We start from the raw sequence: 115,343 nt of genomic DNA on the forward strand, positions 1-115,343 counted from the left end.
CGCATCTTGCTTTCTCAGATTACCTCCTTGAAACACAATACCTATCTGGTCGGACAAAGGGAGACCTCTGTGGGTCACATCGCTTCCTTTCCCCCTAGCCCAGCCCTCTTAACATTTCGAGCTACGTCAGTTATTGGGACTTCCTGTTTTCTTGCACAGTCACCCTACTCTCATGCCAACATGGGATACTGGCTCTGGTCAGGGGTTTGCCTTCAGACCCTCCGCACGGCTCCTCACGGTCTCCGCACTGTCTGTTAGCTAATACTTACCGACTGAACGGCGGTCGTATTCGGGACTTTCACCCTATAGTGAAGCGTGCTGCCACACGCACAAAAACTCCCCTTTGATATTCAAAGGGGAGTGAAGTAATTTATCTTCACTTACTGTGCTCTTCGTTTTCTCTGCATGAATAAACCTGTGGCACCGAGTACGAACAATCCGAAGCCTAGTAGTAACCAATTATACATATTGGTTGCGGTATCAGGTAATTCCTTTCCTTCCGATTGATTATTCTCATTACCTTTTCCATCATTCACATTGTTTCCATTGTCTTTATCTTGATCTTTACCAATTCCAGGATTATTGGATTCATCTTTACCTGGTTGTTTTTCTTCATCCGTACCTTCATCTTTGCCCTGATCTTTATCAGGTACTTCCTCACCAGGCTTGTCTCCATCACCAGGTGTATCTCCTCCATCTTCACCTGGGTCTTCCTCTTCGTTAGCAACTTTAATAACAACGGTTGTTAATCCATCTAAACGAATTTGATTCTCTGTTAGATCAAAGCCACTTTGTTCCGTAACTTCACTTGTACCAGCTTCATCGGCATCAACTATAACTGTACCTTCTGTTAAGTCTAAATCACCTAAAGATAGTACGCGTTCCTGATTATCAGCATTTAGGAATACATAATATTCTTCACTGTTATCAGATGAAACAGCACGATATGCTAATGCTAAATCATTTTCACTTATCTCAGGTATATCTAGCAATGTCACCTGAGAGTCTACTTCATCCTTTGTTCCTAACGTAAATGCATCTGTCGAACGACGAAGTTTAATTAATCCACTAGTATACTCTCTTGTTTTATTATGGATTGGGTAGAGCTCTTCATTTGTTGCCTTTTCCCAGTCAATACGATTAATACTATCCGATGAATCATAGGAGTCATGGATAAAGTACGGATATACAAACGGATTACCCTGCTCATCTGTCATGTAGGTTGATTTATAAGGCGCTTCCACTGTATCGGTTCGAAATTGTTTCGTACGTCCAAATTCCTGCCCTGCATGGATAAATGCTGTACCTTGAGAAGTCAATACCATCGCATTCCCTAATCGAATACGCTTATGAATTTCTTCCTCATGGTATTCAGGGTCTTTCTTAATTGATTGTGCAATGACATCATGCAATGTTAAGTTGTCATGTGCCGCAATATAAGGAACGACATCACCTGGATCATCCGCGACGAAATTATGTGGTTGAGCTTTTATGTTATCAAATATTTGTTGAATATTTCGAGCACCACCAGTTAAGAAACGTGGCTGTCCTTCACTACCAAAACCAGATTTCAACTCATTTCTAAATTCATCTGAGAAGGAAGCAACACTGTCGGTATATTGCATCCAATTTTGGTCAGCGGCCATCACTGGATCACCTTCATCACCAGCGAACGTTACCCAACCTTCCCCAATCATAATGATGTTAGGGTTAAGCTCTTTTGCTTTATCATAAGCTATTTGAATACTTTCCGCGTCATGGTCCCCCATCATATCAAAACGGAAACCATCAATTTTAAATTCTTCTACCCAGTATGTGATAGAATCTACCAAAACTTTCCGTGACATTTCATGTGTTGTTCCAAGACGTCCACCACCAAAGCTTTCTCTCGGTGTGCCATCCGCATCCATGAAATGATAATAATTTGGTACTAAATCTTCAAAAATTCTTACTTGTGCTGTATGGTTATAAACAACATCAAGCACAACACCCATCCCACGGCTATGAATTTCATCAATTAAACGTTTGAACTCTGCAATTCGTAATTCTGGGTCATCTGGATTTTCAGAGTACATGCCAGATAATGAAAAATAACTATGTGGGTCATAACCCCAATTATAATTATTATCTGTTGATGTCCAGTCAAGAATACGCTCATCACTTGCCCATTCATCACCAAAATAATAACTCATAACCGGTAATAATTGAATATGAGTAACGCCTAAATCCTGAATGTAATCTAGCTTTTCAACAAATGCACTAAATGTACCAAACTGTGAATCAAGTTCATCTGCAATATTCGGATCTGATGTAAAGTCGCGTACATGTACTTCATAAATAATCGCATCTTCACGTTTTTCAAATCCATCGATAGTAGCATAAGAAAGCTCTGGACCGATTGTTGATGGATCAACAATCGCAGCTTTACCAATAGAATATTGGCCACCGCTTTCCGGATTTACCCATGCAGCCATTGATTTCGCATAAGGATCTAATGCTAATTTTTCTTCTCCATCATGGGTAATCTTGTAATGATAGTAATAACCTTCTAGACTATTTAATCCGGTGTTGGCATTATCTAATGTAACCTCCCAAACACCACGTTCGCCTAATGTCATCGGAATATTATCCTGAACAACATGAAACTGGTCATCTTTATCATAAAGAACGATGGAGACATTTTCTGCCTTTGGTGACCAAAGCTTTAATGTAGCTCTACCATCAGCATGTAGTTCAGCACCGAGCTCACCATCATAACCATACATTTCATCAATCATTCTCCAACCACTTGAAGCAGCGATTGTTTTATCCCCGTAGGTTATTTGGAACGGTACTTTTTCCAAATCAAACGTTCCGAATAATTCTACCGTTACACCATCGACAATGGTTGTACTATCAACGGTTACCTCATTACCATCTTTATCCGATACGATAATTCCTTCTAAAAGATCGCTTTCTGTTAACCCATCTGTTTTAGTAAAACGCAGTTGGATTTTTTCATCCGATAATACTTCTCCTGATAGAAGCATAATCGGAATGGAACCATAAGGATTTGTATACACTTGGTCATCTCCGTCAGTTACAAAAATTTGATTATGGTCGAGCATATTAAAACTATAATCAACGGTCTGTTCTTCACTTTGTTTATTTACAAAAAGAAATCCGATTTCACTAGCGTCTTCAGCTAGTTTCAGGTCATAATAGGCACCATATTTTCCAACACCACTACTGTCTTCCCCATTTGGCCAGTTTTCAGTTGGTGCTGCTACATCGCCCCATGTCCAAAGTGACCAACCATCATAGTTTTGGTCCTCGCGGTCATAATGAATTCGAATCGTATTGTCTGGTAAATCCACTGGTTCAACTAAGGAAACCTCGTCTGAACCTTGTTCAATCCATACTTCATTCATTTCTGGTGAGAATAACTCGACAAACTTATCGCCACCATCTTTATCACCAGTTGTTGTATTTAACACTAAAAACCCAACCTTCTGTGCATCACCCTTCAACGGGACATCAACATATGCACCATAGGAAGTTTGTTGGCCATCCACAAACGGCGTAGCCCCCGTTGGCCAGTTTTCAGAAGGTGCTTCAACATCTTCCCATAGCCATACGCCTAAACCATTATAATTTGCATCATCACGTTGGTAATGAATACGCAATGTATCTTCTGGAATTTCTGGTACCGTAATTTCTCCGGTTGCATCATTTTCACCCGATACTAAGACAATCGTCCCACCATCATCTCTCGCTGGAAGTGTAACAGAAACACTACGATCCGCACCAACAGCAACCGTTTCCCCATTATATTCATCCGTAGCCACTGTATTTTCTACAAATGGAACCTGGATTGTCGTTTCCACAGCATCATTTGTTGTATTAATCCCAACAATGACAGACTTCCCACCGTAGCTCCGCTTATAAATCATATAGCTAGACTCATTATCGCCAGCCAATAGCTCATAACTACCTTTTGATAGAATGCTTGAATAATCGTCACGAATATTTAGTAGCTTCGAATAATGTTCATGAACATCATTTCCTTCAACCTCGTCCCAAGGAAAGACATAACGGTTATCATATACTGGCCAATTATTTTTTCCTGATAAACCTAGCTCTTCCCCATAATAAATAACAGGTTGCCCTTTAGACATAATTTGTAGTGTAGAAGCAATTTTTAATTTACTCGTATCTTGGTCACCAATATAATGTAAAAATCCATCCTCGTCATGGCTTCCTAAGAACTGTCCCATCACAGCTGTATTATCCATGATTTCGTTTCTTTCATTGATTTTCGAATGGACCGAATTAATATTCCCATTCACTAAATCTTTTGCAATATTTTTAAAATCAAAATCTAGTAACGAATCCATCGTACCAGTATTCAAATAGCGTTCAGCATGATTATTCGTTGCAGTTGCTCCAAATGCTTCACCAATCATTTTGAATTCAGGCATTGCTTTTGTTAATTCATTTTTAAAATGCATTAATGTTGCATCATCTACATGTTTCACCGTATCAACACGGAAGTAATCAATCGTATTTCCCTTTTCCGTTGTTGCTTTTTCTAACCAGTTTACTTGCCAATCTACAAGTTGCTCTCGTACTTCTGGATTTTCTGTTATAAAATCCGGTAGTCCTGAAAGCTCACCAGTAACTTCATTACCAGAATCTCCACCATCTTGGCGAAGCATATCTTGGAATTTTTCACGGTCTTCATTCGTTGGATAACCTTCTGGTGGATTTGCCGCCTTACCATCATCCATTTTCAAGCCATAGCCTGCATGGTTTAACACAACATCAACCATTATCTTAATCCCACGCTCACTTGCTGCATCAATTAATTCATGGAATTCTGCTAATGTTCCAAGATGTGGATTAAGTTTTTCAAAATCCTTCGCCCAATATCCATGATAGCCATAGTAGGCAGCACCATCCGCATTTTGATCATTGTAGGCTACATCATGATAGACATTTTCTACAATTGGCGTAATCCAAATGGTATTAATTCCTAAGTCATCTAAATAATCCAGATTTTCAGTAACACCTTTAAAATCCCCACCTTGGTAAGCACCAGGGCTTGTTGGGTCATAGCCAATATTAGTGTTATTCGCTTCATTTCCATCAGCAAATCGATCGGTTAGCATGAAATAAATCCTTGCCTCATCCCAGTCAAAGTCTTCTTCCCCATTTATAACACGTGGTTCAATCGTGACTTGGGTCTCGGTTTCATGTGTTACACCGTATACATCAACAACCGTTATAGGAAGTACCTTCACGCCAGCAGTTACATCATCACCGACAGCAATGGTCACAGCATTCAGTTCCGGATCAATTGTTGTTTTACTTTTTCCGCCAAGTGCTGTTAAATCAACATACATTTCACGAATTTCTGCTTGATCAACTGCGCCCTCACTATTGGTAACATCAATTGATAGTACTGCATTTTGATTATAATTTATTGTCGTTGGTGCAACTTCCCCTGAAATCGTCATCTCAAGCGTTGAAAGGTTAACAAAAGATTTCCCCTCATCATTCATGTTGTATGGATCAGCAGTCTCCATTGTCTTACCATTCGTAGTTACGAGATACGTATATTCATAGGATCCTTCTGGTAAACTTTGAACAGTCGTAGTATATCGTTCATTATCTTCTTCAAAAATCATATCGTACGTTTTTCCATCTATCTTTACTTGTACCAAATCGATCGTATCCATTGCATCATTACGATATAATTCAGCATCACGATAGAAGAAGGTAACATTCTCTGGCTCGATAACCGGTGCCGAAGCAAATGGTACGGTTCGGTATTCAAATTCTCCTTCTTTAACAAATACTTTTGTTAATTTTTCAGTTGGACTAATTCCAATCGTACGGTCTTCATCAACATCCACTTCATTCCAATCCGTGCCTTTTCTCACTTTAAATCCCATGTTTTTAGTCGCTGGGCCAACCTCAATATTAGCTTTAGCAACTTCCCCTACTTCTGAAAAGTCAATTTGTCCATCACGAGCACCAGTATTCCATGTCCAAATATTCCAGCCCTCGTAATCTTTGTTTACTCGTTCATAAACAAATTGAACTGTCGGTGGAAAATAACCATCCTCAATAGTAGGCTCACTATAATAAACCTCTTCATCCCCTTGGACAATCCATACTTCTACCTTATTTTCCCCTTGAGGCATTTCTATCATTCTCTCAACCTCTTGGGCTTCCCACTCACCTAATCTAGTAATTATTTGAAGTTTATCTTGTGCAAACTTGTATGTTGCTGTTGCATAATCGCCATTTTGTGATTGGAACTCATACCCAGCGCTATGTAACCCATCGCCCCAAATCCACATATCAAAGTCCATCGCCTTACCATCATGGCGATAATAATTAATGGTAAACTCATTCATTGTCATCGAATCAACGATTGAAACTTCTTTTGTTGATATAAAGCCTTCATATGCTGCTTGGATAGTGAGGGTACTACCGGCTGCAGCATCCTCTGCAACGGAAAGTACGTCACCATTTACGGTTACACCTTGAGTTGGTTCTACTAATGACCATGTTGGTGTTGCCTCTGTAATGGTTCCATCTTCCTGTACAAATAATCCAGCCAAAGTTGTTTCTGTTCCTAGCTGTAATGTGCCAGGGATTTGGTTAAGTTGTACACCAGATACATGAACGACGGAATTACCATCGTTTTCTAGTGGATTCAATGGATCCTTGAAATCCCCATCCTCCCATGATGAACCTTTAACAAACTTATACTCATATGTACCGGGTTCTAGCTTCATCGTTTTCGTGAAAACACCATCGATATTCTCCATTTGAATAGCATTTTCAATCTTCCAATTATTGAAGCTGCCTACGACATATAGTGCTTCCCCATCATGCTCAGCATGAAATGATACATTTCCACTATTGTCCACTACCGGACTTTGCATACCGTCATTTGTGGATTCAGCAAACACCGGCTGCACACCTGTGAACAAACTAAAGATCATTAATAACGTTAGAAAAATCGATACTCCTTTACTATGCTTCTTGATTACCATTACATAACTCCTCCCTGTATTTCTTTAAGATAGGCACATGGCAATTTGATGCAAAATTTGCATGCGCAACTTGTGAAAACGTTTGCACACATGTGTAAAAAAAATGAACTAAACAACTGAAAAAATAAGCATAATATCGTGAAAGCGTTTTCCTAATTCTAACATACTACTTTTCTATTAATAATACAAGAAACAATTATGTGGACAAAAAGAGCCGCGGGGACAGGTTCCTTGGCTGGGCCAAAAGTAGCCATGAGTACGAATCCATTCAGTGGGACGTGGAACCGCATCCTCAGCTCCACTAGCTCAATCGCATTTCCACGTTATCAATATTGATTAGATTCTATCTAGCCGTCCATTCAACATCCACGAATGGCCGTAACTCTTATATAGTGAGCAAATTCATTTATTACTTGTAAATTGAGCCACGGTACCTGTCCCCATGGCTGGAAGTGTCCCGCATGGCTTGACGAATGAAAAATGTTAGATTACATTGGTTATAATTGAATATCGAAAAAATAGGTTGATTTGGCTATTTGTAAAGTCAAATCATGAAAAGGGAAGTCCGGTGTGAATCCGGCGCGGTCCCGCCACTGTAAATGGGAGAATTCTATTAATAGTCCACTGTCAAAAGATGGGAAGGAAATAGATTTCAATGATCATGAGCCAGGAGACCTGCCTATTTTTTTCACCATTCAACCTACGCGGATAGGGAGGTGTGTTAGCAGGCTAATGCTTTTAGTTTTTTTCAATTTATATTGCATTGGTATAAACGCACATAACATCTCTCCAAGATAGAGATGTTTTTTTATTGTCCAAATTTTTATAATCAGGAGGAATGAAGATGAAAAAGAGATACAAACTACTAAACTATTTCATTGTAACACTACTGTTTTTTACACCATTTTTCACACTCGGTACTAATGTGGCAGTAGCTAGCAACCAAGCATCTGCTCAACTAAAAGGTGAGCAACAGCATACAGTAGAATATTCTATCGTCATATCGGATGGTGAGGTTCCACTTTCCTCATATGATGTAGAAATCACAGAAGGAGATACAGTTCTAGATGCTTTAGTGAAGGCGACAGAAGGAAAACAAATTGATTTAGCATACAGTGGTCAAGATGATGGCGCATATGTAGAGGGTATTGATGGAGTATTTGAATTTGATAGGGGTCCTGGCAGTGGCTGGATGTATCGAGTAAATGGTATTTTCCCTAACCGAGGTGCAGGTGTTATTAAACTAGTACCTGGAGACCAAGTGGAATGGCTATATACAACAGACCTTGGTCAGGATATAGGTGCAGAATTACAATCATTTCGAGACAACTTAGACCCTACCATTGTTGTCACGGGGATTTCAAATAATGAAACCGTATACAATGAAGAATTGCACTTTCAAATTGAAGCCAGCAGTTATTTTGGTACAACGTTATCACCAATCGTAAAGGTAAATGATGTGGATATTTCTCCTAGTGAAGGAAACAACTTTTCTGTAGATTTACAAGAAGGCGTAAATACGATTCGCGTACAAGCTGGAGACTTAGATGGAAGAAGTGTTTCCCAAACTTATACAATCCAGTATGAAAAAACAGAAGAAAAAACTCCAGTACAACCAACACCAGGAAACGGTGAACTAGAGATCGACCATGGACAAATCACCTCTGCCATTGAAAAAGCAAGTGACTTTATACTTGCCCATGGTGTCAATAGTGAATGGGAAGCAATTGGATTAGCAAGGGCTGGAGTATCTATTCCAAGCTCCTATATAGATGTGTTAAACCAAAATGTGGAAGACCAGATTACCAATGGACTTGAAAATGGTCGTATAAAGATTACAGATATTGAACGCATTGCATTAGCAGCTGTTGCTATCGGATTAGACCCAACGGATATTGGTGGTAAAAATTTAATCGAATTAATTTATAACAGTCCAGAACGTCGTGGCGGTTATGACACCATGACATTCCAAGGAAATAATGGTCCAATTTTTGCTTTAGTTGCATTGGATAGCCAAAAATTCTCTGTTCCTGAAGATGCAAAGTGGACAAGACAAATGCTGATTGACGAATTACTGCGTACACAAAATGCTGATGGCAGCTGGTCTTTAAATGAGATGTTTAATACTCCTAGCGTAGATATAACTGGAATGGCATTAATTGGACTGAGCCCTTATAAGGACCAACCTGCAGTTAAAGAAGCACTAGATCGTGCTGTTGAATGGCTTTCCAGTGTTCAAACCGTAAATGGTGGTTTTGATGGTGGTGATTTTGTTGGGGGGATTACAAGTGAAGCAACTTCACAGGTAATAATCGGCTTAACAGCCTATGGCATAGACCCTACATCGGATAAATTTACTAAAAACGGAAATAACATCATAACCCACTTTTTAGAATTCCAAAACCCAGATGGTGGTTTCAAACATACGATGGATTACGACTATTCAGATGCGATGGGTACAGAACAAGCATTACAAGCACTTGTGGCATACGATTTATTCCTAAATGGTAAAGGAAATCTCTATCACTTTGGACAACTTGATAATGAGGATGACAAGGAAGAGAGTCCTGAAGAGGAAACTCCAGTAGATAATGAGGATGACCAAGGTGAGGACGCAACTTCAGGGAATGAAGAAAACAAAGACGAGGAAGTGACTCCTGGAAATCAAGAAGCTAACCATGACAAAGAAGAAGTCATTCCTGGGAACAAAGAAGATAGCACTAACAATGAAATCACACCTGGCAATATAAAACAGGTAAAAACAGATCCAACAGAAAGCGGTAAAAAGTTACCAGATACTGCATCCAATCTTTATAACTTCCTATTTTTTGGTACTATTTTAATGCTAATTGGAGGAGTATTACTATACCTTCATATTAGAAAACAAACAAAACTAGTTTCATAAAAGGGGTGCTAGAATGACAAATTGGTTCAAGCAGCTTTCACTAATCATTACAATTTTTACTATATTTATCGTTATGGGCTGCAGTCCATCGATTGAGATGCCCTTATCAAAAGAAGAAGCCAGCCAACTAACGAAATTAGATGTGGAAGCTAGTCCGATAGAGAAAGCTAATCAAGATGAAGTTCTTAATAAAAATCCTGAAAAAACAAAAACGGAGTCAACGGAAACCCAAGGAAAAGATTCCAATAGTAATAATAAGGAAAATAGCTCCTCCACTATGGAACAAAGTCCAGCTTCTAATTTTAAGTCAGAAACGAATTCAGAAAACGAAAAAACAAAACCAGAATCCACTTCAAACGAAAACATAACAAAGTCTGAGAATAAGGCAGATACGAATCGTTCGGCTGTAAAGAATGAAAATAACAAACCTAAATCAACTACAGGAAAAGAAAATAGCACACCGTCTGATAAGAATAATAGCGATAAAAAACAGGATAGTACAGAGACTGAACCTACTCCTTCGCCATCCAATACCATTGTTTACTCCATCGTCATTTCGGAGGAAACCGATGAAATTCCACTTTCACCAACCGAGATGGAAATAGAGGAAGGGGATACAGTCTTAGATGCCTTAATTAACATAACGATGGCTAAGAGTATTCAAATGGACTATCGTGGCGGACAAGGTGCTACAGCTTATGTAGAAGGCATTGCTAATGTTTATGAGTTTGACCGTGGCCAAGGTAGCGGATGGATGTATCGGGTTAATGGTATTTTTCCAGACCGTGGAGCCGGTGTTGTTCCACTACTACCAGGTGACCGAGTCGAATGGCTGTATACTACGGATTTAGGTGTGGACTTAGGTGCTAACCTACAACCTTTTCGAAGGTAAGTTCAACACAACAGAATAAATTAAAAAAGGATAAAGTCGCGCGAGCTAAGACGTAACTTGCGCGAAAATCCGTAAAATTCCGAAAGAATTGGAAAGATTCGCGCCACCTTACCGTGGCTTAGTGATGTGGTTCTTGTGTACGTATTCAATAATCTGACGCAAGTTCTCCATCACCTCATGTAGAAAAATGGTGGAGTCACGCGAGTCTTTACTTTTTACGCAACTTAGGCTTCAAAGAAAGATGGTGATCAGTATGGAAAGCGGGTTTCGTAGCTACCATCCATATGTTCAATTTTGCTATTATCTTTTTGCTGGTTTTTTAATCATGTATTTCAACCATCCTATATTTTTAACTAGTGTTTTATTATTATTAATCCTTGTCAACCTATCCCATGATGGTGGAAAAGCATTAAGAAAATGGATTCTTATTCTCGTCATCATGAGTGCCATCATTATCCTCTTGAATCCCTTTTTAGTTTCAAGGGGAACAACTATTTTATTTTATTTTCGCGGGAAGCAAGTGACTCTCGAGGCAGCAATGTATGGCATAACGATGGCATTATTCATTGTTAACATTCTGATTCTATTTATCTCTTTTAATTTAATATTAAATGGCAACCGATTTTTATACATATTTTCAAAGTTTCTCCCTCGTACTGCATTTTTAATTATGATTTCGATTCGATTTGTTCCGTTGTTAAAAAGAAGATTGGATCAAATAAGTGAGGTCCATCTCATTCGCGGCATGAGTATGACTACTGGGAGTCTTAAAAGTAGAATGAAGAATGGAATGTTACGAATGCAGATTTTATTAACATGGTCACTCGAAGAAGCTGTCCAATCCGCAGATTCAATGAAAGCAAGAGGTTATGGCTTAGGAAACAAGACATCCTATATCCCTTATAAAATGAAAAAACGAGATTGGAGTTGGCTTATTACCCTATGTATTCTTTTTTGTCTTTGTATTGCCGGTGGAACGTTAGGTTATGGAAAGTTAATGATATATCCCGAACTTGGTACCTTAGATTTCTTTTTAATAGATTGGGTTTTATTCATTTGTATGATTATGCTAGTTGCATTTCCATTAATGATTGAAGGGAGAGAAAAAATACGGTGGAAATTTTCAAGATAAAGGACTTGTCATTTAAATATCCAGACACAGAGGAGAAGGCACTTAATCATTTATCATTAACTATATATGCCGGAGAATTTGTTGTCATCTGTGGACCGAGTGGTTGTGGAAAATCAACATTACTTCGTTTGATGAAAAAAGACCTCTCCCCGTTTGGTGATACATCGGGTGATATCCTATATGTCGGAAAATCACTAAATGATTGGGATGAAAAAACACTCGTTGAAGATATTGGATTCCTCTTTCAAGACCCGGATAACCAAATCATTATGGAAGATGTATTACAGGAGATTGTTTTCGGACTAGAAAATATAGGTTGTTCTAATGTAGAAATGCGGAAACGAGTTGCCGAGTTGGTTCACACATTTGGTTATGAACAATTATTAGATAAGAAGGTTTCCGAGCTATCTGGTGGACAAAAGCAAATCTTAAATCTTCTATCCATTTTGTTGTTAAAACCAAAGGTCCTTCTTCTTGATGAACCGACATCCCAATTGGATCCAATTGCTGCAAAAGACCTACTTCTTATTCTAGAACGATTGAATACCGAATTAGGTATAACTATTATATTAGTAGAACACAGATTAGAAGAATTATTCGACCTAGCTGACCGCGTCATGATGATGGACAAGGGAGATATTGCTTGCAACGGGACATCTAGGGAAGTTATACATGCCATTCATCAACAACAAGATCAACGATTCCTTTTGTATCTTCCGGCTGTTTCCCTCTTATACTTGGAGAAGTCGTTAGACACGTCAATGGAGGGCATACCATTAAATGTAAAACATTGCAAAGCATGGATGTCATCTGTATCAAGTAAGATTTCCTCCAACGTTATGGTATCAGAACAGAAAGCAATATCTAACGAAAGACCAATCATTGAATTGAAAGATGTCTTCTATCAATTTAACAAGGACTTACCAATGGTACTCCGGGATCTTAATATCCAGGTTAATACGGGAGATTTTCATGCGATTATAGGTGGCAATGGTTCTGGTAAGACAACCTTATTAAAAGTTTGTTTAGGTATACTAAAACCCCAGCGAGGGACAGTACGTATTTTCGGGAAAAAATATAGTAAGAAACTAGGGCTTGAGCTATATAAGAAAATTGCCTATATACCACAGAATCCACTTACCTTTTTTGTTCAGGATTCCATTGAAAAAGAGATGTACCATATCGCTCAAGAGCGCAATATCAAAAATCCAGAATTAATCATAACGAAACGATTACAGCAGTTGGGTATTAACCATTTAAGAAAAAAACACCCCTATGACTGTTCTGGTGGGGAAATTCAAAAAGCAGCCCTTGCCTGTATGTTGATGGAGGAACCTGAAATATTATTCATTGATGAACCAACAAAAGGGCTAGATCCAATTTCCAAGCAACAGCTAGCAAAAATCCTCAACCAATTACATTTGGATGGGATAACGATAATAATGGTTACACATGATATTGAATTTGCAGCGCAACATGCGACAACATGTGCGATGATGTTTAATGGGAATATTACAGTGGAAGCATCACCTGAGAAGCTGTTTAAAGGAAATTACTTTTATACAACCACCATGAATCGGGTAACACAAAATAGTGATTTTCCTGAAGTATTAACGCTGGAGGAGGCAAAAGCTTTATGGAAAAAAGAAAAACTATTCTCCTCCTTATAATTATATTATTTAGTTTGATTGTCGTCTCATTTATTCTTTTTCCTTACCAGCATTATTTAATATTAAGCTTGGCTATCATCGGGATTATCTTTTTCATTTTCTTTACTCGTTTTGAAATAAGAAAAATTAAAGCAAGGGAAATAGTGATTTTAGCCATTCTTGCGGCAACCGCTGCAATCTCCCGCGTACCTTTTGCAGGATTACCAAGTATTCAACCTACCTCTTTTGTTATCATTACGGTAGGACTTGTCTTTGGAGCAGAATCAGGATTTCTGGTCGGCGCAGTTGCAGCAATTGTTTCCAATATCTTTCTAGGACAAGGACCTTGGACACCATGGCAAATGTTTGCTTGGGGAACAATGGGACTAAGTGCTGGATTATTACGTATGTTTCTATGTAAAAAATGGATGCAATGCTTCTTCGGCTTTATCTGGGGATTTGTCTTTGGTTGGATTATGAATTTATGGATCATCACGAGCAACGCACAGAACTTCTCATGGGAATTCCTTGCTAGCGTTTATTTTTCTAGCATCTCTCATGATTTAGCACATGCGATATGTAATGTGGTGTTTATTATTATTTTCAGCACGAGTTGGGTTAAGATACTCCAACGATTTAAGAGAAAACATGGGTTATTGAATTAAAACAGCCACACAAACAACCACAAAAAATAGAGCCGTGGGGACAGGTTCCTTGGCAGGGCCAAGGAACCTGTCCCCACGGCTTCTTTTTATGGAACTAGTTGAAGTGTTTGACCTTTATCTGTGTCTAATTTTGTCTTATGATAAGTCCCCTCTACCCAATCATCCATCTGGTCATGATACCATTCGCTTCTAAAATGCCCTTCTTGTCCGGGACCAACTATATGGTACCCAGTAGTAGGTTCACCCATATCAATGACAAACCGCCATGACGCGCCATGATCTACTTCTCCTGTTTCTGTATCGTAAGCTGCTGCCATTGATGTTACGCTACTTCCCCCAACCGGAAGTGAATCTTCATGATTGAAGAAGTAAGCTAATACTGGATGAACCGCTGATAATGGATGTGGGAACTGGACTTGATGATACTCTCCCCACTCCCAAGTAAGCATATCGTCCCCATATTCTTCAGTAAGTTTCTCTATGGTATGTTGTAAAGATAGATGAAGCACACTCTCCAGTCCCCCATTATCATCAAACCATATGGAACTATTACCACTTGCAGCATTTCGAAGGATTTCATCCGTCGTTTGACCACGGCTATTAAATAAACCCATGACCCCATCTGGTAGATTTTGATATAAAATCACTTCTACTTCGTCCATCCAATGGTGGAAAATTAATGGCTGTGCTGCATCAACTTGATCAATATAATCCCAATCTTCAAGTAGCGATACCGCTGCAGATTCAGAGTCTGTTAACATCGCTTCTTCCAGAACTCCTAAGAAAATTGGTACAAATTCCCTTGCTTGTAAATTCATTTGATCCATCTGTAGATCCATCATGTCCTCTGCAGTTAGTGAATCATTCGACTCCAGCACCTCAGCAATTCTCTCATATCGATACGGCTGTGCCCACACATTACTAATATGGTAAGGATATTTATCACTCGCTATTTTATTATTTGCTGTTGCGATAAATCCTTTTTCCGGATTAACTACGCTTGGCAATTCATCAAATGGAATATAGTCTTCCAATATATATTCAGATTCCCAACCTGGAAGCGGCAATAACGCGTCCTCGCTATTTTCATAGATAGGAATTTTACCATTTGCTTTATAGGCAACCGTGCCATCCTTAGATGCAAAAACAAAATTTTGCGCTGGAACGAGGAATTTCTCTAATCCTTTCTCGAATTCCTCCCAGTCTGATGCTCGATTCATTTCTAGAATGGCTTCTAGTTCTGTCGTTGCATCTAGTGCAGTCCATCTTAATGACATCACCGTATCTTTTCCACTCTCCTCAGCAAATTCCGATACAATTGGTCCATGCCTTGTCTCCACTACTTGATAGTCAAGTGTTCCTCCATCCTTCACGCGGATTGGTTCATCAATAATAGTTGCCTCTTCCCATTCTCCTTCAAAAAGAAATTCATTAGGATTATCGGGATTTCTTTTTTCTAAGTAGAGCTGTTGAACATCCGGACCGGTGTTTGTTACTCCCCAGGCGATTTTGTCATTATGGCCAAGAATAATTCCTGGAACTCCTGCAAAAATTACTCCACTTACATTCAAGTCTTTCGTCTGTAAGTGCATTTGCATCCAAATGGACGGGGTAGCCAAACCAAGATGTGGGTCATCGGCAAGTAATGGCAGACCTGATTCTGTTTTCTCCCCGCTCACAACCCAATTATTACTTCCGTTATACGCATGGGGAATCACTGCCTTTTCAAAACTTGCAGCAACATCAACCACTTCTTCATCATTTATGATTGTCGTTTATTTTCAGGATAAACAGGAAATAGTTCATATGCTTTTTCCTCATCAAATTCATTCATTACATAGTAATTAAACGCCTGTCTTTCCCAATGTCCACCAAGGTCAAACGCCATAAATTTTCCAATCGTTAAAGAATCAATTGGTGTCCACTCAGCTGGCTCACTTCCCAACAGTAAAAATTCAACCGGTAAGGCATTAGCATCCGTTGCTTCTTGGATATATGCGTTGACACCATCAGCAAACCATTGTAAAACCTGCTTGCTCTCATCGGTATAAATAGCATACGACCTTTCCGCAGCACGTCTTAATCCTAGCGTACGAAAATATTTATCCTGGTCAACTACTGCCTCCCCAACAACTTCACTTAACATTCCAGATGCCTGTCTCCTTGATAATTCCATTTGGAACATTCGATTTTGTGCTTGCATATACCCTTGAGCTATATATAAATCATGATCATTTGATGCTCGAATATGCGGAACCCCGTGCTCATCCGTCGTTACAATAACTTCCTCTTGTAACCCAGGAATTTGAATCGTTCCATCAACCTGTGGAAGTGATTTATTTATGTATCCGTTTACAAAAAATAAACTAACGACACAAAGTACTATTAAAACCCCAACAACTATTAAACTTACTTTCTTCCAACTTCTCTTCCTTTTTTCTGGTAAAACTTCAGACATGCTCGGTTCCTGCATCGTACAAGCCCCCTATATTTCAAATTTTCCGATAGTTAAATCATATCATTTTTGAGGGGTGCCTGTCACTTCCCGTTTTTTGAATTATTTTGTCGAATAGAGGGATTATTTAGGGCTGTTTTTGATGAGATTCTCTTAATTTGGGGATAGTCTTTATCCAAGATTATGCTGCATATTGTTCCAATCCACTAAACATCTTTACGTTTATAATCGAGACCGGATCAGAAATAATTAATATGCCACTTTTGGGGTGTATTTTTCGATTATTACAATGAGAAGATAAACCTAAAATAAGGAGAGAATTTTTAAAAAACAGACTAAAAATCCTCTCCCGTAATCATTAGTTTTACATTAAATTATTTCTTAACATACCTACCTAAAAACCGCTCCATCCGAACAACAGCTTCTTGTAATTGTTCAATCGAAGTTGCATATGAACACCTAATATAGCCTTCACCACTAGCACCAAATGCGCTGCCTGGAACTACTGCAACCTTCTCTTCCTTAAGTAAATTCTCAGCGAACTCTTCAGAAGTAAGTCCGGTTTTCTTAATAGAAGGAAATACATAAAAAGCTCCACCAGGCATGTGGCATTCTAGTCCAATTCGATTTAATGATTGAACCAAAAGATTTCGTCTCCTCCAATAGCTTTTCTGCATTTTTTCCACTTGCTCAGTACTATCCCGAAGTGCTTCAATTGCACCAAGTTGTAGCATATGTGGAGCACACATGGTTGTATGCTGATATATTTTCAACATAACACTGGTTATCTCTTTTGGAGCAGCAACAAATCCTAGTCGCCATCCCGTCATGGCAAAACCTTTAGAAAAACCATTGATTGTTATCGTCCGCTCGAACATTCTCGGAAGCGAAGCAAAGCTTGTAAACTCTTGATCATACGTTAGTTCAGCATAAATCTCATCCGAAACAACAATCAAATCATGCTCCTCCACAACCTCAGCAAGAGCAGCTAGTTCTTCCTTATTCAAACAGGTACCAGTAGGATTGTTTGGCGAACATAATAAGATTGCCTTCGTTCTTTCCGTTATGGCAGCTTCCATTAGTTCCGGTGTTACTTTAAATCCATTTTCTGCATAGGTTGCAATTGAAATTGGGACACCGCCTGCCATCGAAACAAGCGAAGCATAAGCGACGAAAGCAGGTTCTATAATTAAGACCTCATCCCCAGGATTTAATAAGGTCCGAAATGTTAGATCTAATGCCTGACTTGCTCCAACCGTAACAATTACCTCGTTTTCAGGCTGATAAAAGACGTTAAATCTTCTTTTAAGATATGCACTTATTTCCTCACGTAATTCTAACAGTCCCGCATTTGCTGTATAGGAAGTATACCCATCACTTAATGCCGCTATGGACCGGTCACGAATATTCCAAGGAGTGACGAAATCAGGTTCTCCCACTCCGAGCGAAATTACCCCTTCCATACTAGCTGCTAGGTCAAAGAATTTTCTAATTCCAGAAGGTTGTAGTTCAATTGCCTTTGTTGATAGGTACTTATGATAATCTTTACTCATGGAGTAATCACCATTCTTCGATCATCATCTTTGTCACCTTCCATAATAACACCATCATGCTTGTACTTTTTCAACATAAAGTGAGTGGTTGTTGAGACAACACTTTCTATAGTTGATAACTTTTCGGAAATAAACAAGGCGATATCTTTCATCGATTTTCCTTCAACAGATACCGATAAATCATATGTTCCTGACATTAAATATAATGATTTCACTTCTGGATAACGATAAATTCTTTCCGCTACCTCATCAAAGCCAACACCGCGCTTAGGTGTAACCTTCACATCAACCATTGCTACTATAGCTTCCTTGCCCTCTATCTTACTCCAATCAATAAGAGTCGGATAACTTACGATAATGCCTTCTTGTTCTAATTGCTTAATATGCTTACTAACATCTTCCTCATCCAATTGGAGTTGCTCTGCAATAGATTTTGGTGTCACTTGATGATTTTCTTCCAGTACTTCTAGAATGTCTAATTGCTCTTGTAAAAGCTTCATTTGTAATTCACCCTTCTACTTGGAAAAATGTAGTTCTAAAATAACAGTATAATCTAAAACACCATTTCAAGCCATGGAGACATTTCAAGCCATGGGGACGGGTTCCTCGGCTCTTTTGATTTCGGGATATTTCGGCCAATGAACCTGTCCCCATGGCCTGTTCACAATATGTTAATAATTTCACAAACCACTATGATTGTTTTTGTATTACAATAGAGTCATAAAGATTGCTCATTATTTCACAATGTAGATTAATATCCACTTAGGAGGGTTATTCAATGGCATTAACTACTCAAGTAAAATCAAGCTTTAAAGGCGGTAAATGGGAAACAGAAATCGATGTAAGAGATTTTATTATTTCAAACGTAACACCTTATCTTGGTGATGAAAGCTTCTTGGCAGGTCCAACGAAAGCGACACTTGATCTATGGGATTATGTGATGGATTTAACAAAGAAAGAGCGTGACAATGGTGGCGTTCTTGATATGGATACGAAGATTGTATCAACCATCACTTCACATGGACCTGGATATTTAGATAAAGCGAAGGAAAAAGTTGTTGGTGTCCAAACAGATAAACCATTTAAACGCTCCCTTCAACCATTTGGCGGTATCCGCATGGCTGTAGATTCGGCTAAATCATATGGATTTGAAATAGATAAGGAAATACAACATATTTTCACAGCATATCGAAAAACACACAACCAAGGGGTATTTGATGCGTATACTCCGGAAATGAAAGCTGCCAGAAGAGCAGGTATCATTACTGGACTTCCAGATGCCTATGGTCGTGGTCGAATTATTGGTGATTACCGACGAGTTGCATTATATGGTGTAAATCGATTAATGGAAGATAAACAAAATCAATTAGCATCGATTGGTGCCAATGGAATGATGTCAGAAGAAGTCATTCGAGACCGTGAAGAGGTTTCCGAACAAATTCGTGCATTAAACGAATTAAAGCAATTAGGTGAAGCATATGGATTCGATATTTCGCAACCAGCAACGAATGCACAAGAAGCTTTCCAATGGCTATACCTTGGATACCTAGCTGCCATTAAGGAACAAAATGGTGCGGCAATGAGTTTGGGTAGAGTATCTACCTTCCTTGATATTTACATTACTCGTGATATCGAAAATGGTGTTTTAACAGAGGTAGAAGCACAAGAAATTGTCGACCATTTTGTCATGAAGCTTCGTTTAGTTAAATTTTCCAGAACGCCTGATTATAACGATTTATTCAGTGGTGACCCAACATGGGTAACAGAATCCATTGGGGGGATTGCAAAAGACGGAACACCTTTAGTGACAAAATCTTCCTTCCGTTTCTTGCATACATTAGATAACCTGGGTCCCGCTCCCGAACCGAACTTAACCGTCCTATGGTCTAATCAATTGCCAAATCATTTTAAACAATACTGTGCCAACATGTCGATAAAAACAAGCTCTATTCAATATGAAAATGATGATATTATGCGGGATATTTACGGTGATGACTATGGTATTGCCTGCTGTGTTTCTGCAATGACGATTGGTAAACAAATGCAATTCTTTGGTGCCAGAGCAAACCTAGCAAAAGCATTATTATATGCTATTAACGGCGGAGTTGACGAAAAATCATTCGCACAAGTTGCTCCACGCTATGCACCAATCACCACTGAATACCTCCAATACGATGAGGTCATGGAAAAATTCGATGTGATGATGGAATGGCTAGCTGGGCTTTATGTCAATACACTAAACGTTATTCACTATATGCATGATAAATACAGCTACGAACGAATTGAAATGGCTTTACATGATAAAGAAGTATTGCGGACCATGGCTTGTGGTATTGCTGGCCTTTCTGTTGCAGCGGATTCACTAAGTGCTATCAAGTATGCAAAAGTAAAAACAATCCGTAATGAAAATGGCTATGTAGTTGATTATGAGATTGAAGGTGATTTCCCTAAATACGGAAACAACGATGAGAAAGTCGACCAAATTGCCGTCAATCTAGTTAAATCATTTATGGAAAAAATAAAACATTATAAAACGTACAGAAATTCCGTACCAACACAATCTGTATTAACGATTACATCTAACGTAGTATACGGGAAGAAAACGGGGAATACACCGGATGGTCGTAAAGCAGGAGAAGCTTTCGCACCAGGTGCAAATCCAATGCATGGACGTGACCAAAAAGGTGCTCTAGCATCCTTAAGCTCCGTTGCTAAATTGCCATACGAATATTCCCTTGATGGAATTAGTAATACATTCTCCATCGTACCGAAAGCATTAGGGAAAGACGAAGTAGCAAGAAAGAGTAACCTAGTTGCGATGTTAGATGGTTATGCCATGAAAGGCGGACACCATTTAAACGTAAACGTATTTGATCGGGAAACATTACTTGATGCGATGGAACATCCTGAAGAATATCCACAATTAACGATCCGTGTCTCAGGATATGCCGTTAACTTTATCAAACTAACAAGAGAGCAACAAATTGAGGTAATTAACCGTACATTCCACGAAAGTAGGTAGTCTGGTGAGAAACGCCCTGATTACGGGCGTTTCTTTACACTACTGGGTGGATGTTTACTTAATTAGGTGCACGCCGAACCTAAAAGAAAAATGGGAGGTCATACTATGCAAGGTCGTATTCATTCAATAGAAACATGTGGAACAGTGGACGGTCCAGGTCTTCGCTATGTCATCTTTACGCAAGGTTGCCCATTGCGCTGTCAATTTTGCCACAATCCCGATACATGGAAGATGGGTGATGGCAAAATTGTAACCGTTGATGAATTGGTAGAAGACATTCTAAGCTATCTCCCCTTTTTCCAAGCATCTGGTGGTGGCGTGACAGTAAGTGGCGGTGAACCATTACTACAATGCAAGTTTATTTTAGCCCTTTTTAAAGAGTTGAAAAAATATGGAATCCATACAAATATTGATACGTCAGGTGGAAGTTTTTCCAAATCCCCTAGCTTCCTGGCTACCTTGGATGAATTACTGGAAGTGACAGATTTGGTCATGTTAGATATTAAACAAATTAATCCTGAAAAGCATAAAACATTAACAGGACTATCAAACGAACACATTCTGGAATTTGCCAGATACCTAGAAACGAAAAACATTCCAGTATGGATTCGCCATGTTCTTATACCTGAGAGAAGTGACTTTGATGAAGATTTACACGCCCTAGCAGAATTTATTAGTACATTAACCAATGTAAAAAAAGTAGAAGTTCTACCCTACCACAAACTTGGCGTATACAAATGGCAAAGCCTTGGACTAACCTACCCACTAGAAGGCATCGAACCCCCAACAGAAAATCGAGTAGTTAACGCTGAGAGAATATTAGGAGAAGCCATGGGGACAGGTTCCTCGGCTTGATTTGGAAAGAGCCATGGGGTCAGGTTCCTCGGATCTGTTTGTTGGAACTTGGGCAAAATCGGCCAGGGAACCTGTCCCCACGGCCTTATTTTGAGCTCCTTTATCGGTAGTTTCTTTTCAGAAACAAACTACCGACAAAGGGGCTTTTTTAAAATTCTTAACCACCATCAGAATTTACATATTTTAGAAACTCCTACAAAACTAGTTAATCAGGTTCATCAGCTTACTGGCTGGCACTTGAGCAAAACAAGCCAGTGGACCTGTCCCCACGGCTTGTTTTCTCAGTTTTATGCAGTTGATGTTTCGTTCCCCACTCGTGCATTGCATTTAAAATGGGCTCTAATTCCTTCCCATATTCTGTAATTGAATACTCTACTTTTGGCGGGACTTGTGGATACACAACTCGATCAATAATATATTCTTCTTCTAATTCTCGTAAATTTTTAGTCAACATTTTTTGTGTAATATTAGGTACGCTACGTTTTAATTCGCTGAATCTCATGGTCCCATTTTTTAATAAATGTAATAAAATAATCGGTTTCCATTTTCCGACGATTATCTCCAGAGCATTTTCTACTTTACATAATTCAGGCTCAATATTCATTGATATCCTCCTTTAGTATCCTTTTGTATACTATACCACCATTAAGTGCGTACTTTCTTATTTGTATCTTATTATCTATAATAGCATTATAGCTAATTTATTGCTAAGTAGTTTTATGGATAATCTGTGAAATAAAACGCTCTACTTAGGCATCCTTAAATCAATTATGAAAGGCGCGATATAAATGGGAATGGAAAAATATCGAATCGAAGAAAGTAAAGGATTAGAATTCGGCTTATATACATTAGGTGATCATTTATTTAATCCTCATTTAGGTGAACGCATTTCGGCTGAGCAACGAATTAAAGAGATTATTGACACAGCTAAATTAGCCGATCAGGCTGGAATAGATTTCTTTAGTGTTGGGGAAAGTCATCAAGAATATTTCACAACGCAGGCACATACTGTTGTGCTAGCAGCTATTGCTCAAGCAACGGAAAAAATAAAAATTGGTAGTTCCTCTACGATTGTTTCTACATCAGACCCCGTGCGGATTTATGAAGATTTTGCAACGATTGATTTGATCTCAGGTGGTCGCGCAGAAATTATTGGTGGACGTGCTTCCCGAGTTGGACTATTTGAACTACTAGGCTATGACCTTCGTGATTATGAAGAGTTATTTGAGGAGAAATTTGAGTTACTACTTCAAATTAATGAGCAGGAAGTGGTGAACTGGGAAGGCGAGTTTCGTGCGCCACTGCGAAATGCTAAAGTATTACCACGTCCAAAAGAGGGTTCTATCCCAATCTGGCGTGCAGTTGGTGGTACGCCAACAAGTGCCATTAAAGCCGGAATACAAGGTGTGCCAATGGCTCTAGCTATGCTTGGTGGACCTGTTTCCCATTTTAAATTATCAATGGATGCTTATCGTGAGACACTAACACAAACAGGTCGTGATCCACTAGATTTCCCAGTTGCCACAACAGGGTTCTTCTATACTGCAGAAACGACGCAGCAGGCATTAAGCGAATATTATCCTCATATTAATGAAGGAATGAAATTAACTAATGGCCGAGGATTCGCTAAACAACTATTTGCCCAAGGAGCTGATAAGCGAAGTGTCATGCTTGTTGGAAGTCCACAGGAAATTATTGAAAAGATTCTCTATCAGCATGAACAATTCGGACATCAACGCTATATGGCACAATTGGAATTCGGCGGCGTTCCGTTTGATAAGGTTATGAAAAATATTGAAATCATCGGTAATGAAATTCTTCCAGCCGTAAAAAAATATACTGCAAAGAAATAGGAGATTGTGACGATGAAAATAATAGGCTTATCTGGTTCCATTGTCGGTTCAAAAACAAGAACGGCAATGAGCCAAGTATCCAAAGAAATTGCAGAAAAATACCCTGAAGTAGAATTTAACTTAATCGACCTAGCAGAATATACTATTCAGTTTAGTGATGGTCGAAATTATTTAGAATATACCGGAGATACTGGATATGTAACCAAGCAAATTATGGAGGCAGATGCGATTATCATTGGAACACCAATATTCCAGGCATCCATACCAGCTACATTAAAAAACATCTTTGATTTACTTCCGGAAAAAGCATTTTGGGATAAGGTCGCTAGTATCATCATTACTGCCGGATCCCCGAAACACTTTTTAATAGCCGAACAACAATTGAAACCAATCCTTTCTTATATGAAAGCACAACTGGTTCAGTCTTATGTTTTTATAGAAGAAAAAGATTTCTATCGAAAAGAAATAATCAATGATGATGTAACATTCCGCATCCAACGCCTAATCGAAGACACAGTAGTATTGACAGAAACCTATACGAGTATTCGTGAAGCAAAAGAAGCGGAATATGATTTTTAAAAGAGCCATGGGGACGGGTCCCTCGGCTCGACCATCCTTTTCTTTCCTTTATAATTTACTTGAAATTTAAAAACAGACCAAATTGCAGCTAGGGAAATTAGTTTTTCCCCTTATCAAAGTGGTCTAATCATTACACCTAAGCCAAAAATATTGATTTTTGGCTTTTTGACTTTTCTATAGGTAATAGTTAATTTAAAACTACTTACTAGTTACTTTCCTCTTGAAAGATAATTCCCCAAAATTACTTCATCACCACCATAGAACCTTTTTATCACTATAAATTGCCATTAAGGAGGTAGTAGTATATGGCCAGAAGACCAAGAAGACAGAGTCAAACTGGAATTTATCATATCATGATGCGGGGCGTAAATCGCCAAACAATATTCGAAGAGGATACTGACAGAGTAAGATTTTTAGAAACATTAAAGAAATATAAAGAACGAATAAACTATCAGATTTTCGCTTATTGTCTAATGGATAATCATGTCCATCTTCTCATGAAAGGTTCAGAGGAAGAACTCTCTCAATCTATAAAGCGTATCAGTTCCAGTTATGTTTATTGGTACAATTTAAAATATGATAGATTTGGTCATCTATTCCAGGGACGTTTTAAGAGTGAACCTGTAAACGATGCTGATTACTTTATGACTGTCTTACGTTATATTCACCAGAATCCCATTAAAGCTGGGCTTGGTAAAGATGTGTTCCAATGTAAATGGACAAGTATTAACGAATATATCATTAAACCAGAATTAGTAGATATTGAATTAGGTCTTAAATTATTTTCTTCTAATCGGAACACAGCCATTGAAAAGTATGTTGATTATATGCAGCAGCATAATGAAGACGAATGCCTCGATGATACAGTCAAGTTAAATTTGAAAGATGAACAGGTACGGGAGTATTTATATGAAATGGGGATACGTAACACAAGTATGTTGCAACAAATGGACAAAGTTACTCGGGATGCGGTGTTAGAAAAGCTCATACAATTAGAGGGAATTTCAATAAGACAAGTGTCTAGGATTACCGGAATATCTAGGAGCGTCTTCGAAAGGATTCAAAGAGCCATGGGGACAGGTTCCTCGGCTTAAAATTTGAAATCGTGCCGAGGAACCTGTCCCCATGGCTCGATTTACAACGGATACAGCAATGGTATTACAATAATCATTACCACAAACATAATCACCTGCAGGGGAACTCCAACTTTAACAAAGTCAAAGAATTTATATCCTCCTGCTGTCATGACTAGTGCATTTGTTGGTGAAGAAAAAGGTGTTAAAAAGGCCATTGCTGATGCTGCTGTTACGACCATGGCAAATGTATACGGATTGGCATCGATGAGTATAGCTGCATTCATAGCGATTGGGGCAAACAATACCGCTGTTGCAGTATTACTTATCACTTGGCCAAACACAATGGTTAGCCAGTAAATCCCTATGAGCACACCAAATGCACCAAAGCTACCAAGTACATCTATAATTCCATTTGAAATAAGTTCCATTCCACCTGTTTTTTCTAGAGCTGTCGCCATAGGTAGCATTGCCGCAATTAATACGATACTTTCAAAATTCATTTCGCTATAAGCATCATCCATATTCCGCAAACAGCCGGTCAGAATCATTAATACTGCACCAATTAAGATAGAAATTACTGCTGGAAAAACCTCAAAAATCATCAGGATAACCATAAGTAACATGATTGCACCTGCAATGGGGGCTTTTCCATTTGCCGACGCCTTACTTGCATACTCTCTTGGTTGTCCAACAACAACGACATCCCCAGTTTCTTTAGATAATAGCTCAATATCATCCCAAGCGCCTTGTACAAGTAATGCATCACCAAATCGGAGAGGATGATTCAACATATCACTTAACACATAATTACCTTTACGGTTAATCCCAACAACATTCAAATTATATTTCTCTCTAAAACCTATACTGGCAATTGTTTTATTAACGAAACTGGAATGAGGCGTTAGTAAAACTTCTACCATTCCAAGCTCTTTCGTAACAAGATAATCTGCCTCTGATTTTTCTTTTACCATCGTCAATCCATTCGCCTTAGCAAATAAATCCACTTTTTCAGCTGATCCTTGAACAAATAAAATATCATTCGCTTGAATAATACTATTTGGCCCTGCCATCTCTTGATACGTAATTGGCAAAATACGCAAACCCTCTTTTGCATGCCTTTCAATTTTCAAAACAAATACTTGATATTGCTTCGGTATTCCTAAATCTGTTAATGGAGAATGCACAATCGCTGAATCACTTTCTACTTTAACCCGAAAAAGATTACCACCTAAATGATAATCCTCCGCTAGCTGCTTTGGTGAAATCTGATATGTATCACCGGAATTACCTCTACTTTTATTATTCGGTATAACTGTTTTTCTTACTAAGAATAAGTAAAAAATCGCGACTATAATTGCAATCACGCCTATAGGGGTAATTTGGAAGAATCCTAATCGTTCAAAACCATAGTCTACTAATGTTTGACTAACAATTAGGTTTGGCGGGGATGCAATTAATGTTAATAATCCCGACAAACTTCCTATATATGCTAATGGAATTAAATACTTCGAAGGACTTTCTTTTATGGAAATAGCAATACTGACAACGACCGGTAACATTAAAGCAACCGTTCCCGTATTACTCATAAATGCACCCACACAGGCAACAATGGTTAATAAGAGGAAAAATAGCTTTCTTTCACTGTCCCCAGACCATGTTAATAATAAATTTCCTGCCATTTGCGCAAGACCTGTCCGTAAAATCCCCGCACCAACCACAAATAACCCCGCTATCATAATAACAACAGAATTAGAAAATCCAGCTAACGCCTCATTTGGCTCTAAAATTCCTGACATAACAAATGCAAGTAGCGCCATAATCGCCACAAGATCAACGCGGATTCGATTAGTGACAAATAGAATAATAGTTAAAAGTAAGATTACAAAAGTTCCTATGAGTTGCAAGAGAAATTCTCCTTTCAAGCTATGGGACAAATCATTTCCGTGGGAACCGTAACCACAAAAGGTCTTCGGTGGTGCGAGTAACCGTAGTCCCTGTCTCAAGTACCTTGGCTCAAGCTTTATTTTGGTTTAATTGAATGCTGATAGACTAGTAGAATCTACTCCAAGAATAACTCTTTTTCAGAGGGATTACCACTGACTACTTTACCATCCTAATCTTGGTATATAGCAAAGCCGAGGGACCTGTCCCCGTGGTATTCTCAAGAAATATGATATTTTCAGTATATTGTCGTATAATGGGGGTAACAACAAGAGATTGGAGACCATTATGTATAAATTAATTGCAATAGATATGGATGGAACACTTTTGAATGACCAGCATGAAGTACCAGAAGATGTAAAAAACACCCTGGCCGAGGCAAAAAGACAAGGAATAAAGATAGTCCTCTGTTCCGGAAGGCCAATTGGTGGTATGCGTAGCTATATTGAGGCACTTAACCTAGATGAAGCTGGCGATTATGCCATCGCCTATAATGGTGCATTTGTACAAGATACACATACTAGTGAAGTAGTAGCTGGATTATCACTTAAATATGATGATTTAGTAAAACTATACGATTTAAGTGTGAAATTGAACACACCAATGCATTTCTTTGATGAAGAAAGGCTTTACTCACCGAATGCCAATATTAGTGAATATACGATTTTAGAATCCTATCTAAATAAAATTCCATTACGTTATCAAGCGGTTAGCGATATATTACCAAATTTATCCATACCCAAAGTTATGTATATTGACCATCCTGATAATCTGGCTCAAACAATCCAGTCACTACCAGATGAATTATATGACAATTACACAATTGTTCGAAGCTCACCATACTTCTTAGAATTTGTACACCCAGAAGTTAGTAAAGGAAATGCTGTGAAAAAGCTAGCAGAAAAACTCGGAATTAAGCAAGAAGAGGTAATGTGTATCGGTGACAACGGTAATGATTTATCCATGATCACCTTTGCAGGATGTGGCGTAGCAATGGGTAATGCCATTCCAGAAGTAAAGGCAGCCGCAGATTTCCAAACACGTTCAAACAATGAAGGCGGAGTAGCTCACGCAATCGAAAAACTCGCCTTAGAACCACTGAAAACAATTAACAAGTAACAGAGCCGCGGGGACAGGTCCCTCGGCTCTTTTCTATTTTAGGTTGCCTATTGGATTTTTCAAAAAAGATTTCTTGTCCTATTTCCCCCAACCTTCTCTAACTTTACTTTATATTATTATTTTAATCCGATGTACCTGTCCCCTTGGCTCTTATCATTACAAAGCCAGTGTACCTGTCCCCCTGGCTTTTGTCCCCCTGGCTTGTTTCACACTTCTGTCATAGTCGTTTGTGTTTTGGTCTGATTGTATTAGATTGTGGTTATATATTTTGATATAATATTAAACGCAAGGGCTATGGCTTTCTGCGTTATTTGTTACTATAACTGATTCAGTTTGTTTTAAATGTGGCTGTAACTGGTTTTGTAACTTATAATTGTGTAGAAATTGAAGATGCTAAGGTTTTTAATTTGAATCTAATATCATCATGTAACATGGTGTTTATGACAAAGGAGAATAACAATGGAAATAATTAGAGTAAAAGATTATGCTGCAATGAGTGAAGCTGCATCCACTTTCTTAATTGAACGAATCAATCGCCTAGATAACCCAAAATTGGGATTAGCTACTGGTTCAACTCCTGAAGGGCTATACAAAAACATTATTGAAAAACATAAACAAGGTGACGTATCATTTAAAAATGTAAAATCATTTAATTTAGATGAATATGTTGGCTTAGAAAAAAATGATCCAAATAGTTATTACTTTTTTATGAAGGATAAATTATTTGACCATGTTGATATTTCATTAGACAATGTTCGCGTTCCAAATGGTGTTGCAGCTGATTTACAACAAGAATGTCAAGATCATGAAGAAGCAATTAAAGCAGCTGGTGGGATTGATGTACAGTTATTAGGTATTGGTGCAAATGGACATATCGGTTTTAATGAACCTGGAACACCGTTTACAAGTAAAACGCAAGTAGTTAATTTAGATGAATCAACTATCCAAGCAAATTCTAGATTCTTTAACACGATTGAAGAAGTTCCAACGCAAGCAATCTCCATGGGAATCGATACAATCATGAATAGCAAGGAAATTTTATTACTTATTTCTGGGGAAAGTAAAGCGGAAGCACTTGCTAAGTTAGTGAGTGGTGAAGTGACCGAAGAGGTTCCAGCATCTGTCTTGAACAATCACCCTAATGTAACAGTAATTGCAGATGAAGCAGCTTTTTCTGTAGTTGATGGAAAATAATCAAAGTTGAATCGAGCGCTCTAGCTAAGGTTAGAGCGCTTTTTTTGTTGTTTTATTGGATGACTAGCTTAATCCTAATCCCCCATTAACAGGAATGATATTACGCTAAATTGGTAAGATAAAGTATGATAAATAGTACATTTCCAGCCAATGCACAAACTAAAGCCAAAACCTTCACCACTACCTAATTAGATTTTGTCAACAACGTTATTGCCAAATCCCGATTAAGATTACATTGCCTATACAGTACAAAATTCCTATGATAAAAGTAAGGAATAATAATTAATTTACTACATTTATGAAAGGGGTTTCATTATGACGGAAGAAAAAAGTTTTCGTGCTAGAACACAGCAATTTGGTAGTTACCTAAGTGGAATGGTAATGCCTAACATTGCTGCATTTATTGCTTGGGGGCTAATTACAGCACTATTTATTCCAGATGGCTGGTGGCCAAACGAAAATATTGCTTCGTTAGTTGACCCAACCATTAAATATTTATTACCACTTTTAATTGCGTTTACAGGTGGACGAATGGTTTATGATTTACGAGGCGGTGTCGTTGGAGCGACTGCAGCAATGGGGGTAATTGTTGGGGCAAATGTTCCAATGTTCTTAGGAGCCATGATTATGGGTCCACTTGCAGGGTACTTGATGAAGAAAATTGATCAAGTATTCCAACACAAAGTTCGTCAAGGTTTTGAAATGCTTTATAACAATTTCTCAGCAGGTATTCTTGCTGCTATTCTGGCAATTTTCGGTTTATGGGGAATTGGACCAGTTGTAGAAGGTCTAACTAGTCTACTTGCAGCAGGTGTTGAAGGAATTGTTGCTGCTGGGTTATTACCATTAGCAAATATTATCGTTGAGCCAGCGAAGATTTTATTCTTAAATAATGCAATTAACCATGGTATTTTAACACCACTAGGGCTAGAGCAAGCAGCAGAAGCTGGAAAGTCAATTCTTTTCCTAGTTGAAGCAAACCCTGGACCAGGATTAGGTATTTTGCTTGCATTTACTTTCTTCGGAAAAGGTGCATCAAGAGCTTCTGCACCAGGTGCGGCAGTTATCCAGTTCTTTGGTGGAATTCACGAAATTTACTTCCCTTATGTTTTAGCTAAACCTGCATTAATTTTAGCAGCGATCGCTGGTGGTGTAAGTGGTGTGTTTACATTCCAAATCTTTAACGCTGGATTAGTTGCAGCATCATCACCAGGTAGTATTATCGCGGTATTAGCTATGACAGAAAAAGGCAGTTACCTTGGTGTAATACTTGGTGTGGCAGTAGCAGCAGTCGTTTCATTCATTGTTTCTGCAATCATCCTAAAGACAAGTAAAGCAGAAGAAGAAGATTTAACCGAAGCAACGGCTAAAATGGAAAAAATGAAAGGTAAGAAAAGCTCTGTAGCAGGAGTTTTAACAAAAGAAACAGAAACTGTTAAGGAACCGGAATCAACAGTGAAAAATAATGAGGACGTTAAGAAAATTATTTTTGCATGTGATGCTGGAATGGGATCAAGTGCAATGGGTGCCTCTCTACTCAAGAATAAATTCAAAAAGTCGGATATTGATATATTTGTAACGAATAAAGCAATCAATGAAATTCCAAATGATGCAGATATCGTTATTACGCATAAGGATTTAACAGATCGGGCAAAAGCGAAGATATCATCAGCCGAGCATATTTCTGTAGAGAACTTCTTAAATAGTCCAAAGTACGATGAATTAGTAGACCGTTTTAATAAATAAAAATAACACTATGGCAAAGGGGGTGAATAATTTTGAAGATTTCAAGTAGGGAACGTGAAATTATCAAGCTACTGTTAAAAGCTGAGACGGATATTACCGTTAATACTATTGCAACGGAGCTCGAGGTCAGTGTCAGAACCATCCATCGAGACTTAAAAGGTATTGAAAAATTGCTTTCAACCTACAATCTAGCATTAATGAAAAAGTCAGGCGTAGGACTTCATATTAATGGGAATGAAGCTGATAAGAAAAAGTTTCATCAGACACTTTCCAATGTAACGGTATTTGACTTTTCACCAGAAGAGCGACGAACCATTATTTTAGCGACACTTCTCGAAATGAATGAACCTTTAAAATTGTTCACCCTTGCTAATGAATTAAAAGTAACAGAAGCAACGATTAGCCTTGATTTAGACCAATTGGAACAGGATTTAGCGATGTTCCACCTCACCTTAACTAGAAAAAGAGGCTACGGTATAGAAATCGTCGGAAATGAAACCAATAAACGAGCAGCATTAAGTGATTTAATTGCGAAGTATATCGACCCATTTGAATTTGTATCGTTAATAAAAAAAAACATCCAAAAAGAATCTACCCATCAGTTAAATACCATTTCCAATCGATTATTAGATTTTATTAATCCGGAAAGATTAAGCATTATTGAGAGTGTTGTAGAGGATGCGCGCGTCGAGTTACCTTATGGACTTGCAGATAGTGCTCATATTGGCCTCGTTGTTCATCTAGCTCTTGCGATTGAAAGATTGCATAAGGGAGAGGCAATTAAATTTGACCAATCCTTTATGCAACAAATTGAAAAAACAAAAGAATTTGCGATTGCAAAAAAGATGTTACAGAAACTAGAGATTAAGCTTAACACCTCTATACCAGAGGATGAAATTGGTTATATAACGATGCATTTAATGGGAGCAAAAGTACGTGTTGATCAGGATTATTTAATAGAGGAATCTAGCATAGATATTGCCTTCCAAGCAAAGTCTTTAATTCAATTTGTAAGCACCGGTGTTAGTGTAGATTTAGCATCTAAATCAGGCCTACTGCATGATTTAGTTGCTCATTTAAAACCAGCAATTTATCGGTTACAACAGAATATGCGAATTGTCAATCCACTAATTAAGAACATTAAAAAGGATTATAATGACTTGTTTCATTTAATTCAGGAAGGTGTTCTGGAAACATTTCCTGATATGGATTTTCCAGAGGATGAAATTGGCTACCTTGTGTTACATTTTGCTTCGGCTTTATTGAGCGATACCAAAGTAGATTTACATGCACTTGTTATTTGCTCCACTGGAATTGGTACAGCAAAAATGCTATCTACAAAACTCATGCAAAAAATACCAGAAATTAACCACGTTGACAATCAATCATTTTTTGATTTGAAGCATTTAGATCTCGATACATATGACCTCATTGTTTCAACTATTCCGCTAAATGATTTTGGACGAAAATATATTCAAACTTCCCCTATGTTGACAAATGATGAAATTCACCAAATAAAGAAACTGGTTAATCAAAAGAAGTTAACATTCCATACGGGAAGGAAGATCGAACCATTTAACCGCGAAAACATGGATAACGGTGATATTATCACAGAGTTAGAAGCATTAAATCACTACTCACAGGCAATATTAAACCTTTTACGATCCCTCCATGTTCAGGAAATAAACGACAAACGGTCACTGGAATCCATCTTATATGAGGCTTCTATGAGATTAGAGATGGAAAAAAAGATCAGTAATAAAAATAATGTTGTTAAAAAGTTGCTAGAGAGGGAAAAGCTAAGTGGATTAGGTATTCCAGGCACATCTGCTGCACTATACCATGCTCGTTCAATAGAGATAAACGAGCCGACACTAAGCATTTATAAATTGGTACATCCATTACATGTTCCGGGAATGGATAATGAAAAAATGGCGATTTCGACTATTTTATTAATGCTTGCTCCGGAAAAAGTACAGCAAGAGGTGCTAGAAGTTTTTAGTTTCCTTAGTAGCCTATTGGTTCAGGATGAGAAAAGCATTCAATTATTTTCAACTGGTGAAAAAGAAAAAGTGAAAGACTATTTATCCGTACAATTTCGGAAATTTTTATTAGAAAAAAAACTATTATAAGAGGAGTGCATCAGGAAATGGCAAACGAAATTTTAAGTGTAACTAACATTAAGTTAAATCAAGCATTTAGTAATAAGGAAGAGGCGATTCGCTTTACCGGTAAGATTCTTGTAGATAACGGCCATGTAGAAGCGGGCTATATTGAAAAGATGCTAGAAAGAGAACAATTAACATCCACCTTTATGGGAAATAACGTTGCTATTCCCCATGGTACAGAGGACGCAAGGGATCTTGTTCAAAAAACAGGTCTATCCGTTGTTACTGTACCTTCTGGTGTTGACTTTGGTGATGGAAACGTAGTTAAAGTATTAATCGGTATTGCTGGAAAGGGTGACGATCACTTAGAAATACTATCCAATATCGCCATCGTATTATCTGAAGAAGAAAATATCGAAAAGATCGTTAACGCAAGCACAGAAGAAGAAATCATCAGCATTTTCGAAGAGGTGAACTAAATGTTAGCAGTCCACTTTGGCGCAGGTAATATTGGTAGAGGCTTCATCGGCCTTTTATTAACACAAGCAAACTACGAAACAATTTTTGTCGATGTAAATGCAGCTATTGTCGACGAAATCAATAAGCGCGGGGAATACAAGGTTGTACTTGCCGAGGAAAAAAGCGAGACAGTTATGGTAAAAAATGTATCGGCAATTAATAGTATCGCGGACCCAGAGAAAGTGGTCGAAGCAATTTCTAAAGCGGATATAATAACAACCGCGGTTGGCCCGAATATTCTAACTATCATTTCGGAACTTATTGCTAAAGGATTAAGTGAACGAGCGAAAATCAATAAGCAAGCCTTAAACCTGATTGCATGTGAAAACATGGTCGGTGGAAGTTCATTATTAAAGGAAAAAGTTTATAGCCATATTTCGGATGATAAGCATGAATTATTTGATGAATTATATGGTTTCCCGAACGCTGCTGTTGACCGAATTGTTCCGAATCAGGTAAATGAAGATCCGTTAGAAGTATCTGTTGAACCTTATTATGAATGGGTTGTGGAAGAGTCGACATTTATAGGGTCTGTACCACAGATTGACGGAGTAACTTATGTTCAAGACTTAAAGCCTTATATCGAGCGAAAATTATTTACCGTGAACACCGGACATGCAGTACCTGCTTACGTAGGTAACCAGCTAGGATACAATACCATTTATGAAGCCATGCATGATGAGCAAGTACAAGAAATTATTAAAGGGGCTTTAGCTGAGTCTGGTGAAGCAGTCATCCAAACATATGGATTTGACCCGGAGGAACATCAAGCATACATCGAAAAAATTATTAGCCGCTTCAAAAATCCATATATATCAGACGAAGTAACAAGAGTTGCCCGCGGACCAATTCGTAAACTTGGTGCCAATGATCGTCTAATTCGTCCAGCAAGCATGTATATGGAAGTAACAGGCGGAAAAGAACCCGTTTATTTAGCTAAAACAATAGCAGCAGCCCTTAAATTTGAAAACGAAAAAGATGAAGAAGCAGTAAAGCTGCAAAAAATGATCACCGAACAAGGCATAGAAACCACCCTTCAAGAAATATCAGGATTAGAAGCAGAACACCCATTAGTAAAAGTGATATTGAAGGAGATTTAAGGCCATGGGGACAGGTTCCTCGGCCTTATTCTATGTGGGCCATGGGGACGTGGGCCATGGGGACGGGTTCCTCGGCTTTATTTAGTGAGCAAAGGGCCATGGAACAGTTTCTTCCGCCCATCTACTTAAATCGCGCAACGGAGACTACATGTCGGAGATCACATCTCTGCTGCGCAAAATATAACAAAGCACTTGCGAGAATAGATATTAGTGGCGTGACTTTAACCGGATACCACGCGCACGACCATAAACTATTCAAGTTAACCTAAAAGTCAACTTTCAGCTACAGTTCAAACAAACTATAACAATAACAAAAAGGTATTTAGTCCAATTATCTTATTGAACTAAATACCTTTTATCAATTTACAAGCGATTTAGTATCCCGGATATCAAGCCAGTGAACCTGTCCCCATGGCTTTATTCAATATTGGTCAATACTATTTCTTGTTCGTTTGTTGTGGCGGTATATTTCCAAACGTAGTCATTTGTTTCTTCTTCGCCGCTTTCATATTTAATTTTAATCTGTTCGCTTGTCGTAACAATCCAGTTATCTCCGTCTTCTGCAATGTCGGTAACTGAAACGCTGATAACTTCTTGTGTTACACCGTTCTCATTTAAACGTGTTACCAAATCTTTTTGCATATCCTCTAAAGCACTTCCAGCTTTAATATAAGGTTGAACCTTTTCATAGTTATTCGAATTAATTGCTTCTACCAATTGGTAAACATATTCTTCCACTGTTTGGCTAATAGCATCCTCACTAGCTACATCTTCCTTTGACACAGGAGCCACATTGGATTCTTGAAGTTCCTTAGAACCATCCAACGTTATTGTAGCTTCAAAATCATCACTATACCAAATTTCTTCGCATCCATTAATAAGCCAAGTATCGTTTTCCTTATCATAGGACAAATCTATATAGCAATGATCAATTCTTTCTTCTGTTTCCGCTTCATCACCAGCATCATACAAGGCAGCAGTAAAATAAAACTTCGCAGGTACAGCAGCACTTGTTTCATCATTAAAATAAAAACTAGTAAAGTCAATTTCTACTGAATCGAATTGTCCTGTAAACAATTCTTCATAGTCACGATAATAATCAAAGTTTGATGTGAAAACATCTGCCAACCGATCAGTTACATTCGTAAATAGTTTCACATCTAAGGCAGCATGTGCCTTTACATAATCTTCACCATATAACAAAACGGAATCTGAAATTGCAGTAGTCAGTTCCTCCGGCAGTGAATTAACTTCAATTGTGTAATATGATTCTTCGAGTTTAATAGCTTCGGAATTAATGGTTCCCCATTCCGTTTCAATCACGGGTTTTATTTCTGTTTTCCCATCTAGACTAACAGGACCAAATTCTTCAATATATAAGTACTCGTCGAAAGCCACCTGTTCACCGTTAACCTCTACATATGCTTGGGTAATCGGTATATTCGTATAATTATCCAGTTGCAGTGAAACATAATCCGCTTCTAAGTAAATATCATAGTACGAATAACCACCAACAAGGGACATCTTTTCTTTGTTATCAACTTCTGTGTAATCCCCTTTGAAACTACTTTCTACATCATAAACACCTGGAGCAAGCGGGCCATAGACAGCCATTAACCCATCTGCTTCTTTTGACTTGAATGCTTTACCATTAAAAGCAACATCAACACCTTCAAATGGTAAGTAAAATTCAACATATTGTGGTTCTAATACGATACGATGACGATCAAATATCCCTAACCATTTTCCATCCTGTTCTACGTTGATAAGGGAATTATTTTCATAAAAATCCTTCATCGTTTTAAAATCTAAATCTATGTATTCATAATCCTCATTATCTAGTAAAACAACAGCCTTAGCTTCTTCATCTGAGATAGTTTTGCCTTCAACGGTCGCAAGTTTTTGAACCTTTTCATAATCATCTTCTGCTAAAGCATCGACAAATCTTTCCATTGTTTTTTCTGGAGACGCATAGGACTTACCCCATGCTAAGAAACCTATTGCCAACACAATAAATGCTGCCCCTATACTATAAATCAGTTTTTGCTTCTTTGTTAGCTTTTTTCTTTCTTTTGGAACGACCGCTGACTCATTTTGAGTAGCTGGTGCTGATGGACTTGCCTGCTCTAATGATGCACCACAATGCTTACAAAACTTTTGTGACGATGATGCAAGCTCCCCTCCACACTCTTTACAATACTTTACCATTCTCTATTCCCTCACTTTGTGCAAAATAAATTATATAATTTGTAATATTTCTTCCAAATTATAATGCAATACCATATATTTGTTAAGCCTTTATACCTAGAAAAATTCTCCATTATATCTATTTTCCTAAATATTTTCATGAATTTAAGCACTAATACCTAATAACCTATTTCAAAAAGTGCAATTATTGTCTATAATTGTCAGTGAGAGAAACGGGATTTAATTTTAAATAACAAAAGGAGGGTTGGAAGGTATTTATAACGATTTATGGGTTTTTACATAATATTAAAGTCTTTATAACTATTTCATATCGTTTAACTCATAAATCCAATCCTAGAAAAACCCACACGGAATCGCTTACCCTTTAGCGAATGTGTTAGTTTTTCTTATCCTGAGGGGAAAACTTTATATTTTCCTATTTAACAATTAAATCCGAAAATAATTATACGAGGAGAGTTAACATGTTAACTTGTTCAAACTGTGGTACAAAACAGAATTCTGGAAAGTTCTGTGAGGAATGTGGTGGCCCGTTAGAAATGGAACAAACAGCTGTAACTGCAGATACAACTGTTCCAGTAAATCCACCAAGCGAAGGTGCACAACAAAGTGCAGCAACATCTACATCTGCTGTTAACGCAGAGCAAGGCACTAAGCAAACACAAGAAACAGTAGAAGCTATTAAAGGAGGATTATCTAATTATTGGTCTTATCTACTAGAATTAGTGAAAAATCCTACAACTGCTTTCCAAACAGGTACTAATAACTTTGTGAATGGACTAGTAACATTAATCTTATTTGCTGTTACATACTCAATAAGCCTTTATTGGTTAGCTAATTCATTTTTCAAAAAAACATTCGGTGGATTTATGGAAGAATCACTTCCTTTCTTTGAAATAAATTCTAGATTAGTATTCGGTATTATAATCATTCTAGCAATCACACTTGGAAGTGTTATTGCGATTACAAAACTTGCAAAACACACGGATGGATTCAAAACAATTTTAGCCCAATTTGGTAGTCTAGTTGCTCCACTACTAGCTTTAAATTTAATTGCTATCATCGGTGGTTTATCATCATCTATTGCATTAACAATGATTCCTTTAGTTATTTCCAATATACTTGCATTTGTAATTATTCCAGTACTATACGTCTATGAAAAATCATCCCAAGTGAATAACAAAGGACAAAAAGTATATCATAGCTTCCTAGTACTAATCATGATCACAGTAATAACCTATATACTAGGAAACTCTATCCTATCAAACACATTCGAAGAACTAGAAGACATACTATATTACTTATAAGGCCATGGGGACAATCCTCGGCCTGATTAACAATAAGGCCATGGGGACAGGTTCCTCGGCCTAATTTCACTTTAGACTTTAGGGCCGTGGGACAAGTAATCGCAGTCCTAGGTTCCTTAATTTAACATAGGAATGGACATAAGATTTTTCCAAGCACGTTCCGAACAACTCAGCTTATGGCGTTTATAACCATAAGCCATAAGCTGAGCATAGTTCGAAATAAACCTTTTACTTATGCTCCATTCCTTATTTTTTAATCTTCTTCCATTCTTATTCCTATTAATTAGTAGAATTGGATTTCCCATTCCATTCCCAATTCCATAATTCTACTTCTCCCTACCTGAAAATCCCCGAACAAATTAGCAATACTTCTCCAGATGTTATAAGGCCCTGGCATATTTTTTTATAAACTTTATTTAAAATATTTCACATCTGTCCCCCACATTACTATTCTAATATTTACATGTTTGATTTGTTAAAATGTGACAGTACGTTGATAAAATTATTAAAATAAAATTCGTTAATTAATGAATTTCGCAGCAAATAAACTGCGACAGTATTCTTTATATCCCTTCAATTCAGGTATTGGACCACCCTTTTCCATCCCAAGCAAAAAAATATATATTCTAACGAAAATCAAGCCAATGTACCTGTCCCCATGGCTCTAAAAAATGGTTAACTTTTCAATCCTTGGGGAAATTAGACGTAGAAGGGGTTTTAATTTTTGTTGTTGATTTTCTTGTTCACAATAATGTCATTCTAAAGTTGCGATTTTGCCATAAATAATTAACAATCAAGTAGGGTAAAAGGGTATACTTTGACTATGTGTACCTTTTAACAAACTCTACTCCAAACGAACACTTATCAATTCTTCCATTGATACACTTGATACATAAATGAACTTTAATTAAATGGTATGTTACTACCATGATTAGTTTTAGAGGAGGACTATTCACATTGTTATTTAACGATCCGGTATTTGCCAGTAGATTATTAACTCTCCTAACCCTATCTTTTCACATTATCTATGCAACGATTGGGGTTGGGGTTCCACTGATGATTATGATCGCACAGTGGATTGGAATTAAGAAAAATGATATGCATTATATTTTAATGGCAAGACGATGGGCAAAAGGTTTTGTTGTGACAGTTGCCGTTGGTGTTGTGACCGGTACGATTATTGGGTTACAGCTTTCCTTATTATGGCCACAGTTTATGGAGCTTGCCGGCAATATTATTGCTCTGCCATTATTTATGGAAGTTTTCGCCTTCTTCTTTGAAGCTATTTTCTTAGGAATTTATCTATATACATGGGACCGCTTTGAAAATCCTAAAAAGCATTTACTATTATTGATTCCAGTAGCACTTGGTGCAGGGATGTCCGCTTTCTTTATTACGATTGTAAATTCCTTCATGAATACACCAGCTGGATTCGATATAGTAAACGGGCAACTTGCAAATGCCAATCCAATTGCAGCAATGTTCACCGCAGCAATGCCGACAAAGGTGTCACATGTTCTTGCGACTGCCTATATGACTGTGGCATTTATGCTTGCAGCAATTGCAGCCTATAAATTAATTAAAGGTTCCAATCATGCCTACCATAAAAAGGCATTGTATATGGCAATGAGGATTGGACTAGTCTTTGCTATCGCTACTGCCATTATTGGTGACTTCTCTGGAAAATTCCTAGCCGAATATCAACCCGAAAAATTAGCTGCAGCTGAATGGCATTTTGAGACTGAAGAAGGTGCACCACTACTTCTGTATGGGGTATTGGATGAAAATCAAGAAATAAAATATGAAATTCGCATACCATATGCACTTAGTATTCTCGCACATGGAGATCCATTTTCAGAAGTTGTCGGTCTAGACCAGTTTTTGAAAGAGGAACAGCCTCCCCTCGTTGTCCATTATTTCTTTGATTTAATGGTAACCATCGGGATGTTTATGATTTTTCTAGCGTTAATTTATTGGATTGGTATGAAACGAGCATGGTCCTTTGTCCAGTCAACTTGGTACCGATGGTTAATCGTACTTGGTGGACCATTATCTTTCTTAGCAATTGAATCTGGGTGGTGGCTTGCTGAGGTCGGACGTCAACCTTGGATTTTACGGGGTATTATGACCGTCGATCAAGCAGCAACAACAAGTGACTATGTTGGACACATGTTTATCCTTTTTGCTGGTCTTTACATTGTTCTTGGAGTTGGAACAGTTGTCGTACTCACACGAATTTTCAGGAATAATCCCTTAGAGAAGGATTTGGAAAAAATGCAAGGTGGTGATCCTTCATGAGTTTAGAAATTCTTGGTATCGTTGTTCTTTGGTTATTCTTGTTCGGATATGTCATTGTTGGGTCGATTGATTACGGGGCAGGTTTCTTTAATGCCCACAGCATTATCACAGGAAAGCAACATATTTTGTCAAGGATTATACAGCGTTACCTCTCCCCTGTTTGGGAAGTTACAAATGTATTTTTTGTTTTCTTTTTCGTTGGAATGGTAGGGTTCTTCCCTCAATCTGCTTATTACTTTGGTACGATACTACTCCTTCCAGGAAGTATCGCCTTAATCTTACTATCCATTCGTGGTTCCTATTATGCATTTGAAGCATATGGAACAAAAGGTCACAAAGGATATGCGTTTATGTACGGGGCATCCGGGTTATTGATTCCAGCCTCTTTATCCATTGTTTTAACGATTTCAGAAGGTGGATTTGTCTCTATCGTTGATGGGAATCCTGTACTTGACTATCAAGCACTATTCTTAAGCCCATTAACCTGGTCAATTGTAGTTCTTAGCATCGCAGCTGTACTTTACATTTCTGCTGTATTTCTCACTTGGTATGCTCATAAAACCGGTGATGTAACGGCAACTAATTTAATGCGTAAGTATGCAATCGGATGGTCAATACCACTTATCATCGCGGCAAGTGGCATTATTATCGAATTGCGTTTCCATAATGAAGAACATTTTTCTAGAATCATCGACTTATGGTGGATGTTTGGATTATCCTCCTTATTATGGGTTGGAACCGTATGGCTTCTATGGAAAAAGAGGAATTATGGAGTTGCATTCATTTTCCTTGTAGGACAATTCGCGCTTGCATTCTTTGCTTATGGCATTTCCCATTATCCATATTTGCTCTATCCACATTTGACAATATATGAAGGATTTACCAATACGGCCATGGCAATATCTCTTGTCTTCGTATTTATACTGGGAATGGCACTCCTTATTCCTTCATTATATTTATTAATGAAACTATTTCTATTCGATAAAAATTATGTACAGGGAACAAAAAACAAAAAGGAGTGATCCATTTGTTCAACGACTTTCTAATCTTTGTTGCCCCCTTTCTCATCATAATCATTGCAATTGTTCTCGCATTCTATGTAGCGGGAAAAGATGATTTAGTAAATCGGGAGGAATAAATATACACTTAAGAGTCAGGAGCGTTTATTTAGAGTCCTTATAGAGTATTTAGTCTGTTTACGTGATGATTGTTGCCGTTTTTATCTACACAAGATCCACTTATGGTTCTTTGGGATGCTCTGGTATTAAAAAATAAGGACCACTAACACAATAAGGCAGTCTAATGGACATTTATCCATTAAACTGCCTTTCTTTTGCTTCATTTGCCTAGGTAAATTATTTTCAAACAAATTTACTTGCCATCTACCAAAACAAACTCTGCTCAATTTCCTTCATTCGATAAAAATAACCTTGCTTATCCATTAACTCATCAAAGGTTCCAGACTCAATAATCGAACCCTGCTCCATCACAATGATCTGATCCATCTTTTCTAGTCCTGTTAAACGATGACTTATAAGAACAACGGTATCCTCTTTTGCAATCTTAAATAGACTTTCATACAACTGTGACTCTGTAATCGAATCCAAAGAAGATGTTGGTTCATCTAATAGCCAAAGTGGAGCCTTTCTTAATATAGACCGAGCGATTGCCAACCGCTGCTTTTCTCCACCTGAAAGATTTTCCCCTTTTTCAAGTACGGGAGTATCCAGACTAAGATGGTCAAGTTGTACGATTCGAAGAGTCTCTTCCATCTCTTCATTGCTCAGCCCATCCTTCGCTAATTCCAAGTTTTCACGAACTGTTCCAAAGAAAAAGTGATTAGATTGTAAAACAACATTTGCATTTTCCCAAATACTTTCCTGTGATAACCCTGAGAGTAATTGGTTGTTCCATCGTATATCTCCATCACTGACATCGTACATTTTCAACAACAATTGCAAGATAGTAGATTTACCCGAACCACTTGGTCCAACAATTGCCGTTTTGGATCCTACAGCCAGACAAAAAGAAAGATTGTTCAACGTAGGACGTGTCTCATCTGGAAAAGTAAAACTCACATGTTCGATTTCGATAGCAGGTGGAATCCCTTTCTCGACCATTCCTGTTTCTTGTCGACACACCTCGGATTGTTCAGCTTTAACGACCGTCTCCAATCGGCTAACAGCTTGTCTACTATCCTGAAGATGACTAGGATATGCCGCCATGGCCGTTGTGTTTTCAAATACAGTAAGGGATACCATCACAAGCATAGCAAGGAAAATGCCATCTAACTGGCCCATTGTAACCAAATAAGCTCCTACAGCCAACACCGTTACAGAAATAAACAGGGATACAAACGTATTGACTGACTCGTGGAACAAGCGTTGGACATTTTCCCGCTCCTGCTCTGCCAAATAATAATCCGATGACTCAAGCAAATCCTGTTCTTTTTTGTTTACTTGCTGATAAATTTTCAAATCTCGATAACCATATAAAAACTCGGTAACATCTGTCGATAATCTTCCTCTGCTCTCCCTAACCATTCGATCCACTTTTCGTTGCTTTAATCCAAAAAAGGCCGGAACAATAAATGTCGTTAAGAGCAACCCAATAAAGATAATCACTGCCACTTCCAAGGAAAAGAAAGTTGTGAAGAATATCGTAGCAAGAAAGACAAGAACAATGACTATCAGCGGGTAAAAAACGCGCAGGAAGTAATTTTGTAATGTCTCCACATCACCAACAATTCTCGAAAGCAAATCGCCACTTCGGTATTGTTGAAAAATACGTGGTGCACGGGCTTCCAATTTTTCATAAAAGGAAACACGTAGATTGCTTAGCATCGTAAACGTTCCACGATGGGAAAAATAGCGCTCACCATATCTGCTTAACGCCGAAATAATTCCAAGCATTTTTACGATGGCTACGATGATCATTAACGTATAAATTGGCGGTACAAGCGCAGCCTGTGAGATTAAATATCCACTGGAGGAAAAAAGACCAACAGCCGTTATCCCGGCGATAAATCCACAAATAATAGAAAGAAGGATATCTTTCTTTTCCTTTAGCATAATAAGGATTATTGTTTTCATACCTTTCATTATGCCGTCCCTCCTTGCTGAATATTCACCATACGCTGATATACATCGCTTGATTGTAATAAATCGACATGCGTCCCGGATGCAATAAGTTTCCCATTATGTAGTAAAAGAATTTTATCCGCATTTTTAATGGTGTATAGTCTATGTGCAACAGTGATAATGGTAGCATTTTTCCCCAATTCTCGAATGGAGGCTTGGAGTATTTGCTCTGTTTTCAAATCAAGCCCAGTCGTTGGCTCATCGAATAGGATAATAGATGGTTGTTTTAGAAAAGCCCGTGCAATAGCTATCCGCTGCTTTTCTCCACCAGATAATCCTCTACCCGCTTCTCCAATTGGTGTATCATACCCATTATTAAGGGATTCAATTAAGGAATGGATACCAGCTCTTTCAGCCGCTTCCATAATTTCTGCACGGGATGCTCTTCTCATTGAACCTATTGCAATATTATCAGCAATCGTGCCTGAGAACAGGTATGGATCTTGTGAAATATAACTTAAGGAGTCAAACCACGATTTCTCACTCCGTTGTTCCTGTGGTTTTCCATTGATGTTCAGTTCACCTTCTGTAATGGGAACAAGTCCTGCTATCATATTCAGTAGCGTTGATTTTCCCGATCCTGTTTTCCCTATAATCGCGACCTGCTCATACGGATGAATTTCCACATGAACATCATTGATGGAAAATTCGCCTTTCCCATAACTAAATCCAGCACCAATAAGTTCCAATACTGGCGGCTGATTCAGAGTCAAGTTCTCTTTCCCCCACTTCACTCCCTGATCCATTTCAGACAATTCATCTTCCAGTTTCTTTGCAGCCCCCATACTAGCTCTTCCCGTATGAAAGGCACTACCTAGATCCTTTAACTTCGAATAAAATTCTGGGGCTAGAACTAACATTAAGAAACCAGTGTAAAACGTGATGTCTTGGAAAATAATCATTCGTACGGCAACTTCTAATGCAACGAGGCCAATACTTAGCATCGAAATAAATTCAAGTGCAAGTGAATTGGAGAAGGCTACCTTCAGAACTTCCATCGTAGCATCCCGGAAATCCAAGCTACTCTTTTTAATTCTTTCCTTTTGCTGCTTCGAGCGCCCGAATAATTTAAGTGTCGTCAGCCCTTGTAAAGTATCTAAAAACGTTCCTGAAAAAGTAGCCATCTTATCAAGCTGTTCTTCCGATTTATCTTTCGTGTTAAATCCAATAATCATCATAAAGATTGGGATAAAAGGTGCCGTAACTAAAATAATAATACCCGTCGTCCAATGCTCCATAAATATAACAAAAAGAAGCATAATAGGGATGATCGAAGACTGAATGATTTGTGGAATATAGCTACTGAAATAGCTATCCAGTTCATCCACCGTGTCCATCATCACACTAACCTTTTGACCAGATTGCCCATGCAATGAAGTCTGCAATGGACTATTCGAAAATTTATTTAAAAGTGATTGCCTTAATTTTCCTTTAACGATTGCAGCCATTTTAATCCCCGTTCTCCCACTCCAAAAAGTGAAGAACGTTCTAGCAAGAAGAACAGCCAAAAGTCCGAGAATCAAAGGGATAACTTCCCCAAAGCTGTCTTCTTTTAAAAATACTCGGTCCACAATCATCACAAATAAATAGCCCTGTGCAATCACCGCGAAACCTGTTACTATAGCAACTATAATTAGAATAACTAATTTACGCTTCTGTTCCATCATCAAATCCTTAAGCCTATTCAATGCACGAGCCCCCTACAGGAAAATTGTTTTGTGAGTCTCTTCACATTAGTATACATGATTTAGATAACGGAATAAAACCCAAGGCCCACCCTTAACACAAAAGTCATAATTGCTCCATGGGGTCAAATCTTTTCGATGGGGCGAGTAACCGCAGCCCCAGGTTCCTTGGCCTGATTTAAAAGCTAACTTAGAATCAAATGGATATATTCTTATATGGCCTATCCATACCTAATTTCCCCAAAATAAAACCCTTATTAAATAACAATTCTCGTATCATTTAATAATGGGTTTTCTATTTTTGTGTTATATGTTTTACCATATTCCTATTGACTAACTTCATTAACGAGCTACGTAAATTACTTTTCACTCTCCTATTCATTAATTGTACATTAAGTTTCCAAAGCCGAAGAAAACTGTCCTGTGACACTAAATCTGATATCTTGGGTCATTTGGCTTTGGGGGAATACTTATTATTTGACTCTTGTAAATTGCTTCGATTTCATTGGATTTCAGTAAGTGTATTATATCTTTTCCTTTTAATTTCATTGCGACACCATTATATGCTTCTTTGTACCGATTCAAAATGATATATTCAATTTGGTTTTTGTCCAGGTATGTCACTACATCTTGTTGAAATTGATGATGACTTTCCTCCACCAATTGTCTTGCCTCTTCCATTGTCAGATACGGCATTAGCTTGACTTGAATTACTGCTGGCTTTGTTTTAAATTGAACAATAATTTGTACGTTTTCTTCACTATCAAGATCTATTTTAGGATCTATAAATATAGGTGAATTCATCCTAATTTCCTTTCCATTTTGAAAACCTTTTATTTACCATACGTTCATATTTATTGCAGTAATTGCTCCAATATGTATAAAAATCATTTCTTCCTGCTATTCATCACCTACTGGGAAGGACATGATAGCATTATCATGTCCTCCAATCCCCATCCGTTTATTCATTTTCATGTTGTGTATGCGTTTCATCGTCACTATCGTTATTTCGGTACCCAGTTTCCATCGCATCCTCTTCTTCTAATTCTAGTAATTCCTCGTTACTTTCACAATTTATTGGAATTTCTATCATCTCTTCAATATAATGATTAAAAACTGACAATGGAATTTGAATCTCATTTACTAGCCCAGAATTCGGTGTTGTAATTACTTCAGATAAAGTTTCACCGGGTAATAAATAATGACGGATTTCCTGCAACTGAATTGGTAATTCTATTTCATAGAGGTTCGTAATAGTAACTTTGACTTGAGCTTGTCCATTCTCACATGAAACTTGTGTCGAGGAAACGGAAATAAGATCCTCAGTAACAGCATTAACCAAACTGCCTTTTGCTTCTGTTTCACTAACAAACCATGCAGCAGTTCCTGTTTTGGCGAGAAAAGATAAAAGGTAGCACAACACCAAAACAAGTAACACAAACAGCATCCCTTTTCCCTTTACCACCTACTCACCCACTTGTCATTCTTAGTACTCTGCACCATTATCCGTTTGTTTTGCATTTATCTTTAAGCCTGCATTATATTTAGCACCTTGGTATTCGTTCCCGGCGCTCTCATCCAATTTAATTCCAACCATGATATCAATATATTGTCCTTCTTCCAATTGCCAGAAAGAATCATCGTCTCCCTCACCAAGCAAGATTTCCCCAGAATCTGCTACTGCTTCTGACATAACCTTTCCAATAACCTCCACTCCTTTTGGGAGGTTTGCCGTTGAAACAGAGCGCTCATTAGTCGTTCCATTAAATAGGTTTTCAAGAGCAATCTTTGCATCCTCATAAACATCCTGCCCCGGAGTAACTGTATACTTCATTGCCATGTATCCGATATCATATTTTTCAAGGGAAGCTTTGTCTACCGAATGGCTGTAAGTTGCCTTTAAAATAGTGTCCATATCACCGGTATTAGAGATGCTAACCCAATTTCCATATTGAAGCTGTGATGGTGCAAATTTCACACCAGAAAATAGTGTTTCTTCGATATCTGCACCATTATTAATTTCTAACGTACCATTATCCATATTTCCTTGTGCATTTATTTCTGATGTAAACCAGGAGTACGTTCCCACACTAGCTGTTGCTATAATCACTCCTGCAATAGCTGTTCCTAACAAAAAGTTCTTCGTCTTCTTCATCCTAAATTCCTCCCTTATTTTATGAACTAGACTTTCTTGTATGGTATGTGTTTCTTGATTGTTCCCATAACGTCAAACCAAAATAACCAATTAGTGGTACCACAATAAATAGGATAACTCCGATTGGACTTCCGATAAATTTTGCTATGTGCCCACCATTATTAATAAGAAATACCTTTTTCCCCATTAATTGTTCAGAAGAAACAACTTGTTCATCATTCACATTATTGTTATCCCCTTTCGTTACAAATCCAGAATTCCCATCTTGCTGGACAACTTTCACTACCCGGTGAGTAACAAATTTACCATTGCCTTCGTGGAATGTAATAACATCGCCTTCTTTGATAGATGAGGCAACAACTTTTTTAATAATAATCAAATCACCTGTTTCGAAGCTTGGATTCATACTATTCGATAGTACTGTTAATGGCTGATAACCAAAAATGGATGGAGGTGTATCTGAATTCAATTTTAATTGGATGACAAGGAATATAATAACTAGGAATAATACGATGAATAAAACACGGAAAGTATATGCTAGAGCCTTTTTTAGAATAACCATTCCTCATCCCTCCACTTGTATCAAGATTGGAAATTCGTACACATCTGACATGTGCACGAATTTTCCTACATTAATCATGTAATGGCTCAAGACCCAATGCCTGTAAAAAATCATCTAATCCTTTTTCCCCTAACTTTTCCATCGGACGTTTAGTTATACTCGGTCCAACTTCTAGGAAATTTGTTTCAATAAAGCGGATATCTGTTTCATCCACTATGCCGTCTTTATTAAGATCTGTATGAACGTCATTTTTTCCATACTTAGCAACAACACGCATGACATCCAAAATATCAATGACTCCATCGCCGTTTATATCACCAGCTTTGTTCATTGGTGGTCGTATCCGTAACATTTCACCAAAAATTTCTCCATCCTCTTCTTTCCCAACCTTTGTTTTAACCGTACTAGTTAAATGGCCAGGAATTTCAAAGAATATCTCATATTCCTCTTGTGTGACAGGTAATCCTTTAATTTCAAATTGTGCAAAATCATCAAAAGTACCTTGGTATGTTTTTCCATCTGGTCCTTTTGCATAAACTTTCATCCCGAATCCCTCATAATCTGTTCGAATAGGAAAACCATCTGGATGCATAAAAGCTTCCGCAGCAAAAGTTCCATTCACTACCGAATGTTTCGATATAAAGTGGTACTTATCATGTGCAAACACTGGGATGTTGTTCTCTGACTCGTCACCCGACTGTTGATAAGTAAATTGTTCAATCGCATCGAAACGTAACTGAGCCTTGTCCCCATAATACGTATCACTAATTACTTCAAATGTAACATCGACAAATGGAATATCTCCACTAAATCCGGTCGTCTCCTCTTCATTTATTGAAGCACCAACATGTACTACTTTTGTCCAAATGTCCTCTTCAAATGTAGGCTCATGAAGTGTAACATTTAAGTTACTTTCTTCCGCAAAATCAACAAATTCTTCATTTAACTGTACATCTTTAAATTGATAGATTGCCTTATCGTATCCTAAGTCAAATTCTCCTGATATAAGATCCTCCACATTATTCAAATTCAACGTAAATGTGAGACTATCTCCTAATTTGACTTCTTCTTCTTCATAAGTGGCTTCCCCATAGGCTGTTCCCTTTTTAATAAATGTATATTGGATTCGTTCTCCAACATTGGTTGCTAAATCAATTGGATCTAGCCCTAAATTTAATGGTTCATTTTCAATTTCCTCCGGTAGGACACCAAACTTCATTTCTCCATCTGCCGAAACTGGTAACAAACCAGGAAAAGGTGAATTTTGGTAATAAGCTACGATATTCGCAGATTGATCGTATTCTACCCCATTTTCATTTAAGACATCGATGGTTGAATCATAAACATTGGTGTGAACCCACAATGCATGGTACCCATCTTCGTCTGTATACATCGATTCATCCACTTCGATAATACCAGGCTCAATATCATTAAAGGTTATTTCCGCTGGTGTGTTATCTACAACAACGAATTGTTGAACCGTATAGTTGTTTCCATCTTTGTCAGTTCCAATCATCTTAAGATTAAAGTTGCCTTCAGGAAGTTTGGTTACTTCTTCACTAATTGGATTGACTGGGTCACCAGTAAACAGATTCACATTTCCCATAAATGCTTGGATAACATACATACTTCTATCCGGAATTATGCTGGTTGCATTCATCGACCCCACGTATCCAATCGGTTCATCCGTTTCGCTATCGGTTACAATAACATCTATCGTTTCCATTGGACTTTTAACTCTGAATTCCATGCCTATAAACGGTATTAAGAATGAATGAAATGTCCATTCATTTGGTACAGCATGTCTATCTAGATTCATAAAATCTATTCCCTTTTCCGTCACACGGATTGCAAAAGGAATTTGATAGGTTTCTTCTGGGTTATGTTCATTAATTACTCGAAGATAACCTTCATAGTATCCTTGTTCCGCATCACTAGGAACAGTCAACTTCGGCTCCAAATCAACGTTTTGCTCAGCTGGCAATGTCAACTGTTGTTCCACATTCAGTTCTACACCATTTTCCGATGCATCTTGGCGATTATCTTTTGCTTGCAAAAATGCAACATCGAGTTGATACGTTTGTTCTTCCTCCGAACGGTTTCCAATCGTGATTTCCTTTGTTACCTCAATAGATTCGCCTTCATCAAAATAATGGCTTCCGAATACTAATGAACCTTTCTCCGTATCGAGAACAACTATTTCTTCACCCTCTACCATATCGGTTTGATCCTTTACTTTGATATACGTAGTGGCATGTACCGCATCATACGCATTGATACGACCTGCACCAACCTCATAAACTGAATAATCTTCTTGTAAGTCAACAGAAGTATTCATTAATGCCGCTTTTACATCAAAAGGGGAATACGCAGGGTTTTCCTGTAAAATTAAAGCCGCAACTCCAGCTACATGTGGAGAAGCCATGGATGTTCCTTGCATTCTGTTGTATGCTACATCATACGACTCATTTTCATGGTCATTGATATACCCAGGAACGGTTGAATAGATTGCAACTCCAGGTGCAACAACATCTGGTTTTATATCATAAGTCCCTTCCACAGGCCCCCTAGAACTGAAATCAGCCAAATGGTCGCCTACTGTTTGGATATTTCCAAGCTCACCAAAAGTAAACTGGGCACCATTTTCAACAGCTGCTTTCAATGCTTCTCCATCTTCATCAGATAAACGGAATGATGGAATATATGCCGTATTTTCACCGACATAATGCGGAATTTGACCTTCTTCATTGTTATACACAATAACAGCAACGGCACCAGCATCTTTTGCATTTCTTATTTTTTCATCAAATGCAAGCTCACCACGTTCAATAAGTGCGATTTTACCTGTCACATCCACATTAGCAAAATCATTCACTGACCCTAGTCCTACATAAACAACATCAAAAGATTGATCTTGATAGTTTGCTAGATTATCTGTAAAGTGTTTCGCTAGTAGTTGTACGTCATGAAAAGTTAACCCATCTGCTGTAGCAGTAAAAGTAGGGATAGTTTGTGATACATCACTTGCCCCAACCGTAATTGCCAATGCTGCAGTACCTGGAGCCCCAACTGTTTTTTCCCCTGGACCAGCATTTCCAGCTGCAACCACCGTAACAACATTAGAAAGCATGGCATTATTTACTGCAACAGATGTAGGAGATAATGGATCATTAACATTCATTCCTAAGGACAGATTAATAACGTCCATTCCATCTTTTACTGCCTTATCAATACCTGCTAACACCCAATCTGTTTGTCCACTACCATATGGGCCAAGTACACGGTAGCTATATAAATCAACCCCTGGCGCAACGCCTATTACCGCAGAATCGACTGGATTGTCCTTTTGTCCGGCAATCGTACCTGAAACATGTGTACCATGTGAGGTATAATAACTACTACCATAATAATCATATTCTGGTTGGCCAGAAGTCTCCCAATCTTGATACGTCGTTTCCATTGGGTCGGCATCATTTTCTACATAATCCCATCCCAATACGGTATCTGGATCAACATTACTAGCGTCTTCCCCATCGGTATTTCGATATCCTTCATAGACGTTCGTTAAATCCGGGTGATTATAATCAATACCTGTATCAATTACACCTACCTTGATACCATCACCATTAACGCCTTCCTCATGGAGTCGGTCTACCCCAATTTGCGGGATGCTATCAATCATTTTTGGCTTTATTTTTTCACCATTCATTTCAGGGAATGTCAGCTGAACGGTTTCGTTTTTCCAAATTCGCTTAACGATCCCTGTCTCTATCAGGTTGACCACCTGATCCCCCGGTATTGTCATGGCAACACCGTTAAAAGCATCACGATATTCTTGTGTTATTACTATTTCCTCTTGATTGGCCGATTTAACACTCTTCCATTTTGAAATGGCTTGTTTAAATTCCTCATGTGCTGTATCCACTTGTTTCGTTGCCTCAGCTAACGTAACAGCGGAACGCTTTTTCTGAGCTTTTGCTTTTGCAACGGCAATCTTTGCAGGATCCTGCTTAAATTCAACGATGATATTTACAGGACCAGCGCTTTCAAGGTTAATTTCTGGATGGATAGTAAATCCAGGTGTTGCCTCCAATTGATTTAAGGCACTACGCTCTTCGTCGGTAAGGTTTCCCAACACTTCCTCCACACTGCCCGATCCCTTTTTAGCCTGAATCAATCCTTGAGGAAGCATAGTACTAAGAATTAAAATTATTGATACTATCGTGGTTAGTAATCTTATTCTTCGTTTTCTTTTCATCATAGACCCCTTTCAAATTAACTCATCTATGCTAAATTTTTGAAGTTACCCCACTCCCCTTTTTAGCCTTTATTTAGATGACTTATTTAGAACAATCATATAAGCATAAATACATCGCTGTAAATTGGGGTTATTTTGATGTTTCTAAATATTCTGTGTAGTAATTAAGTCATATATCATTAATCTAGTAACCAGAAATTAAATTGATTAATAGAAAAAACAGGATGAAAGTACTAAAAATTAGTGTCCCAAATTAAAGTACTTATGAGTTATAATTTATAAAAGTCAGAAAATATAATGGAATTCGTAGGTATTTTTATAGGAGGATTATTCTATTCGATTTAAAAGCAGTCACAGGAAAGGAGAAATAATCAATGTACGAGGGAAAAGTCATCAAGTTTTATCGTGAACTGGCCGGTATGACTCAAGAACAGTTAGGTCATGGAATTTGTTCCACGACCCATATTAGTAAAATTGAACGGGGATTAACCGAATACTCTTCTGAAATCACAGCTTTACTAGCAAAAAGGTTAGACATCAACATTGGCAACGAAGTTCGTAGATTGACAGAAATTAAAGAAAAGCTTGATATGTGGCATGAAATGATTATTTCTTTTAATATGCATCCAGCAGAAGAAATTCAAAAGCAATTAGCAAGTAATCCATTAATAGAAATATCCAATTACAAAACGCTCTATTATTTACTTTCATTAAAATATAACTTGAAACATGGAAAACTAACGATTATTAGTAAACAACTTAAGGAACTCCAAAAAAAAAAAAACTTACCACCATATGAACAAAATTTGTATAAACATGTAATGGGAATCTATCATATGGTGATGGAAAACCATCCAGAATCCATCCGTATTTTAAAAAAGGTGGATCTTGATAAGTACTCCAACGCACTCATTTATTATGATTTAGCCACTGCCTATCATTATAATAATTCACCAGTTTTAGCCTATTATTATGCTGAGAAAGCATTACAGTTATATAAGCAAAAAAATTATTTTCTAGGTATCATTGATGCGGAAAATCTGATGATTATTCAAATTGAATCTAACCAGTTTCGCGACTTTAAAGAGACAAAAGAACAGTATCAAGCATTACTGAATTTATGCGATCTTTGTCATTCACCTGATAGGAAGGCCAAGCTACTGCACAACTTCGCCTATGAAAACCTAAGAAGGAAAAACTATGCAGAAGCGGCTAGACTGTATGAACAGTCCATGGATCTAAAGGAAAAAGAATCGGGAATCTATCTTCTTTCTTTAGAGGGGTACATTCGTGCGGGGTGGGAAGGAAAGTTATTGACACAAGAAGAACTGTTAAAACACGTGCATGAGGGGCTCTTACTTGCTAAAAAAGTCAACGATAAGATTTACACAATTGTGCTTACGGTACATAAATACTCCATCCTCCAACGGGAAGAACAATACTATAAATATATAGCTACTAAAGCATTACCTTATTTCAGAGAACATGGCCACATAATCGTCGCTGAACGATATGAAACAGAACTTTTCAACTACTACCTAAAATCAAACGATGCTGATAGAGCAATACAAACTGCAACATATATTGTAGAACGTATTGGACAGTAGAATAGTGGGAAACTTCTTTTGTTACATGAACTTGAGGCTCTCTACACTAGCTTTGCATAGGTTAGAAAAACATGTTAAATCAATATAAAATGCTCCTAATGTAGATAGTTTGTCTACAGAAAAAAACTATCTACAAAGGAGCTATAAACAAGCTAAATCTATATCCTGAATAACGTGAACGTTACTAAATCACCTAGAGCAAATAACATTAAAAGTATGGTTAAAGAACAATGCTTAATACTAAAAATTCACTTTGATACAAACAAATTGTTGCTGTATATCAATACTTTAGCTATTTTAATTAAACAAAACTCATTACCACTTAATCTTGCTTAAACCGAGGTACCTGTCCCCATGGCTGCTTTCAACAGTTCTTCCACTAATTTTTGTGTTTTCAATCCTTCTATGCCATCGATAAGTGGTCGTGTATCATTCGTTATACAGTCTACAAAGTGTTCGACGGCATCTACGAATCCTTTTTGCTTTAAGATTGTATCCCAGGACGGTGCTGTTTGGATCGTAAGTTTGTCATCTTGCTCCATTTCCAACACATCTAAGTTATTTACTCTAATTAATGCACCATCTGTTAAAAGTTTTAATTGTTCGATGTTTGTTCCAGCTCTACGATGCATGGATAGATGAAAGGTGCTTCCACATTCTGATTCAAAAACATGCTCCGCATAAACAAGCTGTCCCTCCAAATTAGTTGTCATCTTTGGATAGACGAGCTTCAATTCCCCATCATCATGAAACCATCTCATGAGATCAACAATATGTAAGTAATCATCCAACATGGTAAACCTAAAATCTCCAGGTCCGATACTGTTTGCACGATGCTTTTCCAAATAAAACGCTGAAAGGTTCTCCGCTTTTTCTTTTGCATACCTATACATCGGGGCAAAACGACGATTAAACCCAACCATCAGTTTTCGATTATGTTTTTCACTTAACGCTACTAGCTGTTCTGCTTCTTCAAGCGTTGCAGCTAGTGGCTTATCCACATAAACATCCTTGCCATTTTGAAGCAACTCTGAAACTACTTCAAAATGAGATGCTGTTGAACTATGTACAAACACCGCATCACAAGCTTGCATTAGGGCCTGCATACTGTGAAAATCTTGTATCCGATATTGCCGACAGATTTGTTTTCTCTTTTCCGCATTGGGGGAAAACGCACCGACAAATTCCCAGTTCGTTTCTTTCGTTACTATTGGTAAGTACGCTTTTTGTGCAATACCACCTAACCCAATCATTGCGACTCTTAACCGTCTCATTCAAACACTCCTCAGGAAAAGCATTTAATTTTTCTCTCTGTACAATCATGTTATTTCATAGTTATTCAGATAACAAGCAATAAAGCGATAAACCCATACTCCCTAACCGAGAAGGGACTGGCAATACATAGTTTGTAAATGCCCTTCCCTATCCCTACTATTTCCTTCTTCTTCCTAACCAGAACATAACCCCTGCCAAAACGATTGCTCCAGCTATAATCCATACCCAACTAGGGATACCATTCTCCACTTGCCCCTGTGGAACAACTGGCTGATTTCGTTCTACATATTCCTCTACATCGTCATTCGCAATGGAAAAACGTTCTTCTGCATCTACTTCATTACCATTCACATCTAACGTAACCAACAGCCTATAATCGCCATCTTCTAACGTTTCATAATTCCATTGGAAAGGATAATTAATTTGCGTTTTCGGTGCCATGTTAAACGTAGGAATCTCACCATTGAATAATTGATTTCCATCTCCATCTTCCACTTGATATGCACCTGATATATTTTCCTGAATCATTTGAGTATCATTTTTCATTTCAATATAAGCACTTGGTCCCTTTAAGGTGAATCCTGCTGTTCCCATAGAAAAGCTAGGCTCAACCGGGTTAGGTAAATCCAACTGAATTGCTACCGAATGGGCAGTTTCTGTTTGTAATACAAAATTTGCTGTTCCTTCTTCCACCTCTACCGACTTTTCATCCGCTTTTCCTTCAGTAATAATACGGACCGCACCTAAAATGGTACCACTGTCTACATCAGGAACCGTAATGTCAATTGGTATTTCAACCGTTTCTTTACCATCCATAGTTAGTTCTGAATCTACGCTAATAAAATTTACTAATTTAATCCCATCATCGAGTAGTATAGAGTCATTAGAATCAATCGTCTCCCTATACAACATCCCACCAACTGGATTCGTAAACCCATTCGCTTTCTCGATAATTACTTTTTGTTTATCCTCTAGATTATTCGTCATTCTAACGTTTATTGTTTGTGTTTGGTTAGGCTCCACATTCAATCGAAAATATCCTTTTACATTCACATCCTGATTTTCAGGATAAATTGGTTCAATTGTTAATGGAGTCCCACTCTCTTCAGAAGAAACTTGTAAAGCGCCAATAAAAAAACTGAGACCAATCATGAATAAAAATGCACATAATCCTTTCCTACATGTCCACATCCCTAATACTCCTTTCCTTCTCTCATTTAGTGTTTCCCTGATGTATGTTTTTTTTATAATTAGATGAAACTACTAGAGATTAATTATGAAAGGAGCTGTTAAGTTGATTCATTTTAAGAGTCATGAGATACGTGAGAAAGAAAATAACTATGTAGAAATAATTCTTCATCTTGACCCTGGTTCAAATTTTTCCGTAGAATTTTCTAAAGAATTTGGCCAAAGCAATGACGAAAAAGACCTTCAACAAGCCGCACAAAACTATGTCCAAGAAAATCTACCAAGTACCAAATTTAATAAAATAAAAGTGATGGTCGGTGGGGTTGTTATTGCCACCATATTAGGTGCTACACTGATAGCTCCCGGAGGCAATCAAGCAAGCGCAAGTCCATTAGGTAGTGATGTAGCAATTACAGGTGGCCAATTAGCAGTTGAATCACTATCTGTTGGTACATTTGACGCTGTTGTACTAAACGGTAAAATTCAAAGTACATCAGCAACGATTACCCCTTTTAATGTGACGGATCCTTCAGGGACTGGTGCTGGTTGGAATGTAGTCATGTCCGCTACACAATTTTCAGATACAACGGGTAAAACATTACCAAAAGGATCATTAACTGTAGCAGCACCAACTATAGCCATTGCAGATGGGGCAGAGGGATCATCGCCAGCAGATACCATAACAAAAACTGGTGGAACCATCGATGACGAAATAGGCGTTAAAATTTTGAGTGCGCCTGCAGATAATGGGATGGGTACTTACACCGTATCCTTTGCAGACGAAGCCTTAAATCTAACACTACTACCAAAGGATGTAAAAGCAGGAACGTATACATCAACCATCAAGGTTGACATTAATAATGGACCATAAAAAAGCTCCGATCAGTACTGCCCTTCCAAAAGTCTAATTTTGGGAGGGACTATATCGGAGCTTATCTGTTCAACCCAAGTCTCTATTCTACTAAAGATTCCTTCCCTCTGACTCAATAACTCCCTTATACCAATAATAACTCTTCTTCTTAATCCTTCTGAGGTCATGTTCCCCTTCTTCGTGTTGATTCACATAGACAAAGCCATAGCGTTTTTGGAAGCCGTTTAACCAGCTTAGCAGGTCGGTAAATGACCATGTGCAGTACCCAAGTACATCTACTCCATCACTAATCGCCTCTTGAATCGCTGTTATATGTGTTTGCAAATAATCAATTCGATAGTCATCATTGATTGTATCATCTTCTTCGAGTTTATCATATTCGCCTAAGCCATTTTCACTGATTAAAACTGGTAATTGGTATCGATTTGTAATACGCCTGAGGGCAATTCGAAGTCCTGTGGGATCAATGTTCCAATCCCAATTCGTTCGCTCGAGATTTTCATTTTTGATTGTTTTAAAGAGACCTGGTACACCCGTATCTTCCGTTGTACCCTTCTTACCGGAAGTATTCATTTTCCCTTCAGATACCCCATCTAATGGATTCTTTTCAAAGGTAGTCGTTTGATAATAATTAACCCCCATAAAATCAGGTTTCCCTGCCTTTAATAATTCGAGGTCTCCACTTTCAAGTGTAGGACTCAAGCCTTTTCTTTCTAAATAATTCCAAGCTACTTTAGGGTACGTTCCCCATGCATAGATATCCATCCACCAATGCGCATTTAACTCCTCCGCATTTTCTGCGGCAAGAACGTCTTCAGGCTTAGAGGACGTGGCATAAGATGGGGAATATGCAAAGCTTGGTCCAATCTTACCGTCCGTTACATAGTTGCGGAACTCCTTGATTGCACTTGCATTGGCTAAATTTGCATGATGATTGACCTGATAGAAAAGCTTTTCATCCTTTATACCTGGAGGATGAAGAGCAGTTCGATAACCAAAACCAACAAAAATATTTTGTTCATTCAAGCTTACCCAGTACTTCACACGGTCACCAAAATGCTTGAATAACGTAACCGCATAATTGGTAAAGTCTCGGATTATCTCTCTGGATTCCCAACCACCATATTCGTCTTGAAGCGCCTGTGGTAAGTCCCAGTGATAAATCGTTAAAATCGGTTCAATATTATTCTTTATTAATTCATCGATTAAATCACTATAGAATTGGATCCCCTTCTCATTTACCTTCCCTTTTCCCTCGGGAAAAATCCGGGTCCATGCAACAGAAAATCGGTACGCTTTTAGCCCCATTTCGGCCATGAGACGAATATCTTCTTTATAACGATGGTAATGATCGACAGCCGTGTCCCCAGTCGTACCCTTAAAAGTTTTACCCGGAATTCGAACAAATTGATCCCAGTTAGAGGGTCCCTTCCCATCCTCGTTCCATGCACCTTCTACTTGATAAGCAGCAGAAGCAGATCCCCACATGAAGTTGTTAGGAAATGGCATTAATTTATCATGTATCATCCTATACTCTCCTCCCGAATCATTTCTCTTTGTAAAAAGTGATATAGTGCTCCAATTAAATTGGAATCATTTCCAAATTGACATGGGTGTACTTGTATATCCAAACATTCTTCATTCGGTTTCATAATCTCGAGCTTTTCATTTATTCGATCAATAAGGCCTTCTCGTTTACTAATTGCGCCACCGATTAATATTTTTTGTGGGTCAATGATGTACTGCAAATTATAAATCCCTACAGCAAGGCGTTTAATGAATTTTTCAATCTCATCCTGCACTTCTAGATCGCCCTCATCCGCCATGTTAAACACTTTTACTCCGTTAAGTGTATGGGGATCCATTTTTTTCCGTTTGGCTACTTGCATTACTAAGCCCCATGTAGCAGCAAGTGAACTCCAACTTTCCCCAATCGGTTGGTCTAGGTAATCCTCAAGAAGCATATACCCAAATTCACCACTGAAAAGATTGCTTCCATGGCGAACTTTTTTATTCAAAACGAGTGCTCCACCAATTCCCGTACCGATAACAATACAAATATAATCATCAATCCCTTTCGCAGCACCTATCCAGCCTTCCGCTAATCCTGCGCAATTTGCATCGTTTTCCAGTTCAACCGGAAGCCCCGTTCGCTCTTGGATTAGCTCCCTGATATTAGGACCATGGATATAAGAAAGGGCCGTTATCCCTTTAATATAGCCGGATTCCACATCTACCGCTCCTGGCATACTTAAAGCGATACCATGCACGATATGTTTTTTTTGAAATTCCTTCACCACTTTATCAATCACATTTACGAAAGAGTCCATCCCGTCTTTTGGTGTTGGAAGAGAAGATTTTTCTAAAAAATGGCCTGCCCGATCCATAAGGGAATATTTAATCGCAGAACCACCAACATCAAAAACTACAAAATAATTCACCCCAAAAAACCTCCTATTCCACTTCATCTAGTTGTTATTATTTTCCCCTAAAAAATCAGACGCTTGAACTATCCTAGATTACCAGAAGGCTTTATTCGTTCCACACGATTCCCTAACAATAAGTTCTGAGTCCGTAAATACAGGCTTTAACTTCGATTTCCCATCGATTAAATCATTCAACATATACGCTGATAATTTACCGATTCTTTCCTTATCCTGTTTTACAGTCGTTAGTTTAGGATCACTGTAACGACAAGCTGCAATATCATCACAACCGATAACTCGAATATCAGTCGGAGCATGTAATCCAGCTTCTTTAATCGCCCTTAATGCACCTAATGCCATTAAGTCTGACGCAGCAAATATAGCTTCTGGATACTCCTTCCGCTCCAAGATTCTCTTCATAGCGAAATAGCCACTTTCTTCTTGATAATCACCATACTCTATCCACTCATTCTTTATTTCAAGATCGAATTGGCTCATTGCATCTTTGAATCCTTTTAACCTCAAATTGGAAATGACAGACTCACGCATACCACCGATATAACCAATTTTCCGTAGTGAATTCAGATAAAAATGTTCTACTACTTTTCTTGATAAATTCACATTATCCGTCATAACATAACTGGCGCTTGGGCCTTTTAATTCAATATCAATCCCAATACAAGGAAAACCACTTTCCGCAAGTTCAAAAGTAGCCTTCTCTACTTCCTCACCAGCAATAACCAAACAACCATCTACATTAAAATGCTTACATCTAGCTAAATAACTTCCTTTATCTTGTAAAAAATGCTCATTAGAAAACATTAAGATATCGTAACCAAGTAATCCTATATTTCGCTTAAAAGTAGAAATAACTTCATTGAAATATGGATGTGTCATATCAACATTTATCTTACCGGCGTAAATAAGACCAATAAGATTTGATTTTTTTGTTGCTAGGGACCTGGCTGAAAAGTTAGGTGCATAGCCCATTTCATCAATAACTGTCATCACTTTATTCTTCGTTTGCTCACTTACCCCATTATAATTATTGATTACTTTGGAAACTGTTCCTTGAGAGACTCCTGCCATTTTTGCAATATCTTTTATCGTTAAACCCATCATGTTAAGTATCTAATCCCTTCTAAAGATCTTTCCTACTACTAGATTACTAAGAGTCCTAGCGTGAAACAATAGCCAGGCAGGAAAAATTATTATTTTACAGACCCTTCCGTAATACTAGAGATAAATAATCGGTTAAATAATAAGAAAACAATTAATAATGGAACCGTAGCCCAGAATACCCCGGATAAAATCATACCGAAATCAATGTTATTTGTATTACTCAACTGTGCCAATGCCACCTGAATTGTATACGTTTCTGGGTCTCTTAAAATAGTAAACTGCCATAGAAATTCTCCCCAAACCGCAGTAAAGACAATAATTCCAAGTGTTGCAAAGGCTGGTAAAATAATAGGTAAAACAATTCTCCAATAGATTCTGAGGTTCGAACATCCGTCTAATTTCGCGGCTTCGATTAATTCATCCGGAACTGCTCCCGAAATATATTGTCGCATCAGAAATATCCCTAAAGGATTTAAAAAGAATAAAATCATTACCCCTGGCAATGTATCAAGCAAATTTGCATTAGCAATTAAGAAATACTGGGGAATTAACCCTAGTTGCGGCGGTATAATCATCGTGACGAGAATCGCTACAAATAGAAAGTTTTTACCCGGAAATTTAAACTTCGCAAAAGCAAAACCTGCTAATGAACTAATAAACAGTACTACAATCGTCACCACAGCACATAGTACAAATGAGTTCCACATCCCACCAAAGAAATCAATTTCATTTAGTACCTTTTTAAAGTTTTCAATCAACATATTTCCCGGTGTAAGGGTTGGCGGAATAGAGTTGTACGCGGCACTTGGCCGTGTTGCCATCACAAACATCCAATAGAATGGGAAAAGAGAAAGAATAGAAGTGATAAATAAAAATACATAAACGAAAATTCTTCCTATGGATATTTTTTTCCTGTTTTTTCGGATTGTATCACTCATTTCTTCACCCTCCTCTTCTTCCTTCCTAAGCCTTGTGTTAATCGTAAATTAATCAAGGCAAAGATAGTGATGATTACCAATAGAATAATCGCTGTTGCAGAAGCTGTTCCAAATGACTGTAATCGGAAGGCATCACGGTATAAGTACATAACAATCGTCATCGCTTCATCCCTTGTAAAAGCATCAGCTCCTAGGAATACAGTAGGTTCCGAGAACAATTGCATCGCACCAACTGTGGATGTAAATACAGTAAGAATGATAAATGGCTTCATCATCGGAATCGTAATATACCACAATTGTTGTGCCTTATTAGCTCCATCAACGGTAGCCGCTTCATAGAGATCATTCGGGATACTTTGAATACCTGCTAGATAGATAATCGTGTTATATCCTACCCATCGCCAAAATACCATCAGTGAAATGGCAATTTTCGTACCCCATTCAGAAGCTGCCCAAGCGATTGGATCAAGTCCAAAGAAATGAGTTAACACATAGTTAGCAAGTGATGATTCATGATTACTGAATAACACACTAAATATTAGAGCAACAGCAACCATAGAAGTTAAATAAGGCATAAATATAGTTACCCGAAAGTAACTTTTAAACTTCAGAAAAGCCATATTGAGTAAATAAGCAAGAATAAGACCAACAACCAACTGTGGAGCAGTCCCCATAATCCCCATAATAATCGTATTGTAAACCGATTTCCAAAATAATGGATCAGTTAGCACTAGCTCAAAGTTTGCTAGCCCATTAAATGTCATCGGGCTTAAGCCATTCCATTTTTGGAAAGCTAGATAAATACTAAAAAGCGCAGGATACAGGCCAATTAGTGCAAAAATTATAAAGAAAGGCGCTATATATAAATAACCTGAAATCATGTCCTTTTTTTCTTCAGACCTAAATTTCCTCTTTTTAAATATAGATACTTTCTTACTACTAGCATTCATTTTCTCGCCTCTTTTCCATTTGGAAGTGGTATGGCGCACCAAAGTGCCCATATCCTATGTAGTTTCCTCCATAAACATAATGGAAACACCATTCATATGTAAGGTGGTCAGCTTCCTTTTTCAATCCTTTTTCTGTTGCTAAAGTTTTGTAAAAGAAAGCCAACCTTATTATTCCAGTCTTTAATCTAGACTGTGTACGTGCAGTTTCTGTTTGTGATGTTGATGGAAAGTGTGCGGTAACTTAAGTCCTGCTAACTGGAGCATGAGCCCAATTCGGGAAAACTTGAGCCCTTCTATCCAAAGCATGTGCCCAATCAAGGAAAACATGAGCCCTGGCAACCGGAGCATGCGCCCGACTCAGGGAAACTTGAGCCCTTCTAACCAAAGCATGTGCCCAATCAAGGAAAACATGAGCCCTGGCAACCGGAGCATGCGCCCGACTCAGGGAAACTTGAGCCCTTCTAACCAAAGCATGTGCCCAATCAAGGAAAACATGAGCCCTGGCAACCGGAGCATGCGCCCGACTCAGGGAAACTTGAGCCCTGCCAACCGGAGCATGTAGCCTGATCAAGAAACTACCGCACAGTCTATAATAAAATGTGTATTCATTATAGAAGTTTACTAGATTAACGCTTCATTAAATCTTCCGCACGTTTCACAGCTTCTTCCCATTCTTTTTCTGGATCCGCACCATTGTTTTGAACATTTTTCAGTGCATTTAATATTTCATTATGGATTGGGAAGTATTTTTCACCTTTATATCCGATACCAGCAATATCTTGTGCAGCTTCTGCAAATACTGGTGCCGATGCTTGACCACCGAAGAATTCATCTTCATTTGTCTTGAACGCATCCATGTCATATACAGACTCAGCAGAAGGGAATAATCCGTGGCTTTGGAATGATACTAATTGATTATCTGGTGTTACAAGCCACTCAATAAAGTCATAAGCCTCTTGTGCATTTTTTGTTTCACTTGGTATAGCGATGTAAGATCCACCCCAGTTAGCAGCAAACTCTGTTGGCAATGTAGCTACTCTCCACTTACCTACTGCCTCAGGAGCGTTTCCTTCCATCCAACCTTTTAACCAACCTGCACCTAGTTCTGCAGCAAACTCACCCTTGTTCACAGCATTAGCCCACTCTGGACTCCACATTTCATATTTACCTACTAATCCTAAATCATTCAGGTGAACTGCATAATCATATGCTTTTTTCACTTCACTGTCTGCTCCAAGATTTAATTCATTATCAGGTGTCAAATACGCCGTTTCTGCTGCATCTAAATATGCTCTAAATGCCATTTCAATACTATCAACAAAAGGCATACCCGTTTTCTCTTTCACTTGTATTCCAGCTTCTTCAAATGCTTTTGGCGAATTAATTAGTGCTGCAACCTCTTCTGGTTCTGTTGGAAGTCCTGCTTGCTCAAACAAATCTATACGATAATATAATGCTTTAGGACCGATATCCGTTGGAAGTCCGAACAAGAAATCACCATCTGCATTTTCTCCACTTTCCCATTTCCAACCTAGATATTGATCCTTCACATCGTTTGCACCAAGATCATATAAATTCTCAAAACGGTCTTGCGCAACCTTGAAACGGTCAAATTGGTCAATTTCAAGCATAGCTATATCCGGTGCACCACTTCCAGCCGATAAAGAAGTGAAAAGTGCATCATGATGGTCTGCCGTTTCAGATGATTTAACTTTAATTTTAATATTTGGATTTTCCTTCTCATATTCCTTGGCTAACTCTTCATAGTTTGTTGCCCCAAATGTCCAGAAGTCTAATGTAATCTCTTTATCCCCACTAGCATTTGAATCACTTGAATTTTCATCATCATTTCCACTACAAGCAGCTAAAGATAGCGCAAGTAATGAAGTTATTCCAAGAACAGCAAGTTTTTTCATTCTCTTCACGTTAATGCCCCCAATACATTTTTTATTGTTTTATTCAATGTGACTTCGCGTTACACCTTGATGTTTTAAACAAATTAATACAGTTCAATAAACACCTCCTAGTATGTATAGTTACGTTTAAATGGAAACCGGTTTCTAAAATTAACGTAAGAAATCGCTTACATTTTCATTTTAATCCTCATAAAAGTAAAAATCAATACAATCTTTTAAATAATTTACAAATATTTTATCATTACTTATGATAGGAAACATGTTAAATATAGCTAACACCGCATAAATCAAGGGTTTTACAAGCATCAGCAGTCTCAGAAACCGTTTTCTATAATGTAAATAAAAATGCTCCACGGGGACAGGTACCTTGGCTTATTAAGCCAAGGTACTATAGTGCACCCCAAAAGTTAGAGTGAAAAAACTAACTTTTGGGGTGTTTTAATATGGCAAAAAAATATAGTGCTAATTTAAAGATGAAAGTAGTTAAAGAGTATCAAGAGGGGCATCTTGGAATTAGACCGTTAGCTAAAAAACATGGTATAAAATCTAAGTCAGCTGTAGAGAGATGGATAAAAGCATATAAGAAATTCGGTACTGAAGGTCTAATGGATAAAAAACATCCAGAAATTTATCCTGTTCAATTTAAACTGGATGTATTAAGATTTATAGATAGAACAGGTTCTTCAGAGACCGAGGCAGCCCTTCATTTTGGGATGACTAATCTTACTGCCATTTCCTCATGGAAGAAGGATTTTTATGAGGGTGGTATTGGAGTCCCGAAGAAACCGAAAGGACGGCCACCTATGACTGGAAAAGGAAAAGCGAAGTCAGTAAAACAAGAAAAAGCGGTGTCTCGTGAGGAACAATTAGAACGTGAAAATGAACTTCTTCGATTAGAAATTGCGTATTTAAAAAAGTTAAAAGCTTTTCAGGAGAACCCGGATGCCTATCTCGAAAAGCACAAACAGCAATGGCATTCGAACTCAAAGAAGAAGGATTCAAATTAAAAGATGTACTAAACGTTGTCGGTATACCGGAAGCAACTTATCATTATCATATTCAACAATTAAAGAAGGAAGATCCTGATAAGGAATGGAAAGAACTCATTTGTGAATTGTTTGAGGAACATGAAGGTAAATATGGATATCGCCGCATTTATCTACAATTAAGGGGCAAAGGCTATAAAATAAATCATAAGAAAGTACAACGAATTATGAGAGAGCTTGGCCTTAAATGTGTTAAATTCACACGAAGATCTCGAAAATATAGTTCTTACAAGGGCACAATTGGAAAGGTCGCAAAAAACCGAATTAACCGCCGATTCCATACACATGTACCCCATCAAAAATTAACAACTGATATCACAGAATTTAAATGTTCAGATGGATTTAAATTATACTTAAACCCTATTATGGATATGTTTAATGGCGAGATTATTTCATTTGGTATAAGTAAAAGGCCCAATTTAGCACTGGTAATGAAACCACTCGAGGATGCCCTTGAAATCGTAAAGGACTCGAAGTTCAGAACTACTATCCACTCCGACCAAGGATGGCACTACCAACACAACAAATGGGTAAAAACGCTTAAGAAAAATAAAGTCTTTCAAAGCATGTCCAGAAAAGGAAACTGTTTAGATAATTCACCAATGGAAAACTTTTTTGGTTTAATGAAGCAAGAGATGTATTATGGAGAAGCACGATGTACATTTGAAGAATTAAAAAACAAGATAGAAAGATATATAGTTTACTATAATAACAAACGTATAAAGCAAAAGTTGGCAGGTATGAGTCCAATTCAATACCGACTACACACCAGCCAACTAGCTGCTTAATATAAACTCTAACTTTTGGGGGTCACATCATACCTGTCCCCGTGGAGCTTGGAGCTACGGATTCTATTATACTAATTCCCTAACAATCTCATCTTTTACTGTCACACCGGCTGCTTCCAATTCGGTAATTTTTTCTGCGAATTGTGGTAAATACTCCTTGTGCGCGATTAGTAACTCATCTAGAACTCGTTTTGCAGTTTCACCACTTGGAATTAATGGGTTGATGATAAATGCTTGAAGAGCTAGACCATAATCACCTGTTACAGCTGCTTCCTCTACAACAAGTTCCATATTCTTCATCACTTGTAACCAGCCTCTTTCTGCTGCTGGAAGTGTACCAAATGCAATTGGTCTAGCACCTGCTGCACCGATATACGCAGAAACCTCTACAACTGCATCCGCTGGAAGGTCAGGAACAGCACCATTGTTCTTTGTTGATACGACAATATGCGTATTTTTATTTGCATAAATAGATGCAATGGTTTCACATGCAGCATCTGAATAGTGAGCACCGCCACGTTTCGATAATTGTTCTGGCTTGTGGTCCAGATTCGCATCTTTATAAAGCTCAAATAATTCTGCCTCTGTTTGTTTTACTTGTTGTGCACGAGTCCCAACCTCTGGATCACGGTACTCCACAAGCATATGATTTAACATTTCTTCTTGACGGTAGTAGTAACGGTGGTATCCACAAGGAATCATATTCATTCTTTTTACTTGGTCAATAAAGAACGGAATATCATGGATATTTGCTGGAATACCTGCATTATTATCGTCACTATACATTTTTTCAATAATATCACCAGTTACATCATTACCTTGTAAATCTTTTACACGATGCCAGTGGAAATGGTTGATTCCTGCGAATGAATATACGAGCTCATCCAGATTTTTACCGATTAGTTCAGGCTCTGCCATCATCGCTCCAACCGGAACATTACATAGTCCAATAACTTTTTCCCATTTACCGTAACGGATTACAGCATCTGTTACCATACCAGCAGGGTTAGTGAAGTTAATCAACCAAGCATTCGGGCTTAATTCCTTCATATCTTCCACAATATCTAAGATAACAGGAATTGTACGGAATGCTTTAAAGATACCGCCAGCACCATTCGTTTCTTGACCGACCATTCCATAAGATAAAGGAATACGTTCATCTTTAACACGTGCATCCAGTAAACCAACACGGAACTGAGTGGTTACGAAATCAGCGTCTTTTAACGCTTCTCTACGATCTAATGTTAAATGTACTTTTACATCATAAGGTGATGCATCCCACATTCTTTGGGCCATCTCACCAACAATTTCTAGTTTTTCTTTTCCAGCCTCTATATCAACAAGCCAAATTTCTCTAATCGGAAGTTCATCATATCGTTTAATAAAACCTTCCATAAGTTCAGGGGTATAACTACTTCCTCCACCAATGGTAACGATTTTAACACCTTTAGTCATTCATTATTCCTCCCTAGTCTTGTATAAATAATATTTTTTTGTGTTTTCACAACTACGACCTTATTATAGGACGGACAGAAATATAAACAATAGACTCGGAGGATTATCATTTGCAATTTACAAATCCGTTTACAAATAACGCCTTTTTTTGTAAATATTTTTTACAGCATTATGGTATAGTAGTTATGGGTGATTCGATATGTTATTAACGGAAAAAATGAAGGAAGACCTTTTCTCTCCTTCTGAACAAACAATTATCGACTATATGTTTAAGCAACAAGAGTTAATTAAAGAAAAAACTATCAAGCAAATATCGGAAGAAACATTTACACATCCTTCCACTTTAATTAGAATTGCTAAAAAGCTAGGATTTAATGGGTGGATTGAACTTAAAGATCACTTTCTTAATGAGGTGGAATATTTTAATAGTCATTTTAAAGATGTGGATGCTAATTATCCATTTCAAGAAAATGACCATCTGCTTAACGTTGCTAATAAAATGGCGACATTGAATCAAACAACGATTAAAGACACACTTTCGCTCTTAAATTATGATGACCTTAAAAAGGCGACTACATTATTAAATCATGCAGAAGAAATAAAAGTCTTTGGATTTAACAATAATCTAATTCTCGCCCATGATTTTAAAGCGCATATGAATCGGATTGGGAAACGGGTTAGCATTTGCTCACTTGATTCTGAATTCGAAGCAGCAAGTTCTAATTCCCAAACGGTTGCTATTTTGATTTCCTATACCGGGGAGGGTCAACTTACAAGTAGGATACTACCCATGTTACAAAAAAGAAAAACACCGGTTATCGCGATAACTAGCCTTGGTGATAACACACTCTGCAAGCAAGCAGACTGTGTTTTTCGAATTACGACAAGGGAAAAATTATATTCCAAAATTGGCAGTTTCAGCTCCAATAACTCCATTAGTTTTTTGTTGGAAGTTCTATATTCCTGTGTCTTTTCTAAAGATTATAAAAAGAATCTCGAATACAAAATTCGAATTTCCAAATACTACGACCATCGGAAAAGTACGAATAAAGTTATGCAGGAAGAAGAGGAATTCGAACTATAATCCAGGCCATGGCCTGCAGTTTAATTGTTTAACAAAGATCTACTACACCAGTGGATAGCAAGATTACCTTACTCAAATCTAGTTCCTATCTCCCGCTGTAATCACAATCTCTCATCGACATACTTTATTAATTCATCAACAAAATATTCAAATTCCTCTGGTGTTAGCTTTTCTTTTTCTGTACCTTCACCTGAGTGTTTTTCTACTGTACCATCTTTAAATTGCAACCATAAACGCCAACTATAGCCATCTTCGTATGTACTAGGGTCTTCAAACGTATAATCTGTCTTCCAATCCTGGACTTCATATTTTTGTAAGACTTCTATTACTTGATTCACATCTTCAACTTTCACTGGCTTTTCTAAAGAGTCCACGCCTAATTTTGTCCATCTTGGCTCTTTATATATTTCACCATTTTCAATATCAATGGCCATTGTATTTCCTCCTGTCATACTCCACTCACTAAAAAAGACTTTTATTACATCATCTAAAGAATGCTTCTGTTCTGCAGCTGGTGCTTTATTTAAATAGTAAAAATCATAAATATCAATTCCATTCATTTCAATGTTATTACCTTTTTCATTCTCCTCATTTGTTCCTTGGTTATCTTTTTCAATAATATCACTCTCGCTACATCCATAAAGAAACAGAAAAGATACTAGAATGATACGTATATATTTTCTCACTATGTTCACCCCTTTCAAGGCCATGGGGACAGGTACCTCGGCTCGATGAGCCGAGGTACCTGTCCCCATGGCTTCTTTCTATATTGTCCCTCTTTCCACCTGTTCCCCTAGTATCCCAATATTCCCTTTGATACTCTTAGAGATTTCTAGTGACTCCGTGACTGCTTGTGACTTCTCACCAGATAATTGATAGATTATATCGTCAAATACTAGATTCATTTCATCTAGAATAGCGGATGCAGCAACATTATACAGGCGTACATTGGCAAACTTTCCAGGTTCAAAAAGAGCGGTGTCAATATATGGTTTAAAATCATCAACCATTCCTGGAAGATTAGCAATCAAACGGTTCACGCCATCACGTAATCCTTCAATGGTGGCTTCCATTTCTTTAATCGGGGCCTTAACCTCTTTGACCTGCGCTTTTACATTGTCATCAAATTTTGTAAAAAGACTTAAAGCTAAACCAGTAGGATTTCCATATAATACAACATGCTGTGCACTGTTAATAGCTACTATAATGGCTTCTAAAGCACCTTCTAATAACCGAATTACTTTTGAGACTTGTTCCAGTATTGGAGTAAGGACTACTGTTACAGAGGATCGAATCGCTTGATGAGCAAGATTCGTCTGTATTTCCTTAATTTTCATCCCGACTTCTAGATAATCTGATTTTTCTAATGTAATGATCGCGGTATGTTGAACGTTGTCCGTTGCTTGAATGTCTCCCCCCTTACCACGGGTGGCACTAGCTATACTTGCATCTTTATTCTGAAGTGCTGTAGCAACCCCTTGTACCTGAGTACCGTAATTTTCTAATTGGTCTAGTAATCTATCTTTATTTTTTTCTAACAAAGCATAGTGCAAATCTAGCTCTCCTGTTACTGCATCTACAAAATTGTCCTTGGCTCCCCGAAATAAATCTGGAATTAATTCTTCAATGATGATTTGAATAGCTCGTACGAAGTTATCGATATCAATTTGTATATCATAGAGGTAATTTTTGGGGTAGGCAAAGAGGCTTTCCACGCTAATATCTACTTTTCTTATATATTCAATTAATTCCATCGGCATAGAGTTCAAAATAACATTTAGGCCCCTACACTTTTCTTCCGCAATATTTAATAGACTAATAAGTCCATCTAGATAACTTTTAATCCTATTTCCTGTTCGTGCTATCCCATTAAACATGGGTTCCCCAGCAAGCTCATCGAACATCTGTTGAAATGTTTCTTGGAGTATCGTAACCCTTATATTAAATCGACTGATTTCATCATCAACAATCAAGTTGGCATTCCTAATATATTCTCCTGAAAGGGTTAGCCGTTGCTTTACTTTTTGTTGGATTGCTTCTGCTAACTTTAGCATTGCTTCGACGTTAATATCTATTTTTCCAGTTGGTCCACCATAAAGAGGAGCCCCAGTCCAAATACTAGTCATGATATGCTCATCTGCATCCACATATATGTGACCGTAACCAGCGTCTCCGGGCTTACCGACTTCATAGAAAAAGTTGCCATTTTCATCCTCATGATATCCAACATGGTTTGGAGACAGCAGTGAAAAAATAGGAAGGCCATTATTAATGTTATATTTTGATCCAGGAACACGATGACCTAGTCCAAGTCTATTAATCACTAAATTAAGGGCATCATATTTGCTGATATAATTTGTGATGTTTGAATAATCTTTGTTTGGGTCCACCATACCATCTGGAAGGAGTGCTGGATTTAATGTGACTGATGTTACACCGGGATTGTCAACTGCAACTGCATTGGATAGAGCGCCCCCAAGTGAGTTACCTGTTACATGGGTAACTTTTCCTAATTCTTCTTCTACTTCTTTAAAATATTCCCTAGCAGCGTGTATTTGATCTATTTGTTCTGGCGCTAAATCGCTGGGAAGTTTACCATTAGTTAGTAACCAGTCCTCGACAATTTGTTCGCTTCCGACATAGACGATGATGAGGTTTTCGTTGTTTTTGTCGTTGACGTTTTTTATTACGAAGGCATCTAGGCCGGTTTCTGAATCTTTATTGACATTAAGTACTTTATAATTGTTTCCATTTACTTTAATTGTATCAGGTCTATTGGGATGTAAGTATGCATGTTTTCCAGCAAGCTCTACTAAATCTTTATCAATAGTTGAGTTCGTACTTTTTACAGTATTCAAATGGGTACCATTACTGCTAATTGAAGTATTCGAGATACTATGTATTGGCATTCTTCTGCACCTCCCCAAATCTATTCTTTCATTATTGCATTCGGATCTGATCTGTCTATTGTATTATCTTTCTGTCCAACACCTCTTTTTTTGTCAATATAATTATCATTCAGGGAAATGTTATACTCACCTCGTGGTATATTCTCTAAACTTTCAATATCACTTGCTATGGAATCCAGAATCTCTTGTTTGGGTTCAGAATTTTCTTCTTCCATATAAAATTCAATGCCAAAAATCACATACATTGGGTCGAAAGGGTTTTTGGCAAGGAAGTCCTTTATCTCATCAGCGGTTATTTCCGGATTATTCATATACTCTAAAAATAACTTATCAAAAACATCACCGACTGGAGAGAAAAAATAGTACGGTGTTGTATATCCAGTTGCCATTACATTTTCAATTGCAACAATTGGTGTACCAACAATTGGATACGTTTCTGTAGTTTCTTCCAGATATTGATCTAAATTAGAAAATTCCTTATCGTAGGCCATAGCATAGAGTCCACCAGTAATTCCAGTTTCCACCTCTCCTTCCAACGACCACACACTATCCGTCCTCACCACTTCATTCTTACTATCCACCGGAACTACAGCAAACGTATAAAAATGTGGCTCTCCAATAGACTCCACATAAACCGTCACGCCATCAACCGCTGCAACCATGTTATGTACTTTAACCTCAGATTTATATTCAACTAGAAAAAATTGTTTAACCGCTTCTTCTACCTCATCTTGATACTTCTCTGCAATCTCCAGATTTTCTTCACGGCTATCCCTTAATTTAAACCCTTCACCGGTATACTCCTGAATAGGTACAAAGTTTTCCTTTTCATATTCATTCTTTCTTGTATCTCCAGCAACAGTCTCACTGTCAACCTGTTTTTCTTCTTGCTCTTTCGTTTTATCCATACCCATACAACCTCCTAATATAAATGACATCCCTAATAGCATCGTTATAATCGAAAATTGCTTCAAACCTTTCACCTCGCATTTTATCAATGAACTAACATCCAAATAATTTAAGTTACTATCCATTATGACCAACATATGTTTATTCAGATACTATTTTAAATGATTATTATAAATATTTGGTTGTTTTTGGTAAATTTGAGTAGAAAGATACAGGAGATTATGGGTATAAAGTATTATTATGTGTTTAATAAGTCATAAGAAGATAGTTCTTAAGATTTTAGTTGTAAATTCAAGTGGTGGGTGTTGTGCTCAAGAGCAGATTTTTGAGGAAGTGGTTCCTAGGGTTGATAAAGTAAAATTAGCATCCTTACCTAACCAATCTTGTTCGACTTGTTCACTTCCTACATAGTAGATGATGAGGTTTTCGTTGTTTTTGTCAACTGAACTTCTTACTACGAGTGCATCTAATCCAGACTTATGATCATAGTTTATATCAAGCACTTCGTATTTATTTCCGTTTACTACAATAACTGTGTCTTCATCAGGATGTAGATATGCTTGATGCCCAGCAAGTCGAACTAAGTCCTTGTCAATATTCACTTCTGCTTTTATGTCAACCTCAATTACTTTATTCTTACTAGAATTATTTTTTTCGAGACTTGGAATAGACATTATATTTACTCGCCTCCTTACTTTTTGGATAGTTTATTCGGTGATCCTAACTTAATAGAGTTCTCTTTCTTCCCAATCCCAAGTCTTTTATCAATATAATTATCGTTAAGATGAATGGAATATTCACCTGGTGGAATATTATCCTTATTTTCGAGATCACTAACAATTGAATCAAGAATCTTTTGTTCTGGGTCTACTTTCTGTTTTTCCATATAAAACTCAATACTGATGTTCAAGAACTCCGGATTGAAGTTATTTTGTCTTAAGAAATCTCTTACTTCTGTATCAGAAATTTTAGGGTTATTTAAATACTCATTTGTAAGTTCATCTAATGTTTCACTAAGTGAAGCAACAAAATAATAAGGTGTTGAATAACCTCTTGCTCTTACATTTTTAATTGCTTCCTTTGATATTCCAACAATTGGATGCTTTTTAATAGCTTCTTCAAGATACTGATTTAGATTAATAAATTCCTCCTTATATGCCATGGCATATAAGCCACCTGCAATTCCATTTTCAACTTGCCCTTCCATAGACCATACACTATCAGTTCTGACCTCTTTATCCTTTAAATCAACCGGAACAACAGCAAACGTATAAAAATGTGGCTCACCAATAGACTCCACATAAACCGTCACGCCATCAACTGCTGCAACCATGTTATGTACTTTAACCTCAGTTTTATATTCATCTAGAAAAAATTGTTTAACCGCTTCTTCTACTTCATCTTGATGCTTCTCTGCAATCTCCAGATTTTCTTCACGGCTATCCCTTAATTTAAACCCTTCACCTGTATACTCCTGAATAGGTACAAAGTTTTCCTTTTCATATTTATTTTTTCTTGTGTCCCCAGCAATAGTCTCACTGTCAACTTGTTTTTCTTCTATGCACCCTCCTAATAGGAGAGATAGACCTAGAATCATTGTAATTAATGAAATACGCTTCAAACCTTTCACCTCAATTCATTTAAAACTATTTCAACTATATTTTTTGGTGTTTTTTAGTAATTTGAGCACAAAGCTATAGGCCATAGGAATCTCCTTTTTATCAATCTTCATAAATCAAGTTACCCAAATCTTACTTCCAAAATTTTGTAATTTCAATATAACTTTCTGTCTATTTTAGTACTGGATTTGGTACTATAGAATTAAGTGGCCAGTGGAAACGCAAGAATTTACTTCTTGATTAAATCCTCCTCAATTGCTCATTACCTGTTACCATTCGCAATAGTTGAGCCACAGAAATTGAAGCTACACATTCCAAAGGAAGGGAAGTCACTATCATGAACCTACTCCACATTCATCATATCGCCATCATCTGCTCTGACTATGAAAAATCCAAGAAATTTTATACAGAAGTACTTGAATTAAATATTTTGAGTGAGACCTATAGGGAAGAAAGACAGTCATACAAACTTGATTTAGCACTTGGGGATCAATATCAAATTGAACTTTTTTCCTTCCCTTCACCACCAAAAAGATTGAACTACCCAGAAGGTACCGGGCTCAGACATATTGCATTCGCTGTAGATTCGATTGAAGATGCGATAACTGAACTGCAGAAAAAAGGAGTTAACACGGAGCCTCTACGTGTAGATGAAAAGACTGGTAAGAAGTTTACTTTTCTTTTTGACCCTGACAACTTACCAATTGAATTATATGAAATTTAGTTGTAGATAAATGGGGACAGGTACCTCGGCTCATGCCGAGGTACCTGTCCCCATGGCTCTATCCAATAACCCTTAACGTATCCCTAGCAATCATCAATTCTTCATTTGTCGGGATAATATAAACATTTACTCCCGAGTGATTGCTACTGATTTTCCGTTCTTTTGGTTCACTGGCTGCATTTAACTCTTCATCGAGTGCTAGTCCTAGATAGGTAAGATTTTCACATAGTAGTTTCCTAATAGGCTTTGAGTTTTCTAATACCCCACCTGTAAAGATAATCGTGTCAACACCGTTCATCGCCGCAGCATATGATCCGATATATTTGACCATCCGATAGACATACATATCAATCGCTAATTTACAGTTTTTATCGCCTTTTTCCATTCGGTCAATGATTTCTCGAACATCATGACTCACACCTGAAATCCCATACAACCCACTAAATTTATTCAACATCGAATTTACTTCATCGATTGTTAACTCATCTTTCATCATGACAAATTGGATAATTGCTGGATCGATATCTCCGCTTCTAGTTCCCATAATCAATCCTTCTAATGGCGTCATCCCCATACTTGTATCAATTGATATACCGTCCTTAATCGCCGTAATACTTGCACCGTTACCAATATGACAGGAAATGACCTTTTGACTGGTTAACGGAACTCCCGTCGTTTCTGCTAGGCGTGAACTGACATATTTATGAGAAGTGCCATGGAAACCATATTTCCTAACTTTATAATTGTTATAGATTGCTTTTGGAATAGCATACATATAGCTTTTCTCTGGCATTGTTTGGTGAAATGCCGTATCAAATACACATACATTAGGAATGTCCGGACTTAACTCTTGAAAAGCAAGAATTCCCTTTAAATTAGCAGGATTATGAAGAGGAGCGAGTTCCATATTTTTATCAATAGCTGCAATAACCTGCTCGTCCACTAGTACCGAATCTGAAAACTCCTCACCACCATGTGTCACACGATGGCCTACTGCATGAATATCACTTATCGATTCGACCACACCTATTTTTTGATCGGTTAATAAGTTAATTACTTGCTTCAATCCTTCTTTATGTTCAAGAATCTCAGTAACATGCTTCACCTTCTCTTGATGAAGGAGGGATTCATATTGAATAATCGCATCTTCCATACCAATTCGTTCTACTAAACCTTTTGCCAGAACGGTCTCTTTTTCCATATCAAAACATTGAAATTTTAAGGATGAGCTTCCACTATTAATTACTAAAATAATCATCGACTTCCACCCTCCCCTACTTTTACTAGACGTTTTCCATCATCCCGATAGGTAAAAAATCCTTCACCAGAGCGCACACCAATTTTCCCTTCGCTTACTAAGCGACCAAGATAAGGTGACGGTAAATATTTACTGTTCTTCGTTTCTTCATATAGCTCTTGCAATTGCTGAAATATCTCGTCCAATCCAATTCGATCTGCCATTTCTAATAACCCAAGTCTCCATTCAAAGGAAGATTTCAACATTTGATCTAGTTCCTCTGCGGTTGTTAGACCTTCTGCCAATACCTCCACCGCTTCATTAAAAAAAGTAAATGTAATCCGGCTAAATGCATAGCCAGGTGCTTCTTTCACATGACAAATAAACACATTCATTTTTTCCATGAAGTCAAAAATGGTCTCATAAGTTTGATCGTGAGTTTGGTTTCCCTTAATAATTTCAACTGCATGATATATAAAATGTAGTCCGATAATTCTTTCAGGAAATACTGCATCCTTTTGAATATCAGATACACGATTCGTAATAGAATTTGTTGCCAAAATAGTCGTTTCTTCTAACATTTCTTCTAGTTGTTTAAATAAATCCTTCTTCTCCACCATGTTTCCATTAATTGATTCCACCACTAAATCAGCATCATTCAAAGCATGCAAATCAACATGATAATGAATTCTCGATAAGATCACTTTTTTCTCTGATATGGTTATTGCATATTTCGCTATTCTTCTATCTAATGCTTTTTCAATATCTTGTTGAATAAGAGGAAGTTGCTCCTCCTGTTGACAAACAACAATCACATCTTTTTCTTTTCTTGCTAACCTCTCTGCAATCCAAGATTCACCAATGTCATCGATTAAGAGACCCACTTTTTTAATGGACATGTTATCTTCCTTTCTCGTTAGAAAAACTCGCATTCACTCAGTCCCAAGCGAAATGTGTTAGTTTTTCTTATGTCGGCGGAAAGTTTTTATACTTTCCTATCTACGAACAAAGGGACAAGTTATTTTCCCAATTCATCAGTAGACGCAATCTGATGATGGATACTAGCTAGGGACTGCCTCATCTGTTTTGATAAAGAACTTATTTATACTACACTTCTTCCAATTTCATCATATCATAACTTCAATTCGACAAATGTTAATGCTTTGTGACTGAAATGCCGTGGGGACAGGTTCCTTGGCTCAATCGAGCCAAGGAACCTGTCCCCACGGCATCTTTTTTTGAATATATCTAAACAAATCGATAACAATAATCCTATGATAGCTTTTCTAAATTTTATAAACGACGGAGGAATGAACATGGTTAAAGACTCACATGCACCAAAGGAAAAACAAAATGAAGCTAAAAGGCCAGATGAGCAAAGACGCAATAAAGGAAAATCCAACGCTAGAAATACAAGAAGTTAATGGATCCACAGGGACAGGTACCTTGGCTCAACCGAGCCGAGGTACCTGTCCCCATGGCAAGTTTTACCTATTTTAAACTTAGTTTTTCCCGCTGTCTCAACTCAACGCGACGAATTTTCCCCGATGTTGTTTTCGGTAGTTCATCTACAAACTCTATTTTCCTAGGATATTTGTATGGTGCAGTGGACTGTTTCACATGGTTTTGCAGTTCTTTTACTAATTCCTCTCCTGCATTTACCACATGATTCTGTAATATAATATATGCTTTTACCACATTCCCGCGAATCTCATCCGGACTAGCAATAACAGCACATTCTTTTACTGCTGGATGCTTTACCAATGCATCTTCCACTTCAAATGGTCCAATTGTATAGCCAGAGCTAATGATAATATCATCGTTTCTACCTTCAAACCAGAAATAACCTTCCTCATCCAGTGAAGCTTGGTCACCGGTAATATAGAAGTTACCACGATGTGTTTTCAGTGTACGGTCCTCATCCTTGTAATACCCTTTAAATAGTGCCGGTGTATCCAGTGGGATGGCAATATCACCAACAACTCCAACTTCCACTGCATTTCCGTCTTCATCAATTAATTGTACGTTATTTCCTGGAGTAGGTTTTCCCATCGAGCCGGCTTTTACTTTCATACCCTTTAAAAATCCTAATAGTAATGTATTTTCCGTTTGGCCATAGCCATCCCTAACTGTGATATTAAAATACTTTTCGAACTGATCGATGACTTCTCGGTTTAACGGTTCACCAGCGGATACCGCACTGTGGACTGCAGATAAATCATAGTCTGCTAGATTATTTAATTTTGCCATAAGTCGATATTCCGTTGGGGTACAACAAAATACATTAATCCTATTTTCCTCGATTAAAGATAGATATTTCTTTGGTTCAAATTTTCCGCTATACACAAATCCTGTAGCACCAGATCCTAATACCGATAAAAATGGACTCCAAACCCATTTCTGCCAACCAGGGGCTGCCGTTGCCCAAACCGTATCGCCATTTTTAATTCCTAGCCAGTGTGCAGGAGCAGAACTCATATGGGCGAATCCCCAAGCATGCGTGTGCATAACCGCCTTAGGATTACTCGTTGTACCGGATGTATATGGTAAAAATGCAAGATCATCCCTGGATGTTGCAACAATTTCCAATTGATCGGAAGCAGATTCCTTCAAGCCATCTAAATGATTCCATTCCGTAACAGGCTCATCAACGGTAAATTTCACAAGCTCATCATACTCTGCCATTCCTGTGAATTCATCAGTATAATCAGAATGACATACAACACCACTTACTTCACCATGGGCGATTCGGTACTGTAAATCCTTTGTTCGAAACATTTCCGAACTTGGGATAATGATGATTCCAGTTTTTAATGCTGCAATATAGACCTCATACGTATCGATTAGGCGGGGCATCATAACGAGTAACTTATCCCCTTTTTTAAGACCCTTTTCTAAAAATATATTACCAATTTTATTTGCATTTCTAATTAAGTTTTTATACGTAATTTCTCGTCTGGTACCTTGTTCATCTTCCCAAATAACCGCAAGCCGATTTGGTTCTTTAGCATACTTCTCAAATTCCATTACAATATTATAATTTTCTGGTGCAATTAAATCTTCTCTATTCAACTTTACCACCTCTATTTTTTAGCACTAGATACTAACTGTTAATCATTATATCAGATTATAATAAATTTAGTTGAATAGAAGATTCATATAATCAATCCGTGGGGACAGGTTCCTTGGCTCTAAAGAGCCAAGGAACCTGTCCCCACGGCATTTTAAAATTTTCCCCTTGACAATTCTTTTTATATGCTTTATGATTTTCCTTAACTTTATGACAGAAATGCATAGAACTATTCTAGTAGCTTTTACATCCCCTGAAAATTAGAGACCTGGTGGTTGCTGCAAACCAGGCAGAGTGTAGAGCGAAGTACAAATAGGGAGCAGAATTTTTTCCGGTTTCGGCCGTTATCTAATCAAGCGAGCAGAGATATTTCTGCTAACTAGGGTGGTACCACGGAGCTTCCGTCCCTTTTAGGGATGGAGGCTTTTTCTATTTTCCATTACTCTTTCAATTTCATAACGATATAAAAGCAATGAACTATTCTAGTAGTTTTACATTACTTGTAATCAGAGACCTGATGGTTGGTGCGAATCAGGCGAGGTGTAGAGCGAAGTACAAATAGGGAGCTGATTTTTCCGGTTTCGGCCGTTATCTATTAGAGTGAGTAGAGCAATCTACTAATTAGGGTGGTACCACGGAGCTTTCGTCCCTTGTTTTGGGGATGATGGCTCTTTTTATTTTCATTTATAGTTTTTGAATATTACAACTTCATATAATAAAGGCGATGAACTATTCTAGTAGTTTTACATTACTTGAAAAATCAGAGACCTGATGGTTGGTGTGAATCAGGCAAGGTGTAGAACGAAGTACAAATAGGGAGCTGATTTTTCCGGTTTTGGCCGTTATCTATTAGAGTGAGTAGAGCAATCTACTAATTAGGGTGGTACCACGAAGCTTTCGTCCCTTCTTTTGGGGATGGAAGCTTTTTTAATTTATATACAAATACAAGGAGGAATCTTCTCATGAAAAAAGAGATGTCAGTTAGTCTAGCGTTATTACCCATTTTTGCAATCATCATTACTGGGGCATTGTCTGTGTTTATTTGGGGAGCCGGTATGCACTTCCCACTGATTTTTGGAATTATTGCAGCGGCACTGATTTCGTACTTATGTGGATGGAAGTGGGAAGAGATTCAAACAATGATGGTTAACGGTGTAAGTAGAGCTTTACCAGCAGTTTTTATTTTACTCATCATCGGTACAATTATTGGTTCTTGGATAGCTAGCGGTGTAATTCCGACCATTATTTTCTACGGTTTAACCATAATAAAGCCTGAAATTTTTGTGCCTATTGTTGCTATAGTCACTGGTATCGTTGCGGTAACACTTGGAAGTTCATTTACTTCCATAGCAACTATAGGGCTTGCATTTATGGTTATTGGAGAAGGTCTTGGTTTTCCCGCTGCACTCGTTGCAGGTGCTGTTATTTCAGGTGCCTACTTCGGGGATAAATTATCACCAGCATCGGATACAACCAACGTAGCACCCGCGATGGCAGACACTGATTTGTTTAGCCATGTAAAACATATGCTTTGGGATACCATTCCTGCATTTGCCATTTCAATCCTATTATTTTGGATTATTAGTAATACGGATGCTGGGAGTGGGATTACTGATACAGCAACAATTAATAGTTTAAAAAATGGGTTAAATGACATATTTGTAATACATCCTTTACTGCTTGGCATGCCAATACTAACTATCATTCTAATGATTAGACGAACTCCTGCTATCCCTACTTTAATTACTGTCAGTTTGCTCGGTGCCCTTCTAGCAGTTTTCGTTCAAGGGGTATCCATAGGGAACATTATTCAAACCATGACCAGTGGATTTACAGGAGAATCTGATTTAGAAGCGATTAAATCCTTATTAAATCAAGGTGGGTTAACGTCCATGCTAGGAACGATAGCAATTTTGATACTTGCTACAGCACTCGGTGGTATATTGGAAACCTCTGGAGCATTTCATGTCCTAACAAGAAAAATGATGGCAAAGGTTAGAAAAACTAGTTCTCTAATTACGTCTACGATTTTCGCAACCTTTGTTGTTGCATTTTCTACTGGTGCACAATTCTTGGCGATTATTTTACCAGCAAGAACGTTAGTAGATAAATATAAAGAAATGGGAATTGATACAAAAAACCTGTCACGGGCAGTAGAAGCAGCAGGGACAGTTGGCATTAATTTAGTACCATGGGGAGTTCCTGCAGTCTTTGCAGCAGGCATCTTTGGACTAAGTCCCGAAGAATTTATTCCCTTTTCCTTCTTTGTATTCCTAGTACCGTTAGTTAATATTTTATTTGGATTTACAGGATGGACCATTTCTCGGAAAAATTATGATAATGAATCAACTTTAGAAAAAGGAGAGCATACAGCATGAGTAAGGTTATTTTATCAGTTATCGGAACTGCACAAGATGGCGGTCTCCCACACCCAAATTGTTTTTGTGAGAATTGTAAACGGGCAATAAACAATCCCAATTTCAGACGTACCGCTTCCGCACTTGCAATTGTTTTACCAGAGAAAAAAAAATGGCATTTAATTGATGCAACACCTGATTTAAAAGAACAAATGAGCAAGCTTCAAATGACGTTTCAGCTAGAGGGAACAATAATGAGCAGTATCTTTTTAACTCATGCACATATGGGGCATCTTCCAGGCCTGTTATTTTTAGGCAAGGAAGGAATAAATACGACCAACGTCCCCGTATTTGCAGGAGCTAAAATGAAACATATGTTGGAGAATAACGCTCCTTGGCAACTGTTAACAAAACTTGAAAACATTATGCTTAAGGATCTTCGAAATGAGGAATCTGTAAAAATTAATGAACAATTTTCTGTCTTACCTGTTTTAGTTCCACATCGAAATGAATTTTCTGAGACATTTGCTTTTCGGATAATCGGGCCAAATAAAAAAGTGTTATATATTCCAGATATCGACCGCTGGGAGGAGTGGGAGATTGATATCGTTGATGCCTGTAAAGAAGCAGACATATGTTTGTTAGATGGAACATTTCACTCTCCAAGAGATTTAGAACATATCGGACGTGACTTCAGGGAAGTTCCGCATCCATTAATGACAACAACAATGGAGAAACTTCAAGAGGTGACATCGCAAACTGACATATATTTTACTCATCTAAATCACTCAAATCCCGCCTTAGTTTCAACGGGTGAAGAGCGAAAAGAGCTTTTGAAAAAAGGATTTTTCATCGCGGAAGATGGCATGGAATTCATTATTTAAATAATTGAACTGCCTTTTGTTTAGAAAAACTTGCATTCGTTCATCTTTTGGCGAATGTGTTAGTTTTTCTTATGTCGACGGAAAGAATTTATACTTTCCAAACTACTAAAAAACAAAAGGCAGTTGGTTATTTTGGTATATTTGCACCTTTAACGTGGGGTATAGTTCGCAGTTCTATGTACCAAATTTCATCTATCTACCTAATTCAATCGACCTATCTCGAGCGCTCTTAATACATTCAAAAATAATCCTTTCAAATTCATAGTTTACTAGCGTATTAATCCCTGCTTCTGTCGTTCCAGCTGGACTCATGACTTGTTTTCTTAATTCTGTTGCAGAATTATTTGTTTGTAGTAACATTTTTCCTGCCCCTAAGAAGGTTTGTGAAATTAGAGTTTTTGCAGCACCTATCTCCAATCCCAATTCCACTGCTGCTTTTTCCATTGCTTCTGCTAAATAATATACGAAAGCTGGTCCACTTCCAGATAGCCCTGTAACGATATGCATATCTTCTTCTTCAATAACAGCTGTCGTACCAATGGTATTAAATAGAGCTCTAGCCACTCGTACATGCTCTTCTGATGCGCTTTCTCCTTTTGCAATTGCTGTTGCAGCAAGTCCAATTGAAGCAGGCATATTTGGAATCGCTCGAATGATTGGTACATGCTCATGGAAAAGGCTAGAAATAAATTCAGTGGAAATCCCTGCAGCAACAGATATAATTAACTGATCAGACGTAACACTTCTCTCTAGAGATTGAACAGCTTCTTTTACATCAAATGGTTGCATGGATAAAATAATAATTTCTGCATCTTTTACCGCCTTTTTGCTATCCCGCACACAATGGATTTGATATTTTTCTTGGAGAAAATTTAAACGTTCTTGATTCCTTCTATTCGTTACAATAATATTATCTTTCTTTAAAAATCCCTTGTTTACAATTCCAGAAATCATCGCTTCCGTCATAGACCCAGCACCTATGAATGCTAGTTTAGTAAGCATATTCATCTCGCTCCCTTTTAAATTTTTTAGAAAAATACGCATTCATTCGAACTCATCTATCTCCTTAAAGTAGTAACAAATCTTTAATTAATCTTACTATAAAGCGAGCAGTTTTATATGCTAGTTATACTTATGTCAGAGGTAAGCTTTTTATACTAGATAAAGCCATGGGGACAGATAAAGCCATGGGGACAGTTACCTCGGCTCAAGTAAGCCGAGGTACCTGTCCCCACGGCCTTTTTTAATTGAATTAAATGATAGATTATCTCTACTTCCTTCTTCTTTTTAGAGAGAAAATCTCTTTTTACTCTTTCCTATTAAAATTTCACCATTATATCAGTAATTTTGTCCAACCTCTCTCTAGTAATTCGAATAATATATAGAGTAACTATTCAGGAGGTAAATTAAATGCCAAACGATCATAAAAACCAAAATATAAACCAGAATGATGACCCGAGAGAGAATAACCAGAATTCAGAAAACAGAATAGGAAATAATATAAATGTCGATGTAAATGTTAATGTCAATACGAATATTGGCGAATCGGCATACGAAGAAGATGGTGTAACTGGCTATCCACCTGTTAATATCGTAAACTCAACACCATACGATGCACGCGGGATTGTAGAATATGCATCATTCTTTTGTTCAGATGATAGGTACAATATTTCCGGGAATGGTGGTATTTGGAACGTCCCGATCGAGGAGTTTGTTTGATAACAAGAATCACTGCAATTGTTCGAACGCCAATTGGAGAGGTAAACGCGGTTCCATACACTTCTTCTGGCACTTCTTTTAGCCAGTATGCAATTATACAGACAGGTGAGTATTTGTTTGAAGTGACGCGCCGTACAGAGTAAGTCTGTGGACGGTTCTTTCACATTCGGGCAAATGGCCAGAGATAAAGAAATAATCAAGAAAATAAACTCAATATACGCGCAAGTAGTCTCTATTAAAACATTGAACAGTGGTACGGGTACCTTGGCTCGTCTGAGCCGAGGTACCTGTCCCCATGGCCTTTCACACCAACACAACCGCAACAACTGACACTACAACAGAAACAATCGTCATAGCAATCAATGGCTTCATCGCTTTATTCTTAACTTCTTTCAAACTTACACTCAACCCCAGTCCAACCATTGCGGCAGTTAGAAGCCATGTGGTGAATGTATATACCCCTTCTAATGTTTGCTCTGTCACTGGGATAATGTCACCGAGAACAAAGCTGCCAAATAAACTCATTGCGATGAATCCTAGTAAAAAGTATGGAAAAGCAACTATAGTTTTTCCTTCACTTTCCTGTCCGGTCCGTTTCCGTTTCATAAAGTAGATCAAAATAAAACATAGTGGCACGAGTAAGAATACTCGACCTAGCTTTGCTAATAACGCCATTGCTAGCGCATCTTGACCGGCTGGTGCTGCTGCTAATGCAACATGTGCAAGTTCATGTAAGCTCATTCCAGACCAAATACCATAATCCTCAGCAGCAAATGGCAAAATTGGACGTACTATTGTATAGATAATGGAAAAAACCGTACCCATTAAGGCGATTATGCCAACACCAATTGCTGTATCGTCATCATCTGCATTCACAATCGGGGCAACTGCGGCAATCGCTGCTGCACCACAGACACCAGTTCCAACTCCTAATAATAAGGAGATATTAGCGTCCGCTTTAATGACTTTTGCCAACCAAACCATAGCCACAATCGCAACAAAAATAATGATGGCATCCTTTAACAAAAGTCCTAATCCGTCACTTAGTACGATTCCGATATTCAAACGTAGACCGTACAAGATAATAGCTAAACGTAGTAACTTCTTAGACGAAAATGTAACTCCAGCACGAAGAATTTCCGGGTACCCGAAGATTTGCCGGTAAACAATAGCAATGATAATGGCGCATCCCATCTGTCCAACATATGTAAGTCCTGGGATAAGGGACGCTGCAAATCCAACCGCCGCAAGGAGAAAGGTGAATAACACTCCCCCGACCAAGAATAACTTGTTCCTTCCTTTAGATTCCTGATTTACATTTACATGTGTAGCTCCCAAACTGTACCCCCCCTAAATATTAATAAACTAAAAGTCTGACCCAATTGTAACCCTCCAATACTTCTATGGAAAGTAGTTAAGCCTACAGTATTTTACCAATACCTGTTCGACGAATTTCGCCATAACTCGAGGAGTGACAGGCACCTTAGTACCTGGTACTAAGTGTTGGTGTAAGCATATTTTTTGAATGATGGGTGTTTGTTTGTTAAGATAATGTTACTTTCGGAAAGGAGAAAAGTTATGACATCTAGTGTATTAACATCGAGAACAAATCAATTCTATATAAACGGGGAATGGAGAGATAGTGATTCTGGAGAAACGATTGATATTACATCTCCATATCTTCATGAGGTTATTGGAAAAGTACAAGCTGTTACGAGAGATGAAGTAGATAATGCCATTCAATTCGCACATGAAGCACAGAAGGAATGGGCAGAGAAATCCCTTCAGGAGCGTAGCACATATTTATATAAATGGGCAGATGAATTAGTCCGCATGCAAGATGAAATTGCCGAAACGATTATGAAAGAAGTCGGCAAAGGGTATGAAGATGCTCGAAAAGAGGTTGTGCGTACTGCAGACTTTATTCGTTATACAATTGAAGAAGCACAACATATGAATGGGGAAAGTATGCGAGGAGATCGTTTCCCAGGTGGTTCAAAATCAAAACTTGCGATTGTTGATCGAGTTCCTCTAGGCGTTGTATTAGCTATTTCACCGTTCAACTATCCAGTAAATTTATCTGCAGCAAAAATTGCCCCCGCACTTATCGCAGGAAACGCGGTGATTTTTAAACCTGCTACACAAGGTGCACTTAGCGGTACAAAAATGATGGAAGCCATGCATCGCGCTGGATTACCTAAAGGACTTGTAAACTTAATTACTGGTAGGGGATCTGTCATTGGGGATTACCTTGTGGAACACAAAGGAATTAATATGATTTCCTTTACAGGTGGTACGAAAACAGGTACTAATTTAGCCAAAAAAGCAAATATGATTCCACTTGTTCTTGAGCTTGGTGGTAAAGACCCAGGAATTGTACGGGAAGATGCCGATTTACACCTTGCTGCAATACAAATCATTAGCGGAGCATTCTCGTACTCGGGCCAACGTTGTACAGCAATTAAACGTGTCCTTGTTCATGAAAATGTAGCTGATGAACTGGTAAAACTTTTAACAGAAGAAGTAGCTAAACTATCTGTAGGTTCTCCAGAGAATGGCAGCACGATTGTACCTTTAATTGATGATAAATCTGCTGACTTTGTACAAGGATTAATTACGGATGCGATTGAACAAGGTGCTCATCTTTTAGCTGGAAACCAACGGGAACAGAATTTAATCTACCCTACTCTACTTGACCATGTTACAACAGATATGAAAGTAGCTTGGGAAGAACCATTTGGTCCTGTATTACCAATCATTCGTGTGTCTTCTGATGAAGAGGCAATTAACATAACAAACGGGTCAGATTATGGTCTACAAGCAAGTGTCTTCACTAAAGATATCAACAAGGCATTCGCCATTTCTAATAAATTAGAAGTTGGTTCAGTCCAAATTAACGGACGTACAGAACGTGGACCAGATCATTTTCCTTTTATTGGGGTTAAAGGATCTGGTATGGGTGCACAAGGCATTAAGAAGAGCCTTGAATCCATGACTCGTGAGAAAGTTACGATTTTAAATCTTTCCGAATAAATGGGGATGGGATAGTAGGAAATCTGTGAAAGTCGCGCGGGGTCGTTATCATCTCGCGTGGAATGTACTTAAGCTCGCGCGTGCATTCATCATTTTCGCGCAGTAATAACCAAAAGTCGCATGTTAAGTTGACTGTCGTGCGACTTTTTGCTTACACACGTGACATTAACATCCCTAGCGTTCCTCCCCCATTCCAATGCAAAAAGGACATGACCGAATACATTCAAACGGTCCATGTCCTTTTTGCATTTTTGGACCCTATATCAGGCCAAGGTACCTGTCCCCATGGCTCTCTAGGAATAAAGTTGGAAAATGGGGATCTATACTTGTGAAGTGGTATAAGTTCACTGTTTTTCACATAAATGCTAGTAGAGCTATTTGCTTTACTTTGGTGAATGGTAACAATTATAGGGATTGGGGGAGGTATTTTGTTTAAGCGAAAATGGATTAGTAGTTTCCTAGTTGGGTTACTTATTGTTTTTTCATTTTCTCCAGTGGTACAAGCTGAGGAAGATCTGACCTTGGATGCACCGGCTGCTTCTTCAAATAAAGCAGAGCCTACGATGACGGTTGGCCCCGAGGGGAAAACAATTCTTGCAAATGAAGAAACTACCAAGATAGGTCCGGGGATGGGGTTAACAACCTTTGAACGATTTGATGCACGTGGTTGGGTAAATGGTGAAATGATGACTATCGATATAGCACATGATGCGGTGTCAGCGGATTTACTTTTTCCAGGTGTCATTACAGATGCATTGCCTGTATCAGAGCTGACTAAGCAGGCGGGGGCTGTTGCTGGGGTGAATGGAGATTTCTTTGATATTAATAATACGAAAGCCCCGCTAGGAACTATGATTCATAGTGGTAGTCTATTAAAAGGACCTCAAGGCTCCCATACATTAACAGCAGGTGTCGATCAACATGGGATTGGACAGATTTCGGATATTTTCCTAGACGGGACGGTTCAATTGCCTTCTGGTTTCGCCAATCTTTCTACATTCAATCAATCTAGTATTCCTGTAAACGGGATTGGTCTTTATACTTCGGTATGGGGACAAGCCGAGCGGCCTAGTACAGATACGACATTCGAAGTAGAAGTCCGAAATAGTGTAGTTGTTTCGACATCTTCCCAAACAGGCAGTGGTTCAATTGCAGAAGATACTTTCATTCTAGTTGGGAGAGAGAATGGCGCAATTCAACTACAAGAACTTTCTGTCGGGGATGAAGTTAGTATCACTTATGAACCAAGAGTAGATGGGGATTCACTCATGGATTTTGCTATTGGTGGAAATATGCAGTTAGTCGAAAATGGTGTGGTTACTAACGGTTTGGATGACAGTACGACAGCACCAAGAACGGCAGTCGGTTTTTCTGAGGATGGACAAACGATGATATTAGTCGTAGTGGATGGTCGCCAAACAGAAAGTCGCGGAATGACTCTGAAAGAAATGGGAGAATTAATGACTGAATATGGCGCTTATCAAGCATTAAATATTGATGGTGGCGGTTCCTCCACGATGGTTGCAAGGATGCCTGGTAAGGATGATGCCGAAGTGGTAAATAATCCTTCAGATGGATCTGAACGTTCTGTGCCAAATGGCATTGGTATTTTTGTTGAAGGTGGAAGTGGCGAATTGAAAAATTTTGCAGTGGAAACCATGATAGCTAGCGAACATAGTAATCGCGTGTTTCCTGGCTTAAGTAGAAGCTTTGTCGGGTTAGGCTATGATGAGAATTTTTCACCTGTAGCTGTTGACTCAATTAAGTGGAAAGCTTTACCTGGACGAGTAGGCTCCTTCAACGAGGATGGTGTGTTTACTGCAAGAATTTCTGGACAAGCAGAGGCACAAGCACAAATACGTGAAGCAAAAGGAACAATGAACATGACAGTACTAGGTGAACTTGATCGTATAGAGGCTACCCAATCTTATATTGGATTAGAGATGGGAAGAACAGCCAGTTTTTCTATAAATGGATTTGATAAGGATGGTTACATTGCACCAATTGAGCCTCGTGATATGACGATAGCGTATGATGAGGAGGTTATAATGGTTCAAGAAAATTCAGATGGCAGTTTTACCGTAACTCCAAAGCAAGATGGTGGATCGACTGCAATCAAACTATCCATTTTGGACAAAGTTCTTCATCTACCAGTTACGGTTGGACTAGAGACCGTAGCTATTTCGGATTTTGAAACGATGGAAGGATGGGATTTCACAAAATATCCCGAAGCTGTTGGAGCGGATATGCAATTAGTAGATGGTAGGAACGGAAAAGCGATCGAGTTAAGCTATGACTTCTCGACCACCACGGCTACCCGTGCAGCATATTTGCAAGCATCTCCTTTACTTGAGTTACCCGGTGATGTGCAAAATATTGGACTATGGGTACATGGAGATGGAAATGGTGCCTGGCTTCGCACGGTGCTTGAGGATGCAACTGGGACAAGATATACGTTAACTCTTGCCAATGAGGTGAATTGGACAGGCTGGAAGTATGTGGAGACAACACTACCGGAAGGAATTCAATATCCTGCCAACCTATGGCGGATTTATCCGGTAGAAACCAATCAGCAGGAACAATATGCTGGACAGCTTATTTTTGATTATTTGACGGTAAAAGTACCCCCTTCGATTGAACACACGGGAGAAGAAGAGATAACTACAGATTCTTTGATTATTCAGAATGACACATTAGGGAATGACACATGGCAATTTGCTGTACTAAATGATTCACAATTTGTAGCAGCGTCACCGAATAGTCAACAAGTACAAATGGTGAGAAAAGCACTTCGTGAAATAGTTGCAGCTGATCCAGAGTTTCTCGTGATTAATGGGGATTTCGTTGATACGGCATGGGAGGAAGATTTTGAATTTGCCAAACAAATTTTAGACGAAGAGGTTGGCGATGCATTTCCAATCTATTATACGCCAGGAAATCATGAAATAGTGGGAAGTGGTTCATTAGATAATTTCTTAGCAGTGTTTGGACAAAATCGGTACAACTTTGATTATAAAGGAACTCGTTTTATTTTCCTTGATTCGTCAACCGGAAGTTTCCGGACGAGTGATTTTGACCAGATGATTGAATTAAAACAATCATTGGACGAAGCAGCAACAGACCCTTCTATTAATAATGTTGTTGTCTTTGGCCATCATCCAACCCGTGATCCGTTACCAACGAAGAATAGTCAATTATCAGATAGAAAAGAAGCAGAGCTCATAGAAAACTGGCTGACAGAGTATCGTGAGGTTTCTCGCGGAAAAGGGGCCATTTATATAAGTGGCCATGCACATACGGTTCATTTGGAACGTGTAGAAGGAGTTCCATATATGGTGACAGCATCTGCCGGGAAAGCACCGTATGGATCAAGTGATGATGGAGGTTTTTATGCTTGGACAATGTTTGGAGTAGATGAAAGACCAATCCCTAATCTAGGATTTGGCCCAGAGCATGCTGCATCACCTAGTAAGCATGCGCGTGCAGAATGGATTCAAGCAGAGGTTCGTCCAATTCTGGAATCGATTAGTATTAACGCACCGGAAAGTGTTTCTGTTAGTGAAAAAGTGGTTATATCAGCGGAAGGAAATCAAGCCGGGGGTCTTAGCTTCCCATTACGCTATCCAGCATCCGTTATGTGGGAAGGCAGTGAAAACGTCTTTCTTGGTACAGGTACTGAGCTAGACCAAGCAAAATTATCAAGGAGATATGCTGCCATCTTTGATTTGGAATCCGGCGAACTAACCGCATTACGAAGAGGCGAGATTTCGCTCGAGGTAATTGCAAATGAGGTTGTGAAAGAAGTTAGAATAGAATTGGAGTAAAGAGCCATGGGGACAGGTACCTCGGCGCATTGCGCCGAGGTACCTGTCCCCGCGGCATTTAAATTGTTACTTTCTGGTTCCACCACGGAGTTGCAGTCTTATCAATAACTGCATTTAATTCCTCAATATTCTTTCTCCCTTGTGATTGCAACCATTCAACCGTCTTTTCACTACCATGTTCTGCAAACACATTTACACTATCTTTCCAAGTAGCACGCCCACATAATACGCCATTAAATGTAGATCCTGCTTCTTTGGCAAATAATAACGTTTCTTGGAATAATTCAGCAGATACACCTGCACTTAAGAATATAAATGGAATATCACTGACGTCACTTTGTTGTTTAAAGTAACTAGCAGCCTCTTCCTTCGTATAAACAACCGGACCATCTGTATATCCATCAACAAATGCCATGTTTACCGGTACTTCTACTTTTAGAACATCTACATTAAAACGATCATCAGAAAATACCTTCATCGCCTCGATTACTTTTCTTGGTTTTACCTTTGCGTAAGCTTCACTTTTAACATCATCATTTTTAGCATCATAGGATAAGATTTCTAGGTAAAATGGGATGTCTTCAGCAACACATTCCGAACCAATTCTCTCAACAAATGCATGCTTCTGCTCATTAATTTCCGCAGATTCATCAATATCATAGTAAAGTAAAAACTTAACACCATCTGCACCTTTTTCTTTTAAACGCTTCGCTGACCATAATGGTAATAAATCAGGCAAACGACCAGGCTCAGATGCATCATAACCAGTTTCTTCATATGCTACTAAAAGGCCCGAATTTGCATCACGTTCCTCGGCTGCTTTCCAACCATACTCAGGGTCCAGTAATATCGATGAGGAGTAAGGAGTTAATTCTTTGGAAATATGAACTTTAAACGCTTCAAGAGCTTCTTCTACATTCTCCCTACCAGAATTCGCCATCATTTTTTTCAATGACCCTCTTTGGTCAATTGCTAATGCACTAATAACACCATTTGAATTTGATAGTTTCTTCATCAGTTCCATTTTCTTCTCAGTTAGTTTTGCCATGTTTAAAACTCCTTTTAAAGTTTATTCACAGTAATCATGTGGTAGTAATGGTCAAAATTAGAAGCTTGGACATAGCCGGTTTGCTTTTCCAATGCATTTAATATCCCTGCAGCCATACCATGTTTAACAATAGCATCAATAGAAAGTTCTTCTCCCAAGGCTTTTGCCATTCCTGCTACTGTTGCATCACCAGATCCCACGGGGTTAACAGCTTTGACTTCCGGGATGGAAACAGAATAATAGTCTCCTTCATGTTTCACAAATGCCCCGTCTTTACCTAATGTAACTACTATCGTTGCTATATCACGGAACAATGGATTCAATAAAACATTCTTTAATACTTCTACATTAGCGGTTACGGATTCTCCCAATAATTGTTCGAGTTCTGCTAGATTTGGCTTAATTAGCGTCGGGCGCGCAGTATTGCTAGATAATACAGAATGCAGGGCCACACCACTAGTATCTAATACAACAGGAATTCCCAATTCATTCGCATGTGCGATAAGTTTGACATAATAATCAGTTTGGATTCCTTTTGGTAAACTTCCTGATAATGTTAATACTTGAACTCCTTGGTTCAATAGACGTAAATAATGAGTCTCAAATAGTTCTGCTTCCTCAGAAGATAGAGTGGGGCCGGGTTCCATGACCTCTGTTTGTTTGCCATCATGTAAGATAGCAATACAATTACGAGATTCTTGATCAATTTTATAGAAATCATGTTTAATAGAATCGTCATCTAACTTTTTTTCAATAAACTGGCCAATTGTTCCTCCTAATATCCCAGTTGCCTTTACTTCTGCACCTAAAAGATGGGAAACACGAGTGACGTTTAATCCCTTACCACCAGCTGTTTTCCGAACTTCATTCGTACGATTCGCATCATCTAATTGAAAGTTTGGTATTTCATATGAAATATCTACCGACGGGTTTAATGTTACGGTTAATATCATCAATTATTCTCCTTTTAAAACAATCAATCTTCCCTTTGATAGTTAATGACACCTTCTACTGCTGTTGCTTGCACTTCAAACTTAGGATTCAATACAACATAGTCTGCTAGTTTACCAGCTTCAATGCTGCCAAGTTTATCAGCTTTCCCAAGACTCTCTGCAGGTGATAATGAACCACGATGCCATACTTTATAAAGCGGTTCATCCGTCCAATCTCTTAGATTCTTCACACCATCGATTAATTGTAGTGTGCTACCAGCCAACGATCCGCTCTCCGTTCTAGCCATACCATCCTTCATCACGACAGGAAACTCCCCCAAATAGTAATTCCCATCTGGCATTAATCCAGCACGCATACAGTCAGTGATTAACATTAGCTTTTCTTGTTTCACCTGATAAGCCATGGAAGCCACTTGTGGATGTACATGAAAACCATCACAAATCAACTCTGCAAATGCCCTTGAATCTGATAATGCAGCACCAACAACACCAGGTTCACGATGATGTAGTCCGGTCATTCCATTAAATAAATGGACATAATTCCGAGCCCCAGCGTCAACAATATCTTTACAGCAATCATACGTAGCATCCGTATGTGCAATACTAACAAGTACTCCATCATTCGAAACTTCTTCTGTAAATGGAAGTGCGTTTTCCCTTTCAGGAGCTAATGCAATCTTTACAATCATCCCTTCCGCTAAAGATTGCCACTCTCTAAATTCATCCACATCAGGATTACGAAAATAGCTTGGATTTTGTGCACCTTTATGTGTTTCGGTGAAATACGGACCCTCAAGGAAAATCCCCTCTGACTGAGCCCCTTCCAGTCCGACATTTATAGCCTCTTTAATAGAAAGAATGGCTTGCTTTAAATCCTCTTTTGATGAAGTTAATGTCGTTGGTAAAAACCTAGTCACCCCTAATGGAAGTATTGCCTTGGAAATTTCTTGTACTGCCTCAGGCTTTCCATCCATCACATCATGACCTTTTACACCATGGATATGGGTATCGAATAATCCGGGAGCTATGGTTTGCCCACTCCAGTCCATAACGTTTGCACCTTCTGGAACATCAGAAACAAAATCACCAAACTTGCCATTCTCTATTTTCAAATAGCCCCCATGCTTTTCCTTATTTTCTAATAGAAACTTATCGGCTTTTATATAGTAGAGCATTGAAATAACTTCCTTCTATTATGATTTCAGGTTAAATGCCATCTTCCATTTCCACTTTTTCTTTCTTTTTTACAATAAATTGCTTAATATTTTCTTTTCCTTCTTTTAAAAGCATTTCCGTAAATGCATCTAGTTCAAGAGTCCGTTTGAAAAGTCCACTTAATAGCATTGGCGAATTAGTACCACCAACAACGCGTACATTTTCAGTAGTGGCAGCTATTTTACTACTTACATTAAACGGCGTTCCACCTGCCAAGTCAGTGAAACAAACGACTCCCTTACCTGTATCCACCGCTGAAATAGCCGCATGTAATTCTTGTTCCAATTTATCTTGATCATCACGAAACGGAACAACTTGGATATGTTGAATATCCCCTGCGATTAATTCAACCGATTCCAACATCCCATTTGGAAATCCACCATGTCCTGTCAATACGATACCAATCATGCTAAACATCCTTTCTTTTCAAAAGCTAACAAGGGCGGTCCTTAGGAACCAACCCTTATTAAATTTTATAAAATACCGAAATATGCTCCTACCAATCCTACAACAACTGTAAGAACAATTAATGTGATTGGTGAACGGCCTTTTTTAAGTAACCAGTACATTAATAATGTATAAGCTAAAGGAAGTAACCCAGGCATAATTTGGTCAAGCACATCCGTTTGTATTGCTAGTTCAGCCTCTCCTGACTTCCATACATAACCGACATTAAATGCTACATACGTTGCAATTAATCCACCTACAACTGTTAGACCAACAATAGATGCAGCTCGTGATACTAATTTTGTACCTTCTTTCAGTTTCGCTACCGCTTTAATCCCCATGCGATATCCATATCCCATTAATCCAAAACGAACACCAAAGTGAATAATGTTAAACAAGATAAGGAAAACAATCGGTCCAAAAATATTTCCTTCAATTGCAAGTGACGCCCCAATACCTGCTGTAATTGGGAGTAATGTCAGATAGAACAGTGCATCCCCGATACCACCTAGAGGACCCATCATCGCAATTTTAATACCACGAATAGCATTTCGATCCTCTTTGTTTTGCTCCATCGCGAGGATAACACCCATAATGAATGTGACTAGGAACGGATGCGTATTAAAGAACTCCATATGTTCTTTCATCGAAGTACTTAAATCTTTTTTATTCTTATGAATATGACGCAATCCAGGAAGAATGGAATATAGCCATCCTGCTGCTTGCATACGCTCATAGTTAAAGGAAGCTTGTAGTAATAAGGAGCGCCATACTAAATGGCGTAATTGTTTACCACTTAAACCTTCAGCTGGAGTTAAATCTTGATATGCATTAGATTCCATCTGTTATTTCCTCCTCTCGAGGTCCTTGGTTTGAGCCTTTTTTATTTGTATAAAAATCATAAAGCGCGATGGCAAGACCAATTAAAGCGATTGCAAGAATTGGTAGATTCAAATAAGCCGCTAATACAAATCCGATAATAAAGAACATAATATATTCGGTTTTCATCATAATCTTCAGTAGCATTGCAAAACCGATTGCTGGCATAATTCCACCGGCAACTGATAATCCATCAAGAATCCATTGTGGGACAGATTCCACATAAGTTGCAGCTTGTTCTGCTCCAAGGAAGATTGGTAAGAATGCAATTAATGCATAGAAAACAAATAAGATAACTAATCCTAAATAGTTAATTCTTTCTATTCCCTTATAGTTCGCATCCAGTGCATATTGGTCCGCCTTGTGCATGACTGGTGAAAACAGGGTAAAGAATAGAGTAATTAACCCTTGTACAGCTACAGCAAATGGAATCGCTACTCCAACCGCTACTGTAGGTTCTTGACCAATAATAATACCGAATGCGGTACCGATGACACCGCCGATGACAACGTTAGGTGGTTGCGCACCAGCAAGTGGTACCATCCCCATCCAGATTAATTCTAATGTACCACCAATGATTAAACCGGTAGTGACATCACCTAAAATCAAACCAACTACAAGCCCAGTAACTACTGGTCTGTGTATATGTGTTAACCCGTTAAATAGGTCAATACCAACAATCCCTGCCCATAGAGCAATTAATAACGCTTCTACTAACATTAGATTTTCCCTCCCTAGTTACGACAATTATCTTTGTAAAATCAAAACCTGCTATTATAGTAGTTCTAAAATGTTTTGACCACGGTCACTAGGTACTCCTCTTAGATCAAGCTCTACACCTAGTTCTGCCAAACGTTTAAATGCTGTAATATCACTTTCATCAACAGATACGGTTGACGAGATTTGTTTTTTTCCTTCTTCATAGTGCATATTACCAATATTCAAGTAAGTAAATGGTACACCGCCTTCTTTCAAAGCAAGTGCATCCTGTACATCTTTCACAACTAAGAAAATCTTTTGACGTGGTGATGCTTTATGAATGACATCAATTGTCTTTTGTAACGTAAAGAAACGAGCTTGAACCGTATCCGGCAACACCATTTCCATTAAGCTTTGCTGAACCTCATCTCCTGCAACTTTATTGTTAGCAACAACAACTAAGTTTGCTCCAAGATGGTTCGTCCAAGTAACCCCTACTTGCCCATGAATTAGACGATTATCGATTCTTGTGGATAAAATATTTGGACCTGACATAAAAAATCACCTTTCCTTTTTGGATAATTATTTTTCGTAAATTGTTACACCCTTAACTACTCGGTTAACCAATCCATCTGGACTTGGATTATCTGGTGTAATCCCTAATTGAATAGACTTTTTAAGTGATAATACTTGTGCGAAAATAATATAAAGTAATGCTAGTGAGAAATCATTTGTAAATTTGTTTCCGGTTTCATTTACTGTAATCGTCCAATTAGCTATTTTTTCTACTTCTTCATCTCTTGATTCCGTTAATGCAACCACTTTCACTTTTCCATCGGCTACTAATTCTCGTAAAATATCTAAATCATATTTGCGAGTATAAGGATTAGAAGACATAAATAGAGTAACTACTGACTTATCCGTCAAAATGGATTTAGGACCATGACGGAATCCTAGTGATGATTCATGTACTGCCACCACTTTACCTGCAGTTAATTCAAGCATCTTAAGCGCTGCTTCATGTGCCAATTGGCCAAGGGAACCAGAACCAAGATATACGATTCTATCAAAATCAAAATCTAGTACGTGATCAATAGTGTCAGTGATCCGTTCTACTAAGCTACCAGCATTAATCGTTACATTGGAGTCAAACTCTTCCTTAGCAAATAGAATATACGCAGCAATCATCATGCTTGTGTAACTACTTGTCATCGCAAACCCTTGATCATGTGCTTCTTCTGGGGTAAGAATAACTAAGCTTTTCTCATTATTTTTACTGTTCTGAGCTAATTGCCCATCTTTATTACATGTAATATTTACTTGATAGAAGTCATTTACTATTTGTTCACCAAGCTTAACTGCTGCCATACTTTCTGGACTATTACCCGAACGGGCAAACGATACTAAAATAGTTGGAGCATCTTCAAATAAGTATTGATCTGGATTTGAAACAATATCCGTTGTAGCAATTGCCTCAAATAGAACTTTCTCTTTATACTGATCTTTTAATATCGGAACTAACGTGTCACCAGCAAATGCTGATGTTCCCGCTCCGGTAAAAATGACACGAACTTGACCATGTTTATCATAGATGGATTGAACAAACCCTCTTAGTTCATCCTTTACTAACGTCAGGCTCTCAACAAATCCTTTCCAAACTTCAGGTTGTTGATAAATTTCTTTAGACGTATGAACCGCTTTCATTTCTATCAAATTTTCTTCCGATAAATTAAACATAATAAATACCATCCTCTCTCATCATGTGGTTATGTTGTCATAACCACTTTCCTTTTAATATAACTCTATTAATATAACTAAACAGGAAATATTAATAGAGTTTTAACTATCTAATTCGACTGTGTAGGTGAATTTATCACCACGAGCAACACTCACTGTGTACTCAATTAACTTTTCATTATAATAAGCATGCCTTTTCAACAGGATAGCAGCTTGATTTTTTTCCGTTTTTAATTGTTTCGCTTCTTTATCTTTAATTAACGTAGCTGAAAAAGTTTCAACTGCTCTCGTGACGACAATTTTATAATCTTCCTTAAATACATCATACATGGCTCTTTCAACCAAATCGGTTGCTGATAGATTAGGAAAATGTTTCTTTGGAAGATAGGAGGTTTCATACATCAAAGGTTCATCATCAGCTAATCGTAGCCTAGTAACTTGGAATACTTCTTCATTCGTATCTAAGTTCAACTTGTTGGCCAGATGCTCCTCAAGTTCAATTTCTGCAAAAGATAACACCTTTGTTGTCGGTGTCTTTCCTACCTTCTTCATCTCTTCCGTAAAACTATATAGCTTAACTAGATTCTGTTGGAACGTTTTTGTTGCTACAAAAGTACCTTTACCATGGAGTTTATAAATATAACCTTCTCGCTCAAGCTCTTGCAAGGCTTGTCTAACAGTAATTCTACTCAGTCCATAAATCTCACAAAGTTCGCGTTCAGGTGGTAGCTTTTGATCGACTTGGTATATCTTATTTTCAATTTTTTTAATAATATCTTCCATTAATTGTAAATATAACGGAACCTTACTGGTCTTATCCACTTATCCAGTGTCACCTCCCAGTGGTCATTACCACCTGAATTTAGTATAAAACATAATTTTATAAATGTAAAGGCTTTCCTATATTTTTATTGAAAGTCACAAACTACCTCTATGCTTAAAAACAACTATATCAAAATTCCAACAATATCCCAGTCTTATCATCCTGATATTTCAATCTAGGGTATCTAACACAATCTGGGTCATCCATTTCTCTTTTTCCCACTTCCTCTAATAACCCAGAAACCCCAAAAGCAAATGCATATTGCGCTGATAATAACCACGCATCCTGCTCTAAGTCATTTATTGGCATAGTAAGCCCATCACTTAGTAGCAAGATCTTTTTCACCCTCCTCATGGGAATTCTACCATACTCCAAATGGTTAATAGCATCTTCACTACCATCAATAATCCCATACCCATCACGTGTATTTAATTTTTTTCGATTTTCTAGTAATATGGGATTGACCTTTTTCCTCAACACTTTCAAATTTAGCATCTCATTCCCTTCTTCGGATCGAAATTTTACCAACTCATTTAAAGCAATTCTATCCAGAAGTTGAACCAAATCATATGTTACCTTTCGTATATCACCACTGTCATATTGCATGAAAATCATGCAATCTCCCGCCTGTATGTAATCAAAGTATTCTCCTGAACGTTCCAATTGGATGGCTGCAATACTAGTTGAACCTCTTTGATTCCTTGGTATTTGTTCATATGTGCTAACTTCACCAAGATTTTCTTGATAATAAGTTACAGAGCGTTCAGCTAAATTTCTATTCCCAGCTTCTACTCGTTCAAATAAAGATATAGACTGGTTCTCATGTATAAGTGCTTCCTGAATAGTCTGTGAAGCAATATAACCGGGAATTCCTGCTAAACCAGTTGAGCCATCAATAGCAGCATATATTTTATTACTTCTATTTAATACATATGCATCTTCGTTTATATCATTTTCTCCACTTTGGTACACTTTCGTTACGTGCATTTCACTCACCTCTTTTTATACTATAGCATAAGATCTCCCAAGGTTTTAATCGGTAAAATATACTTGAATGCTAGGAATACCACATTATTATGCCTTCATCTTATCCGCACAGAAAAAAGCCCAGCTGCGAACAGCAAAGGCTTTTAGTTCCCCATGCTAATTTTTTTCATGGAAGACGAATCATTTGGACCATCTGTCCCTACGCTTCAACCGGATGTGTTGCTTCATACATTAACTGATTCAATTCTTCCGTATACTTTTGAATCTGTACGTTTGACCAGCTGAAAACTTTTGCCATATAGGCAATTACTGGGTCTTTATGTTCCTCGACCCAATGGATATTGAAGAATAGTGCTCCTGTACGTCTAATGAAGAAATCAACTGGCTTGTATGCTAGTTCATACTCTAAAGCATAACGAAGCATTGCAAATACAAATGGATCCATATTTTCAGCTTCGGCATTGATTTTTTCACGTTGATAAATCTCAAAAACCACATCAATATTTGAACCATATCGCTTAACTATACTTTTAGCCAGTTCTTCTTTTATACCTAGTTGCACCCCAGCAGACACCTTTTTGTTGATAAACTTTTCGAAACCTGCAGATCCACCAACATCACCGCCAGAAATACGTAACTCCTTCGTTTGCGTACTTGGGTATGTTCTTCCTTCTTCTTCGTGCAACTGTTTTCCAACCAAGTCAACAATACTTTCGGCCATTTTGCGGTAACCTGTTAGTTTACCACCAGCAATAGAAATGAAGCCTGAATCAGATACAAAAATTTCATCTTTACGAGAAATTTCTGAAGGGTCTTTCCCATCCTCGTGGATAAGTGGGCGCAAACCAGCCCAACTTGATTCTACATCTTCTGGCTTTATTTTCACGTTAGGAAACATATAATCAATAGCCTTTAAGACATAATCACGGTCTTCTATTGTCATTTCCGGATGTGCGATATCCCCTGTATAAACAGTATCTGTAGTACCGACATATGTTTTTCCTTCTCTAGGAATAGCAAAAACCATTCGTCCATCAGGCGTATCGAAGTAAACTGCTTGCTTTAATGGGAAACGTTCTTCATCGAAAACAAGATGAATTCCCTTTGTAAGATGTAAATACTTCCCTTTTTTTGAATTATCCAATTCACGTAAAGTGTCTACCCATGGTCCAGCCGCATTAACAATTTTCTTGGCAATAATCTTTTGTGTGGATCCATCTATCTGGTCCTCTACTTCTACCGCAATAACTTTGCCATTCTTATAGACCAAGTTCGTCACTTTCATATAATTTATTGCAAGTGCACCTTTTTCAACAGCCTTCTTCATCACCTCAATTGTTAAACGTGCGTCATCTGTCTTGTATTCTACATAATAACCGGCACCTTTTAGATTTTTGGTATTTAATAAAGGCTCACGTCTGACTGCTTCTTCCGGTTTAAACATTTTTCTTCTTTCACTTTTCTTTACACCCGCAAGGAAATCATATACACGTAAACCGATATTCGTTGTAAAAGGACCAAATGTACCACCTTTGTAGAAAGGAAGCATCATCCATTCCGGAGTGGTAACATGGGGCCCATTTTCATAGACAATTGCTCGTTCCTTTCCAGTCTCTGCTACTACACCAATTTCAAATTGTTTTAAATAACGAAGACCACCATGAACAAGTTTAGTTGAACGACTGGATGTTCCACCTGCAAAGTCCTGCATTTCAACAACCGCAACTTTCATTCCTCTAGTCACAGCATCAAGTGCGATTCCTGCACCTGTAATTCCTCCACCGATTACAAGTAAATCGAGTGCTTCATCATTTATTTTCGTTTTTATATCATTTCTATTTAAGCTTGAAAACATACCAATCTCTCCTTTTTATGAAAAACCCGTCACTTCATTAGTTATCGTAACCATCTAGACGAAAAAAGAGACCACAAAACACTCTATAAAAAATAGAGTACTGTGGTCTCTCAAGATTCTCCGTCCAACATATTAACTTATCTTCATTATAACATTGACATTACCAAAATGGAAGACATTTAAAATGTCATCTTTTATTTAAATACTCGTGTTGCCTCTACAGCCTTTTTCCATCCTTTATACAATTCATCGCGTTTATCTTCTTCTATATCAGGTTGGAAGGTGTGATCAATATTCCATTGCTTAGCTATTTCCTCTTTATCCTTCCAATAGCCAACAGCTAGACCTGCTAGGTAAGCTGCACCCAATGCTGTTGTTTCATTGATAACAGGTCGATCAACTTGAACACCTAAAAGATTACTTTGAAATTGCATAAGGAAATTGTTTTTAACTGCACCACCATCTACACGTAGTGATTTAACATCAATACCTGAGTCAGCAACCATAGCATCGACAAGGTCTTTCGATTGATAAGCTAGTGACTCAAGTGTTGCACGAATAAAATGCTCTTTTGTAGTACCACGAGTTAAACCGAACACAGCTCCACGCGCCTCACTATCCCAATACGGTGTACCTAAACCAACAAATGCAGGGACAACATAAACACCATCTGTTGAGTCTACTTTTGTTGCATAGGTTTCACTTTCTGATGAACTTTCAATTAACTTTAGGCCATCACGTAGCCACTGAATAGCGGACCCAGAAACAAAAATACTACCTTCTAAAGCATATTCAACCTTCCCGTCAACACCCCAGGCAAGAGTTGTTAATAGACCATTTTCCGATTGAACACCCTCAACTCCTGTGTTCATCAGTAAGAACCCGCCTGTACCATACGTATTTTTAACCATTCCTTCATCAAAACATGCTTGTCCAAATAATGCAGCTTGTTGGTCCCCGGCAATACCTGCAATGGGAACTTCTTTGCCTAATAAATGATAGTCCGCCGTGTTTGCATACACTTCAGAAGATTGTCTAACCTCTGGTAACATACTTTTTGGCACAGTTAAAATATCAAGTAACTCATCATCCCATTTTAAATCATAAATATTAAACATAAGTGTACGGGATGCATTGGAGTAATCCGTTACATGGACTTTTCCACCGGATAATTTATAAACTAACCAACTATCAATTGTACCAAACTGAAGTTCTCCTTTTTCCGCTCTCTCTCTAGCACCTTCTACATTGTCCAAAATCCACTTAACTTTTGTACCAGAGAAGTACGGATCTAATAGAAGTCCTGTTTTTTCTTTAAACAAATCATTATACCCTTGCTCTCTTAGCTCCTGTACAATGCCTTCTGTTTGACGAGATTGCCATACAATTGCCTTATAAATTGGTTTTCCAGTATTTCTGTCCCAAACAACAGTTGTTTCCCTTTGGTTCGTAATTCCGATCCCAGCAAGTTGTTCTGGATCCACATCTGCTTTTACCAAAACCTCAGCGATACAAGCTAGGATGGATGTCCAAATTTCATTCGCATCATGCTCCACCCAACCAGGCTTTGGAAAAAACTGTTCAAATTCCCTTTGTGCGGATTCAACAATTTCTCCATCATGATTAAATAATATTGCCCGAGAACTTGTTGTTCCTTGATCTAAGGATAAAATAAATTTACTCATAAAAACTCTCCCCTTAACAATTATGCAGATTTTGATTCTTTACTAGCTTTAGTCAATTCTATTGAAGCGGCAGCAATTAAAATGATTGCTACAATAACACTTATCACCCAAAATCCTAGAGAATATTCACCTTCAAAAATAGCTTTATAGAAAAAGGCACCAAAAATACCACCTAAAATCGGCCCAATTACCGGGACCCAAGCATATCCCCAATCAGAACTTCCTTTGCCAGGAATAGGAAGTAAAGCGTGAGCAATTCTTGGACCTAAATCACGGGCAGGGTTAATTGCGTATCCAGTAGGTCCACCTATGGACATCCCAATTGCGACAATCAACAAACCAACCACAAGCGGATTCAATCCTTCTGTAAAATCATTAATTCCTATAAACAACAATCCAAGTACTAGAACAAAAGTACCTATTAACTCTGTAACCAAGTTTGATAGTGGGCTACGCACAGCTGGATCCGTTGAGAAGACAGCTAATTTTGTACTTGTATCTTTCGTTTCTCTCCAATGAGGTAAAAATGCAAAGTAAACTATGACTGCTCCAATGAACGCCCCGATTATTTGGGCAGAAATATAGGTTGGCACTTTCTCCCAAGGAAAATCTCCGACACTTGCAAACCCTAGTGTAACAGCTGGATTAACATGGGCACCCGATACACTTCCAACAGCATAGACTGCGAAAGTTACCGCAAGTCCCCAACCGAGTGTGATTAGCACCCATCCTGCACCATTACCTTTTGACTTATTCAATACACTAGTTGCTACTACACCACCACCAAAAACGATAAGAATCATGGTACCAACTAGTTCCGCTGTAAATTCAGACATCCCGACATCCCCCTATACTATAATGGATTCCACTAGCCAACAAGTTATTAACATTTGCTGCAATATAAACACAAAAAAACCACACCTAACGCAGCATACATCTCGTCTAAGACATATACTAGTAGTGTGGGCTCGTGGTCTCTATCACATTAATTAACTTGAAACACTATTTTACACAAACATGAAAACGTTGTCAACACCATTCTACAATATTTATAGTTGCCAAAGTTCGGGATTGGATGTGCTAACTGCTTTAGCGCCATTTTCAAGTGCGTATAAAACATCTTGCTCGGACCGAATTAAACCACCCGCTATGACAGGTACTCCCGTTTTCTCATGAACCTCTGTTAAAATTCCAGGGAGAATACCAGGTAACACTTCAATATAATCGGGCTGAACTTTTTTACACATCTTTAAATTATTATCCAATGCATGGCTGTCCAAAGCAAACAATCGTAGAATACCAATTACATTATTTTTCTTCACAAACGAAATGGCATTTCCTCTTGTAGATATAATACCATCTGCTTTCACATTTCGAACCAAATATTCAATCCCGTATTCATCTGCTTTAAGACCCTTTACAAGATCAGCATGTACAAACACTTTTTTATTATGTTGGTGAGCAAAGTTTACTAAATCCTTTAGTTGGGAAACACGAGTTTCCAAAAACACAACAATTTCATGTTGACTATTAAGGATTTTCTCAAAATACCTCATATCCCGAAGAACAGGGAAAATATTCCTTTCAGAAATCATAAAAAAAAGACATCCTTCCACCAAAATTCAATAATAAAGAAAACTATGATAGGTATATGGTAACAAATAATTAGTTCGGTAAGCTAATAATTACCTTCATTTACTACTTTCCGCTAAAAATTCATTATTATACTAAATCTTGGCCATGGTGACCGTTTCTGATTAATGCTCCCCTTGCAGCAAGGATTCTGTACTTCTAGAACAAAAAAATCCCCTTCATGGCACACCATTCAGGGGTATTCTCATATATTCTAATTAGTTTACTTTAAATACTCTTCCAGGATTAAAGAATTTCACAAAGAACTTCCTTCACAGCTTGATATCAATATCAATTCACCACTAACTCATTAATAAATCTCATAAACGAATCCACGTCTTTAAATACCCCTGCATCCTCTAGAATTCGAACAAACTTCTTCCCCAGCTCCTGTTGAATGATTTCTTCAGCTTCGATAGCATGGGTTATGGAAGGGTATCTTTCTTTTATTTCCGTTGCCCATTCCAAATGATAGTCCTCTATATGGGAAGGCTGATTGAGGATAAAATTCTTTATCTCTTCCAATTCATTTTTTAATCTTGGTGGAAAAACTGCTAGGCCCATAACCTCGATTAATCCAATATTCTCTTTCTTAATATGATGAACATCGGCATGAGGATGGAATATACCTAAAGGATGTTCATCGGATGTACGATTATTTCGTAAGACGAGATTCAATTCGAATTTACCATTCTGTTTCCTTGCAATTGGTGTGATCGTGTTATGAGGTGTATCCTGACTGTAAGCAACGATATTCGCAGCTTCATCTGAATAATTCTTCCATTTATTTAAAATAAAATCAGCTGCCTCTATCATACTATCTGCATTGGACCCTTGAAGTCGGATCACGGACATTGGCCATTTTAATACTGATGCCTCCATCATTGGAAAGGCAGGAAGGTCAAAAGTAAACGCATCTTCCGCTTTCATCATCGCAAATTCATACCTGCCACCTTGATAATGATCATGGCTAAGAATGGATCCCCCGACAATTGGTAAATCCGCATTGGATCCAACAAAATAATGTGGGAATTGATCTGTAAAAGCTAGTAATCTTTCGAATGATAATCGATCAATTTTCATATCTCTATGATTCTCAGAAAGTATAATACAATGCTCGTTATAATAGACAAATGGCGAATATTGTAAATACCAATTTTCTTTCCCTAATGGAACCTTTATGATGCGATGATTTGCACGAGCAGGATGACCTGTTCTTCCAGAATAGCCTTCATTTTCTATACATAATAGACATTTCGGATAGGTAAGACCGGAATGTTTCATCGCCTTTTCCCGTTTTATCTGTTCTGGGTCCTTTTCTGGTTTTGACAAATTTATCGTAATATCCATTAGGCCATAAGTTGTTTCCGTTTTAAAAGAAATGTTTTTTTTGATTTGATTCATTTGGATATAATTACTGCCTTTACTTAGACGATAAAAATAATCTGTTGCTGCTTTTGGTGATTCCTTGTACTTCTCATAAAAGGATCTATTTACCTCAGATGGTCTAGGCATGAGACAGTCCATGATCGTTGCTGATAAGATTTCTTTATCATCAAATACGTCTTGAATAATACCTTTTTCAATGGCACATAGAATAATTCGTTCAAGAATATCGGGAATCGTCTCCCTTGTCGGTGGTACCGATATATCAGGATAGTCCACTATTTCCAATAAACTCATGATTCGATTACGGCAATAAACTTTGTCCATTTCATCGATTAGTCCCTCTTCTTTTGCCTGATGTATTAACTGTTCCATATCTTGATAAATCACCCTAATTCCCCCTTCTCGTAACCATTTGGTTTTGAGGAGTGCCAGTTCCAAGCATCTTGGATAATTTGTTGAACCGTTGACCGGGTTGGATTCCAGCCCAGTTCCTTTCTTGCTTTTTCAGAACTGGCAATTAATGTACTCGGATCCCCTTGTCTTCGTTCACCTTTCTGAGTAGGTATGTCCTTTCCTGTTACCTTTCGTGCAGTCTCGATCATTTCATTTACCGAGAATCCTTCATTGCTTCCTAGATTATAAACGGTATTAGTACCGCCTTTTTCCAAATAATCTAATGCTAAAAGGTGAGCATCAATAAGGTCCTCAACATGTACATAGTCACGTATACAGGTACCATCTGGCGTATCATAATCATCACCAAACACCACTATATGGGATCGCTTTCCTAAAGCAGTTTGTAAAATAATAGGGATAAGATGGGTTTCTGGACGATGATCTTCCCCTATTTCAGCTGTTCCTCTAGCACCAGCAACATTGAAGTAACGGAGGGAAACATAATGAATACCGTACGATTTCTCTGCCCATTTTATTATTTTTTCCATCATTAACTTGGATTCACCGTATGGGTTAGTAGGATTTGTAATCGTATCCTCTGAAATGGGAACGACAGCCGGTTCACCATACAATGCTGCAGTAGAAGAAAAAATAATTCGTTTCACATCCGCTTCCACCATCGCTTCTAACAAGACTTGCATACCATAAACATTATTATGAAAATACTTCAGCGGCTTTTCCATGGATTCCCCAACAAGGGAGTTCGCTGCAAAATGAAAGACAGCCTCAATCGACTCTTTTTCAAATACAGAATAGAGAAAGGTTTTATCTCGAATATCCCCTTGATAAAATATGGCCTCTGGATGAACTGCCTTTTGATGACCAGTTTCTAAATTATCGATAACAATGACGTGTTCCCCTCTGTCTATTAATTGATATACAGCATGGGAGCCAATATAACCGGCCCCACCTAAAACTAATATACTCATACGAACACTCCTTTTATTAGAAAAACGAAGGGGGCTTAATGGGTCAGTTTGTCCCCTAACTACCTAGTAAGATTTCTTCATCCATTGAGCTAGGATAGATCCATCACTCTTAAACCGGCTCCGATAACTCCTTGGTCATTTCCTAAATTACTAACTGTCATATCTAGTAAACTATGATTCTGTTCTTCGATGATTAATGTGGCCAATTTTTCTCTTACTAAATTTATTACAAATGGATTATGAGTAATTACACTTCCCCCAAATACGATAAGATGTGGATCTAGTAAACTAGTTATCATATAAATCCCATGTGCTAAGGAGGCGGCAAATTCATCTAATAACGTAATAGCCTTATCATCTCCATCGGTATACAACGAGAATAAATCCTCTGTCGACATCGAGTCGTTATCATAAACGGCTATGGCATGTTTTTCTAATGCTGGACCGGAAGCGATAAGCTCAAGCCTATTGAGGTGGCTTTCTTTTCTGGGTGTATAAACCGGAACTAATCCCAATTCACCTGCAAATCCTGCACCTCTAATAAACTTCCCCCCTTGAATGGTCGAGCAAGCAATTCCTGTACTAACCGTACAATATACTAATAGATCCTTTTCCCCTAGATTTGTATGTTTCCATTCTGCAAAAGCTGCCATATACACATCATTATCGATAACAATATTGCTGATATTCAACTCTTGCTTTAGCCTTTCTACAATCGGAAAGTTGCGCCAAGGTAAATTATTTTGAAAAACCGCCACTCCCTTCTGTATATCAACCTTTCCAGGAATGCCGACCCCAACACCATAAATCTCCTGTAGAGGAATACTCGAATGATTTAGAAGTAATTTCACACAAGCCATGACCTGATTGAACATGTTTTCTTTATCAGAGGGATCACTCTTGACGACTTCCTTTTGAATTAAATCCCCTTTTTCGTTGACAATTCCTGCTGCGATTTTCGTTCCACCAATATCAATACCAATCGCATATTTCATCCCTATCCCTCACTTTCCTACCAAAGATGGAAGCTGTTTTCATAAACAATGGAAAACAGCCTGGTTTTAATCAAAGGCTATTTTCTAAAAGATTGTTGTTAATTACTCAATTTGTATAGACTGTGCGGTAACAAGTACCCTAGCTTCTTGATCAGGGCGCATGCTCTGGTTGTAAGAGCCCATGTTTTCCCGAGTCGGGCGCATGCTCTGGTTGTAAGGGCTCTAGTTACCGCACATTTTCCTTCAACTGCGAAAGTAATAACCAACAAACTTTACGAAAAACAGCCTGTTCAAATAAACTTCCTATTATAATCCCAAAGAAGAAATAGAAGACCAGAGAGTCCGATCAATTGAACAAATAAATCTAATCTACCAACCGTTTTTTGTCCCCAAAAGACAAGGAATAAGCTGAAGAAAAATAACACAATTTTTACTATCCGCATGACATTATCCTTCATGGGAATACTCCCTCCATATGATTTCACTTGGTTCAAGTGTCACCTCATAGTTATTACCATGGCCATCATAAACAATCGTGTTCTGTTTTTCACTAGAATTATTTACCACTGCATAGCGATTCGCTTCTGGGTAGGCATGAACTTCACAATTAATGTTCGAACTCATCCATTGATAAAACTCATCTTCTTTATGTGCTGCATAATTCATGGCTCTCATTAATAATCGAGTATTTTCAAGACTATATGGAAGCCCTGAAATATAGACACTTCTTCCTTTTCCAAATGGGGAACTTGCAAGATGAATTTCACCATTTGAGTATTCAATAATCTCCGTTTCCTCACGTAATGCATACACACTATTCATTGATTCACCAAAATCATAATCAGTTAAGTCCTCTGATATAAAGTGGGATTCAACAGGATTATCAAAGTACTTATTCGTAGATAAGCTGAATCCTAACTCCTTATCAACGCCTAATACATTGGCTAATTGGAAGTAGCGTCCCTCATGATGAATGGCTGTTGGTTCACCAACACCTACAAATCCACCGCCATGATGGACCCATTCTCTTAATGTAGAAGTTAACTTTTCATTTAACCATTTCTCGCCACCAGAGAAAGCAGTACCAGCATCTCCTGCATTAATAATGACATCGACATCTTCCGGAACACCATTTTCGATGACATCCTCAAAACTAATAAAGCTAACATCAACTGCTGCACCACTAAGCGCTTCTAATATTCCATGGTAAGAATAAGCCTGTTTATATGGTTTACCATGTGCAATGATATGGGTTTGCCATGTTCTTAGTTTTCCCCATGAATTTAATACCGCTACTTTTAGACCAGCATACGGTTTTACATCTTTAATCTTTTCATAAATATCACGGTATTCATTCGTTACATTTTCAACAAAATCGACAAACTTAGGAAATTGATACGCTAGACTCAAATAGCCACCATAACCAATTCGGTCTAATGGACTTCTCATCAAGGCGCGTCTTGCACTTAGCCAAATTTCATTTGCTTCGATGACAGGATCATTCCCCTCATAGAATGTATCCGGGAAGAAATAGGGTAAGAATCTACCTTCTGTATACTTCACATGTGGAATATCCGCAATAATACGTAAGGTAGAACCATCTCCAACACTTCCAACGACAGCATCTAATCCTGTCTCCTTAAAGTAGTTGCCGTATGGCTCTGTACCAATCCAGTTATCCCCTAAAAACATCATCGATTCCTTGCCGCTTTCCCTAACAAGGTCTACTAATTCCTTCACTTCCCTAGCAACAAAATTCTGAATGAAATCCATATAATCTAAATATGCTTTAGAAGGAACTCGGAAGGTTGTATTATAGTATCCTTGATCAACAATGTCCTCCGGTCGTAGACGATATCCTTTCTCTTTTTCAAAAGCTTCAAGAGCTAAAACGGAAACACTTGCACCATAACCAAACCAATCGACAAATTTTTCCTTTCCTAAGTTATTAAATACCAACGTAAAATGGTAAAAGAACGTCGTAAAGCGAACAACATCTGTATCGGGATTTTCAAGCAACCATTTTTTTAATTGTTCTTTAACAAATTTATTAGAATGGGGTTGCCGCACATCAAATGGGATATCATGAGGCTTATCTCCCCAATCATTTGTGATGTGATTATACATTTGTGTTGGATCCCATTTCATGTAAGCTAAAAAGGAAACCGTATATTCATGCCAAGGCTTTGCATCATGAATAATTACGATATTTTCCTTTTCCTTTACTTCCCAACTATCTGTACTCACAACTTTTCCAGTAGTTCGGTCGATAACTTCCCACCATACTTTAGGGTCATGAACATAGTCAGCCATTATTTGCTCTTTAAAATATCCATCTAAAAATGCAACTTCTATTTCCGTGTCCTTTGCCGTATTATATTGCGACATTAAATACAGTTGTTGCATTTCCTCCAAGTGCTTTTCAGCGAAATCATTATGACCACGTGCTACAAAATATGTCGTGTACACTTTGGCATCTAAATTCTTTAATTCTTCATCTAGTTTCGTTCCATCACTATCCCGGATTGCATCCGCGCCCCATCGTGCCATTAATTCCTTCGTTTCGTTTAAGAAGTTTTGCTCAGTTGGTAATGTTACTCTACCTTTTTGTTTTTCCATCTTCATCCACCTATCCTTTCAATCCTCCAACTGTCATACCTTGAGTTAGTCGTTTTTGTACTGCTATAAATAGAATCAATGTAGGTAACATCACAATTACCATTCCCGCATACATAGGACCATAGTTAGCAGCGGCTCGTTCCGCAGCCATTAAATTCAATAAGCCTACTGGTAAGGTCTTATGTTCTCCAGGCATGAGGGTTAATGCTAAAATATATTCATTCCAAAACAGTAAGAAGTTAAATAGAACTACAATAATAATGCTAGGGCGAGCCATTGGTAGCATGACGGAAAACATCGTCTTGAAGTACCCTGCACCATCAATACTTGCCGCTTCCTCAAAATCAGAAGGAAGTGTTTCAAAGTAACTCGATAATAGATATATGGTGAAAGGGAGTGCTGTAGAAGCATAAATAAGTGCCAATATCACCCTATTATTTAAAAAGAAACCATCCCCCATCATTGCTCTTAAGCCCGTATCCCAATCCAATAACATGAGAAAAATCGGTACGACAATATAACTAACATTGATAAATAATCCTGCTTTTACAAAAGAATGAATAAACCTACTCCCTTTGAAATGAAATCTTGATAAGACATAGGCAGCTGGTAGGGCAACAATTAGTAAAATTAATAATGCTAATCCCGTAACCATGATGGAGTTAATCAGGTAATCACCCATGTTTGCATCTCTAAAAGCCTCGATAAAGTTTTCAAAATGGATTCCCTTTGGCAAGCTCCATGGACTTCCATAGAATTCTGCATTTTCCTTAATAGAAGCCAAGAACACCCAACCAACCGGTACAATAATCGAAACAGCAAGGGTAATTAAAGCTACGTAAATAAATAATTTATAGAGAAAATCAGTACTAAGACCTTTTGCCTTCTTCTTCATCTAGCCCACCTCCTTAATACTCAAGTACATCACGCTTCGTAATACGATTAACAATTGCCGCAAGTACAAATGAGAAGATAAACACTACGACACCAATTGCCATTCCATAACCAAATGTTGAGTTCGTATATGCCTGATCATACATATAAGATAAGAAGACCTCTGTCGAACCATCCGGCCCCCCACCTGTCATCGCTTCTACTAATAGGAAGCTAAGGTTAATCGTACTGATAATATAGAATGTTAAGGTCGTTCTAATATTTGTCCAAATTAATGGTAATGTGATGCTAAAGAATTGCCGCATCTTCCCAGCACCCTCTAGTGAGGCTGCTTCATAATAGCTTTTTGGAACACTAGCCATACTGGACATATACATCACCATGTAATAACCAATTGCTTGCCACACCAATGCACCCGCAACACTATAAATTACAATCTTCTGATTCCCTAACCATTTCTGTTCTAGATTTTCAAGAGAAAACATACCGAACACATTATTTAATAATCCACTTTCAGGGTCATAAATTGCGGAGAAAATACCTGCAATAACAACGATGGAAAGAATATTTGGAATGTAGAAGATAATACGAAAGAAACTACTACCTTTAACTTTCGCATTGGTTAATAGATAAGCAAAAAACAACGCAATAATAATAGTTGCGAGTGCAACAAACACAATCAACACGATCGAATTCTGAAATGAGCGGATAAAATTCATATCATCCCAAAGGAGAATGAAATTATTAAGTCCTACAAATTCCTGATTATTGGAAAATCCTCCCCAGCTATATAAGGACATCCGAAACACCTGAACGGTTGGAACAACCATGAATAGCGTCAATAAAAGTAGAGCTGGAGTAATACAAACACCAATAAAAAATCTTCTTGACCATTTCTTATTCACCATTCACACCTCGCTTCATTAGAAAAACTCATATTCTCCATACACTCATGGACAAGTTAGTTTTTCTATACATGCGGAAAGCCTTTATACTTTCCTAGCCACGAAATAAAACGGCGAGTCGAATAAACTCACCGTTTTATTTATTACACTTTCCTATATAAACGGCTTAGTTCATAGCTGGTCTAAGTTTGTCACTTGCTTCTTCAATGTTCTTTTGCCAGTCCTCATAGGATAAATTACCACTCATCACACTATCGATTGCACCATATAACGTATCTCCCATACTCACTCCTGGAACAGGTTCAGTGGATGCAAATGTTCCCATTGCTGGAAGTACTCCTTCGTCATAGATGCTGTAATACATTTTGTTTTCACCTTCTAATAGATCTGTAATACCTTGAACAGGTTGAATCGCACCAGATTCTAAGAAGATAGACACTGCTTCATCCGAGTACATAAATGTTATAAAATCTTCTGCAGCATCCTTATTACTTGCAGCAGCTGGAATCCAGATTTGTTCAAAGAAAGTAAATGCATAACGGTCTTCCCCATCCTCAAAGGCAGGAATTGGCATCATACCCCATTCAAAGTTTTCCGCTCTTGGAGCCTCAGCCATTTCGCCAACAACCCACGTTCCGTTTGGCATGAATAATGCTTCATTATCTAGAACTAATTGTTGGTTCTTCGTAAAATCATTTGGATTTGCATTAGCTACTGTATTTGGATGTGTATAATCCGCTAGCTTTGCAATTGTCTCTAATACACGTGTTGCTTCTTCCGATTCCCAAACACCATCTTCATATGTCATGGTATGGTTATAAAAATCGGTGCCACCAGAAGCATAAAGCATAGATCCAACCACTGTATCAAAGTATCCAGTTGTCGGGTACGTAAATAATGAAATTCCTTCCTCAGCTGCTAAGTCACCCAACTCCCACATTTCTTCCCAAGTAGTTGGAACTTCCCAGCCCTTTTCTTCTAAAAGTCCTGCATTATAGAATAATCCTGTTGGGCTATAGAACATAGGAGCTAAGTAGGTATCCCCTTCACCATATGGATTCGTTGCAAGCGTGTCCGTAAATCCTTCCAATAACTTGTCACTTACCGTTACATCTTCACCGTAAACATTCTTATCGAAAATGTCTGTAATATTTTCTAAGCCGTCTTCTTTAATTAAGGTTTCAGTCAATGCTTCTGGTCTACCAGTGGCTAGTAAGAAAACA

At 38.0% G+C, this 115,343-nt stretch carries 86 protein-coding genes, 1 pseudogene, 1 riboswitch and 3 other annotated features (1 of these 91 running past the window's edge); of the genes and pseudogenes, 32 read left to right on the top strand and 55 right to left on the bottom strand.

The window, feature by feature from the left end:
- Positions 1-380: 380 nt before the first annotated feature.
- Entirely contained in the window at positions 381-7,049 is a 6,669-nt protein-coding gene (locus K332_RS22210; protein ID WP_051359394.1) for a pullulanase, read from the bottom strand.
- Positions 7,050-7,552: 503 nt separating this feature from the next.
- Positions 7,553-7,746: riboswitch (cobalamin riboswitch) on the top strand.
- A gap of 147 nt (positions 7,747-7,893) precedes the next feature.
- Here K332_RS22210 and K332_RS0108580 point away from each other — a divergent pair.
- The 5 genes from K332_RS0108580 to K332_RS0108600 all read left to right on the top strand — a co-directional run bounded on the left by K332_RS0108580 (position 7,894) and on the right by K332_RS0108600 (position 14,292).
- Positions 7,894-9,954, top strand: coding sequence for a DUF4430 domain-containing protein (locus tag K332_RS0108580; RefSeq protein WP_026907082.1), 2,061 nt, complete (start codon positions 7,894-7,896; stop codon positions 9,952-9,954).
- Between the two features lie 13 nt (positions 9,955-9,967).
- Complete coding sequence (locus K332_RS23250) at positions 9,968-10,846, top strand: DUF4430 domain-containing protein (protein WP_026907083.1); 879 nt, start codon at positions 9,968-9,970, stop codon at positions 10,844-10,846.
- A gap of 253 nt (positions 10,847-11,099) precedes the next feature.
- On the top strand, positions 11,100-11,978 hold the full coding sequence (locus tag K332_RS0108590; RefSeq protein WP_026907084.1) for an energy-coupling factor transporter transmembrane component T: 879 nt from the start codon (positions 11,100-11,102) through the stop codon (positions 11,976-11,978).
- A complete protein-coding gene (locus K332_RS0108595) occupies positions 11,960-13,648 on the top strand; it encodes an ABC transporter ATP-binding protein (RefSeq protein WP_026907085.1) in 1,689 nt (562 codons plus the stop codon). The genes K332_RS0108590 and K332_RS0108595 overlap by 19 nt, the downstream gene beginning before the upstream one ends.
- On the top strand, positions 13,615-14,292 hold the full coding sequence (locus K332_RS0108600) for an ECF transporter S component (protein ID WP_026907086.1): 678 nt from the start codon (positions 13,615-13,617) through the stop codon (positions 14,290-14,292). The genes K332_RS0108595 and K332_RS0108600 overlap by 34 nt, the downstream gene beginning before the upstream one ends.
- An 86-nt stretch (positions 14,293-14,378) precedes the next feature.
- Here K332_RS0108600 and K332_RS22220 read toward each other — a convergent pair.
- From K332_RS22220 to K332_RS0108615, 3 genes and pseudogenes are all read right to left on the bottom strand, one after another.
- Positions 14,379-16,750: pseudogene (locus tag K332_RS22220) on the bottom strand (penicillin acylase family protein).
- A gap of 371 nt (positions 16,751-17,121) precedes the next feature.
- Positions 17,122-18,300: an aminotransferase gene (locus K332_RS0108610; RefSeq protein ID WP_026907087.1), complete on the bottom strand. Its 1,179-nt coding sequence runs from the start codon at positions 18,298-18,300 to the stop codon at positions 17,122-17,124.
- On the bottom strand, positions 18,297-18,800 hold the full coding sequence (locus tag K332_RS0108615) for an Lrp/AsnC family transcriptional regulator (protein ID WP_026907088.1): 504 nt from the start codon (positions 18,798-18,800) through the stop codon (positions 18,297-18,299). The genes K332_RS0108610 and K332_RS0108615 overlap by 4 nt, the downstream gene beginning before the upstream one ends.
- A 278-nt stretch (positions 18,801-19,078) precedes the next feature.
- Between K332_RS0108615 and pflB the strand changes: the two genes are divergently transcribed.
- Complete coding sequence (pflB, locus tag K332_RS0108620; RefSeq protein WP_026907089.1) at positions 19,079-21,322, top strand: formate C-acetyltransferase; 2,244 nt, start codon at positions 19,079-19,081, stop codon at positions 21,320-21,322.
- A gap of 105 nt (positions 21,323-21,427) precedes the next feature.
- A complete protein-coding gene (gene pflA / locus K332_RS0108625) occupies positions 21,428-22,177 on the top strand; it encodes a pyruvate formate-lyase-activating protein (RefSeq protein WP_026907090.1) in 750 nt (249 codons plus the stop codon).
- Positions 22,178-22,400: 223 nt separating this feature from the next.
- Here the strand turns inward: pflA and K332_RS22225 are convergent, their stop codons facing one another.
- Positions 22,401-22,781, bottom strand: coding sequence for a winged helix-turn-helix transcriptional regulator (locus tag K332_RS22225; RefSeq protein WP_051359395.1), 381 nt, complete (start codon positions 22,779-22,781; stop codon positions 22,401-22,403).
- A 190-nt stretch (positions 22,782-22,971) separates the two neighbouring features.
- On the opposite strand from K332_RS22225, the gene K332_RS0108635 reads away from it, so the two are divergent.
- From K332_RS0108635 to K332_RS0108645, 3 genes are all read left to right on the top strand, one after another.
- Positions 22,972-24,030 (top strand): LLM class flavin-dependent oxidoreductase, encoded by a 1,059-nt coding sequence (locus tag K332_RS0108635; protein ID WP_026907091.1) that lies wholly within the window; start codon positions 22,972-22,974, stop codon positions 24,028-24,030.
- A gap of 12 nt (positions 24,031-24,042) precedes the next feature.
- A complete protein-coding gene (locus tag K332_RS0108640; protein WP_026907092.1) occupies positions 24,043-24,609 on the top strand; it encodes an NADPH-dependent FMN reductase in 567 nt (188 codons plus the stop codon).
- A gap of 305 nt (positions 24,610-24,914) precedes the next feature.
- Entirely contained in the window at positions 24,915-25,703 is a 789-nt protein-coding gene (locus K332_RS0108645; protein WP_026907093.1) for a transposase, read from the top strand.
- A 41-nt stretch (positions 25,704-25,744) separates the two neighbouring features.
- On the opposite strand, the gene K332_RS0108650 is transcribed toward K332_RS0108645, so the two are convergent.
- Positions 25,745-27,589 carry an SLC13 family permease gene (locus K332_RS0108650; protein WP_026907094.1) on the bottom strand — a complete coding sequence of 615 codons (1,845 nt, stop codon included), beginning with the start codon at positions 27,587-27,589 and terminating at the stop codon, positions 25,745-25,747.
- 325 nt (positions 27,590-27,914) lie between these two features.
- Between K332_RS0108650 and yidA the strand changes: the two genes are divergently transcribed.
- The 6 genes from yidA to K332_RS0108680 all read left to right on the top strand — a co-directional run bounded on the left by yidA (position 27,915) and on the right by K332_RS0108680 (position 35,412).
- Entirely contained in the window at positions 27,915-28,745 is an 831-nt protein-coding gene (gene yidA, locus K332_RS0108655) for a sugar-phosphatase (RefSeq protein ID WP_026907095.1), read from the top strand.
- A gap of 459 nt (positions 28,746-29,204) precedes the next feature.
- The gene (gene nagB, locus K332_RS0108660; RefSeq protein ID WP_026907096.1) at positions 29,205-29,939 is read left to right on the top strand and encodes a glucosamine-6-phosphate deaminase; all 735 of its coding nucleotides are present in this window, start codon (positions 29,205-29,207) and stop codon (positions 29,937-29,939) included.
- Positions 29,940-30,254: 315 nt separating this feature from the next.
- Positions 30,255-31,685: a PTS mannitol transporter subunit IIBC gene (locus tag K332_RS0108665; RefSeq protein WP_026907097.1), complete on the top strand. Its 1,431-nt coding sequence runs from the start codon at positions 30,255-30,257 to the stop codon at positions 31,683-31,685.
- A 32-nt stretch (positions 31,686-31,717) separates the two neighbouring features.
- On the top strand, positions 31,718-33,817 hold the full coding sequence (locus tag K332_RS0108670; protein ID WP_026907098.1) for a BglG family transcription antiterminator: 2,100 nt from the start codon (positions 31,718-31,720) through the stop codon (positions 33,815-33,817).
- A 17-nt stretch (positions 33,818-33,834) separates the two neighbouring features.
- Positions 33,835-34,272: a PTS mannitol transporter subunit IIA gene (locus K332_RS0108675; RefSeq protein ID WP_026907099.1), complete on the top strand. Its 438-nt coding sequence runs from the start codon at positions 33,835-33,837 to the stop codon at positions 34,270-34,272.
- The gene (locus tag K332_RS0108680) at positions 34,273-35,412 is read left to right on the top strand and encodes a mannitol-1-phosphate 5-dehydrogenase (RefSeq protein ID WP_026907100.1); all 1,140 of its coding nucleotides are present in this window, start codon (positions 34,273-34,275) and stop codon (positions 35,410-35,412) included.
- A gap of 417 nt (positions 35,413-35,829) precedes the next feature.
- On the opposite strand, the gene K332_RS0108685 is transcribed toward K332_RS0108680, so the two are convergent.
- Positions 35,830-37,620, bottom strand: a complete 1,791-nt coding sequence (locus K332_RS0108685; RefSeq protein ID WP_026907101.1) for a zinc ribbon domain-containing protein — start codon at positions 37,618-37,620, stop codon at positions 35,830-35,832.
- A gap of 461 nt (positions 37,621-38,081) precedes the next feature.
- Between K332_RS0108685 and K332_RS0108690 the strand changes: the two genes are divergently transcribed.
- The 4 genes from K332_RS0108690 (at position 38,082) to cydS (ending at position 42,360) form a co-directional block, all read left to right on the top strand.
- Positions 38,082-38,924 (top strand): zinc ribbon domain-containing protein, encoded by an 843-nt coding sequence (locus K332_RS0108690; protein WP_026907102.1) that lies wholly within the window; start codon positions 38,082-38,084, stop codon positions 38,922-38,924.
- Between the two features lie 957 nt (positions 38,925-39,881).
- Complete coding sequence (locus K332_RS0108700) at positions 39,882-41,222, top strand: cytochrome ubiquinol oxidase subunit I (RefSeq protein ID WP_026907104.1); 1,341 nt, start codon at positions 39,882-39,884, stop codon at positions 41,220-41,222.
- Positions 41,219-42,244, top strand: coding sequence for a cytochrome d ubiquinol oxidase subunit II (locus K332_RS0108705; protein ID WP_026907105.1), 1,026 nt, complete (start codon positions 41,219-41,221; stop codon positions 42,242-42,244). The genes K332_RS0108700 and K332_RS0108705 overlap by 4 nt, the downstream gene beginning before the upstream one ends.
- 5 nt (positions 42,245-42,249) lie before the next feature.
- A complete protein-coding gene (gene cydS, locus K332_RS24860; RefSeq protein WP_425414452.1) occupies positions 42,250-42,360 on the top strand; it encodes a cytochrome bd oxidase small subunit CydS family protein in 111 nt (36 codons plus the stop codon).
- Between the two features lie 244 nt (positions 42,361-42,604).
- On the opposite strand, the gene cydC is transcribed toward cydS, so the two are convergent.
- From cydC to K332_RS24685, 7 genes are all read right to left on the bottom strand, one after another.
- On the bottom strand, positions 42,605-44,323 hold the full coding sequence (gene cydC, locus K332_RS0108715; protein ID WP_026907106.1) for a thiol reductant ABC exporter subunit CydC: 1,719 nt from the start codon (positions 44,321-44,323) through the stop codon (positions 42,605-42,607).
- Entirely contained in the window at positions 44,323-46,050 is a 1,728-nt protein-coding gene (gene cydD, locus K332_RS0108720) for a thiol reductant ABC exporter subunit CydD (protein WP_026907107.1), read from the bottom strand. The genes cydC and cydD overlap by 1 nt, the downstream gene beginning before the upstream one ends.
- A 426-nt stretch (positions 46,051-46,476) precedes the next feature.
- Entirely contained in the window at positions 46,477-46,851 is a 375-nt protein-coding gene (locus tag K332_RS0108725) for a protease inhibitor I9 family protein (protein WP_026907108.1), read from the bottom strand.
- Between the two features lie 157 nt (positions 46,852-47,008).
- Positions 47,009-47,512 carry a hypothetical protein gene (locus K332_RS0108730; protein ID WP_026907109.1) on the bottom strand — a complete coding sequence of 168 codons (504 nt, stop codon included), beginning with the start codon at positions 47,510-47,512 and terminating at the stop codon, positions 47,009-47,011.
- 21 nt (positions 47,513-47,533) lie between these two features.
- The gene (locus tag K332_RS0108735) at positions 47,534-48,202 is read right to left on the bottom strand and encodes a hypothetical protein (RefSeq protein WP_026907110.1); all 669 of its coding nucleotides are present in this window, start codon (positions 48,200-48,202) and stop codon (positions 47,534-47,536) included.
- A 19-nt stretch (positions 48,203-48,221) separates the two neighbouring features.
- A complete protein-coding gene (locus tag K332_RS22230) occupies positions 48,222-48,764 on the bottom strand; it encodes a signal peptidase I (protein WP_051359397.1) in 543 nt (180 codons plus the stop codon).
- A 70-nt stretch (positions 48,765-48,834) separates the two neighbouring features.
- Positions 48,835-53,022 (bottom strand): S8 family serine peptidase, encoded by a 4,188-nt coding sequence (locus tag K332_RS24685; protein WP_026907111.1) that lies wholly within the window; start codon positions 53,020-53,022, stop codon positions 48,835-48,837.
- A gap of 374 nt (positions 53,023-53,396) precedes the next feature.
- Between K332_RS24685 and K332_RS0108750 the strand changes: the two genes are divergently transcribed.
- Positions 53,397-54,629 (top strand): helix-turn-helix domain-containing protein, encoded by a 1,233-nt coding sequence (locus K332_RS0108750; RefSeq protein WP_026907112.1) that lies wholly within the window; start codon positions 53,397-53,399, stop codon positions 54,627-54,629.
- Positions 54,630-54,961: 332 nt separating this feature from the next.
- Here the strand turns inward: K332_RS0108750 and K332_RS0108755 are convergent, their stop codons facing one another.
- Both K332_RS0108755 and K332_RS0108760 read right to left on the bottom strand, forming a co-directional pair.
- Positions 54,962-55,903: a Gfo/Idh/MocA family protein gene (locus K332_RS0108755; RefSeq protein WP_026907113.1), complete on the bottom strand. Its 942-nt coding sequence runs from the start codon at positions 55,901-55,903 to the stop codon at positions 54,962-54,964.
- Positions 55,904-56,060: 157 nt separating this feature from the next.
- Positions 56,061-57,095 (bottom strand): WxL protein peptidoglycan domain-containing protein, encoded by a 1,035-nt coding sequence (locus K332_RS0108760; RefSeq protein ID WP_026907114.1) that lies wholly within the window; start codon positions 57,093-57,095, stop codon positions 56,061-56,063.
- Positions 57,096-57,198: 103 nt separating this feature from the next.
- Here K332_RS0108760 and K332_RS0108765 point away from each other — a divergent pair, with 103 nt between their 5' ends.
- Positions 57,199-57,963: a WxL domain-containing protein gene (locus tag K332_RS0108765; protein ID WP_169727358.1), complete on the top strand. Its 765-nt coding sequence runs from the start codon at positions 57,199-57,201 to the stop codon at positions 57,961-57,963.
- 90 nt (positions 57,964-58,053) lie between these two features.
- On the opposite strand, the gene K332_RS0108770 is transcribed toward K332_RS0108765, so the two are convergent.
- From K332_RS0108770 to K332_RS0108805, 6 genes are all read right to left on the bottom strand, one after another.
- Positions 58,054-59,490 (bottom strand): glycoside hydrolase family 1 protein, encoded by a 1,437-nt coding sequence (locus K332_RS0108770; protein ID WP_026907116.1) that lies wholly within the window; start codon positions 59,488-59,490, stop codon positions 58,054-58,056.
- Complete coding sequence (locus K332_RS0108775; protein WP_026907117.1) at positions 59,487-60,404, bottom strand: ROK family protein; 918 nt, start codon at positions 60,402-60,404, stop codon at positions 59,487-59,489. The genes K332_RS0108770 and K332_RS0108775 overlap by 4 nt, the downstream gene beginning before the upstream one ends.
- A gap of 78 nt (positions 60,405-60,482) precedes the next feature.
- Positions 60,483-61,508, bottom strand: coding sequence for a LacI family DNA-binding transcriptional regulator (locus K332_RS0108780; protein ID WP_026907118.1), 1,026 nt, complete (start codon positions 61,506-61,508; stop codon positions 60,483-60,485).
- 92 nt (positions 61,509-61,600) lie between these two features.
- The gene (locus K332_RS0108785) at positions 61,601-62,449 is read right to left on the bottom strand and encodes a carbohydrate ABC transporter permease (protein ID WP_026907119.1); all 849 of its coding nucleotides are present in this window, start codon (positions 62,447-62,449) and stop codon (positions 61,601-61,603) included.
- Positions 62,446-63,399, bottom strand: coding sequence for a carbohydrate ABC transporter permease (locus K332_RS0108790; RefSeq protein WP_026907120.1), 954 nt, complete (start codon positions 63,397-63,399; stop codon positions 62,446-62,448). The genes K332_RS0108785 and K332_RS0108790 overlap by 4 nt, the downstream gene beginning before the upstream one ends.
- A 626-nt stretch (positions 63,400-64,025) precedes the next feature.
- On the bottom strand, positions 64,026-65,315 hold the full coding sequence (locus K332_RS0108805; protein ID WP_036688533.1) for an ABC transporter substrate-binding protein: 1,290 nt from the start codon (positions 65,313-65,315) through the stop codon (positions 64,026-64,028).
- 443 nt (positions 65,316-65,758) lie between these two features.
- Here K332_RS0108805 and K332_RS0108810 point away from each other — a divergent pair, with 443 nt between their 5' ends.
- Entirely contained in the window at positions 65,759-66,322 is a 564-nt protein-coding gene (locus K332_RS0108810; RefSeq protein WP_036688508.1) for a helix-turn-helix domain-containing protein, read from the top strand.
- Entirely contained in the window at positions 66,208-67,149 is a 942-nt protein-coding gene (locus K332_RS0108815; protein ID WP_156914172.1) for an IS3 family transposase, read from the top strand. The genes K332_RS0108810 and K332_RS0108815 overlap by 115 nt, the downstream gene beginning before the upstream one ends.
- 66 nt (positions 67,150-67,215) lie before the next feature.
- Here K332_RS0108815 and K332_RS0108820 read toward each other — a convergent pair whose 3' ends face one another.
- On the bottom strand, positions 67,216-68,604 hold the full coding sequence (locus K332_RS0108820; RefSeq protein ID WP_026907125.1) for a 6-phospho-beta-glucosidase: 1,389 nt from the start codon (positions 68,602-68,604) through the stop codon (positions 67,216-67,218).
- 199 nt (positions 68,605-68,803) lie between these two features.
- Between K332_RS0108820 and K332_RS0108825 the strand changes: the two genes are divergently transcribed.
- Entirely contained in the window at positions 68,804-69,688 is an 885-nt protein-coding gene (locus K332_RS0108825; protein WP_026907126.1) for a MurR/RpiR family transcriptional regulator, read from the top strand.
- Between the two features lie 101 nt (positions 69,689-69,789).
- Here the strand turns inward: K332_RS0108825 and K332_RS0108830 are convergent, their stop codons facing one another.
- The 5 genes from K332_RS0108830 to K332_RS0108850 all read right to left on the bottom strand — a co-directional run bounded on the left by K332_RS0108830 (position 69,790) and on the right by K332_RS0108850 (position 75,127).
- Complete coding sequence (locus K332_RS0108830) at positions 69,790-70,374, bottom strand: hypothetical protein (protein WP_051359400.1); 585 nt, start codon at positions 70,372-70,374, stop codon at positions 69,790-69,792.
- A gap of 78 nt (positions 70,375-70,452) precedes the next feature.
- On the bottom strand, positions 70,453-72,597 hold the full coding sequence (locus K332_RS0108835; protein WP_051359401.1) for an SA1320 family protein: 2,145 nt from the start codon (positions 72,595-72,597) through the stop codon (positions 70,453-70,455).
- A gap of 20 nt (positions 72,598-72,617) precedes the next feature.
- Positions 72,618-73,505: a DUF1672 family protein gene (locus tag K332_RS0108840; protein WP_169727359.1), complete on the bottom strand. Its 888-nt coding sequence runs from the start codon at positions 73,503-73,505 to the stop codon at positions 72,618-72,620.
- Positions 73,506-73,817: 312 nt separating this feature from the next.
- Positions 73,818-74,180: a hypothetical protein gene (locus tag K332_RS0108845; protein WP_026907130.1), complete on the bottom strand. Its 363-nt coding sequence runs from the start codon at positions 74,178-74,180 to the stop codon at positions 73,818-73,820.
- Between the two features lie 17 nt (positions 74,181-74,197).
- Complete coding sequence (locus K332_RS0108850; RefSeq protein ID WP_026907131.1) at positions 74,198-75,127, bottom strand: DUF1672 family protein; 930 nt, start codon at positions 75,125-75,127, stop codon at positions 74,198-74,200.
- A gap of 335 nt (positions 75,128-75,462) precedes the next feature.
- Between K332_RS0108850 and gloA2 the strand changes: the two genes are divergently transcribed.
- Positions 75,463-75,849 carry an SMU1112c/YaeR family gloxylase I-like metalloprotein gene (gene gloA2, locus K332_RS0108855; protein ID WP_026907132.1) on the top strand — a complete coding sequence of 129 codons (387 nt, stop codon included), beginning with the start codon at positions 75,463-75,465 and terminating at the stop codon, positions 75,847-75,849.
- A 58-nt stretch (positions 75,850-75,907) separates the two neighbouring features.
- On the opposite strand, the gene K332_RS0108860 is transcribed toward gloA2, so the two are convergent.
- From K332_RS0108860 to mbcS, 3 genes are all read right to left on the bottom strand, one after another.
- On the bottom strand, positions 75,908-77,107 hold the full coding sequence (locus K332_RS0108860; RefSeq protein WP_026907133.1) for an acetate/propionate family kinase: 1,200 nt from the start codon (positions 77,105-77,107) through the stop codon (positions 75,908-75,910).
- Complete coding sequence (locus tag K332_RS22235; RefSeq protein WP_051359402.1) at positions 77,104-77,985, bottom strand: 3-hydroxyacyl-CoA dehydrogenase family protein; 882 nt, start codon at positions 77,983-77,985, stop codon at positions 77,104-77,106. The genes K332_RS0108860 and K332_RS22235 overlap by 4 nt, the downstream gene beginning before the upstream one ends.
- Positions 77,986-78,577: 592 nt before the next feature.
- A complete protein-coding gene (mbcS, locus tag K332_RS0108875) occupies positions 78,578-80,158 on the bottom strand; it encodes an acyl-CoA synthetase MbcS (protein WP_026907134.1) in 1,581 nt (526 codons plus the stop codon).
- 213 nt (positions 80,159-80,371) lie between these two features.
- Positions 80,372-80,568, top strand: a binding site (T-box leader).
- Positions 80,569-80,619: 51 nt separating this feature from the next.
- Positions 80,620-80,810 (top strand) — a binding site (T-box leader).
- A 61-nt stretch (positions 80,811-80,871) separates the two neighbouring features.
- Positions 80,872-81,064: a binding site (T-box leader), on the top strand.
- Positions 81,065-81,118: 54 nt separating this feature from the next.
- Between mbcS and nhaC the strand changes: the two genes are divergently transcribed.
- Complete coding sequence (gene nhaC / locus K332_RS0108885) at positions 81,119-82,534, top strand: Na+/H+ antiporter NhaC (protein ID WP_026907135.1); 1,416 nt, start codon at positions 81,119-81,121, stop codon at positions 82,532-82,534.
- Positions 82,531-83,397 (top strand): MBL fold metallo-hydrolase, encoded by an 867-nt coding sequence (locus K332_RS0108890; RefSeq protein WP_026907136.1) that lies wholly within the window; start codon positions 82,531-82,533, stop codon positions 83,395-83,397. The genes nhaC and K332_RS0108890 overlap by 4 nt, the downstream gene beginning before the upstream one ends.
- 192 nt (positions 83,398-83,589) lie before the next feature.
- Here the strand turns inward: K332_RS0108890 and proC are convergent, their stop codons facing one another.
- Positions 83,590-84,399 carry a pyrroline-5-carboxylate reductase gene (gene proC, locus K332_RS0108895; protein ID WP_245604651.1) on the bottom strand — a complete coding sequence of 270 codons (810 nt, stop codon included), beginning with the start codon at positions 84,397-84,399 and terminating at the stop codon, positions 83,590-83,592.
- Positions 84,400-84,807: 408 nt separating this feature from the next.
- On the opposite strand from proC, the gene K332_RS24285 reads away from it, so the two are divergent.
- Both K332_RS24285 and K332_RS24290 read left to right on the top strand, forming a co-directional pair.
- On the top strand, positions 84,808-85,116 hold the full coding sequence (locus tag K332_RS24285) for a hypothetical protein (protein ID WP_026907138.1): 309 nt from the start codon (positions 84,808-84,810) through the stop codon (positions 85,114-85,116).
- Positions 85,113-85,259 carry a hypothetical protein gene (locus tag K332_RS24290; protein ID WP_211237412.1) on the top strand — a complete coding sequence of 49 codons (147 nt, stop codon included), beginning with the start codon at positions 85,113-85,115 and terminating at the stop codon, positions 85,257-85,259. The genes K332_RS24285 and K332_RS24290 overlap by 4 nt, the downstream gene beginning before the upstream one ends.
- 160 nt (positions 85,260-85,419) lie before the next feature.
- On the opposite strand, the gene K332_RS0108905 is transcribed toward K332_RS24290, so the two are convergent.
- Positions 85,420-86,454, bottom strand: a complete 1,035-nt coding sequence (locus K332_RS0108905; RefSeq protein ID WP_026907139.1) for a YeiH family protein — start codon at positions 86,452-86,454, stop codon at positions 85,420-85,422.
- 240 nt (positions 86,455-86,694) lie between these two features.
- Here K332_RS0108905 and K332_RS0108910 point away from each other — a divergent pair, with 240 nt between their 5' ends.
- Positions 86,695-88,149: an NADP-dependent glyceraldehyde-3-phosphate dehydrogenase gene (locus tag K332_RS0108910; protein ID WP_026907140.1), complete on the top strand. Its 1,455-nt coding sequence runs from the start codon at positions 86,695-86,697 to the stop codon at positions 88,147-88,149.
- Positions 88,150-88,577: 428 nt separating this feature from the next.
- Complete coding sequence (locus K332_RS22245; RefSeq protein ID WP_051359403.1) at positions 88,578-91,973, top strand: phosphodiester glycosidase family protein; 3,396 nt, start codon at positions 88,578-88,580, stop codon at positions 91,971-91,973.
- A gap of 58 nt (positions 91,974-92,031) precedes the next feature.
- Here the strand turns inward: K332_RS22245 and lacD are convergent, their stop codons facing one another.
- From lacD to K332_RS0109025, 22 genes are all read right to left on the bottom strand, one after another.
- Positions 92,032-93,021, bottom strand: a complete 990-nt coding sequence (gene lacD, locus K332_RS0108920; protein ID WP_026907141.1) for a tagatose-bisphosphate aldolase — start codon at positions 93,019-93,021, stop codon at positions 92,032-92,034.
- Positions 93,022-93,035: 14 nt separating this feature from the next.
- Complete coding sequence (locus tag K332_RS0108925) at positions 93,036-93,974, bottom strand: hexose kinase (RefSeq protein WP_026907142.1); 939 nt, start codon at positions 93,972-93,974, stop codon at positions 93,036-93,038.
- Between the two features lie 23 nt (positions 93,975-93,997).
- On the bottom strand, positions 93,998-95,149 hold the full coding sequence (gene nagA, locus K332_RS0108930) for an N-acetylglucosamine-6-phosphate deacetylase (RefSeq protein ID WP_026907143.1): 1,152 nt from the start codon (positions 95,147-95,149) through the stop codon (positions 93,998-94,000).
- Between the two features lie 31 nt (positions 95,150-95,180).
- Positions 95,181-95,597 carry a PTS sugar transporter subunit IIA domain-containing protein gene (locus K332_RS0108935; protein WP_026907144.1) on the bottom strand — a complete coding sequence of 139 codons (417 nt, stop codon included), beginning with the start codon at positions 95,595-95,597 and terminating at the stop codon, positions 95,181-95,183.
- A 65-nt stretch (positions 95,598-95,662) separates the two neighbouring features.
- Positions 95,663-96,478 (bottom strand): PTS system mannose/fructose/sorbose family transporter subunit IID, encoded by an 816-nt coding sequence (locus tag K332_RS0108940; protein WP_026907145.1) that lies wholly within the window; start codon positions 96,476-96,478, stop codon positions 95,663-95,665.
- Positions 96,468-97,235, bottom strand: a complete 768-nt coding sequence (gene agaW, locus K332_RS0108945; RefSeq protein WP_026907146.1) for a PTS N-acetylgalactosamine transporter subunit IIC — start codon at positions 97,233-97,235, stop codon at positions 96,468-96,470. The genes K332_RS0108940 and agaW overlap by 11 nt, the downstream gene beginning before the upstream one ends.
- 54 nt (positions 97,236-97,289) lie before the next feature.
- A complete protein-coding gene (agaV, locus tag K332_RS0108950; protein ID WP_026907147.1) occupies positions 97,290-97,769 on the bottom strand; it encodes a PTS N-acetylgalactosamine transporter subunit IIB in 480 nt (159 codons plus the stop codon).
- 27 nt (positions 97,770-97,796) lie between these two features.
- Positions 97,797-98,951, bottom strand: coding sequence for an SIS domain-containing protein (locus tag K332_RS0108955; protein WP_026907148.1), 1,155 nt, complete (start codon positions 98,949-98,951; stop codon positions 97,797-97,799).
- Between the two features lie 102 nt (positions 98,952-99,053).
- Positions 99,054-99,773 (bottom strand): GntR family transcriptional regulator, encoded by a 720-nt coding sequence (locus tag K332_RS0108960; protein ID WP_026907149.1) that lies wholly within the window; start codon positions 99,771-99,773, stop codon positions 99,054-99,056.
- 130 nt (positions 99,774-99,903) lie between these two features.
- Positions 99,904-100,761: a protein phosphatase 2C domain-containing protein gene (locus tag K332_RS0108965; RefSeq protein WP_026907150.1), complete on the bottom strand. Its 858-nt coding sequence runs from the start codon at positions 100,759-100,761 to the stop codon at positions 99,904-99,906.
- 199 nt (positions 100,762-100,960) lie between these two features.
- Positions 100,961-102,616 (bottom strand): glycerol-3-phosphate dehydrogenase/oxidase, encoded by a 1,656-nt coding sequence (locus K332_RS0108970; protein ID WP_026907151.1) that lies wholly within the window; start codon positions 102,614-102,616, stop codon positions 100,961-100,963.
- Positions 102,617-102,810: 194 nt separating this feature from the next.
- The gene (glpK, locus tag K332_RS0108975) at positions 102,811-104,301 is read right to left on the bottom strand and encodes a glycerol kinase GlpK (protein ID WP_026907152.1); all 1,491 of its coding nucleotides are present in this window, start codon (positions 104,299-104,301) and stop codon (positions 102,811-102,813) included.
- 20 nt (positions 104,302-104,321) lie between these two features.
- Positions 104,322-105,137 carry an MIP/aquaporin family protein gene (locus K332_RS0108980; RefSeq protein ID WP_026907153.1) on the bottom strand — a complete coding sequence of 272 codons (816 nt, stop codon included), beginning with the start codon at positions 105,135-105,137 and terminating at the stop codon, positions 104,322-104,324.
- A gap of 213 nt (positions 105,138-105,350) precedes the next feature.
- Positions 105,351-105,896 (bottom strand): glycerol-3-phosphate responsive antiterminator, encoded by a 546-nt coding sequence (locus K332_RS0108985; RefSeq protein WP_026907154.1) that lies wholly within the window; start codon positions 105,894-105,896, stop codon positions 105,351-105,353.
- 328 nt (positions 105,897-106,224) lie between these two features.
- On the bottom strand, positions 106,225-107,709 hold the full coding sequence (gene galT / locus K332_RS0108990) for a UDP-glucose--hexose-1-phosphate uridylyltransferase (protein WP_026907155.1): 1,485 nt from the start codon (positions 107,707-107,709) through the stop codon (positions 106,225-106,227).
- The gene (galE, locus tag K332_RS0108995) at positions 107,706-108,707 is read right to left on the bottom strand and encodes a UDP-glucose 4-epimerase GalE (RefSeq protein WP_026907156.1); all 1,002 of its coding nucleotides are present in this window, start codon (positions 108,705-108,707) and stop codon (positions 107,706-107,708) included. The genes galT and galE overlap by 4 nt, the downstream gene beginning before the upstream one ends.
- Before the next feature lie 89 nt (positions 108,708-108,796).
- Positions 108,797-109,702: an ROK family protein gene (locus K332_RS0109000; RefSeq protein WP_026907157.1), complete on the bottom strand. Its 906-nt coding sequence runs from the start codon at positions 109,700-109,702 to the stop codon at positions 108,797-108,799.
- A 290-nt stretch (positions 109,703-109,992) separates the two neighbouring features.
- On the bottom strand, positions 109,993-110,160 hold the full coding sequence (locus K332_RS24195) for a DUF6903 family protein (protein WP_169727360.1): 168 nt from the start codon (positions 110,158-110,160) through the stop codon (positions 109,993-109,995).
- Positions 110,150-112,321: a 1,3-beta-galactosyl-N-acetylhexosamine phosphorylase gene (gene gnpA, locus K332_RS0109010; RefSeq protein ID WP_026907158.1), complete on the bottom strand. Its 2,172-nt coding sequence runs from the start codon at positions 112,319-112,321 to the stop codon at positions 110,150-110,152. The genes K332_RS24195 and gnpA overlap by 11 nt, the downstream gene beginning before the upstream one ends.
- Positions 112,322-112,331: 10 nt before the next feature.
- Positions 112,332-113,216 carry a carbohydrate ABC transporter permease gene (locus K332_RS0109015; protein ID WP_026907159.1) on the bottom strand — a complete coding sequence of 295 codons (885 nt, stop codon included), beginning with the start codon at positions 113,214-113,216 and terminating at the stop codon, positions 112,332-112,334.
- A 13-nt stretch (positions 113,217-113,229) separates the two neighbouring features.
- On the bottom strand, positions 113,230-114,123 hold the full coding sequence (locus K332_RS0109020; RefSeq protein WP_245604652.1) for a carbohydrate ABC transporter permease: 894 nt from the start codon (positions 114,121-114,123) through the stop codon (positions 113,230-113,232).
- A gap of 163 nt (positions 114,124-114,286) precedes the next feature.
- Positions 114,287-115,343, bottom strand: the 3' portion of a protein-coding gene (locus K332_RS0109025; protein ID WP_245604653.1) for a carbohydrate ABC transporter substrate-binding protein. The gene runs 299 nt beyond the window's last position; 1,057 of the gene's 1,356 nt are visible here — the last part of the coding sequence; its start codon lies beyond the right edge, outside the window — the gene reads right to left on this strand; it ends in the stop codon at positions 114,287-114,289.

This window comes from Paucisalibacillus globulus DSM 18846 (assembly GCF_000482485.1).
Classification (GTDB): Bacteria; Bacillota; Bacilli; order Bacillales; family Amphibacillaceae; genus Ornithinibacillus; species Ornithinibacillus globulus.

Coding starts and splice junctions, on each gene's coding strand:
- K332_RS22210 (WP_051359394.1), bottom strand. CDS start 7,049: ATGGTAATCAAGAAGCATAGTAAAGGAGTATCGATTTTTCTAACGTTA.
- K332_RS0108725 (WP_026907108.1), bottom strand. CDS start 46,851: ATGAATTCACCTATATTTATAGATCCTAAAATAGATCTTGATAGTGAA.
- K332_RS0108805 (WP_036688533.1), bottom strand. CDS start 65,315: ATGAAAAAACTTGCTGTTCTTGGAATAACTTCATTACTTGCGCTATCT.
- K332_RS0108635 (WP_026907091.1), top strand. CDS start 22,972: ATGGAAAAATATCGAATCGAAGAAAGTAAAGGATTAGAATTCGGCTTA.
- K332_RS0108750 (WP_026907112.1), top strand. CDS start 53,397: ATGTACGAGGGAAAAGTCATCAAGTTTTATCGTGAACTGGCCGGTATG.
- K332_RS0108835 (WP_051359401.1), bottom strand. CDS start 72,597: ATGCCAATACATAGTATCTCGAATACTTCAATTAGCAGTAATGGTACC.
- K332_RS0108675 (WP_026907099.1), top strand. CDS start 33,835: ATGGCAAACGAAATTTTAAGTGTAACTAACATTAAGTTAAATCAAGCA.
- K332_RS0108845 (WP_026907130.1), bottom strand. CDS start 74,180: ATGTCTATTCCAAGTCTCGAAAAAAATAATTCTAGTAAGAATAAAGTA.
- K332_RS0108665 (WP_026907097.1), top strand. CDS start 30,255: ATGACGGAAGAAAAAAGTTTTCGTGCTAGAACACAGCAATTTGGTAGT.
- K332_RS0108685 (WP_026907101.1), bottom strand. CDS start 37,620: ATGGTAAAGTATTGTAAAGAGTGTGGAGGGGAGCTTGCATCATCGTCA.
- K332_RS24285 (WP_026907138.1), top strand. CDS start 84,808: ATGCCAAACGATCATAAAAACCAAAATATAAACCAGAATGATGACCCG.
- K332_RS0108640 (WP_026907092.1), top strand. CDS start 24,043: ATGAAAATAATAGGCTTATCTGGTTCCATTGTCGGTTCAAAAACAAGA.
- K332_RS0108985 (WP_026907154.1), bottom strand. CDS start 105,896: ATGATTTCTGAAAGGAATATTTTCCCTGTTCTTCGGGATATGAGGTAT.
- K332_RS0108970 (WP_026907151.1), bottom strand. CDS start 102,616: ATGTTTTCAAGCTTAAATAGAAATGATATAAAAACGAAAATAAATGAT.
- K332_RS23250 (WP_026907083.1), top strand. CDS start 9,968: ATGACAAATTGGTTCAAGCAGCTTTCACTAATCATTACAATTTTTACT.
- K332_RS0108910 (WP_026907140.1), top strand. CDS start 86,695: ATGACATCTAGTGTATTAACATCGAGAACAAATCAATTCTATATAAAC.
- K332_RS0108860 (WP_026907133.1), bottom strand. CDS start 77,107: ATGATTATTTTAGTAATTAATAGTGGAAGCTCATCCTTAAAATTTCAA.
- K332_RS24195 (WP_169727360.1), bottom strand. CDS start 110,160: ATGAAGGATAATGTCATGCGGATAGTAAAAATTGTGTTATTTTTCTTC.
- K332_RS0108590 (WP_026907084.1), top strand. CDS start 11,100: ATGGAAAGCGGGTTTCGTAGCTACCATCCATATGTTCAATTTTGCTAT.
- K332_RS0108825 (WP_026907126.1), top strand. CDS start 68,804: ATGTTATTAACGGAAAAAATGAAGGAAGACCTTTTCTCTCCTTCTGAA.
- K332_RS0108580 (WP_026907082.1), top strand. CDS start 7,894: ATGAAAAAGAGATACAAACTACTAAACTATTTCATTGTAACACTACTG.
- K332_RS0108980 (WP_026907153.1), bottom strand. CDS start 105,137: ATGTCTGAATTTACAGCGGAACTAGTTGGTACCATGATTCTTATCGTT.
- K332_RS0108925 (WP_026907142.1), bottom strand. CDS start 93,974: ATGATATTAACCGTAACATTAAACCCGTCGGTAGATATTTCATATGAA.
- K332_RS0109015 (WP_026907159.1), bottom strand. CDS start 113,216: ATGAAGAAGAAGGCAAAAGGTCTTAGTACTGATTTTCTCTATAAATTA.
- nhaC (WP_026907135.1), top strand. CDS start 81,119: ATGAAAAAAGAGATGTCAGTTAGTCTAGCGTTATTACCCATTTTTGCA.
- K332_RS0108600 (WP_026907086.1), top strand. CDS start 13,615: ATGGAAAAAAGAAAAACTATTCTCCTCCTTATAATTATATTATTTAGT.
- K332_RS0109000 (WP_026907157.1), bottom strand. CDS start 109,702: ATGAAATATGCGATTGGTATTGATATTGGTGGAACGAAAATCGCAGCA.
- lacD (WP_026907141.1), bottom strand. CDS start 93,021: ATGGCAAAACTAACTGAGAAGAAAATGGAACTGATGAAGAAACTATCA.
- pflA (WP_026907090.1), top strand. CDS start 21,428: ATGCAAGGTCGTATTCATTCAATAGAAACATGTGGAACAGTGGACGGT.
- K332_RS0108735 (WP_026907110.1), bottom strand. CDS start 48,202: ATGAAGAAGACGAAGAACTTTTTGTTAGGAACAGCTATTGCAGGAGTG.
- K332_RS0108760 (WP_026907114.1), bottom strand. CDS start 57,095: ATGTGGACATGTAGGAAAGGATTATGTGCATTTTTATTCATGATTGGT.
- K332_RS0108840 (WP_169727359.1), bottom strand. CDS start 73,505: ATGGATAAAACGAAAGAGCAAGAAGAAAAACAGGTTGACAGTGAGACT.
- K332_RS0108680 (WP_026907100.1), top strand. CDS start 34,273: ATGTTAGCAGTCCACTTTGGCGCAGGTAATATTGGTAGAGGCTTCATC.
- agaV (WP_026907147.1), bottom strand. CDS start 97,769: ATGTCAGGTCCAAATATTTTATCCACAAGAATCGATAATCGTCTAATT.
- nagB (WP_026907096.1), top strand. CDS start 29,205: ATGGAAATAATTAGAGTAAAAGATTATGCTGCAATGAGTGAAGCTGCA.
- K332_RS0108955 (WP_026907148.1), bottom strand. CDS start 98,951: ATGTTTAATTTATCGGAAGAAAATTTGATAGAAATGAAAGCGGTTCAT.
- proC (WP_245604651.1), bottom strand. CDS start 84,399: ATGCTTACTAAACTAGCATTCATAGGTGCTGGGTCTATGACGGAAGCG.
- K332_RS0108810 (WP_036688508.1), top strand. CDS start 65,759: ATGGCAAAAAAATATAGTGCTAATTTAAAGATGAAAGTAGTTAAAGAG.
- nagA (WP_026907143.1), bottom strand. CDS start 95,149: ATGCTCTACTATATAAAAGCCGATAAGTTTCTATTAGAAAATAAGGAA.
- K332_RS0108780 (WP_026907118.1), bottom strand. CDS start 61,508: ATGGGTTTAACGATAAAAGATATTGCAAAAATGGCAGGAGTCTCTCAA.
- K332_RS0108790 (WP_026907120.1), bottom strand. CDS start 63,399: ATGAATGCTAGTAGTAAGAAAGTATCTATATTTAAAAAGAGGAAATTT.
- pflB (WP_026907089.1), top strand. CDS start 19,079: ATGGCATTAACTACTCAAGTAAAATCAAGCTTTAAAGGCGGTAAATGG.
- K332_RS0108820 (WP_026907125.1), bottom strand. CDS start 68,604: ATGACTAAAGGTGTTAAAATCGTTACCATTGGTGGAGGAAGTAGTTAT.
- gnpA (WP_026907158.1), bottom strand. CDS start 112,321: ATGGAAAAACAAAAAGGTAGAGTAACATTACCAACTGAGCAAAACTTC.
- K332_RS0108645 (WP_026907093.1), top strand. CDS start 24,915: ATGGCCAGAAGACCAAGAAGACAGAGTCAAACTGGAATTTATCATATC.
- K332_RS0108690 (WP_026907102.1), top strand. CDS start 38,082: ATGTTAACTTGTTCAAACTGTGGTACAAAACAGAATTCTGGAAAGTTC.
- K332_RS0109020 (WP_245604652.1), bottom strand. CDS start 114,123: ATGGTGAATAAGAAATGGTCAAGAAGATTTTTTATTGGTGTTTGTATT.
- K332_RS22235 (WP_051359402.1), bottom strand. CDS start 77,985: ATGTCCATTAAAAAAGTGGGTCTCTTAATCGATGACATTGGTGAATCT.
- K332_RS0108755 (WP_026907113.1), bottom strand. CDS start 55,903: ATGAGACGGTTAAGAGTCGCAATGATTGGGTTAGGTGGTATTGCACAA.
- K332_RS0108965 (WP_026907150.1), bottom strand. CDS start 100,761: ATGCACGTAACGAAAGTGTACCAAAGTGGAGAAAATGATATAAACGAA.
- K332_RS22225 (WP_051359395.1), bottom strand. CDS start 22,781: ATGAATATTGAGCCTGAATTATGTAAAGTAGAAAATGCTCTGGAGATA.
- K332_RS0108935 (WP_026907144.1), bottom strand. CDS start 95,597: ATGATTGGTATCGTATTGACAGGACATGGTGGATTTCCAAATGGGATG.
- galE (WP_026907156.1), bottom strand. CDS start 108,707: ATGAGTATATTAGTTTTAGGTGGGGCCGGTTATATTGGCTCCCATGCT.
- yidA (WP_026907095.1), top strand. CDS start 27,915: ATGTATAAATTAATTGCAATAGATATGGATGGAACACTTTTGAATGAC.
- K332_RS0108785 (WP_026907119.1), bottom strand. CDS start 62,449: ATGAGTGATACAATCCGAAAAAACAGGAAAAAAATATCCATAGGAAGA.
- gloA2 (WP_026907132.1), top strand. CDS start 75,463: ATGAACCTACTCCACATTCATCATATCGCCATCATCTGCTCTGACTAT.
- K332_RS24685 (WP_026907111.1), bottom strand. CDS start 53,022: ATGAAAAGAAAACGAAGAATAAGATTACTAACCACGATAGTATCAATA.
- K332_RS0108940 (WP_026907145.1), bottom strand. CDS start 96,478: ATGGAATCTAATGCATATCAAGATTTAACTCCAGCTGAAGGTTTAAGT.
- K332_RS22230 (WP_051359397.1), bottom strand. CDS start 48,764: ATGGTTATTCTAAAAAAGGCTCTAGCATATACTTTCCGTGTTTTATTC.
- K332_RS0108615 (WP_026907088.1), bottom strand. CDS start 18,800: ATGAAGCTTTTACAAGAGCAATTAGACATTCTAGAAGTACTGGAAGAA.
- K332_RS0108705 (WP_026907105.1), top strand. CDS start 41,219: ATGAGTTTAGAAATTCTTGGTATCGTTGTTCTTTGGTTATTCTTGTTC.
- agaW (WP_026907146.1), bottom strand. CDS start 97,235: ATGTTAGTAGAAGCGTTATTAATTGCTCTATGGGCAGGGATTGTTGGT.
- cydC (WP_026907106.1), bottom strand. CDS start 44,323: ATGAAAGGTATGAAAACAATAATCCTTATTATGCTAAAGGAAAAGAAA.
- K332_RS0108890 (WP_026907136.1), top strand. CDS start 82,531: ATGAGTAAGGTTATTTTATCAGTTATCGGAACTGCACAAGATGGCGGT.
- K332_RS0108770 (WP_026907116.1), bottom strand. CDS start 59,490: ATGATACATGATAAATTAATGCCATTTCCTAACAACTTCATGTGGGGA.
- glpK (WP_026907152.1), bottom strand. CDS start 104,301: ATGAGTAAATTTATTTTATCCTTAGATCAAGGAACAACAAGTTCTCGG.
- K332_RS0108610 (WP_026907087.1), bottom strand. CDS start 18,300: ATGAGTAAAGATTATCATAAGTACCTATCAACAAAGGCAATTGAACTA.